Annotated in this window: 114 protein-coding genes and 3 pseudogenes (1 of these 117 only partly in view); 69 read left to right on the top strand and 48 right to left on the bottom strand. The window is 68.1% G+C overall.

What is annotated here, in order from left to right; translation table 11 throughout:
- Positions 1–186 precede the first annotated feature (186 nt).
- From AC1RIF_RS13360 to AC1RIF_RS13350, 3 genes are all read left to right on the top strand, one after another.
- The gene (locus AC1RIF_RS13360) at positions 187–660 is read left to right on the top strand and encodes a DUF309 domain-containing protein (RefSeq protein ID WP_492601833.1); all 474 of its coding nucleotides are present in this window, start codon (positions 187–189) and stop codon (positions 658–660) included.
- Between the two features lie 17 nt (positions 661–677).
- A complete protein-coding gene (locus AC1RIF_RS13355; protein ID WP_492601832.1) occupies positions 678–1,322 on the top strand; it encodes an LON peptidase substrate-binding domain-containing protein in 645 nt (214 codons plus the stop codon).
- Between the two features lie 64 nt (positions 1,323–1,386).
- On the top strand, positions 1,387–1,833 hold the full coding sequence (locus AC1RIF_RS13350) for an SRPBCC family protein (protein WP_492601831.1): 447 nt from the start codon (positions 1,387–1,389) through the stop codon (positions 1,831–1,833).
- Position 1,834: 1 nt separating this feature from the next.
- Here AC1RIF_RS13350 and AC1RIF_RS13345 read toward each other — a convergent pair whose 3' ends face one another.
- The 3 genes from AC1RIF_RS13345 to AC1RIF_RS13335 form a co-directional block, all read right to left on the bottom strand.
- Positions 1,835–2,809, bottom strand: a complete 975-nt coding sequence (locus AC1RIF_RS13345) for an alpha/beta hydrolase fold domain-containing protein (RefSeq protein WP_492601830.1) — start codon at positions 2,807–2,809, stop codon at positions 1,835–1,837.
- A gap of 91 nt (positions 2,810–2,900) precedes the next feature.
- The gene (locus AC1RIF_RS13340; RefSeq protein WP_492601829.1) at positions 2,901–4,049 is read right to left on the bottom strand and encodes an alkaline phosphatase family protein; all 1,149 of its coding nucleotides are present in this window, start codon (positions 4,047–4,049) and stop codon (positions 2,901–2,903) included.
- 384 nt (positions 4,050–4,433) lie between these two features.
- Positions 4,434–4,919, bottom strand: coding sequence for a hypothetical protein (locus AC1RIF_RS13335; protein WP_492601828.1), 486 nt, complete (start codon positions 4,917–4,919; stop codon positions 4,434–4,436).
- A gap of 641 nt (positions 4,920–5,560) precedes the next feature.
- On the opposite strand from AC1RIF_RS13335, the gene AC1RIF_RS13330 reads away from it, so the two are divergent.
- Positions 5,561–6,514: a ScbA/BarX family gamma-butyrolactone biosynthesis protein gene (locus AC1RIF_RS13330; RefSeq protein WP_492601827.1), complete on the top strand. Its 954-nt coding sequence runs from the start codon at positions 5,561–5,563 to the stop codon at positions 6,512–6,514.
- Here the strand turns inward: AC1RIF_RS13330 and AC1RIF_RS13325 are convergent.
- Positions 6,484–7,125, bottom strand: coding sequence for a ScbR family autoregulator-binding transcription factor (locus AC1RIF_RS13325; RefSeq protein WP_492601826.1), 642 nt, complete (start codon positions 7,123–7,125; stop codon positions 6,484–6,486). The two genes, AC1RIF_RS13330 and AC1RIF_RS13325, sit on opposite strands and share 31 nt — an antisense overlap.
- Positions 7,126–7,208: 83 nt before the next feature.
- Between AC1RIF_RS13325 and AC1RIF_RS13320 the strand changes: the two genes are divergently transcribed.
- The 7 genes from AC1RIF_RS13320 to AC1RIF_RS13290 all read left to right on the top strand — a co-directional run bounded on the left by AC1RIF_RS13320 (position 7,209) and on the right by AC1RIF_RS13290 (position 15,713).
- Complete coding sequence (locus tag AC1RIF_RS13320) at positions 7,209–8,225, top strand: NAD-dependent epimerase/dehydratase family protein (RefSeq protein ID WP_492601825.1); 1,017 nt, start codon at positions 7,209–7,211, stop codon at positions 8,223–8,225.
- Entirely contained in the window at positions 8,225–9,232 is a 1,008-nt protein-coding gene (locus tag AC1RIF_RS13315; RefSeq protein WP_492601824.1) for an NAD(P)H-dependent glycerol-3-phosphate dehydrogenase, read from the top strand. The genes AC1RIF_RS13320 and AC1RIF_RS13315 overlap by 1 nt, the downstream gene beginning before the upstream one ends.
- 102 nt (positions 9,233–9,334) lie before the next feature.
- Positions 9,335–10,822, top strand: coding sequence for a flavin-containing monooxygenase (locus AC1RIF_RS13310; RefSeq protein WP_492601823.1), 1,488 nt, complete (start codon positions 9,335–9,337; stop codon positions 10,820–10,822).
- Between the two features lie 193 nt (positions 10,823–11,015).
- Entirely contained in the window at positions 11,016–11,777 is a 762-nt protein-coding gene (locus AC1RIF_RS13305; protein WP_492601822.1) for an alpha/beta hydrolase family protein, read from the top strand.
- A gap of 126 nt (positions 11,778–11,903) precedes the next feature.
- Positions 11,904–13,160, top strand: coding sequence for a zinc metallochaperone AztD (gene aztD / locus AC1RIF_RS13300; RefSeq protein WP_492601821.1), 1,257 nt, complete (start codon positions 11,904–11,906; stop codon positions 13,158–13,160).
- Between the two features lie 1,374 nt (positions 13,161–14,534).
- Entirely contained in the window at positions 14,535–15,014 is a 480-nt protein-coding gene (locus tag AC1RIF_RS13295; protein ID WP_492601820.1) for a 2-isopropylmalate synthase, read from the top strand.
- 81 nt (positions 15,015–15,095) lie between these two features.
- Positions 15,096–15,713, top strand: a complete 618-nt coding sequence (locus tag AC1RIF_RS13290) for a lipocalin family protein (protein ID WP_492601819.1) — start codon at positions 15,096–15,098, stop codon at positions 15,711–15,713.
- 38 nt (positions 15,714–15,751) lie between these two features.
- Here AC1RIF_RS13290 and AC1RIF_RS13285 read toward each other — a convergent pair whose 3' ends face one another.
- The 4 genes from AC1RIF_RS13285 to AC1RIF_RS13270 form a co-directional block, all read right to left on the bottom strand.
- A complete protein-coding gene (locus tag AC1RIF_RS13285; protein ID WP_492601818.1) occupies positions 15,752–16,126 on the bottom strand; it encodes a hypothetical protein in 375 nt (124 codons plus the stop codon).
- Between the two features lie 280 nt (positions 16,127–16,406).
- Entirely contained in the window at positions 16,407–16,859 is a 453-nt protein-coding gene (locus AC1RIF_RS13280) for a MarR family winged helix-turn-helix transcriptional regulator (protein ID WP_492601817.1), read from the bottom strand.
- Complete coding sequence (locus AC1RIF_RS13275) at positions 16,856–17,467, bottom strand: DJ-1/PfpI family protein (RefSeq protein ID WP_492601816.1); 612 nt, start codon at positions 17,465–17,467, stop codon at positions 16,856–16,858. Before AC1RIF_RS13275 ends, AC1RIF_RS13280 begins: the two co-directional genes overlap by 4 nt.
- 38 nt (positions 17,468–17,505) lie before the next feature.
- Positions 17,506–18,987 (bottom strand): SDR family oxidoreductase, encoded by a 1,482-nt coding sequence (locus tag AC1RIF_RS13270; protein ID WP_492601815.1) that lies wholly within the window; start codon positions 18,985–18,987, stop codon positions 17,506–17,508.
- 24 nt (positions 18,988–19,011) lie between these two features.
- Here AC1RIF_RS13270 and AC1RIF_RS13265 point away from each other — a divergent pair, with 24 nt between their 5' ends.
- On the top strand, positions 19,012–19,674 hold the full coding sequence (locus AC1RIF_RS13265) for an alpha/beta hydrolase family protein (RefSeq protein ID WP_492601814.1): 663 nt from the start codon (positions 19,012–19,014) through the stop codon (positions 19,672–19,674).
- Between the two features lie 57 nt (positions 19,675–19,731).
- Here the strand turns inward: AC1RIF_RS13265 and AC1RIF_RS13260 are convergent, their stop codons facing one another.
- Both AC1RIF_RS13260 and AC1RIF_RS27235 read right to left on the bottom strand, forming a co-directional pair.
- Complete coding sequence (locus AC1RIF_RS13260) at positions 19,732–19,860, bottom strand: hypothetical protein (RefSeq protein WP_492601894.1); 129 nt, start codon at positions 19,858–19,860, stop codon at positions 19,732–19,734.
- A 143-nt stretch (positions 19,861–20,003) separates the two neighbouring features.
- A pseudogene (locus AC1RIF_RS27235) lies at positions 20,004–20,273 on the bottom strand (SDR family NAD(P)-dependent oxidoreductase); the annotation flags it as partial.
- Between the two features lie 183 nt (positions 20,274–20,456).
- Between AC1RIF_RS27235 and AC1RIF_RS13250 the strand changes: the two are divergent.
- Positions 20,457–21,575: a baeRF11 domain-containing protein gene (locus tag AC1RIF_RS13250; RefSeq protein ID WP_492601813.1), complete on the top strand. Its 1,119-nt coding sequence runs from the start codon at positions 20,457–20,459 to the stop codon at positions 21,573–21,575.
- 15 nt (positions 21,576–21,590) lie between these two features.
- Here the strand turns inward: AC1RIF_RS13250 and AC1RIF_RS13245 are convergent, their stop codons facing one another.
- Positions 21,591–22,334, bottom strand: a complete 744-nt coding sequence (locus tag AC1RIF_RS13245) for a Clp protease N-terminal domain-containing protein (protein ID WP_492601812.1) — start codon at positions 22,332–22,334, stop codon at positions 21,591–21,593.
- A 122-nt stretch (positions 22,335–22,456) separates the two neighbouring features.
- Here AC1RIF_RS13245 and AC1RIF_RS13240 point away from each other — a divergent pair, with 122 nt between their 5' ends.
- On the top strand, positions 22,457–23,311 hold the full coding sequence (locus AC1RIF_RS13240; protein WP_492601811.1) for an LLM class flavin-dependent oxidoreductase: 855 nt from the start codon (positions 22,457–22,459) through the stop codon (positions 23,309–23,311).
- Positions 23,312–23,385: 74 nt separating this feature from the next.
- Here AC1RIF_RS13240 and AC1RIF_RS13235 read toward each other — a convergent pair whose 3' ends face one another.
- From AC1RIF_RS13235 to AC1RIF_RS13215, 5 genes are all read right to left on the bottom strand, one after another.
- Positions 23,386–24,372: a glycine betaine ABC transporter substrate-binding protein gene (locus AC1RIF_RS13235; RefSeq protein ID WP_492601810.1), complete on the bottom strand. Its 987-nt coding sequence runs from the start codon at positions 24,370–24,372 to the stop codon at positions 23,386–23,388.
- A gap of 1 nt (position 24,373) precedes the next feature.
- Positions 24,374–25,132 carry an ABC transporter permease gene (locus AC1RIF_RS13230; RefSeq protein ID WP_492601809.1) on the bottom strand — a complete coding sequence of 253 codons (759 nt, stop codon included), beginning with the start codon at positions 25,130–25,132 and terminating at the stop codon, positions 24,374–24,376.
- Positions 25,129–26,346 (bottom strand): ABC transporter ATP-binding protein, encoded by a 1,218-nt coding sequence (locus tag AC1RIF_RS13225; RefSeq protein WP_492601808.1) that lies wholly within the window; start codon positions 26,344–26,346, stop codon positions 25,129–25,131. Before AC1RIF_RS13225 ends, AC1RIF_RS13230 begins: the two co-directional genes overlap by 4 nt.
- Complete coding sequence (locus AC1RIF_RS13220) at positions 26,339–26,995, bottom strand: ABC transporter permease (RefSeq protein WP_114723965.1); 657 nt, start codon at positions 26,993–26,995, stop codon at positions 26,339–26,341. Before AC1RIF_RS13220 ends, AC1RIF_RS13225 begins: the two co-directional genes overlap by 8 nt.
- 188 nt (positions 26,996–27,183) lie before the next feature.
- Positions 27,184–27,549, bottom strand: a complete 366-nt coding sequence (locus tag AC1RIF_RS13215; RefSeq protein ID WP_492601807.1) for a nuclear transport factor 2 family protein — start codon at positions 27,547–27,549, stop codon at positions 27,184–27,186.
- Positions 27,550–27,680: 131 nt separating this feature from the next.
- Between AC1RIF_RS13215 and AC1RIF_RS13210 the strand changes: the two genes are divergently transcribed.
- Positions 27,681–28,454, top strand: coding sequence for a helix-turn-helix domain-containing protein (locus tag AC1RIF_RS13210; protein ID WP_492601806.1), 774 nt, complete (start codon positions 27,681–27,683; stop codon positions 28,452–28,454).
- Here AC1RIF_RS13210 and AC1RIF_RS13205 read toward each other — a convergent pair.
- The 3 genes from AC1RIF_RS13205 to AC1RIF_RS13195 form a co-directional block, all read right to left on the bottom strand.
- Positions 28,451–28,846, bottom strand: coding sequence for an RNHCP domain-containing protein (locus tag AC1RIF_RS13205; protein ID WP_492601805.1), 396 nt, complete (start codon positions 28,844–28,846; stop codon positions 28,451–28,453). The genes AC1RIF_RS13210 and AC1RIF_RS13205 overlap by 4 nt on opposite strands.
- A 15-nt stretch (positions 28,847–28,861) precedes the next feature.
- Complete coding sequence (locus AC1RIF_RS13200) at positions 28,862–29,212, bottom strand: RNHCP domain-containing protein (protein WP_492601804.1); 351 nt, start codon at positions 29,210–29,212, stop codon at positions 28,862–28,864.
- A gap of 245 nt (positions 29,213–29,457) precedes the next feature.
- Positions 29,458–30,405, bottom strand: coding sequence for an NAD-dependent epimerase/dehydratase family protein (locus tag AC1RIF_RS13195; RefSeq protein ID WP_492601803.1), 948 nt, complete (start codon positions 30,403–30,405; stop codon positions 29,458–29,460).
- Between the two features lie 73 nt (positions 30,406–30,478).
- Here AC1RIF_RS13195 and AC1RIF_RS13190 point away from each other — a divergent pair, with 73 nt between their 5' ends.
- Entirely contained in the window at positions 30,479–31,078 is a 600-nt protein-coding gene (locus AC1RIF_RS13190) for a TetR/AcrR family transcriptional regulator (RefSeq protein WP_492601802.1), read from the top strand.
- Between the two features lie 35 nt (positions 31,079–31,113).
- Entirely contained in the window at positions 31,114–31,347 is a 234-nt protein-coding gene (locus tag AC1RIF_RS13185) for a lipopolysaccharide assembly protein LapA domain-containing protein (protein WP_492601801.1), read from the top strand.
- 9 nt (positions 31,348–31,356) lie between these two features.
- Here AC1RIF_RS13185 and AC1RIF_RS13180 read toward each other — a convergent pair whose 3' ends face one another.
- Positions 31,357–31,953 carry a TetR/AcrR family transcriptional regulator gene (locus tag AC1RIF_RS13180; RefSeq protein ID WP_492601800.1) on the bottom strand — a complete coding sequence of 199 codons (597 nt, stop codon included), beginning with the start codon at positions 31,951–31,953 and terminating at the stop codon, positions 31,357–31,359.
- A gap of 111 nt (positions 31,954–32,064) precedes the next feature.
- On the opposite strand from AC1RIF_RS13180, the gene AC1RIF_RS13175 reads away from it, so the two are divergent.
- The 4 genes from AC1RIF_RS13175 to AC1RIF_RS13160 all read left to right on the top strand — a co-directional run bounded on the left by AC1RIF_RS13175 (position 32,065) and on the right by AC1RIF_RS13160 (position 35,427).
- The gene (locus AC1RIF_RS13175) at positions 32,065–32,883 is read left to right on the top strand and encodes an enoyl-CoA hydratase-related protein (protein WP_492601799.1); all 819 of its coding nucleotides are present in this window, start codon (positions 32,065–32,067) and stop codon (positions 32,881–32,883) included.
- Positions 32,884–32,907: 24 nt separating this feature from the next.
- Positions 32,908–33,678: an SDR family NAD(P)-dependent oxidoreductase gene (locus AC1RIF_RS13170; RefSeq protein WP_492601798.1), complete on the top strand. Its 771-nt coding sequence runs from the start codon at positions 32,908–32,910 to the stop codon at positions 33,676–33,678.
- Positions 33,679–33,792: 114 nt separating this feature from the next.
- Positions 33,793–34,581, top strand: coding sequence for an SDR family NAD(P)-dependent oxidoreductase (locus tag AC1RIF_RS13165; RefSeq protein WP_492601797.1), 789 nt, complete (start codon positions 33,793–33,795; stop codon positions 34,579–34,581).
- Between the two features lie 153 nt (positions 34,582–34,734).
- On the top strand, positions 34,735–35,427 hold the full coding sequence (locus tag AC1RIF_RS13160) for a type 1 glutamine amidotransferase domain-containing protein (RefSeq protein WP_492601796.1): 693 nt from the start codon (positions 34,735–34,737) through the stop codon (positions 35,425–35,427).
- A 12-nt stretch (positions 35,428–35,439) separates the two neighbouring features.
- Here AC1RIF_RS13160 and AC1RIF_RS13155 read toward each other — a convergent pair whose 3' ends face one another.
- Both AC1RIF_RS13155 and AC1RIF_RS13150 read right to left on the bottom strand, forming a co-directional pair.
- Positions 35,440–36,369 (bottom strand): NADP-dependent oxidoreductase, encoded by a 930-nt coding sequence (locus AC1RIF_RS13155; protein WP_492601795.1) that lies wholly within the window; start codon positions 36,367–36,369, stop codon positions 35,440–35,442.
- Positions 36,370–36,443: 74 nt separating this feature from the next.
- A complete protein-coding gene (locus AC1RIF_RS13150; RefSeq protein ID WP_492601794.1) occupies positions 36,444–37,598 on the bottom strand; it encodes a 3-ketosteroid-9-alpha-monooxygenase, oxygenase component in 1,155 nt (384 codons plus the stop codon).
- Positions 37,599–37,860: 262 nt separating this feature from the next.
- On the opposite strand from AC1RIF_RS13150, the gene AC1RIF_RS13145 reads away from it, so the two are divergent.
- A complete protein-coding gene (locus AC1RIF_RS13145) occupies positions 37,861–38,715 on the top strand; it encodes an alpha/beta hydrolase (protein ID WP_492601793.1) in 855 nt (284 codons plus the stop codon).
- Between the two features lie 411 nt (positions 38,716–39,126).
- Here AC1RIF_RS13145 and AC1RIF_RS13140 read toward each other — a convergent pair whose 3' ends face one another.
- Positions 39,127–40,104, bottom strand: a complete 978-nt coding sequence (locus tag AC1RIF_RS13140; protein WP_492601792.1) for a DUF2889 domain-containing protein — start codon at positions 40,102–40,104, stop codon at positions 39,127–39,129.
- A 286-nt stretch (positions 40,105–40,390) separates the two neighbouring features.
- On the opposite strand from AC1RIF_RS13140, the gene AC1RIF_RS13135 reads away from it, so the two are divergent.
- Both AC1RIF_RS13135 and AC1RIF_RS13130 read left to right on the top strand, forming a co-directional pair.
- Entirely contained in the window at positions 40,391–42,886 is a 2,496-nt protein-coding gene (locus tag AC1RIF_RS13135) for a LuxR C-terminal-related transcriptional regulator (RefSeq protein ID WP_492601791.1), read from the top strand.
- 80 nt (positions 42,887–42,966) lie between these two features.
- The gene (locus AC1RIF_RS13130; protein ID WP_492601790.1) at positions 42,967–44,580 is read left to right on the top strand and encodes an MFS transporter; all 1,614 of its coding nucleotides are present in this window, start codon (positions 42,967–42,969) and stop codon (positions 44,578–44,580) included.
- Between the two features lie 6 nt (positions 44,581–44,586).
- Here AC1RIF_RS13130 and AC1RIF_RS13125 read toward each other — a convergent pair whose 3' ends face one another.
- The 6 genes from AC1RIF_RS13125 to AC1RIF_RS13100 form a co-directional block, all read right to left on the bottom strand.
- Positions 44,587–45,504 (bottom strand): urease accessory protein UreD, encoded by a 918-nt coding sequence (locus AC1RIF_RS13125; RefSeq protein ID WP_492601789.1) that lies wholly within the window; start codon positions 45,502–45,504, stop codon positions 44,587–44,589.
- Positions 45,501–46,151 (bottom strand): urease accessory protein UreG, encoded by a 651-nt coding sequence (ureG, locus tag AC1RIF_RS13120; protein WP_492601788.1) that lies wholly within the window; start codon positions 46,149–46,151, stop codon positions 45,501–45,503. Before ureG ends, AC1RIF_RS13125 begins: the two co-directional genes overlap by 4 nt.
- 19 nt (positions 46,152–46,170) lie before the next feature.
- Complete coding sequence (locus tag AC1RIF_RS13115; RefSeq protein WP_492601787.1) at positions 46,171–46,860, bottom strand: urease accessory protein UreF; 690 nt, start codon at positions 46,858–46,860, stop codon at positions 46,171–46,173.
- 7 nt (positions 46,861–46,867) lie between these two features.
- The gene (gene ureC / locus AC1RIF_RS13110; protein WP_492601786.1) at positions 46,868–49,033 is read right to left on the bottom strand and encodes an urease subunit alpha; all 2,166 of its coding nucleotides are present in this window, start codon (positions 49,031–49,033) and stop codon (positions 46,868–46,870) included.
- 108 nt (positions 49,034–49,141) lie between these two features.
- Entirely contained in the window at positions 49,142–49,921 is a 780-nt protein-coding gene (locus tag AC1RIF_RS13105) for a sirohydrochlorin chelatase (protein WP_492601785.1), read from the bottom strand.
- A gap of 4 nt (positions 49,922–49,925) precedes the next feature.
- Positions 49,926–50,231 carry an urease subunit gamma gene (locus tag AC1RIF_RS13100; protein WP_492601784.1) on the bottom strand — a complete coding sequence of 102 codons (306 nt, stop codon included), beginning with the start codon at positions 50,229–50,231 and terminating at the stop codon, positions 49,926–49,928.
- 349 nt (positions 50,232–50,580) lie between these two features.
- Here AC1RIF_RS13100 and AC1RIF_RS13095 point away from each other — a divergent pair, with 349 nt between their 5' ends.
- The 5 genes from AC1RIF_RS13095 to AC1RIF_RS13075 all read left to right on the top strand — a co-directional run bounded on the left by AC1RIF_RS13095 (position 50,581) and on the right by AC1RIF_RS13075 (position 55,636).
- Entirely contained in the window at positions 50,581–52,185 is a 1,605-nt protein-coding gene (locus tag AC1RIF_RS13095; protein ID WP_492601783.1) for an ABC transporter substrate-binding protein, read from the top strand.
- An 80-nt stretch (positions 52,186–52,265) separates the two neighbouring features.
- The gene (locus AC1RIF_RS13090) at positions 52,266–53,219 is read left to right on the top strand and encodes an ABC transporter permease (RefSeq protein ID WP_492601892.1); all 954 of its coding nucleotides are present in this window, start codon (positions 52,266–52,268) and stop codon (positions 53,217–53,219) included.
- On the top strand, positions 53,212–54,048 hold the full coding sequence (locus AC1RIF_RS13085) for an ABC transporter permease (protein ID WP_492601782.1): 837 nt from the start codon (positions 53,212–53,214) through the stop codon (positions 54,046–54,048). Before AC1RIF_RS13090 ends, AC1RIF_RS13085 begins: the two co-directional genes overlap by 8 nt.
- The gene (locus AC1RIF_RS13080; RefSeq protein WP_492601781.1) at positions 54,045–54,971 is read left to right on the top strand and encodes an ATP-binding cassette domain-containing protein; all 927 of its coding nucleotides are present in this window, start codon (positions 54,045–54,047) and stop codon (positions 54,969–54,971) included. The genes AC1RIF_RS13085 and AC1RIF_RS13080 overlap by 4 nt, the downstream gene beginning before the upstream one ends.
- Positions 54,968–55,636, top strand: a complete 669-nt coding sequence (locus tag AC1RIF_RS13075) for an ABC transporter ATP-binding protein (protein WP_492601780.1) — start codon at positions 54,968–54,970, stop codon at positions 55,634–55,636. The genes AC1RIF_RS13080 and AC1RIF_RS13075 overlap by 4 nt, the downstream gene beginning before the upstream one ends.
- On the opposite strand, the gene AC1RIF_RS13070 is transcribed toward AC1RIF_RS13075, so the two are convergent.
- Complete coding sequence (locus AC1RIF_RS13070) at positions 55,611–56,177, bottom strand: dihydrofolate reductase family protein (RefSeq protein WP_492601779.1); 567 nt, start codon at positions 56,175–56,177, stop codon at positions 55,611–55,613. The two genes, AC1RIF_RS13075 and AC1RIF_RS13070, sit on opposite strands and share 26 nt — an antisense overlap.
- 73 nt (positions 56,178–56,250) lie before the next feature.
- Between AC1RIF_RS13070 and AC1RIF_RS13065 the strand changes: the two genes are divergently transcribed.
- Entirely contained in the window at positions 56,251–56,820 is a 570-nt protein-coding gene (locus AC1RIF_RS13065) for a TetR/AcrR family transcriptional regulator (RefSeq protein ID WP_492601778.1), read from the top strand.
- A gap of 25 nt (positions 56,821–56,845) precedes the next feature.
- Here AC1RIF_RS13065 and scpC read toward each other — a convergent pair whose 3' ends face one another.
- The 3 genes from scpC to AC1RIF_RS13050 all read right to left on the bottom strand — a co-directional run bounded on the left by scpC (position 56,846) and on the right by AC1RIF_RS13050 (position 59,633).
- Positions 56,846–58,387, bottom strand: coding sequence for a succinyl-CoA:acetate CoA-transferase ScpC (gene scpC, locus AC1RIF_RS13060; protein ID WP_492601891.1), 1,542 nt, complete (start codon positions 58,385–58,387; stop codon positions 56,846–56,848).
- A gap of 174 nt (positions 58,388–58,561) precedes the next feature.
- On the bottom strand, positions 58,562–58,888 hold the full coding sequence (locus AC1RIF_RS13055) for a branched-chain amino acid transport AzlD family protein (RefSeq protein ID WP_492601777.1): 327 nt from the start codon (positions 58,886–58,888) through the stop codon (positions 58,562–58,564).
- On the bottom strand, positions 58,881–59,633 hold the full coding sequence (locus AC1RIF_RS13050) for an AzlC family ABC transporter permease (RefSeq protein WP_492601776.1): 753 nt from the start codon (positions 59,631–59,633) through the stop codon (positions 58,881–58,883). Before AC1RIF_RS13050 ends, AC1RIF_RS13055 begins: the two co-directional genes overlap by 8 nt.
- A 79-nt stretch (positions 59,634–59,712) precedes the next feature.
- Between AC1RIF_RS13050 and AC1RIF_RS13045 the strand changes: the two genes are divergently transcribed.
- Both AC1RIF_RS13045 and AC1RIF_RS13040 read left to right on the top strand, forming a co-directional pair.
- On the top strand, positions 59,713–60,147 hold the full coding sequence (locus tag AC1RIF_RS13045) for an Lrp/AsnC family transcriptional regulator (protein ID WP_492601775.1): 435 nt from the start codon (positions 59,713–59,715) through the stop codon (positions 60,145–60,147).
- 437 nt (positions 60,148–60,584) lie between these two features.
- Positions 60,585–61,343, top strand: a complete 759-nt coding sequence (locus AC1RIF_RS13040; RefSeq protein WP_492601774.1) for a M23 family metallopeptidase — start codon at positions 60,585–60,587, stop codon at positions 61,341–61,343.
- Positions 61,344–61,443: 100 nt separating this feature from the next.
- Here the strand turns inward: AC1RIF_RS13040 and AC1RIF_RS13035 are convergent, their stop codons facing one another.
- The 3 genes from AC1RIF_RS13035 to AC1RIF_RS13025 all read right to left on the bottom strand — a co-directional run bounded on the left by AC1RIF_RS13035 (position 61,444) and on the right by AC1RIF_RS13025 (position 64,329).
- Positions 61,444–62,976, bottom strand: coding sequence for an acyl-CoA synthetase (locus AC1RIF_RS13035; protein ID WP_492601773.1), 1,533 nt, complete (start codon positions 62,974–62,976; stop codon positions 61,444–61,446).
- An 88-nt stretch (positions 62,977–63,064) separates the two neighbouring features.
- The gene (locus AC1RIF_RS13030) at positions 63,065–63,436 is read right to left on the bottom strand and encodes a nuclear transport factor 2 family protein (protein WP_492601772.1); all 372 of its coding nucleotides are present in this window, start codon (positions 63,434–63,436) and stop codon (positions 63,065–63,067) included.
- A complete protein-coding gene (locus AC1RIF_RS13025) occupies positions 63,433–64,329 on the bottom strand; it encodes a helix-turn-helix domain-containing protein (RefSeq protein WP_492601771.1) in 897 nt (298 codons plus the stop codon). Before AC1RIF_RS13025 ends, AC1RIF_RS13030 begins: the two co-directional genes overlap by 4 nt.
- A gap of 79 nt (positions 64,330–64,408) precedes the next feature.
- On the opposite strand from AC1RIF_RS13025, the gene AC1RIF_RS13020 reads away from it, so the two are divergent.
- Positions 64,409–64,555: a hypothetical protein gene (locus tag AC1RIF_RS13020; protein WP_492601770.1), complete on the top strand. Its 147-nt coding sequence runs from the start codon at positions 64,409–64,411 to the stop codon at positions 64,553–64,555.
- A gap of 12 nt (positions 64,556–64,567) precedes the next feature.
- Here the strand turns inward: AC1RIF_RS13020 and AC1RIF_RS13015 are convergent, their stop codons facing one another.
- A complete protein-coding gene (locus AC1RIF_RS13015) occupies positions 64,568–65,161 on the bottom strand; it encodes a TetR/AcrR family transcriptional regulator (protein ID WP_492601769.1) in 594 nt (197 codons plus the stop codon).
- A 211-nt stretch (positions 65,162–65,372) separates the two neighbouring features.
- On the opposite strand from AC1RIF_RS13015, the gene AC1RIF_RS13010 reads away from it, so the two are divergent.
- The 9 genes from AC1RIF_RS13010 to AC1RIF_RS12970 all read left to right on the top strand — a co-directional run bounded on the left by AC1RIF_RS13010 (position 65,373) and on the right by AC1RIF_RS12970 (position 73,678).
- Complete coding sequence (locus tag AC1RIF_RS13010; protein ID WP_492601768.1) at positions 65,373–66,560, top strand: phosphotransferase family protein; 1,188 nt, start codon at positions 65,373–65,375, stop codon at positions 66,558–66,560.
- Entirely contained in the window at positions 66,560–67,720 is a 1,161-nt protein-coding gene (locus AC1RIF_RS13005) for an Rv3169 family protein (protein WP_492601767.1), read from the top strand. The genes AC1RIF_RS13010 and AC1RIF_RS13005 overlap by 1 nt, the downstream gene beginning before the upstream one ends.
- Before the next feature lie 25 nt (positions 67,721–67,745).
- A complete protein-coding gene (locus AC1RIF_RS13000) occupies positions 67,746–68,699 on the top strand; it encodes a tyrosine-protein phosphatase (protein ID WP_492601766.1) in 954 nt (317 codons plus the stop codon).
- A 142-nt stretch (positions 68,700–68,841) separates the two neighbouring features.
- Positions 68,842–69,444, top strand: a complete 603-nt coding sequence (locus AC1RIF_RS12995) for a TetR/AcrR family transcriptional regulator (RefSeq protein ID WP_492601765.1) — start codon at positions 68,842–68,844, stop codon at positions 69,442–69,444.
- Complete coding sequence (locus AC1RIF_RS12990) at positions 69,441–70,664, top strand: DUF418 domain-containing protein (protein WP_492601764.1); 1,224 nt, start codon at positions 69,441–69,443, stop codon at positions 70,662–70,664. The genes AC1RIF_RS12995 and AC1RIF_RS12990 overlap by 4 nt, the downstream gene beginning before the upstream one ends.
- A gap of 70 nt (positions 70,665–70,734) precedes the next feature.
- A complete protein-coding gene (locus AC1RIF_RS12985; RefSeq protein WP_492601763.1) occupies positions 70,735–71,142 on the top strand; it encodes a VOC family protein in 408 nt (135 codons plus the stop codon).
- Between the two features lie 92 nt (positions 71,143–71,234).
- A complete protein-coding gene (locus AC1RIF_RS12980) occupies positions 71,235–71,966 on the top strand; it encodes a polyprenol monophosphomannose synthase (RefSeq protein WP_492601762.1) in 732 nt (243 codons plus the stop codon).
- Between the two features lie 45 nt (positions 71,967–72,011).
- Positions 72,012–73,217, top strand: coding sequence for an enhanced intracellular survival protein Eis (locus AC1RIF_RS12975; protein ID WP_492601761.1), 1,206 nt, complete (start codon positions 72,012–72,014; stop codon positions 73,215–73,217).
- Positions 73,218–73,384: 167 nt separating this feature from the next.
- A complete protein-coding gene (locus AC1RIF_RS12970) occupies positions 73,385–73,678 on the top strand; it encodes a hypothetical protein (protein WP_492601760.1) in 294 nt (97 codons plus the stop codon).
- Positions 73,679–73,815: 137 nt separating this feature from the next.
- On the opposite strand, the gene AC1RIF_RS12965 is transcribed toward AC1RIF_RS12970, so the two are convergent.
- From AC1RIF_RS12965 to AC1RIF_RS12955, 3 genes are all read right to left on the bottom strand, one after another.
- Positions 73,816–75,324, bottom strand: a complete 1,509-nt coding sequence (locus AC1RIF_RS12965) for a solute symporter family protein (protein ID WP_492601759.1) — start codon at positions 75,322–75,324, stop codon at positions 73,816–73,818.
- A gap of 2 nt (positions 75,325–75,326) precedes the next feature.
- Complete coding sequence (locus AC1RIF_RS12960) at positions 75,327–75,668, bottom strand: DUF485 domain-containing protein (protein WP_492601758.1); 342 nt, start codon at positions 75,666–75,668, stop codon at positions 75,327–75,329.
- Positions 75,669–75,802: 134 nt separating this feature from the next.
- Positions 75,803–76,369, bottom strand: a complete 567-nt coding sequence (locus AC1RIF_RS12955; RefSeq protein WP_492601757.1) for a MarR family winged helix-turn-helix transcriptional regulator — start codon at positions 76,367–76,369, stop codon at positions 75,803–75,805.
- Positions 76,370–76,495: 126 nt separating this feature from the next.
- Here AC1RIF_RS12955 and AC1RIF_RS12950 point away from each other — a divergent pair, with 126 nt between their 5' ends.
- Positions 76,496–77,458 carry an MBL fold metallo-hydrolase gene (locus tag AC1RIF_RS12950; protein WP_492601756.1) on the top strand — a complete coding sequence of 321 codons (963 nt, stop codon included), beginning with the start codon at positions 76,496–76,498 and terminating at the stop codon, positions 77,456–77,458.
- 32 nt (positions 77,459–77,490) lie between these two features.
- Positions 77,491–79,122 carry an FAD-dependent monooxygenase gene (locus AC1RIF_RS12945; RefSeq protein ID WP_492601755.1) on the top strand — a complete coding sequence of 544 codons (1,632 nt, stop codon included), beginning with the start codon at positions 77,491–77,493 and terminating at the stop codon, positions 79,120–79,122.
- Between the two features lies 1 nt (position 79,123).
- On the opposite strand, the gene AC1RIF_RS12940 is transcribed toward AC1RIF_RS12945, so the two are convergent.
- Positions 79,124–79,981 (bottom strand): LysR family transcriptional regulator, encoded by an 858-nt coding sequence (locus AC1RIF_RS12940; RefSeq protein ID WP_492601754.1) that lies wholly within the window; start codon positions 79,979–79,981, stop codon positions 79,124–79,126.
- An 84-nt stretch (positions 79,982–80,065) separates the two neighbouring features.
- Here AC1RIF_RS12940 and AC1RIF_RS12935 point away from each other — a divergent pair, with 84 nt between their 5' ends.
- On the top strand, positions 80,066–81,202 hold the full coding sequence (locus AC1RIF_RS12935; protein ID WP_492601753.1) for a YbfB/YjiJ family MFS transporter: 1,137 nt from the start codon (positions 80,066–80,068) through the stop codon (positions 81,200–81,202).
- Here the strand turns inward: AC1RIF_RS12935 and AC1RIF_RS12930 are convergent.
- The gene (locus AC1RIF_RS12930) at positions 81,173–81,763 is read right to left on the bottom strand and encodes a TetR/AcrR family transcriptional regulator (RefSeq protein WP_492601752.1); all 591 of its coding nucleotides are present in this window, start codon (positions 81,761–81,763) and stop codon (positions 81,173–81,175) included. The genes AC1RIF_RS12935 and AC1RIF_RS12930 overlap by 30 nt on opposite strands.
- A gap of 62 nt (positions 81,764–81,825) precedes the next feature.
- Between AC1RIF_RS12930 and AC1RIF_RS12925 the strand changes: the two genes are divergently transcribed.
- The 8 genes from AC1RIF_RS12925 to AC1RIF_RS12890 all read left to right on the top strand — a co-directional run bounded on the left by AC1RIF_RS12925 (position 81,826) and on the right by AC1RIF_RS12890 (position 89,502).
- The gene (locus tag AC1RIF_RS12925) at positions 81,826–82,425 is read left to right on the top strand and encodes an LOG family protein (RefSeq protein WP_492601751.1); all 600 of its coding nucleotides are present in this window, start codon (positions 81,826–81,828) and stop codon (positions 82,423–82,425) included.
- Entirely contained in the window at positions 82,422–82,868 is a 447-nt protein-coding gene (locus AC1RIF_RS12920) for a nucleotide triphosphate diphosphatase NUDT15 (RefSeq protein ID WP_492601750.1), read from the top strand. Before AC1RIF_RS12925 ends, AC1RIF_RS12920 begins: the two co-directional genes overlap by 4 nt.
- A 100-nt stretch (positions 82,869–82,968) precedes the next feature.
- A complete protein-coding gene (locus AC1RIF_RS12915; protein ID WP_492601749.1) occupies positions 82,969–83,802 on the top strand; it encodes an SDR family oxidoreductase in 834 nt (277 codons plus the stop codon).
- Positions 83,803–83,825: 23 nt separating this feature from the next.
- Positions 83,826–84,857: a LysR family transcriptional regulator gene (locus AC1RIF_RS12910; RefSeq protein ID WP_492601748.1), complete on the top strand. Its 1,032-nt coding sequence runs from the start codon at positions 83,826–83,828 to the stop codon at positions 84,855–84,857.
- A gap of 127 nt (positions 84,858–84,984) precedes the next feature.
- Positions 84,985–85,779, top strand: coding sequence for an enoyl-CoA hydratase/isomerase family protein (locus tag AC1RIF_RS12905; RefSeq protein ID WP_492601747.1), 795 nt, complete (start codon positions 84,985–84,987; stop codon positions 85,777–85,779).
- Positions 85,780–85,812: 33 nt separating this feature from the next.
- Complete coding sequence (locus tag AC1RIF_RS12900) at positions 85,813–87,132, top strand: MFS transporter (protein WP_492601746.1); 1,320 nt, start codon at positions 85,813–85,815, stop codon at positions 87,130–87,132.
- Positions 87,129–88,328 (top strand): CaiB/BaiF CoA transferase family protein, encoded by a 1,200-nt coding sequence (locus AC1RIF_RS12895; RefSeq protein ID WP_492601745.1) that lies wholly within the window; start codon positions 87,129–87,131, stop codon positions 88,326–88,328. The genes AC1RIF_RS12900 and AC1RIF_RS12895 overlap by 4 nt, the downstream gene beginning before the upstream one ends.
- A gap of 25 nt (positions 88,329–88,353) precedes the next feature.
- Positions 88,354–89,502 (top strand): acyl-CoA dehydrogenase family protein, encoded by a 1,149-nt coding sequence (locus tag AC1RIF_RS12890; protein WP_492601744.1) that lies wholly within the window; start codon positions 88,354–88,356, stop codon positions 89,500–89,502.
- Between the two features lie 52 nt (positions 89,503–89,554).
- Here AC1RIF_RS12890 and AC1RIF_RS12885 read toward each other — a convergent pair whose 3' ends face one another.
- Both AC1RIF_RS12885 and AC1RIF_RS12880 read right to left on the bottom strand, forming a co-directional pair.
- Positions 89,555–91,177, bottom strand: a complete 1,623-nt coding sequence (locus tag AC1RIF_RS12885) for a long-chain fatty acid--CoA ligase (protein ID WP_492601743.1) — start codon at positions 91,175–91,177, stop codon at positions 89,555–89,557.
- A gap of 132 nt (positions 91,178–91,309) precedes the next feature.
- The gene (locus AC1RIF_RS12880) at positions 91,310–92,497 is read right to left on the bottom strand and encodes an amidohydrolase family protein (RefSeq protein WP_492601742.1); all 1,188 of its coding nucleotides are present in this window, start codon (positions 92,495–92,497) and stop codon (positions 91,310–91,312) included.
- Positions 92,498–92,542: 45 nt separating this feature from the next.
- Between AC1RIF_RS12880 and AC1RIF_RS12875 the strand changes: the two genes are divergently transcribed.
- The 3 genes from AC1RIF_RS12875 to AC1RIF_RS12865 all read left to right on the top strand — a co-directional run bounded on the left by AC1RIF_RS12875 (position 92,543) and on the right by AC1RIF_RS12865 (position 95,791).
- Entirely contained in the window at positions 92,543–93,922 is a 1,380-nt protein-coding gene (locus tag AC1RIF_RS12875; RefSeq protein ID WP_492601741.1) for a glutamine synthetase family protein, read from the top strand.
- Between the two features lie 511 nt (positions 93,923–94,433).
- Positions 94,434–95,243, top strand: a complete 810-nt coding sequence (locus AC1RIF_RS12870) for a MerR family transcriptional regulator (RefSeq protein WP_492601740.1) — start codon at positions 94,434–94,436, stop codon at positions 95,241–95,243.
- The gene (locus AC1RIF_RS12865; RefSeq protein WP_492601739.1) at positions 95,240–95,791 is read left to right on the top strand and encodes a hypothetical protein; all 552 of its coding nucleotides are present in this window, start codon (positions 95,240–95,242) and stop codon (positions 95,789–95,791) included. Before AC1RIF_RS12870 ends, AC1RIF_RS12865 begins: the two co-directional genes overlap by 4 nt.
- 24 nt (positions 95,792–95,815) lie before the next feature.
- Here AC1RIF_RS12865 and AC1RIF_RS12860 read toward each other — a convergent pair whose 3' ends face one another.
- Positions 95,816–96,529: a hypothetical protein gene (locus AC1RIF_RS12860; RefSeq protein WP_492601738.1), complete on the bottom strand. Its 714-nt coding sequence runs from the start codon at positions 96,527–96,529 to the stop codon at positions 95,816–95,818.
- Between the two features lie 75 nt (positions 96,530–96,604).
- Entirely contained in the window at positions 96,605–97,201 is a 597-nt protein-coding gene (locus AC1RIF_RS12855) for a CHAP domain-containing protein (RefSeq protein WP_492601737.1), read from the bottom strand.
- Between the two features lie 170 nt (positions 97,202–97,371).
- On the opposite strand from AC1RIF_RS12855, the gene AC1RIF_RS12850 reads away from it, so the two are divergent.
- Positions 97,372–98,136: a DUF8817 family protein gene (locus AC1RIF_RS12850; RefSeq protein ID WP_492601736.1), complete on the top strand. Its 765-nt coding sequence runs from the start codon at positions 97,372–97,374 to the stop codon at positions 98,134–98,136.
- Between the two features lie 43 nt (positions 98,137–98,179).
- Here AC1RIF_RS12850 and AC1RIF_RS12845 read toward each other — a convergent pair whose 3' ends face one another.
- A complete protein-coding gene (locus AC1RIF_RS12845; RefSeq protein WP_492601735.1) occupies positions 98,180–98,791 on the bottom strand; it encodes an AMIN-like domain-containing (lipo)protein in 612 nt (203 codons plus the stop codon).
- Positions 98,792–99,509: 718 nt separating this feature from the next.
- On the opposite strand from AC1RIF_RS12845, the pseudogene AC1RIF_RS12840 reads away from it, so the two are divergent.
- From AC1RIF_RS12840 to AC1RIF_RS12785, 12 genes and pseudogenes are all read left to right on the top strand, one after another.
- A pseudogene (locus AC1RIF_RS12840) lies at positions 99,510–100,253 on the top strand (DUF222 domain-containing protein); the annotation flags it as partial.
- Positions 100,254–100,291: 38 nt separating this feature from the next.
- The gene (locus AC1RIF_RS12835; RefSeq protein WP_492601734.1) at positions 100,292–101,809 is read left to right on the top strand and encodes a recombinase family protein; all 1,518 of its coding nucleotides are present in this window, start codon (positions 100,292–100,294) and stop codon (positions 101,807–101,809) included.
- Between the two features lie 740 nt (positions 101,810–102,549).
- On the top strand, positions 102,550–102,795 hold the full coding sequence (locus tag AC1RIF_RS12830; protein ID WP_492601733.1) for a hypothetical protein: 246 nt from the start codon (positions 102,550–102,552) through the stop codon (positions 102,793–102,795).
- Positions 102,796–102,801: 6 nt separating this feature from the next.
- Positions 102,802–103,005, top strand: coding sequence for a hypothetical protein (locus tag AC1RIF_RS12825; RefSeq protein ID WP_492601732.1), 204 nt, complete (start codon positions 102,802–102,804; stop codon positions 103,003–103,005).
- Positions 103,002–103,241 (top strand): hypothetical protein, encoded by a 240-nt coding sequence (locus AC1RIF_RS12820; RefSeq protein ID WP_492601731.1) that lies wholly within the window; start codon positions 103,002–103,004, stop codon positions 103,239–103,241. Before AC1RIF_RS12825 ends, AC1RIF_RS12820 begins: the two co-directional genes overlap by 4 nt.
- A gap of 4 nt (positions 103,242–103,245) precedes the next feature.
- Positions 103,246–103,773, top strand: a complete 528-nt coding sequence (locus AC1RIF_RS12815; RefSeq protein WP_492601730.1) for an AAA family ATPase — start codon at positions 103,246–103,248, stop codon at positions 103,771–103,773.
- 63 nt (positions 103,774–103,836) lie between these two features.
- Complete coding sequence (locus tag AC1RIF_RS12810; protein WP_492601729.1) at positions 103,837–104,361, top strand: AAA family ATPase; 525 nt, start codon at positions 103,837–103,839, stop codon at positions 104,359–104,361.
- Positions 104,362–104,852: 491 nt separating this feature from the next.
- Complete coding sequence (locus AC1RIF_RS12805; protein ID WP_492601728.1) at positions 104,853–105,854, top strand: hypothetical protein; 1,002 nt, start codon at positions 104,853–104,855, stop codon at positions 105,852–105,854.
- A 258-nt stretch (positions 105,855–106,112) separates the two neighbouring features.
- Complete coding sequence (locus tag AC1RIF_RS12800) at positions 106,113–106,661, top strand: HK97 family phage prohead protease (protein ID WP_492601727.1); 549 nt, start codon at positions 106,113–106,115, stop codon at positions 106,659–106,661.
- Positions 106,662–106,847: 186 nt separating this feature from the next.
- A complete protein-coding gene (locus tag AC1RIF_RS12795) occupies positions 106,848–108,257 on the top strand; it encodes a phage major capsid protein (protein ID WP_492601726.1) in 1,410 nt (469 codons plus the stop codon).
- Positions 108,258–108,454: 197 nt separating this feature from the next.
- Positions 108,455–108,781, top strand: a complete 327-nt coding sequence (locus AC1RIF_RS12790; protein ID WP_492601725.1) for an HNH endonuclease — start codon at positions 108,455–108,457, stop codon at positions 108,779–108,781.
- A 1,608-nt stretch (positions 108,782–110,389) separates the two neighbouring features.
- A pseudogene (locus AC1RIF_RS12785) lies at positions 110,390–111,018 on the top strand (HNH endonuclease signature motif containing protein); the annotation flags it as partial.
- Between the two features lie 127 nt (positions 111,019–111,145).
- On the opposite strand, the gene AC1RIF_RS12780 reads toward AC1RIF_RS12785, so the two are convergent.
- Positions 111,146–112,170, bottom strand: the 3' portion of a protein-coding gene (locus AC1RIF_RS12780; RefSeq protein WP_492601724.1) for an alkaline phosphatase D family protein. The gene runs 685 nt beyond the window's last position; 1,025 of the gene's 1,710 nt are visible here — the last part of the coding sequence; its start codon lies beyond the right edge, outside the window — the gene reads right to left on this strand; the stop codon is at positions 111,146–111,148.

Genomic DNA, 112,170 nt, shown 5'->3' with positions numbered 1-112,170 from the left:
CGGCATCACACAGGTTTTCCGAACAACACATACAAGATGCGCATCGAAAGGGTATGCGGCGCCGACAGAAGGTGTGCGACACCGAGGTATCCGCGGAGGCACCGCCTCGGCCGACAGCCCGGACACCTCCTGCGCCTGCCCCGCCGCCCCTCCCGCCGACACCCCCGTCGGCGCTAGATTGCTTGTATGGCCGACCGCGATCGGGACACCCTCGGCAAGCCCCGCAACGCCCGCCCCCGGGACCGGCTGGGCCGGCCGCTCGAGTGGGGCGAGGAAGGGTTTCCGACGATGCCCGACGATCTGGATCTGGATCCCGGTGAGGCGATCACCGAGGCGCAGCGCCTGCTCGACCACGAACTGCCGTTCCACGCGCACGAGGTCCTGGAGGCCGCGTGGAAGAAGGCGCCGCACGAGGAACGCGGACTGTGGCAGGGCCTGGCGCAGCTGGCGGTCGCCGTCACCCACCAGATGCGCGGCAACCCGGCCGGCGCGGTGTCGCTGCTCCGTCAGGGCCGGCACCGCATCGTCCCGTTCCAGGACAACCCGCCGCACGCCCTCGACATCACCGGGCTGGTCGCATGGGCCGACCATCTGATCGTCGAACTGGATCGCGACACCCCGCCCGACACGGTGCCGGTTCCGAGGCTCCGGATGCCCTGATGCGCAATCCTGGTCAAATGACCGTTCTGCCCATGTTTCCTCTCGGCTCGGCGCTGCTGCCCGGGGAACGGTTGCCGCTGCACGTGTTCGAGCCGCGCTACCAGGCGCTCGTCCGCGACTGCCTGGCCGCCACCGAGGGTCCCGTGTTCGGCACCGTCCTCATCGCGCGCGGCCACGAGGTGGGCGGCGGCGACGTCCGGCACGAGGTGGGCACATCGGTGCGCATCGTCTCGCACATCGGCATCGGCGACGGCCGCTACGCGCTGAACTGCGGGGGCGAGGAGCGCATCCGCATCCGGCACTGGCTCGACGACGACCCGTACCCGCGGGCCGAGGTCGAGTCGTGGCCGGTAGGACCCGGCGGGCGGGTGGACGACACCCGGCTCGAGCAGCTCACCGACCGGCTGACCGAGCTGTACATCCTGCTCACCCGCATCCCTGGACGCGAGGACGCTCCACCACCGGCGCCGCCGCGGCTGTTCGACATCCTCGAGCAGCCCGGCGACCACCTGTACGCGCTCGCGGCGTGGGTGCCGATGGGCGCGGCGGACCGGCAGCAGGTGTTGGTGGCAGAGTCCGCGGACGACCGCCACCGCGCGGTGGCCGAGGCGATCGACAACGCGCGAGAGATCGCCGAATTCCGACTTTCAGGGCACCAGTGACGGGGGTCACGTTCGGCGTGTACTAGCGTCCATCCTCCGAGATGTTCAGGGGAGGGGAGAACACATGATTCACGTTCGCCACAAGGCGGTCGCCGTCGTTCCCGTCGAGCTGGCCTTCGCGCACATCGACGACTACCGGAACGTGCCCGACTGGATGTTCGGGATCACCCGGTTCGACCCGATCGGTTCGCTCGATCAGGGCCTGGGCGCCACCTACGACGCGACGATGCAGCTCGGCCCCAAGGCACTGAAGTCGACGGTCGAGATCACCGAATGGGAGCAGGATCGGCTGATCACCCTCAGCTCGGTCTCCGGGTTCGGGAACCGGTCCAGCTGGATGTTCACGCCGGTCGCCGACGACCATACCGAGCTGTCCGTGGACTTCGGCTACGAGCTGCCCGGCGGACTGGCCGGCAAGGCCCTCGGCAAGCTGATCGAGCCGTTCGTCGTCACCGCGATCAAGCAGACCGAAGCGAACCTGCGCAAGCAGATCGAGGCGCAGGGGCGGTAGCTCACGCCGAGTGCCGGCCGCGGTATCCCAGTGCGCGCCGGACGAAGTCGAGGCTGAACGCGATCGTCATGGTGCTCTCCTTCAGCACCGTGCCCATCACCGGGTAGGCGTGGATCTGGCCGCTCCACACGTGCGTTTCCACGGCCTGCCCGGCGTCCTCGAGCAGGCCGGTCATCGCCTCCACGTCGGGGCGCATCAGCTCGTACTGCGCGACGCTGAAGAACGACGGCGGGTACAGGTGCGGGTCGGCCTCGATCGGTGAATCGGCGCCGACGATCGGGTCCGGGCCGCCCACCCACTTGTCCTTGAGCGCCTCCACCTGGCTCATCGGCAGGTAGGCATCGCGGCGCATGTAGTCCGGATCGTGCTTCTCGAGGGCGAGATTGAGCAGCGGCGAGTAGCCGATCACCGCGGCCGGGGTGATCATGCCGTTGGTCGCCGCGAGCTCGGCGACCTTCATCGCGAGGTAGCCGCCCGCCGAGTCCCCCGCGACGATGATCTTCGTCGGGTCCGCGCACGTGCCGAGCAGCTCGGTGTACGCGGCCATCGCGTCGTGGATCGACGTGCCGATGCCGCCGTACGGCAGCTGGCGGTACTCGACCGAGATCACCGGGATGCCGGCCCGCGCGGCGAGGACCGCGCACAGGCTGCGGTGAGTGGCCAAGCCGCAGAAAACGAATCCGCCGCCGTGGAAGTACAGGATGGTCGCGCCGGCGAGGGCGTCGGACGCCTCACGGTGATGCCTGATCAGCTCGCTCGGCACACCCCCGAGCGTCATCGGTTCGATGTGCACGCCCCGGGGTCGCGGCAGCCGGTCGACCACCTTCTCGAGATGCCCGAGCGCGGCGATGCCGCGGTCGGTGGTAGGCCACGCCGCGAACAGCGGTTTGACGAAGATCCGGGCGATCCAGAACACCAGCCACGCCCGCAGGCTGACCTTCCAGTGCCGGATGATCGTCGTCTCGCGCGTTCGCATACAGCCCCCAGTCGTGGTTCCGCACGGGTGGTTCGGCCCACCCGCCCGCCACCCTAGAGACGAACGACGCCGCGCGCAGCCGCTCCGGCGCTCAGATCTGCAGCAGCGGCACCAGGAGTTCATCGTCGGTGAGCGCGCCGTGCTGGCCCGCCAGCATCGACATCCGCGGTTCGGCCTCGGTGCGCACGATCGCCGAGCCGCCGCGGGCGATCGCCACCACGTCACCGATCCGGCGCTGTGCAGCCTCCGACGGGTCCGGACCGATCAGCCCCGCAGCCACGACGTCGTCGCGGGTCCCCACCCACGCCCGCTCACCCAGCTCCGCCCGCCACCGGCGCAGCACGGCGTCGGCGCGGCCGGGTTCGGTGTGGACGTAGCGGCAGCGGGCCTCGCCGGTCAGCGCCGCGACCCCGTCCGTCAACGCGGCATTCCCGTCGACGTCGATCCGGTCGGCGGCGGCCACCGGGACCATGCCGTGGTCGGCGGTCACCAGCAGGTTCACGTCGGATCCGAGATGCGCGACGAGGTCCTCCACGAACCGGTCGACGATCGTCAGCTGCGCCACCCAAGGATCGCTGCCGGGGCCGTACACATGGCCGAGGGTGTCGATCTGGCTGAGGTAGCAGTAGACGAGCGTCCGCTCCCCCGCGTGGGCGGCGTGCACGGTCGAATGCAGCAGGTCCCCGTACGCGACGGTGCCGACGAAGCGGGCACCGCGCAGCACCGCGCGGGTGAGCCCGGTGCCCGCGAACTCCCGCGGCAGCACCGTGGTGGTCACGATCCCCGCCGCCGTGGCGCGTTCGAAGGCGGTGCGGGACGGCTGGATCTGCTCCGGCACCACCTGCCCGAGCATGTCGCGGTGGTCGCCGACGCGCTGCCAGCGCAGCCAGTTGAACGGGCCACCGGCCTCCTCGACGTCGGAGACGTAGCCGGTGATGCCATGCCGACCCGTCGGCAGCCCGGTGCCGAAAGACGCGAGACTGGTCGCCGTGGTGGTCGGGAAACCCGCCCGGATCGGCCTGCCCGCCGCCTCCGCCAGAAACGGCGCGGCATCGACGTTGTGGCGCAGCAGATTCCATCCCAGTCCGTCGATCAGCAGCACGACGGTCCGGTCACCGACGGTGAGCCCGAACGCATCGGCCTCACCGGGCGCGCCCAGTGACGCCAGCACCGACGGCAGCACATCGGCGAGCGTGGGCTCGGCGTACACGTCCCGCAGCGGCGGAGGATCTTCGGGCATCGGCACTCGCAATCGCCTCGCAGTGGTAGGGCTCGCCTCGATTCTGGCCCCAGAATAGAGCCACGGCCACCGAGACACCCCGCGAGAGGCATTTCATCGTTCTCCGACACTGGACGCAAGAACGTCTACGCCTGCTGCTCATTGCAATCGGCAACTCCGATCGCTGTCGATCCGCACAGTGACTTCGGAACTCTCACCCTCCTAGCGTGAACTCCAAGGCAGTCTTCGTGGCGGTCGCACCAACTGACTTGACGCGCATTTCGATCGGATTCGTGACGGCCAGACCCCGACATCGGACGGCGATGCCGGGGCCTGGTGGGTTTCGGGTCAACTCATGGCGATCAAGAGTGAGCCCATCACCGAGAATTCAGAGAAGGTCCATTCTCAGGAGAGAACGATGTTGAACCCCGTGGCACGGGACGACAGGAGGCCCCCCGTGCGGTGATCGGCGAAGGCGGCGCCGTCGATGATGCCGCCGTGCGAGATCGTAGCGGTGGTGTAGGGCGAGGGGAGCGGACTGTCGACGGACAGCTTCACGTGGCCACCGCCGGTAATGACTCCGACCATGCCGATGTTGCCGGTGAAGCAGAACTGACCGTTCGCGCCAGTGGTGACCGCCGGGTACACAGTGCCGTCGGAGAGCTCACCCTTCACCTTCGCGCCCGAGACCAGGGTCGCCGTGTCGGGGATGCCGCTGTTCGGGGACGGATGATTGTCCGCCAACGGCGCACCTGCGTAGACGGTGCCACACATCGTGTAGTTCGGCCCCGGGGTGGGGTCGGCGATCACAGCGTGTGCGATGCCGGTGCCTGCCATTGCCAACGCGCCGACGGACGCGGCTACAACGGTGACGGACTTCTTGATACCCATGACGAACCCTTTCGTGATCTACGTTGAGTACTTCACCTGTGCGGCTTGAGATGTGACCTCGGCTTGCACGCCCACCGTGCCGATACGGACCGACACGCCCCCGACCACCCCGCCATAGAGCAGGGAAACCTATTGCGGCGCAAGTTGTTCCACAACTCTTCGAAAGAAGAGAACTTGCCAACTGAAAGCGATTGAGCCAATCAGCCTCGGTAGGACTACTCTCGACACCACCGACGACCGTCAACTGAGATCGCAGATTTCGATTCACGCAGCGCCACAGAGCACTTCGAGGCAAACCCGTGCGTAGCGATACCTTTCATGGATCTCCTCAAATGTCGTGTGACAGAGCAGACTCGAAACGATCACATTCATGTGTGAGATCGATCACCGTTCGATCTCTTGAAGCGAAGACTACCCACACTCCTCGCAGCCTGTCCCAAAATCGACGATATAACCGGCCGGCCGGTATCGAACGTTAGGCGAAGCAGCTTGGAACTATCAGGCTGAGCCGCTGGATCCGGCCCATCGACCTATGTTTCGCGATCGCCGCGGCGGGCACAAATTTGGAGGACGGACGTCCGCTATGCCGAACTTCTACCAAAATCCGGACGGATGACCAATTCAGGTCTAATCTCCCTGAGATGGTGCAGGCGTTGAGCTTTGAATCGACGGTGCCGCGACGGTTCGTACATCGTCAGTCCGTGTCCGAGGTCTACCTGACGGACGGGGTCCCTCTCGGGGAGGCCGGTCGATTCCGCCTGGGTGCGCAGTGGCCGCGCCAACATGCCTTCTACCGAACGTGCACCGAGCGCTACGACACGATGCTCCTCGGCGAGACGGTACGTCAGTGCGCCATCTACCTCGGGCACATGCACTACGCCGTCCCCCTCGGGCATCTGTTCACGATGCAGACGATGCGGATCGAGGCAATTCCCGGCCGGCTGACCATCGGATCGTCCGCAGCGGAGGTCGTCATCGATGCCCGGGTGACCGAGCACGCGCACCGGGGAGATCGCCTGTCGGCGTTCAGCGTCGACGTGGACTTCCTCGTCGACGGTGCGGTGGCGGGACGGGCCATGGCCGTCGCCGGGGTTCTCACCCCGGACGCCTATGCGCGAATTCGGTGGAGCGGCGACCGTGCACCGGCGGTGGGTCGCATCCAGCAGCCGATGTCGGTGCCGCAGTCCGCGGTGTGCGTCCCCGATGCGCGGGCGGTCGTGCTCGGCGTTCACCCGTCGGGACACGGTGGCGGGCGCTGGCTGCTCCGCGTCGACCTCACCCATCCGGTGTTGTTCGACCATCCGTCCGACCACGTGCCGGGCGCGGTGATCCTGGAGGCGGCCCGGCAGAGTGCGCGGCTACGACTCGGGTGGTCGTGCGCCGACGTCGAGTTCCTCGAGCTGCGGTTCCGCCGGTTCCTCGAACTGGACGAGCCGACGACGGTTGCCGCCGAGCTCAGGCCCGGTGAGGACGGCTGCGTCGACATCGAATTCTCGCAGTGGGGCGAGATCAAGGCGGCGGGAACCGTGCGGCTGGCGCCGCCGACACCGACGGCCGACCCGATTCACACGTTCGCCGGACTCCACCGCGTATGAAGGTAGCGATCGATCTTGGGACGGCGGCGCGGGGCGACGACCGCCGACAGGATGAACGACAGCATCTGTTCGAGTCGGGCCTCGAGATCCGCGCGGCCGGTGAGCACGTTCGACACGAGCTGGACGCCGGTGAAGGTGGCGACGAAGTAGCGTGCGAGGTCCGCCGGATCGACGGTGTCGAGGATGTCGCCCTCGTCGATCGCCTCACGGAACACGCGATGGAGGCCGTCGATCCAGTCCTGATACGGCGCCGACGGGCCGGCCGACGCGCTCATCTCGAGAGTCAGGCGGATACCGGCGCGCACGATCGGATCCTCGACGATTTCGCGGCCCATCTCGTAGGAGAGCATCACCAATTGTTCGAGTGCAGGCGCATCCGTCGCCCTGATGACGGCGACTGCTTTCATCGAGATCGCATGCTGTTCCTCGATCACCGCGGCAGCCAGATCGTCCTTGGACTTGAAGTGGAAGTACAACGCGCCCTTGGTGACACTGGACAGATCGACGATCTCGGCGAGGCTCGCGCGCTCGTATCCGGTTTCGTCGAACCGCGTCGCCGCGGCCCAGATGATCTCCTGCCGAGTCGCGATCGCTCTCTCCTGCTTGGCCACTCCGTCGATCCCTTCTCCGTTCGACCCCGCATCGGACACACCACCACGGCGCTCGCGCCCGCCGACATCCCCGGACACGCGCAGTGACACCGCGGCACGACGGAACGGGCGAAAACCACCCCCACGTAGCGCTGTTCGGGGCGTCCGGTTTCATCGGCGGTGCCACTCTACGGGCACTGGCCGCATCCGGCTGCGAAGTGACCGCCTTGGTGAGGCGTCCACCGGAGTCACCGCGACGGGGCGTCCGATACGTTCAGGCCGACATCGGCGATCCACGGGCCCTGGGGCCGGCACTCGCGGGCGTCGATGTGATCGTCCACGCGGCCGGTTACACGGGCCCGGACGAGGACCTGTGCGAGGAGGTCAATTATCGGGGAACGCGAAACGTGCTCGCGGCGGCCGAGGCCCGGTCGATCGACTTCGTCATCAACCTCAGCACCATCGGTGTCTACGGCCAGGGCCCGTTCCGGGGCGTGGTCGAAGACACCCGCGAACCGGATCCCGTCACCACCCTCAGCGCCACCCGTGCGGCAGCAGATCGGATGGTCCGCGCCCACGGCGGGACCACCGTCAGGCCCGGATTCATCCACGGCCGGGGCGATCGCTGGTTCCTGCCCGGCCTGCGGCACATCCTGGGAAGGACACGGGCGTGGGTGGGCGGCGGCGCCGCTCTGCTGTCGCTCATTGCCGTGGACGACCTCGGTGGCCTGATCGCCGACCTCGCACTGACCTGCACCGACGACGACAGGGGCGCACTGTTTCATGCGGCGCACCCGGAACCGCTCTCGGTCTACGAGATTGCGACGGGACCCGCCGGCGAGGATCCGATCCTCCCCACCAGCAGTTGCACCTATGCCGAGGCAGTGGCCCTCGCCCCCGCGGCGGGCCTCACCGATCGGCACATCGACCTCGTCGGCCGGGACCACACGATCGACTCGACGAAACTGTGGCACCGAACGGGACGAACGCCCGGCGCGGGCACGGGCGTACGGCGCGGCAGCGCGGAGTTCCCGAATCATCCGCCGGGGAACGTGCCGGGGTGTCAACCTGGAGCCATGACCGCATATCTCGAAGGCACCCCCCGAGCGGGTGATCGCTGATGGCCCGCCCGGTTCGCGTCGTGGTGCTCGGCTCCGGGTCGTGGGGCACCACCGTCGCCAAGCTCGCGGCCCACAACACCCCGACCCTGCTGTGGTCGCGGAATCCCGAGACGGCCGACGAGATCAACACCGAGCACCGCAACTCCCGCTACCTCGGCGAGCACGAGCTGCCCGAGAGCCTGCGCGCGACGTCCGACATCGTCGAGGCCGCGAACGAGGCCGACGTCCTGGTGGTGGGGGTGCCGTCGCACGCCATCCGCAGCACGCTGAGCCTGATCTCCAACGAGGTGCGCGCGTGGGTGCCGGTGCTCTCGCTCGCGAAGGGGCTCGAGCCGGGCACCCGGCAGCGGCCCACCGAGGTGATCTCCGAATGCCTGCCCGGCCACCCCGTCGGACTGCTCGCCGGGCCCAACATCGCCCGCGAGATCGCCGACGGCCTGGCCGCGGCGTCCGTGGTCGCGACGCAGGACGTGGACGTCGCGACCGCACTGCAGCCGCTGTTCGCGTCCAAGGTCTTCCGCGTCTACCGCAACACCGACGTCCTCGGCTGCGAACTCGGCGGGGTGCTCAAGAACATCGTGGCGATCGCGTCGGGGATGGCCGACGGTCTGGGCGTCGGCGACAACACCCGCGCGATGGTGCTCGCGCGCGGACTCGCGGAGATGACCCGCATGGGCGAGGCGATGGGCGCCAACCCGCGCACCTTCGCGGGACTCACCGGTGTCGGCGACCTCATCGCCACGTGCATGAGCCCGGCGTCGCGCAACCGGCGCGTCGGCGAGGCCATCGCGCGCGGGCTCACCGTCGACGAGGCGGTGGAGAAACTGGGGCAGGTGGCCGAGGGCGTGAAGACCGCGCCGACGGTGATGGAACTGGCCCGCGACTACGGCGTCGAGATGCCGATCGCCGCGGAGGTGGAGGCCGTCGTCGCCGGCCGCCGGACACCCGAGGAGGCCTACCGTGGGCTGCGGAAAGTCGCCCCCGGCGGCGAGGACGAGGTGGCCTGACCCGCCCGACCGATTTGTCTTGAACACCGTTCAAGTTGCACACTGCTGACGTCAGGCGGTGAGGGGAGGCGCTGCGCGAAACCTCACGGATCGGAACGCAGCGTGTCGCAGGAGCAGGTTCGCCGCACCCGGGTGCTGATCGTCGGCGCCGGATTCGCCGGACTCGGGATGGCGCTCGAGCTCACTCGCCGCGGCGAGCACGACTTCCTGATCCTCGAGCAGGCCGACGCCGTCGGCGGCACGTGGCGGCAGAACACCTACCCGGGCTGCGAATGCGACATCCCATCCGTGCTGTACTCATATTCCTTTGCACCCAAGCCGGATTGGACGTCATCGCACGCGACGCAGCCCGAAATCCTGGACTACCTGTCCCAGCTCACCGACCGCCACGGCCTCGCGGACCGCATCGAGTTCGGGACCACGGTCGTGGGTGCACGCTGGAACGAGAACGACTGCCGCTGGCACGTTTTCGACAGCACCGGACGCGAGTACGCGGCGCAGTACCTGGTGATCGCGTCGGGCGCGCTGAACGTGCCGCGGCTGCCCCGCATCCCCGGCACCGAGACATTCACGGGGACCAGCATGCACTCGGCGGCGTGGCGCGACGACGTCGACCTCACCGGCAAGCGGGTGGCACTGATCGGTACCGGCGCCAGCGGGGTGCAGCTGGCACCGCAGCTCGCCCGCGCCGCCGCGCAGCTGCACGTCTTCCAGCGCACCCCGGCGTGGGTACTGCCGCGTCGGCGGCACCGTGCGGCGGTGGCGCTGAGCCGCCGGAGCGCGCCGGCCCGCCGGTTGTTCCGCGCGGCCACCTACTGGGCGGCGGAGGCGCTGTCCCTGGGCCTCGGCCGGCAGCCCCGGCTCCTGGCCGCGACCGAGGCGCGGGCCCGCCGACACCTGCGACGGCAGGTCGCCGATCCCCACCTTCGCGCGGAGCTGACACCGGACTACCGGATCGGCTGCAAGCGGATCCTGCGCTCCAACGACTTCTACCCCGCCCTCGCCCGACCGGACACGACGCTCGTCACCGACGCGATCACCGAGATCCGCCCGGACGGGATCGTCACCGCCGACGGCACCCACCGGCCGGTGGACGCGATCGTCTACGCGACGGGCTTCCGCGTCGCCGGGGCCCTGAACCGGATCCAACTCGTGGGCCGCGGCGGCGTCAGCCTGCTCGAACGCTGGCAGCGGGACGGTGTCCGCACCCACCTGGGGGTCACGATCGCCGGCATGCCGAACGCGTTCTTCCTGTCGGGCCCCAACACCGGCCTGGGCCACAACTCGGTGATCGTCATGATCGAGGCGCAGATCGCGCACGCACTCGACGCGATGCGACTGGTCGAACAGCACGCCGCACACGGCCTGGAGGTGCGCGCCGAGATCCAGGATGCATTCGATTCGACACTGCGGGAACGACTCTCGCGCGGCGTGTGGAGCACGGGCGGCTGCGCCAGCTGGTACCTGGACGCGCGCGGGTCCAACCACGCGCTCTGGCCGGGATCGTCCTGGGACTACCGGCGGCGCACCCGTGTCGTCGATCCCGCAGACTACGAACTGCTCCGCGCCGAATCGGAGCCGGCGGCCTGACGAGGCCGAGAAAATAGTTGGACGCGATTCGACACACGTTGATAGCGTGTGCGCGACCGTGACATCACACCAGGAGGTGAGACCCATGTACGCAACGAACATGTGGGTGCTCCCACTCGTGTGCACGGTCGGGCGATTGACGTAGCTGTCGCCGGGAGCGCCGAAGAACAAGGCACTCCCGAAAGGCAACACCATGCATTTCACTTCCGAGACATCGTCGAACGGTGTCGTCGAACGCACTTTCACGCTGGACGAGATCACCGGCGTGCTCTGGTCACCCGCATCCGGAACCGTCGGCGCACCGCTGCTGCTGTCGGGGCATTCCGGCGGTATGCACAAGAAGGCACCGGGGCTCGTAGCCGGAGCACTGCGCAGCGTCACCGACCAGGGCTTCACCGTCGCCGCCATCGACGCGCCCGGCCACGGCGACCGGCCACGAAACCTCCAGGATCAACGGTGGGTCGAGGCCATCCATCGGGCCCGGGCGGCGGGCGAGCCACTCGCCCCCATCGTCGTCGACTACAACATGTCGCTGGCGGGGCGTGCGGTGCCGGAATGGCAGGCAATCCTGGACGCCCTGCAGGCGCTGCCCGAGATCGGCGCCGACGCGCCGATCGGCTACGGCGGCATGACATTGGGCGTCGCGACCGGACTGATGCTGGCGACGGTCGAACCCCGGATCTCCGCACTGAGCATCGGTGCGGTGTTCGTGAACGACGCCCTGATCGAGGCGGCACGACAGATCACCGTGCCGGTCGAGTATCGGATTCCGTGGGACGACGAGGAGATCGACCGCGCATCCGGGCTCGCCCTGTTCGACGCCTTCGCCTCGCCGGAGAAGACCCTGCACGCCCACCCGGGGAAGTACTTCCAGGTGCCCGAACACGAGCGCGACAGCTCGGCCCGGTTCTTCGCCCGCCACCTCGGCCGGACCGCGGACACGGCGTCGGACTGATGCGTGGTGGTATCGGCGTCCGGCCCCGCGCCGGACGCCGATACCGCCACGACGCTCCCCCTCACATGCACAAATGCAGATCTTCGACTTTGACAATGATTTTCATTACCCGATAGACCTTGCGGCATGATCCGCATCGAACCCACACCCCGACGCCTCACGCTCGCCGCCTCGGTCGCGACGTGCGCGGCCCTGCTCGCCGGCTGCTCGTCCACCGCCGACGGCACCACCACCGAAACCGCCTCCGCCGACAGCGCCTCCGCGACGGCCGAGCCGTCGCAGGCCCGCTCCGCCACCCCGCGCCTCGCCCTCACCTACGACGGCGGCGTCCTCGTCGTCGACGCCGAAACCCTCTCGGTGGCGGGTGAATCCGAGCTCGCCGGGTTCAACCGCATCAACCCGGCCGGCGACGAGCGGCACGTGATCGTCTCCACCGAGGGCGGCTTCCGCGTCCTCGACACCGGCACGTGGTCGGAGGCGCACGGCGACCACGCGCACCACTACACGGCCGCCCCGGCCCTCACCGACATCACGTTCGCCGCCGACAAGCCCGGACACGTCGTGCGGCACGCGGGCCGGACCGTGCTGTTCGACGACGGCACCGGCCGCATCGACTCGTTCGATCCGGCCGCGCTGGCGGACGGCACCCCGGAGACGACGACGTTCACGACCCCGCACGCGCACCACGGCGTCGCCGTCGAACTCGCCGACGGCGGCCTGATCACCACGGTCGGCGACGAGAAGACCCGCACCGGCATCGTCGTGCTGGACGCAGCACGCAACGAGGTGACCCGCAACGAGCAGTGCCCCGGTGTGCACGGGGAGGCCGTCGCCGCCGACGAGGCCGTCGTGTTCGGCTGCCAGGACGGACTGCTGATCTACCGGAACGGCGCGATCACCAAGGTGACCAGCCCCGACCCGTACGGGCGGATCGGCAATCAGGCCGGTTCCGAGGAGTCCACCGTGGTGCTCGGCGACTACAAGAGCGATCCCGACGCGAAGCTCGAGCGTCCACAGCGCGTGTCGCTCACCGACACCGTCACGGGTGAGCTGCGGCTGGTGGATATCGGCACCAGCTACACCTTCCGGTCGCTGGGCCGTGGAATGTTCGGCGAGGCCCTGGTCCTCGGCACGGACGGCGCGCTACACGTGCTCGACCCTGCCACCGGCACGACGATCCGGACCGTGCCCGTCATCGCCCCGTGGACCGAGCCCGACGAGTGGCAGTCGCCGCGTCCGGCACTGTTCGTGCAGGGCCTCACCGCGTACGTCACCGATCCCGCCACCCGGCGGATCCACGCCGTCGACTACGAGAACGGCCAGATCACGACCAGCGCCGAACTGCCGCACGCGCCCGACGAGATCACCGGCGTGCGCGGCTGAGGGTTCCCCGCCGACTCCCACGCGAACCATGTGTCGGTTTTGCGAAGTCTGCAAAGAAACCTGGGCGTCACCGCATCCGGCCTGGGGCACGTCGAGATGAGAGGTATCAGCACGTTGCAGAATGATCCCGAGGACAGCCATACCCTGCATCTATTTCCCGATGACAGGCAAACGTCCAGAAGCATCCCACTCCGACGCGGATTCAATTGTACTGCAGTTCAAAATTAACGCCATCCGCCATTTTGCTAACACGACCGGAGTGCCTATAGATCCCCGACAGTTTGTTTGGTCGGAAAATTACCGGTCAGTAGATTTGCGGAATCTTTGACGCATTCGATTAATTCGTAATAGCTTGCAGTGTGTCACAGGGGACTTCCGGCGTCACGATCTGATTCAACTGCCTAATTCAACTGCGTTGCTCATTACCCTCGACGCCTCCTTCGCCGAGGGCGATGCGCACTCATACAGACACACACCCTCTGGAAAGGAATCACATGTCTGTCGACTTTTTCACTGCCCTGCGCGTATTCGTGACGGGACTCGCGCCGATCCTCGGTGGATCGCTCACGGGCCTGAACACCATGTCCGGCAACGAATATTCCTAGCAGATCGCAAAAACAACGGAGGAACGATGCTCTCGATCCAGAACGCAACCAGCTCACTCGGCCAAACCGTGACGCAGATGGTTCCGATGCTGTACATGCTCTTGGTGCAGCGACCCGTGACGCTGTCGCTGGGTGTACCGGTCTAAACCAGATCAGAAACCTCACAGATAAGGAGACTTCGACGTGGATTTCCGACAGCTCTTGACGGATCTACTTGCAGTGGTGTCAGGCTCGTGGATGGGTGGCGCCGGTTCCGGCAAGCTCGGCACTGACTTCCTCAAAGCACTCTCGTAAGGAGACACATCATGCTCGGAAAGTACTTCGATGGGATGCTCGATCTCGTGTTCATCTTCGGCAACGTCATGTTGGTCGGTCTCGGCACGGCGTCGCGTGAGGGTGGCGGCTGGCAGAGCCTCGGCTGACGATCCGATCGGTAGCTGCAAGTGCGTCGAGCCCCTGCCCGGGAGACGGGGGCTCGACGCACTTGCGTGCTGCACCCTGGCTGTCAGGGGACCAGCCGCCCGTTCGTTCTGCCTGATCAAGTCGATACGGCGTTCATCGAGGCTCCTCAGGACATCGGTGTGTCACTCCGGGGCGAGAGGCGGCGGTTGCGTCTTCCCGGGAGTCGCGCTTAGACTCCTCGGTCATGCAGCGCATTCAGGTAGTAGTTCACCGCCGTAGCGGGGTCTGATTCGGACCGACCCCTCGCTGCGGGTCGTTGAGCTATCTACTTGTCGGTCCTTCCTTCACTTCAGGAAGACCCCCGAAAATGCGCACCTCCCAGGCTTTCGCCACCAGCACCGCGTCGTTCTCCGACGATCCGTTCTCCCTCCGCTTCGGCCTCCCGCTGCCGCGCGACATGCGCGCCCAGGCACAGGGCCTGACCTGGGCCGAGTTCACCGAGCGCTTCGCCCCCACCGGCGGCCCCGTCCGTCTGGGCAGCTGGACGTCGGAGCACCTCGGCGCCGGCCGGCACACGTACACCGCCACCCTCGGGCTCGGCGACACCATCTCGTCGGCGTCCGCGACGGCCACCGGCCCCATCGCGGCGCTGACGTCGATGCTGTACGACGCCGGTTTCCAGCTCGAGATCCTCTCGTTCCACCAGCAGCGCACCGACGCGGGCACCGCGACGTTCCTGCTGTGCGAGCACGAGGGCGAGCGTCGCTGGGCGATGGCCATCGCCGACGACTGCAACTCCTCGGCGCGGGCCGCGATCATCGCCGGCGCCAACCTGCTGCACCGCTGAAAGAAAGTGATCATCCGGACCGATCCGGGCGGGAGGCGGCTCCGAATACCGGGTGACCGCCTCCCCTCGGAAAGGACCGCCATGCGCGCCACCAGGAAAATCACCGCCGGATTGTTCGCCGCTGCCGCCGCCGCACTGCTCGTCGGTGCGCCCGCCTCGGCCCAGCCCACCGGATCGGCCGACCTGTGGCAGCCGCTGGCACCGATCCCGACGCTCGACATCGAACGCTACGTCGGCACCTGGTACCAGCTCGCCGCCGTGCCGCAGCCGTTCAACCTGGACTGCGCCCGCGACACCCGCGCCACGTACGGCGTGCTCGACGCGTCCAACGTCAGCGTGAACAACTCGTGCACCACGTGGAGCGGCAGGACCAACGGCATCGTGGGCAACGCCCGTGTCAACGACCCGGTCACCAACGCCCAACTGCACGTGAGCTTCCCGTCGGTGCCGTTCCAGAACTCCCCCGACGGCCCCACCAACTACGTGGTCACCTACATCGCCGACGACTACTCGTGGGCTTTGGTCGGCGACCCGATGCGCGTGTCCGGGTTCGTGCTGTCGCGCACCCCCGCGGTGAGCGCCGAGGGCTGGCAGCAGATCCGCAGCGTCGTCGAGTCGCGCGGCTACAACTCCTGTCTACTGCTCACCTCGCCCGCGACCGGCGGACGCGGCGACATCGCCCCGCTCTGCACGGTCTGACCGGACGCCGGGTTCGGTCGCGCCGAGGAACTCTGGCACTAGAAGACCTCGAGCATCCCGAACCCGACGTGGACCTGCACCTGCGGCCAGAGGTCGGACCGGGGTGGATGGACCGAGTTGGAGACGTCGACGGACGCGACGACCGTGCCGCTTCCGGTCTCCACCGTCGCGGGGACATACCGACACAACTCGTCGGGCGTGGGACGTCGACCGGACCCGTCGGCCGTCAGTGCACGAAGAACGGTGTCGCCGGTGGCGCCCGTCGCCAAGTTCCGCCACGCGATCGACACATCGATGCAGTCGAGCGTGGAGTAGGTGGTGATTACCGTCGCCGACGGCGCCGCCGCGAAAGTCACCACCCCCGGCGCCACCACCGTCGACGACGGCGTCACCGCCGCAACCTTGTTCGGCACCCAGCATATGAAACCAACAGTGCTGCACGCCGATACGAACGTCACCGGGACCTGGAACATTGCTGGCCGAGGCGAAGCCGGAGTTGCCGTCGACATCCCGGACGAGCCGAGCGGAATCGCCAAGGAGACCATCACCATCGCAGTGCGGACGAACGGGCGACAAGCGGCGGAGTACCGCATGGCAGCACCTCCGAGGAGGGGAGACTTCCGAACTCCGAGCGAGTGCCAGCGTACGCGTCAGGATCCGGCCGGGTCCCGCTAACGGCGCGCCCGCTCGGGATCACCCTTCGCGCGCCAGTTCGTCGAGGACGTCCGACAGCCGCCGGATCGACGCGAGCGCATCGGCCAGCTCGTCCCGACCCATGGCCCGCGCCAGCCGGTCGGCGAACGCGGCGTGGGCGGGGTCGATCCCCGACACCGCCCGACGTCCTTCCTGCGTGGGCGTGACGAGCTTGGCGCGACGGTGCGCCGGGTTGGGCTGGTACTCGGCGAGTCCGCGGTCGACCAGCAGATCGGCGATCCGTTGCACGCTCTGCCGGGTGATGCCCATGTCCCGGGCGATGTCGGCCACCGACAGCGGCTGCCGCAGGACGGCGCCGAGGACCTGCCACCACGCGGCGGTGAGCCCCACCGGGCGGGCCAGTCCCTCGGCGACCTCGAGGAACTGGCCGTTGAGGCGGAACGAGCCGAGCGCGAGCCCGCTCAGCAGATCCTGGTCGTCCCGTCCGCTCATTCCGCCATCAGTTCGTAGAAGCCGGCGGGATCGCGGTGCCCGTACAGCTTGAACCACGACGCCAGCACGGCCGGTTCGAACACGTCCAGGCGCTGGAGGATCTCCCGCGCGAAGTGGACCGGCGCATTGGCCGCGCCGGTGATGAGGTCGCGATCGGTGACGGCCGGCTCATCGCGGTACAGGTGCCCGCCCTTGTAGCCGACCGAGTTCAGGAACTCCGCAGCGTTACTGGTGTGCTCGCGGTCGTCGAGGAGGCCGGCCAGGGCCAGTCCGCCGGTCGCTCCGCAGATCGCGGCCACCGGCACCCCCGCGGCGAGGAACTCGCGGGCCTTCGCCGCGAACGGCGTGAACTGCTCGGTGTTCCAGATGTCGTTGCCGGCCAGGATCAGCATCGCGCTGCCCTGCGGCCCGATCGCGTCCAGCGTGGTGTCGGGCAGGACCCGCATCCCGCCCATCGTCACGATCGGGTCCGCCGTGGCGCCGACGGTGGCCACGGCGAGGCGGCCCGGATCCTTGTGCCACATCGGCTTGTTGATGTGGTCGATCGCGAGACCGATCTCCCAGTCGACGAAGGTGTCGTACACGGCTACATGCACTGTTTCAGTCATGACAGAAGACTGTCACCTTGACAGTATTCTGTCAATAGCTAACCGGCCGCCGCGTACTCCCGCGCCGCGGCGCCGGTGATGTTGGCGAGCATGCCCTTGAAGATGATCCCGTGGAACGGCAGGATCGAGTACCAGTAGAGCCTTCCCGCAACACCTTTCGGAAAGAAGATGGCGCGCTGCTCGAGCCGGGAACGGTACGGCCCGTCGGGGCGCACGCGCCATTCCAACCAGGCCCCGCCCGGCGTCCGCATCTCCGCGCGCAGCCGCAGCAACGTGCCGCGGTCGATCTCCTCGACACGCCAGAAGTCCAGGGGGTCCCCGGTGTTGAGGTGCCGCGCGTCCCGCCGGCCGCGAGTGAGGCCCACCCCGCCGACGAGCCGGTCCAGCCAGCCCCGGATCACCCACGCGAGCGGGAACGAGTACCAGCCGTTCTCGCCGCCGATGCTCTCGAGCACCCGCCACAACGTGTCGGCGTCCGCGTCGCACCCGGCGCTGCGCTCGTCGGTGTAGACCGCCTCCCCCGCCCAGTTCGGGTCGGACGGAAGCGGATCCGACGGCGCCCCCACCGGCGAGGCGCTGGCCCAGTTGGTCTCCACCTCGCCGTTCCGGATGCGGCGCAGCGCCAGCCGGACGGCCTGCCGGTACGGCGTCAGCCCCTCCGCCGGGGGCGGGATCACGTCGTCGATGTCGCGGTTCGCGGCGACCGCGTCGTTGTGCAGCGACTCGATCAGCGCCCGCCCCAGCGAACTCGGAATGGGCGTCACCAGCCCGATCCACAACCCCGCCAGCCGCGGGGTGAGCACCGGCAGCACCAGGACACGGCGCCGGCGCAGACCCGCCACGTCGGCGTACACCTTCATCATGTCGCCGTACGTCAGGACGTCGGGGCCGCCGATGTCGAAGGCGCGACTGTGCGGCAGCGGGGCCTCGGCCGCCGCCACCAAGTAGTAGAGGACATCGCGCACCGCGATCGGCTGGATCCGGTTGTTCACCCACTTCGGGGTGGTCATCACCGGCAATCGGTTCGTCAAGTGCCGGATCATCTCGAACGACGCCGACCCGGAACCGATGACGACACCGGCCTGCAGCACCATCGTCGGGATCCCGGAATCCACGAGGATGCGTCCCACCTGCGCCCGCGAGCGCATGTGCGGCGACAGCTCGGTGCCCTCGGGGTGCAGACCGCCCAGATAGACGATGCGCCCGACGCCGCTCGCCTTCGCCGCGGCTGCCAGGTGGGACGCCCCGACCCGTTCCGTCTCCACGAACTCCGCCGACGTCCCCATCGAGTGCACGAGGAAGTAGACGACATCCATGTCGGCGGTGGCCGCGGTCAGCGAGTCCGGATCGCCCAGATCCCCGCGGACGATCTCCACCTGTTTCGCCCACGGCACGTCTCGCAGCTTCTCCGGCGACCGCACCAGGACCCGCACGTCGTACCCGGCCGCGAGCAGGCGCGGGGCGAGACGGCCACCGATGTACCCGGTGGCCCCGGTGACCAACACCCGCGGTCGCTGCACCGTTCCACGGTAACCTCGATGGTCATGAGCGCGCTCGACGAACCGGTCCTCCTCGACACCGACGGGGTGTTCGGTTACCTGCACCGCCCCGCGGGCGACGCGATCGGCAAGCTCGCCCTCGCCCACGGCGCGGGCGGCGACTGCGAGGCAAAGCTGTTGCAAGCCATGGCGGCCGGATTCGCGGAGCGTGGCCTGCTGGTGCTGCGCTACAACCTCCCGTTCCGGCAGCGGCAGCCGTCGGGCCCGCCGAACCGGGCGCACGCGGGCGCCGACCGCGACGGCATCGTCGCGGCCGCCGACGCGATCCGCGCGCTCGCCGACGGCCCGATGCTGCTGGCCGGTCACTCGTACGGCGGCCGCCAGTCCACGATGCTCGCCGCCGAGCGCCCCGACCTCGCGGACGGGCTTGTACTGCTGTCGTATCCGCTGCACTCACCGGCGAAACCGGAGAAGCAGCGCACCGAACACCTACCGGACCTGCGCAATCCCTCGCTGTTCGTGCACGGCGACCGGGACCCGTTCGGCACGCCCGACGAGATGCGCACCGCCCTCGCCCTGATCCCCGCCGAGCACCCCCTGCTGTTGATCGAGGGCGGACGGCACGGACTCGATCCCGACCGGGCCGACGTGGTGGCCCGGACCGTCGCGGCCGCCGCCGACCTGTTCGCGCTGCCCGCCACACGCTGACACCGTAACCGTTGTCCCCCTTCGGGTATCGATCTCCGGAGCCCGCCGGCCGGGACGTCAGGGCATCGGCGCCGAACTGCCCGCGCTGACGTCGAGCGACGTCCCGGTGACGTACCGCGCCTGCTCCGAGACCAGGTACAGGACCGCGTGGGCGATGCCCTCCGGCGCCACCCACGGCACCCGCATCGGGTGATCGACGCGTAACGCGACTCGACGGTCTCCCGGGTCGGGTTCTCCACGTCCGGGGCGAACAGCCCGTAGAAGGCCTCGTTGTGGACCCTCGGGGTGTCGACCGAGCCCGCGCACACGGCGTTGACGGTGATCCCGTAGCGGGCGAGCTCGAGCGCGAGCGTCTTCACCAGGCCGATCCCGCCCCACTTCGCGGACACGTAGTGCGCGAGGTTGGGGATGCCCGTGTGCCCGCCCATCGACGACCTCGCGACGATGCGTCCGTAGCCCCGCTCGATCATGTGCGGGGCCACCGCGCGCAGCGTCCTGAACACGTCGGCGCCCTCCGCGGCCAGTGCCAGCGCGTGAGCGCGACCCTGACCCCGCGCGGCACCGGTCACGAACGCCGTCCGACCTTCCAGTTGCCCCATATCTCCTCCAAGTCTCCACTGCCCCAGATCATTACCGATCGGAAGCCCGTCCGGTCCAGAGTTCCTTCCACGGAGCGGGCAGGAGTGGGCGCTCGGCCGGGCGCCGTGGCCGCGAACAAACCCCTGCCGGGACCTCGTCGTCCTGGGTACGCTGAAAGCGACCAACTACCGGGAGGTCGAGGAATGCTCTACAGCGATATTCCGAGTCATGCCGAGGTTCGCCGTCTCGCCGAGGTCGAGGGCCAGACCTGCATCTCGATCTACACGCCCACCGAGGACGACATCCAGGATCCGGGCAAGAGCCGGCTCGAGTTCACCAACCAGGTCAAGACCGCGCTCGAACAGATCGACGACCACAAGGAACGGGCGGCATTCGAGCAAGCATTCGACGACCTGATCGAGGACGAGGCGTTCTGGCGGTACCAGGCGCGCACGCTGGTCGTCCTCGCCACGGCGGATCGGCTCCGGCGCTACCGGCTGCCGAACCGACTCGGAGCATGCGGCATCGTCAGCGACCGCTTCTACATCAAGCCCTTGCTGCGGACGGTGACGTTCCCACAGACCGCGTACGTGCTGGCGCTCGCCGAGGGATCCGTCCGGTTGATCGAGGTCACGGCCGATCAGCCCCCCACGACGGTCGAGGTGCCGGGGCTCCCCAAGGACGCCGCGAGCTACGCGGGCGTGCGGTCGCTCGGGCGGACCCCGCCGGGTCGGGTGCACGGCCGCGTGCAGGGCGACGAGGGACGCAAGCTGCGCGTGCGCGAGTACGCCCGCGCCATCGACCACGAACTGCGCAGCGTGCTCACCGGGCGGGACATTCCCCTCATCCTGGCCGCCGCCGAACCGACGGCCTCCATCTACCGTTCGGTGAACAACTATCACAAGCTGCTCGACGACGGCATTCACGGCAATCCGGAAGAAATGACCGACGAGCAGATCGCCCAGGCCACCCGCGCGGTCCTCGACGGCTACTACGCCCAGCAACTCGCGAGCACCCGCAAGCAGTTCGACGACCTGCGGTCGAAGGGCCGGGCGCAGGTCGAGATCTCCGACGTCGCGCGGTCGGCGACGTTCGGCCGGATCGAGACGCTCTTCGTCGACATCGAGGGCATCGTGCCGGGAACGGTCGATCCGGAGACCGGCACCGTCGACCTCGCCGAGTTGAACGGCAACCACGAGTACGGCGTGGTGGACGAGATCGCCCGGCGGGCACTGCTCACCGGTGCGAAGGTGCTCGCCGTGCGCTCGGGCGACGTGCCCGACGAGGTGCCCGCCGCGGCGATCCTGCGTTTCGCCCAATAGCGTTCGCGCGCAGGACTACTCTCCCTGCTCCTGCGCGGCGAGGATCACGGCGAGCGTCTCCGCGATGTAGGTGTCGACAGCGGCCTTGTCGACCCCCAACTCGGCGAGCACACCGGCGCGGTCCTCGAGTTCGAGCAGCGCGAGGAGCACATGCTCGGTGCCGATGTAGTTGTGGCCGAGCCGGAGCGCCTCCCGGAACGTGAGCTCGAGGGCCTTGCGGGCGCCGGCGTCGAACGGGATGAGATCGGGCAGCTCCTCCACCCGGGCGGGCAGGACGGCGGTGGCCGCATCGCGGACCGCGTCCTGTTCGATGCCCTGCGAGGCAAGCGCTTTCATCGCGATCGACTCCGGATCCGACAGGAGTCCCAGCACGACGTGCTCCGGCGTGATCTGGTCGTTTCCCGCCGCCCGGGCCTCGTTCTGCGCCGCCATGACGACGTTGCGGGCGCGGGGGGTGAACCTGCTGAAGCCCTGACTCGCGTCGAGGTCGGACGGCTCCTCGGGGCCCTTCGGCACGAAACGCTTCTGCGCGGCCTGCTTGGTCACCCCCATGCTGCGGCCGATGTCGGTCCAGGATGCGCCGGAGCGTCGAGCCTGGTCCACGAAGTGCCCGATCAGATGGTCGGCCACCTCGTCGAGGTGCTCGGCGGCGAGGACCGCGTCGGTCAGTTGCTCGAGGGCATCGGTGTGCACCTTCTTGATGGCTTCGATGAGATCGTCGAGCCGCACGGGGTTCGACATGCGCGTCGGATCAGTCATGCGACAACCGTAGGTTGACGATCGAGAATCGTCAACCCCGGGTTGTCGATTCTTTCGGCACTCGGATCGGCCGGCACCCACCTATCGTGGGAGGGGATCGTCACCCGACGAAGGAGTCCGCAATGCCCGACTACGGCAACGACATCCGGTTCGGCTACTTCCTGGTGCCCGACGCGAGCGCGGCGCAGGGCATCCTCGATACCGCGGCAGTACTGGACCGCGTCGGCTTCGACCTCGTCGGCATCCAGGACCACCCGTATCAGCGGCGGTTCCTCGATGCGTGGACGCTGTTGTCCGCCATCGCCGCTCGCACCGAGAAGTTGACGGTGTTCCCGGACGTCGCCAGTCTGCCGCTACGCCCGCCCGCGGTGCTCGCGAAGGCCGCCGCGAGCCTCGACCTCCTCAGCGACGGCCGTGTCGAACTCGGACTCGGCGCGGGCGCCTTCTGGGACGCGATCGCGGCGATGGGCGGCGAGCGCCGCACGCCCGGGGAGTCGGTGCAGGCCCTCCGCGAGGCGGTATCGGTGATCCGGCTGATGTGGAGCGGCGAGCGGTCGATCCGGTTCGACGGCGAGTTCTACTCCGTCGACGGCGTCCATCCCGGCCCCGTGCCCGCGCACCCGGTCGGCATCTGGATCGGCGGCTACAAACCCCGCATGCTCCGACTGATCGGGGAGATCGGCGACGGCTGGCTGCCCTCGCTCGGCTACGTCGACGCCGACGGGATCGCCTCGGCCGCTGCGGCCATCGACGCTGCGGCCACCGCCGCGGGCCGCGACCCGTCGAGCATCCGGCGCGTCCTCAACGTCGGCGACGAGATCGACGTCGAGAACCTGCCCCGGGCGCTGTCCTCGCTCGCGCTCGATCACGGCTTCGATACGTTCATCCTCGGCGGGCCCACCGACGAGCCGTCGCTGCGATACCTGGCGGGCGAGGTGTTCCCGCACGTGCGCGACCTCGTCCAGGCCGGGCGCTGAGAGGGCTCTGGCGCCGCCCTTGCGGTTCCGCTCCTCGTCGACGGTGCGGACCGCCTGACCGAAATGGTGTGACCTCAGTCCCGCGCCGTCACGAATCCCTGGTCCACCAACCACTGCCGGGCCACGGCCGCCGGATCCTTGCCGTCGACGTCCACCTTCCGGTTGAGCTCGGTGATCGCCTCGTCGGACAGCACCGCCGAGATCGGGGCCATCACCTCGGCCACCTCCGGGTACTGCTCGGCGAAGTCCGCCCGCATCGTCAGCGCCGGGTTGTACTTCGGGAAGAACTGCCGGTCGTCCTCGAGCACCACCAGGTCCAGGGCCGCGATCCGGCCGTCGGTGGTGAACACCTCACCGAACTTGCACTGGCTGCCGTCGGCGGTGGCCTGATAGATGATGCCGGTCTGCAGAATCCGCCGGTCGGCACGCGCCGGATCGAACCCGTACGCCGCCGCCATGCCGGGGAAGCCGTCCTGCCGGACGTTGAACTCGGTCTCGACACACGTCGCGGCAGCCGCCGGATCCCGCTCCACCAGAGCCGCGTAGTCGGACAGCGTGCGCACGCCGGTCCGCTCCGCGGTCGCCCGACTGGTGGCCAGCGCGTACGTGTTGTTCATCGGTGCCGGGTCGGTCCACACCATGCCGTTGCGTGCGAGGTCCTCGTCCCGGACGGCCTCGAACTGGGCCTGCGAGTCCGGGATCGGCTGCTCGTGACCGAGGTAGTTGATCCATCCGGTGCCGGTGTACTCGTAGCTCACGTCGATCTGCCCGGCCAACTGCGCGTCGCGGGTGCTGTTGGAGCCCTGGATGTTCGTCAGGTCGCGGACGTCGGCACCGGCGGCGGACAGCGCGAACTCGATGATGTAACCGAGGATGATCTGCTCGGTGAAGTCCTTGGAGCCGACCGTGATCCGGGCCCCGTCGAGTTCCGGCACCGGCTGGATGCGGTCCGGGCCCACCTTCAGCGGCAGGGCGCCGCCGGACTCGAGGCCGCACGACGCGAGCAGGGTGGTCGCGAGCACCACCGCGGTACCGGCCAGAACGCGTCCGATCGCCGTCATGTCAACGCAGTCCCTTCGGCCCGAGGTACGTCTCCGCGAGGGCACCCACCCAGTCGACCAGCAGCGCCAACGCGACCGCCAGGACCGCACCGACGACGAGGGTCACGTTGTCGCGCAGCTTGTATCCGGTGTCGATGAGAATCCCGAGACCGCCCGCGCTCACCAGGAAGCACAGGGTCGCGGTACCGACCGCGAGAACCAGCGAGGTCCGCAGCCCGGCCAGGATGTAGGGCACCGCCAACGGGAACTCCACCCGCCGCAGCACCGCGAGCGCCGACATCCCCTGTCCGCGTCCCGCGTCGACGAGCGCCGGATCCACCTCCTGGTAGCCGAGGATCGTATTCCGCAGCACCGGCAGCAACGAGTAGAACGCGATGGGCAGCACGCCGATCCAGAAGCCCGTCGTCCGCGTCGCGAGATAGAACAGCACCAGCAGTCCGATCGCCGGCGCGGACGCACCGATGTTGGCGATACCGACGAATATCGGTGCCAGCTTGGTGAATCCGGGTCGGGTGACGAGGGTGCCGAGCGGCACCGCGAGCGCGAGCACGATCAGCACCACCACGACGGTGATGAGCACGTGCTGCCACGTCAGGGTCGCGATGTTGCCGATGCTGATACTCGCCTGCTGGGTGGCGGTGAGATCGCGGGTGAAGGCCCACCCCAGCACGCCCCCGACCAGCGCGAGCACGAGCAGCGGCTGCACCAGCAGCCTGGCCCGTTCGGCGCGCTGCGCGGCGGCCGGTGTCTGCGTGGTCATTTCGACGAGTCCTCGGCTGCAGCATGATCGTCTGCGACGCGGTCGACGTGGTCGTCGGCGTGTTCCTCCCGCATCTCCTGGAGCGCCTGCACCAGGGTGTCGATCGTGATGAGCCCGACGAACTCGCCGCGCCGCCCGGTGACCGCCGCCGACGCGCTGCTCTGCACCAGCAGCGCCTCGAGGGCGTCCTGCAGCGTCGACTGCACCGAGACCAGTTCCCCCACCGGCTCGCCGATGTCCTGCAACGACGCCGCCGACGCGAGCTGCGCCGGGGAGACCCACCGCAGCGGACGGTCGCGGTGATCCAGGATCAGGCCCCAGTGGGCGTCCTGTTCCGCGAGCGCCCGGCGCAGGTCGGCCACCGATCCGTCCCGGTACGCCGTGGGGCAGTCCGTCATCTCGACGTCCCGCACCCGGGTGAGCGTGAGCTGCTTGAGTGAGGCGTCCGCCCCCACGAACCCGGCGACCATGTCGTTGGCGGGATTCGCCAGGATCGCCTCCGGGGTGTCGTACTGCATGATGTGGGACTGGCTGCCCAGCACGGCGATTCGATCGCCGAGCTTGACGGCCTCGTTGAAGTCGTGGGTGACGAACACGATGGTCTTGCCGAGCTCCGACTGCAGGCGCATCAGCTCGTCCTGCAACAGTCCGCGCGTGATCGGGTCCACGGCGCCGAACGGCTCGTCCATCAACAGCACCGGCGGGTCGGCGGCCAGCGCCCGGGCCACACCGACGCGCTGCTGCTGACCGCCGGACAGCTGACGCGGGAACCGGTCGCGGTAGGTGTCGGGGTCGAGGCCCACCAGGTCGAGCATCTCGTCGGTGCGCTCGGCGATGCGTTTCTTGTCCCACCCGACCAGGCCCGGGACGGTGGCCACGTTCTTGGCGACGGTGAGGTGCGGGAACAGCCCGGCCTGCTGGATCGAGTAGCCGATCCCCCGTCGCAGCCGGTCCGGGTCGATCGAATGGGTGTCGCGGCCGGCGATCGTGATCTTCCCCGACGTCGGCTCGATCAGCCGGTTGATCATCCGCATCGTGGTGGTCTTCCCGCAGCCCGACGGTCCGACGAACACGACGATCTCGCCGGCGGGAATCGTCATCGACACCCCGTCGACGGCGGCGTCGCCCTGTCCGGGGTACTGCTTGACGACGTCGTCGAGCACGATCTCGACACCCTTGCCGGTCTGTTCTTCGGCGGGTAGCAGGTCAGTCACGGATCCCCCTCGAGGTGGTGAGGCGCCCGACGAGGACCAGCAGTCCGTCGAGGACGAGCGCGAGAATGACGATGAGCACGGTTCCGGTGAGCGCCTGCGGCACCGCGGTGGGGCTGCCGACGCGGGACAGCCCGGAGAAGATGAGGTTTCCCAGGCCCGGGCCCTTGGCGTAGGCCGCGATCGCGAGGATGCCCATCAGCATCTGGGTGCTGACCCGGATCCCGGCGAGGATCGACGGCCAGGCCAGCGGCAGTTCGATGCGGCCCAGGACGCGCAGCCGGTTCATCCCGACCCCGCGGGCGGCATCGGTGATCGCGGGGTCGACCGAGGCCAGGCCGATGATCGTGTTACGGATGATGGGCAGCAGCGCGTACAGCACCAGCGCCGTCACCGTGGGTGCCACACCGAGCCCGAGAATCGGGATGAGCAGGCCCAGCAGGGCGAACGAGGGCAACGTCAGGATCGTGCTCGCGAGCCCGGTCGCGACCGCCGACCCGATGGGACTGCGATAGACGGCGATCCCGATCAGGACGGCGATGATCCCGGCGATCACCACCGACTGGACGACGGCACTGACATGCAGGTACGAGTCCGTGAGCAGCTGCTGCCGCCGCTCGAACACGAAATCCCACAAGGTCTGGAAATCCAAGCCAGGCCCTCCCTTCTGCCGCGCGGAAGGCCGGAAACGCCCGCCCGGACAATCCGAGCAGGCGTTTTCCGCGTCGACGCCGCGCTGCGCTTGCTGTCCACATTGCCCCTATCGGGCGGGTTCTGCACGGCAATCGGATCAGAGCACGGCGTTCGTGACCGGCGATCAGCGCCCGGACACCCCCGCCGTCAGGCCGTCGGCACCTTGTCCAGGAAGCCGAGCACCTGACTCAGCCGACCGTCCTCGTCACGCTCGATCACGTCGAATCCGACGATCAGCGGCTCGGCGTCGACCGGGCCGAGTTCCCACGTGAACCGGGCCTGATCGTGGTGCGCGTCCACCGGGCCGGCGAGAGTGAACCGCATGCCGCCGAACTGCTGCTGCACCGCACCGATGGTCGCGTCGATCTCGGCGGGGCCGTCCGCCCGACCCAGCGGATCGACGTAGCGGCCGGACTCGGCCCACAGCGCCGCCACGAGGGCGCCGCGCTTGTCCGCGTCCGTCTCGTTCCACACGTCGATGTACCGCTGCGCCAACTGTGTGAACTCGTCCATGACCGATCTCCCTCTCCCGTTTTCGACGACCCGGGTGGCCGTCCGGCAACCACACTGCCGCCGCCGGTGGCACCGGTCGATTACCTCCGAGGTAGTGGCAGCGCTTCTCCCGCCCGCCTACTGTGACGATCGTGACGACAGTGCACGAGCGGCCCGCCGAATCGGCCGGCGACATGCTGCGGAGCTGGCGCGAACGCCGCCGGATGACGCAGCTGGATCTGGCGAATCGCGCCGACGTCTCCGCACGGCACGTCAGTTTCGTCGAGACCGGCCGCTCGCGGCCCACCCGGTCGATGCTCCTGAGACTCAGCGAGCAACTCGACATTCCACTGCGGGAACGCAACTCGCTGCTGCTGGCCGGCGGCTTCGCGCCCGCGTATCCCGAGCACCGGCTCACCGATGTCCCCATGGCATCGATCGCCGACGCCATCGCGAAGGTGCTCGGTGCGCACCGGCCGTATCCTGCGGTGGTGGTGGACCGGCACTGGAACCTGGTGGACGGCAACGACGCGATCGGGTTGCTCACCGCCGGCTGCGCCGCATGGCTGCTCGAGCCGCCCGTCAACGTGCTCCGGCTGAGCCTGCACCCGGACGGCATGGCTCCCCGGATCGCCAACCTGGCGCAGTGGCAGGCCGCGGCCACCGGCGATCCGAAACTGCGCGCACTGCACGACGAGTTGTCCGGCTACCCCGGCGACGGACCGCCCGCACCCACAGCGGGCGGCCACGCGCTGGTGGTCCCGCTGCGGGTGCGGACGCCCGACGGCGAGTTGTCGTTCTTCAGCACGACAACGGTGTTCGGCACCCCACTGGACGTGACGGTGGCCGAACTCGCGATCGAGGCGTTCTACCCCGCCGACGACGCGACGACGGAACACCTGACCTCGAGCCGGAACCCGCGCTAGCCGAACAGGACCCCGGTACGCGCGATCGGGCGCACCGCGATCCGGACCAGCGCCAGCGAATTGTCGTCGCCGGCAGTCCGGTTCGAGCCGATCCAGCCGCATCCGGCGCAGCGATGGATGATCACCCATTCGCCGCCGTCACGCACGCTGATCGAGATCGGGTCCATCCGTCCCCGACACGACGACGCCCGGTCGCCGGGCACGTCCCGGTCCACGTGCCGACTGCACAGACAGTGCGGGCAGTGGTTGCGATGGGCGGTGCCGGGGGCGTGCATGGGCACGTCCAGCCCGCACCCGACGCACCGGAACGACGAACCCCGCCGCGCCGGTCCGTCCCGGTGCACCGGCTTGCCGCGTTGCGGTCGTCCGGTTCCGATGTTCCTGCGTGCCATCTCCACCACCCCGCGCTACAACTGTGCGAGGTGCTCGAGCGGGAACGGCGGCTGCGCCAACGGCTTCACCGCGATCCGCACCAGCAGTAACTGGTTGTCGTCGCCGGCAACAGGATTGGCCGACAGGGTGTCGCAACCGGTACAGCGATGGATCAGCATCCAGTCGCCGTCGCGGAGCACGGCGATGGCGATCGGATGGGTACGCGCGCCGCACCGCCGCTCGGCGGTCGAGTCGTGCCTGCCCGCCAGGCAGTTGGGGCAGTGCGTGCGCGGGTCGGCGTCCGGCGTCGCCGAGGACACGTCGAGTCCGCAGCGTATGCAGGTGAAGGTCGAGAGATGGGAAATTGGTGTGCCTCGATGGGACACGCGGATTCTCCTCCGTGAGATCGATTGAACGGCAGCGATTGCCGAGCATGTCGATCCCGCGAGAAGCTCACACCGGACTGGAGACCCGATGTCGTCTTCGGATCACCGGCCTGAGCAGTTCACGGGAACGTGAAGGTACTCGGCGGTTTGTCCGGGGCATAGTTCACCACTTCCATCTGCGCAGGGACCGGCCCTGCGCCGGATGCCGTGAACCCTAGGAACCCGTCGGTGGCCGCGCAACCGAATTATCGGAAGACGTGTTCGGTGATGCCGAAATGCAAGTGCGCCAGCGCCACCCGGGCGTCCTCGAGCCGCGCGCGGTCGTGCAGCCACGCGGGTCGATCGATCGGGTCGTCCGCCAGTCCCCGCACCGCCCATGCCGTCACGGCCGCCGTCGCGTCCGACTGCCCGCTGCCGCTCGCCCACAGCGTCGGCCCGTCGGCCGCCCGTGCCTGCACGATCCACCGATCGCTCCCCCACATCCGCGCCGGCGCCAGGCCCCGCAACGCCGGGGTCCACGTCAGCGCCGCCAACCCCAGTGTCGCCATGCGCGAATCCAACCGGAGATAGGTCCGGACCGGTACGCCCAGGGACTCGGTGAGGGCGTGCTGATCGGCGAAATCCGTTCGGAACGAGGGGAATGCGCGATAGTCCGCGGACACCTCCGGCGGCACCGGTATCGCGCGCGCCCGGGTGTAGTTGCGGACCCGGCCACCGTCCGGATCGTCGAAGTGGGTGCCGAGCAGGCTGTAGGTCCAGGCCGCCGCGGCGGGACCGTGATGCTCGCCCGCCCCGAGCCCGACGAGGATCTCGACGGCACCGCCGCTCGATCCGGCCGCCGCGGTGGCCAGCATGCCGGTGAGCCCCGGCGCCAGACCCACACCGAGCAGCACCGGACCCTGCACCGTCTCGAGTTCCCGGGCGTACGACGTGGTGGCCGTGATGTCGACGAACGTCGCCCCGCCGCGCACGGCGGCCCGGGCCACCCGCACGTCCTCGGCGCCCGACGCGTTCACCACGACGTCGACTCCGCCGGCGGCGTCCTCGACCGCGGCGAGGTCGGCGAGATCGAGCACCCGGTCGGCGCGCGCCGGATCCCTTCCGGCCGCGACCGTGTCCACGCCGGAGTCGCGCAGATACCGCACCAGCGGCGTGCCGACCGCGCCGTAGCCACCCAGAACCAGTGCCTTCATCCCTGTCACCTCTCGCCCGTCCACGCAACTAGAGTTGCACTCTAGAGCAAAACTCTAGAGTTAGAGTTCGGGGGTGACAACCAGTAGTCGACAGCGTCCGGCGCGGGCGAAAATCCTCGACGCGGCGTGCGCCCTGTTCACCACCACCGGGTACGCGGCCACCACCATCAAGCAGATCGCGGCCCGGGCCTGCGTCTCGTCGCAGAGCGTGTACTTCGTCTTCGGGAACAAACGCAGCGTCCTGTCCTCACTGCTGGACGCCTCGGTCGCCGGCGACGACGAGCCGGTGGCGACGCTCCGACGCGAATGGGTGGCCGAGGCCATCGTTGCCCCCGACCCGTCGGAACAGTTGCGGATCCAGATCCACCACGCCCGGCTGATCCTCGAGCGCGTCGCCGACATCCTGCTCGCGGTCCGCGCCGCCGCCGCGGCCGACGCCGAGGTCGCCGAACTGTGGCGCACCAACCTCGACCAGCGCCGCACCGTCCAGCGACACCTCATGGAGGCACTCGCCGGCAAGGCCGACGGTGTGGACACCGCGGCGGCCGTCGACGTGGCACTGGCCCTGCTCAGCCCGGAGACCTACACCCAACTGGTCCGCGACAGCGACTGGTCGCCGGAGCGGTACGAGCAGTGGGTGCACGACACCGTCGCGGCGGCAGCGGGGATCTGATCGGAATCACGGCGTTCGAGAGCTAGTCTCGGGCGATGACCACCCAGAAGTCCGATTCGATCCTGAACCGCGTGTCGCCGACCCAGTGGGGTGCGCTCGCGCTCGCGGTGCTGGCGATCATCTTCGTGGCCCAGAACCGGCAGAGCGTGTCGATCTCGCTGTTCTTCATCTCGGTGACGTCGCCGCTGTGGTTGACGCTCCTCGTGATCTTCGCGGTCGGCTGGCTCGTGGGGATGCTGACCACGCGGCGGCGCAAGCAGGCCAAGTAGACCCGCGCGCTAGCGGGTGGCGCGGACCCCGTCCAGCACCAGACCGACCAGGTACTCGACGAGATCGTCCTCGCTCCAGTCCGGCCGCACGAGGGTCAGCGTCGTCAGCGCGCCGCGCAACGTGTCCATCACGAGGGCGCCGTCCGCGCCGGGCCGGATCTCACCGGATTGGATTGCCCGGTCGAAGACTTCGACATACCGGGCTCGCACGGGCGCGATGAACCTTCGCTCCGCCTCGTCCTGCAGGGTCGGCTCTGCCACCATGTCGGCGATCAGGCCCGGCATGCCCCGCCGGTACTCCGGAAGGGAATGCAGCGCCACCATGTCCCGGACCATCGCGGTGAACGTGACACGGAACGGCGCATCCACCGCAACAGCTTTCGCCGACAACGGCTCCCGACGAAACAACGCCTCCTGTACGAGAGCCGCTCTCGACCCCCACCACTGATAGAGAAGTGGCCGTCCGACGTTCGCACGACGCGCGACGGCCGCGAGCGTGATCGCCTCGTAGCCTTCCTCGATCAACAGTTCGGTGGTGGCTGCCAGGACTGCGCGGTGACGGTCCGGATCGCGCGGCCGCCCGCGCCCGCTTGCCCGCTCCGTCACGCGCGCCTCCTCGTCCACCGATCATGCTCCTGACAAATTACCTTACATCGTGTATTGCTAATGGTGGGGCGCGCCTCCCCGGCGCTCCCTCGAACGATGCGGAGCCTGCACATGCCCTTGATCGATACCTTCCGGCCGACCCCGTCCGTCGCCGTGCTGACCCTCGACAGGCCGGAACGCCTCAACGCACTCAGCTTCGCTCTGGTCGAGGAACTGCACGATGCCCTGTCGGCGATCGAATACGACAATGCCTGCCGCGTCGTGGTACTCACAGGCGCCGGACGCGGATTCTGCGCCGGCCTGGACCTCAAGGACACCACGCTGACCGCGCCCACCGCCGCGGGAATGACCGCACCCGCCGCGTCGCTGCGCACTCAGGAGTACATCGCCTCGCTGGTACCGCGAATCCGGCGTCTCCCGCAGACCGTGATCGCGGCCGTGAACGGACCCGCATTCGGCGGCGGCCTCGCGCTCGCCGCGGCAGCCGACATCCGGATCGCCGCGGACTCGGCACGGTTCGGCGTGCAGTTCATCAAGGTCGGCATCTCCGGCTGCGACATCGGAATCAGCTATACACTTCCCCGGATCGTCGGCGGCGGACGGGCAACCGAACTGATAACCACTGCAAGAGAGTTCGACGCCGCCGAGGCGGAACGCATCGGATTCGTGACACAGCTCGTCCCGGCGGACGACCTGCTGGACACCGCCCTCGGACTAGCCGAGAACCTGTGCCACCACAGCCCGTTCGGACTCGAGATGACGAAGCAGGTACTGGTAGCCAACGCCGACGCCGCGAACATAGATCAGGCGATCGCACTCGAGAACCGCACCCAGATCCTCGCCGGCACGGGCGGCGAGTTCACCGAAGCGGTCACCGCATTCACAGAGCGACGCGCACCTTCCTGGGCCGCTGCGCCGAATCACCCGTAGAACACCGAGAGAGGGACATCCACCGTGAACCGTGAAAAGCTCGGCACTCTGTTCGACCTCACCGGCCGCACCGCCGTCGTCACCGGCGGCACCCGCGGTATCGGGCTCGCCCTCGCCGAGGCCTACGTGGCAGCGGGCGCGAACGTCGTCGTCGCCAGCCGCAAGGCGGAGGCGTGCACGAGGACCGAGCAGCACCTGAAGGACATGGGCGGCAACGCACTCGGGGTACCCACCCATCTCGGTGAACTGGACGACCTCACCACGCTGGTCGACCGTTCGGCGGACACCTTCGGGGGCATCGACATCCTCGTCAACGCGGCCGCGAACCCGCTCACGCAGCCGCTGGGCGCGTTCACGCCCGACGCGTGGAGCAAGTCCTACGACGTCAACCTGCGGGGCCCGGTGTTCCTCACCCAGGCCGCGCTGCCGCACCTCGAGGCCAGCCCACACGCGGCGGTCCTCAACGTGATCTCGGTGGGCGCGTTCATGTTCTCGCCGGGGGTCGCGATGTACGCGGGCGCCAAGAGCGCCCTGCTGTCGTTCACCCGATCCATGGCGGCGGACTTCGCACCCCGCGGCATCCGGGTCAACGCGCTCGCCCCCGGATCCGTCGACACCGACATGGTCCGCAACAATCCGCCCGAGGCCATCGAGGCGATGCGCACCGTATCGCTGCAGAAGCGGATCGCCGATCCCGACGAGATGGTCGGTCCCGCACTGCTCCTCACGTCCGATGCGGGCAGCTACATCACCGGTCAGGTCCTCATCGCGGACGGCGGAACCGTCGTGCACTGACCCTGGGTGTGACCCGGCCCACTGAGCGAGAAGCGCACTTCCCATCTCCGTCCGGACGCGGGATGGTCTGCCCCGAACCGGACAGTCCGGTTCGGGGCAATTCTCGGAGGACGCATGGCACGGCTCGACGGCAAGATCGCGATCATCACGGGTGCGGCGCAGGGTATGGGCGCCGCAACGGCCCGCCTCTTCGTCGCGGAGGGCGCCCGCATCGCGCTCGGCGACGTGCTCGAGGACAAGGGCCGCGCGCTGGCCGAGGAACTGGGCGACGCCGCGTTCTTCGCGCCGCTCGACGTGAGCAGCGAGGCGTCGTGGACCGCGTTCGCCGACCGGACGGTCGAGCGGTTCGGCGGCCTGGACATCCTGGTCAACAACGCCGGCGTCATGCACTGGTCGCCGATCGAGGATCTCGACGTCGCGCGGACCGAACGCCTGCTCGACATCAACGTGCTCGGAAATCTCCTGGGCGCCAAGACCGTCGTGCCGACGATGAAGCGGGCCGGCCGCGGCGTCATCGTCAACATCTCGTCGGTGGACGGCCTGCGCGGCGTCAACGGGCTCGCCGCCTACACCGCCAGCAAGTGGGCGGTGCGCGGCCTGACGAAGGCGCTCGCGTACGAACTCGGCCCGGCCGGCATCCGGGTGTGCTCGGTGCACCCGGGCGGGGTGGACACCACGCTCGGCAATCCCGGCGGTCTCAGCGGCGACGACCTGCAGAGCAAGTACACCGGTGTGCCGCTGCAGCGCATCGGCGAGTCCGAGGACATCGCGCGGGCCACCTTGTTCGTCGCGAGCGACGAAGCGTCGTACATCTCGGGCGCCGAACTGGCCGTCGACGGCGGCTGGTCGGCCGGCACCTACTACCCGGGCCTGCCGGGCACCCCGGCGGCGCTGCTCCCCTGACCCACCGGTGGCCGCCGCCCGCCCGGCGGCGGCCCCGACGCACGGGCGAATCCGGCATGCCGGGCCGATCGGGCCACCCGCTGGTGGTCGCCACCGAGGGCTCGTAACGTGGAGGCGGGGACGGACACCGCAGGACCGACGGAGGAGTTCACCGTGGCCGACAAGAGGATCCTGATCATCGTCACCAGCGTCGGAGAGTACGAGAAGGCCGGGTACCGCACCGGCCTGTGGCTCGGCGAGCTGACGCACTTCTGGGACTACGCGGAACACGCCGGCGCGTCGCTGACGATCGCGAGCATCGCCGGTGGCGCCGTTCCGCTCGACCCGGAGAGCCTCTCCCACGACGTGCTGGCCGACGGCGGGACCGGAAGTCGTTACGCCGACCGGGAATTCATGGACATGCTGGACAACACGGTCTCGGTCGCCGACGTCTCGGCCGCCGACTTCGACGCCATCTACCTCACCGGCGGACACGGCGTCATGTTCGATTTCCCGGACAGCCCCGAGCTCGGCCGACTGCTGCGCGAGTTCCACGAGGGCGGCAAGATCGTCTCGGCGGTCTGCCACGGTCCGGCCGGACTGCTCGGCGCCACGCTGAGCAGCGGCGAACATCTCGTCGCCGGAAGGAATGTCACCGGATTCTCCTGGCCGGAGGAGGAACTCGCGCAACGCGCGGACGCCGTCCCGTTCAGCCTGCAGGAGAAGCTCGAGGACCGCGGGGCCGTCTACTCGTTCACCGCCCAGCCGTTCGCGCCGCACGTGGTCGAGGACGGTCTCCTGGTGACCGGCCAGAATCCGGGGAGCGCCCGGCCCGTGGCCGAGGCGGTCGTCCGACTGCTCGGCTGAGGTCCGCCGGGTCTACGGCAGCAGCACGAACTTCCCACGCGCATGCGGTTTCCGCAGTGCCCGGTGCGCTTCGGCCGCATCGACGAGCGGGAATCGGGTTCCGACGATCACGTCGAGGCCGCCGTGCCCGGCCATGTCGACCAGGATCGGGCGGGCCTCGCGACGAATCCGGGCGCTGTCCTCGTTTCCGGCCCCGATGGCCAGGAATCCGTCCTGCTGCGCGCGACCGAACGCGACGATGGTGACGATCCGGTCCAGATCGACCCCCAGTGCGAGCGACGCGTCGACGACCTCGTCGGTACCGACCGTGTCGATCACGGCGTCCACCCCCTCGGGTGCCAGCTCGGCGATGCGCGCGGGCAGGTCCTCGCCGGGGAGAACGGGAATCGCGCCGAGCGTGCGGAGAAAGTCGTGATGCACGGGCCACGCCACCCCCAGGACGACCGCACCGCGGGCCGCTGCCAGTTGCACGGCCAACTCGCCGACTCCGCCGGCCGCACCGTGGATCACGACGACGTCGCCCTCGACGACACCGGTGACGGTCAGCGCCTCGACGGCCGTCGTTCCCGCCGCCAGCAGGCACGCCGCGCACTCCCACGACACCGAATCGGGCTTGGGCAGCACGTCTTCGGCGGGCACCACGACCTGCTCGGCGTACGCGCCCTCGCCGGCGTAGACGATCACTTCGTCGCCTGTCCGGACGGACCGGACGTTGTCGCCGACAGCGGCGACAACGCCGGACCCTTCCACGCCCGGGCGGACGGGCAGTCGTGCGGGGTCGTGACCGAACTCCCCGCTGTAGAGCTTGTAGTCGATCGGGTTCACCCCGATCGCCCTCATCCGGACCACCACGTCACCGGAACCGGGCGCCGGGATGTCCCGATCGACCACCTCGAGGACCTCGGGTCCTCCGTACGCGTTCGCGACCACGGTCTTCGCCATAACCGAAGAACCCTGGCCTGGCGACGCGATATTCCCCTCGCCGCGTAACGGTTACGCGCTTTTACCTGCGGTAACTAGTTGGATGCGGCGGCCGCGGCGGTGCGGCGCTCGATGTTCTCCGCGACCTCCCGCCTCCAGGCCGCGACGGGCTTGGTGGTGTCCATCTCGAACTCGAAGCGGTTCACCATGTCCGGCGTGACGTCCGCGACGTCGACGTAGAACTGCTCGTACCAGCGGCGCAGCTGGTAGACGGGGCCGTCCTCCTCGCACAGCAGCGGGTTCTCGATCCGGGTCTTGTTCTTCCAGATCGCGACGTCCTGCTCGAATCCGATCGTGATGTACGACGCCATCGAGGTCGCCAGCGCCTGCGCCTTCTCGCCGCGGATGTCGTCGGTCTGCTTGACCTTGATGCCGTACATGAGCACGAACTTGTTCGGCGCGATCGGGTAGTGGCAGTTGATCAGGATCGAATCGATCGAGAAGTCCGGGTAGTGATAGGTCAGCTCGTCGATCATGAAGGACGGTCCGTAGTACGCGGCGACGGAACTGTTGCCCGTCGACGCCGCCTGACCGTTCGCGCTCGGCCGTGCCATGTCCTCGCGGCCGACACCCTCGTAGTACTGGGTGGCGACGTGGCCCTCGAAGATGTTCTTGAACTTGATCGGGAAACCGAAGTGCACGTAGAAGAAGTGCGCCATGTCGACCACATTGTCGATGATCTCTCGACAGTTGGTGTCGATGGTGATTTCCTTCCACACCCAGTCGGTCCACTCCTCACCGGGTGCGGTCATCTCCGGGATCGTGACCTCGGCCGGCGGCGGATTGCCCTCGGGGTCGTGCCAGATGAACACCAGCCCGTCCTCGACCATCGTGGTCCACGCCCGGGTCCGGGCCAGCGGGGGCACCCGGCGGGCATACGGGATGTCGGTGCACTTGCCCTTGCCGTTCCACCGCCAGTCGTGGAACGGGCACGCCACCGAGTCGCCCTTGACCTCGCCCTGGCTCAGGTCGCCACCCATGTGGCGGCAGTACGCGTCGAGCACCTGGAGCTCGCCCTGGCTGTCGGCGAAGACCACCAGCTTGGTGCCGAACGCGTGCACCGGGTGCGGCTTGCCGTCGCTCAGGTCCCGCGCGAGTCCGACGCAGTGCCAACCCCGCGCGAATCGCGTCGGCGCCTCACCCGCGTCGATCATCCGAACTTCTTCGCTATCCGTCTCCATCGCCGTCATGTCCGCTCCCCGAATCCCTTTCAGTGAAATCGTTCGTTCGTTCGATCAGCCGTTCGGCAATCATGTGTTCCGGTTCACAATCCGACAGGTGTCCGGTGACAGTGACATGAATCTCACTCAATGGGACCGAATCGGACCATTTGTCCTCGATTGGTGACCAAAGTCCATACGAATCCGGCGATTGATCGCCCTTTCCGGCGGCGGCCGGGGCATCGTGGAGGAAGCACTGGGTACGCGATCCACGACCCGGAAGGATCCGACGATGACCGACACCCCCTCGGCGCAGTCACCCGATCCGACGGCCTCGCACGGTGCGCCGCCGGTCATGTTCGTCCACGGCCTGTGGCTGGCCGCCTCGTCGTGGGATCCGTGGCGCGAGAAGTTCGGCGCGGCAGGGTTCCCGACCCTCGCCCCCACCTGGCCCGGCGAGGCGCCGACCGTCACCGACACCCGCGCCCACGCCGAGGACCAGGCCGGCGTCGGGATCGACGAGATCACCGCCCATTTCGCCGAGGCGATCGCCCCGCTGGGGCGCAAACCGATCGTCGTCGGGCACTCGTTCGGCGGCCTGGTCGCCCAGAAGCTCCTGGCCGCGGACGTCGCCGCCGCCGCGGTCGCGATCGACCCCGCACAGATCCAAGGTGTGAAGGCGCTCCCGTTCGCGCAGCTGCGCTCCTCGTTCGCGGTCCTCGGCAACCCCGTCAACGCCAAACGCAGCGTCACGCTCACCCCGGACGCCTTCGCCTACGGCTTCGGCAATGCGCTCGACCGGAGCGAGTCCGACTCGCTGTACGACCACTGGGCCATCCCGTCCCCGGGCAGGCCGCTGTTCCAGGCAGCCTTCGCCAACCTCCTGCCGGGCTCGCCCGCCCACGTCGACACCGACGTCGAACGCGGGCCCCTGCTGATCCTCGGTGGCGGCCAGGACCATACGGTGCCCGAATCGGTCAGCCGCTCGGCACACCGCCGGTATCACCGGGCCCACACCGACAACGACTACCTCGTCTTCCCGGACCGCGGTCACTCACTGACCGTCGACCACGGCTGGCCCGAGGTGGCGGACACCGTGATCGAGTGGCTGGCGACGAAGGGATTCGGCGCCTCCCTCAGCCACTGACCGGGGCGAGGCCCGGCCGGGCGGACCTGCATCCGACCACTACCGTGGGCGCATGACAGATCTCGATCTGCCGCGGACGTCGTCCCGATAGCCGTCATCCTGGATCGTTCTGGCGCTCGCGGTCTCACCGTGGTGGCTGCTGACGTTGGTGTTCACGCCACTGGTCGGTTGGTCCCGGGTCCACCTCGGAGACCACACGCGGGGTAGGTCGTCGTCGGCGCCCTCGCCGGGGCGCTCGCCGCCGGCCTGACCCACGCGTCCAGCGCGTAGGAGTGCCGATCCTCGGCGCGGCCCCCGGTCAGGCCGAGCGGTCGACCCGAATCGTCTGCTGTGGAACGGCACTCGCCGAGCGAACCAGGATCTCATCGGTGACACCGGCGGGCCGCGGCCGCCGCAGCGGCAGCCGGAAGGTCAGTCCGCGATGCTCCGCAGCAGGTCGTTGAGGTGGGTGCAGGTGTCGACACCACGGAACTCCCGCCGCACCCGCGCCTCCACCTCGGCGAGCGTCATTCCGACGAGGCGACCGGCGCTCGCGACGGCACCCGGACAGTCGAACCACGGCAGCACGTGCGGCGTCGCGACGGCGTCGCTCACGATGCCGGTCTCGACGTCCGCGATCACCGTCAGTCGGTACTCGTGGATCACGGTCTCGACCCCGTCGGCGCGGCCGGAGGTGTCACGGAACATTGCGTCGACGTGCAACGCGCCGTCGACGACCCAGCGGTCGATGCGCCGACGTCGGCGCATCGAGTGCGGGGCGAGCGGAGCCGGCAGCCGGCCGAAGGCGTCGTCGATGGGAGGCGCGACCGGGCCGTCGGCGACGGGGCTGCGCCCACGCACCGCGATCGTCGCGATGAGTACGCCACTATCGGCGTATCCGGCGCACTGGTCGCCGACGGGAACGTATCCGGTACTCGCAGTTACGCTTTGCGCGTCGAGTTCGCTCGCCGCGGATACCGCGTGCCCGGAGATGAGGGTGCCCAACGGCACGTCGTCGAGCAGCGCCGCCAGTGGCGTACCTCGACGGGCGGCACCGCCCGCGACGACCGCACCCAGGCGTCCGCGGAATCCCGCGATGGCGGACTCACCGACGAGACCCACGAGCTCCGGGGCGGCGGGCACGGTCTCCAGGGCGGTCAGAACACGGCCGTGGTGGTAGTCGACAGCCGCACGGAGAGTTGCGGTTTCGCGAACCGACGGCACCCGCTCCCCGTCGACCTCGAAATCCCACGCCTGCCCCGACAGTTCGAGTGCGCCACCGATCCCGCTCGGCCGGGCCAGGTCCAGAACCGTGACGCGCCGACGGGAGATCGCTCGCGGCCCGGGCACCTCCGTCTGCGGTCCGCGTACCGAGCCGTGCAACGTGGGGTCCGGTACACGATCACTCATACCGACGACCGTGCCCCGGATCCCGGACACGGTCAAGACACATTCTCACCCGCCGGGAAGAGAGGGCGAGAACAGACCGGTCTTTTCGGTTTGCGATGATCGGACTCGAACAGGTTGATGGAGCGGATGTCCGTGTTTGCCCGCCATCGTGACTGACGGCAGGCACAATCGAGACCGAAACGGGGGGTGGTTCTTGATAAGACAGCGTCGAGACGACCAGTATCCCGGACCCCCGTCGCGTCGCAGTTCGGCGTGGGCGCCACCCCGGAAGCGCCTGCTCGCCCGTTTGGATCGCAACTCTCCGATCACCGTCATCCGCGCACCGCAGGGATTCGGCAAGCTCGATCTCGTCACATCGTGGTTGGACGCATCCCGCCCGGACTTCCGTGTGGTGCTGTGGATTCCGGCCCCCGCCACGATCGGAGACTCCGAGACGTACTGGACCGGCGTGCTGGACCGCATCCGCACCGCGGGCGTCATTGCCGGGGAACCGAATCCGAGCGGCGGAACCTCGGCAGCCGAGTCGGTGCGCGAATACCTCGCGCGGAGCGGGGCGCCGGTGCTTCTCGTGATGCTGCGAGTCGATCTGGTCCACGACGACCGGATCGAAGAGGAGATCCTCCATCTGCTCGACCGCTGTCACAACGTCAACATCGTCGCCACCACGTGCGGGCGGTCGCTGTTCGGCGATCCGATCCGTGTGGAGCCGACGCACGAACTCATCCTCCCGCGCGATCTGCTCTACACCCGCGAGGACGCCCGGGACCTGTTCGCGCACTCCGGCATAAGTCTCGAGCCGGGCGAACTGGACTACATTCTCGAACGCGTCGGCTCGTTGCCGGCACTCATGCGGGTCGCGGTCGTGGTCGCCAAGACGCTTCCCGACGCCGCCGACCGGCGGGCACTACTCGCACGTCGGCTCGACGACGCGGTCGACCGATACGTGCATTCCGCTGTCCTGGCACACCTTTCGATTGACTCCGAACGCGATTTCGTCATCGCGGTGGCATCCGCCCACGTCATCACACCGGACGTCGCGACATTACTCACCGGGATCGGCGACGCGGCCCGGCAGCTCGAGTCACTCGAAACCGCCGGGATCGTCAACCATTGCGAAACGGCCCTCGAGGACGCCTGGGAGTTCGCGCCCGCGATCCGGGACCGGCTGATCGCCGCACAGGCGTCGGTCGGTATCCAGCCCGCGTCGAACCTGACGAAACTCGCCCGGCACGCCCTCGAGCGGGGGGACATCGCCGGGGGACTGTCGTACGCGGCCGAAGCCCGTGACTGGAACCTCGCGATCGAGCTGATCGACAGCCACTGGGTGGATCTGGTCTGCCGCCATTTCGCGGTGCTGCGTGCCGTCCTGCCGGAACTTCCGGAGGACCGGCTCGATTCACATCCCGTGATCGAGGCCGGGCGCGATCTGCTCGCGCGACTCGGCGCGCAGTCCCGCGTCCCGCCGCGCAGCCCGAGGGACCTCGAGACACCCGCAGCCGGTCCGGGGCCCGAGCACCCACTCGGCATCGGTTGCGTACAGGCGCTCATGCTGCGACTGGCGGGCGAGCACGAGCGCGCCGCGGAGCTGACCCGTCGGCTGTCACATCTGGTTCGCGGAGCACTGGACGCCCGGCCCGACGAGGTCGGACCCCTGCTTCCGGCCATACGGCTGCAGTGGGGCATCACGTACCAACTCGCGGGTGCCTTCGCCGAATCGACGGTCGAACTCCGCCTCGCCCACCGCGGCGCCCTGGCAGGGCGGAACCATGGCGTGGCACGCCACGCCGCCGGGAATTCCGCAATGAACTGGGCTGTCGTCGGCGACCCGGGACGCGCCACCGAATGGCTCGAACTCGAGGACGCCCATCCGGACCCGGACGGCTGGCTCGAGCCGCGGGCCGAGGTAGGCGGCCTGGTCGCCCGCACCCTGGTCGCCCTGGACCGGCTGGACTTCACGGCGGCCGCCGCCCGGCTCGACGAGCTGGGCGAGGCTTCCGAGCGAGAAGAGCTGTGGGCGTTCGTGACCTACGCGCACGGACGGTTCGCGTTGGCCGCCGGCCACGCGCATGCGGGATTGGCCGTCCTGCAGCGGGCGGTCGCATCGCATGCCGCGGTGCTGCGTCCCGGATCGACGATCGCACTGGTGATGACCGCCCTCGAGGTCGATCTGTGCCTGGCGCTTGGCGAAGGCAACCGGGCCCTGTCCGTCCTCTCCGCGCATACTCCCGACGAACCGATCCTCGCGGCCACCGCGGCCCGCGCCCGCCTGCTCACCGGCGCGCCGACGGCGGCACTGGCGCTGTGCCGCAAGTTCGATTGGTTCAGCTACCCGTTCACCCGCACACAGGTGGAGGCACTCCTCGTCGAGGCCGCCGCTCGCCGGGCCCTGGGCGAGAACGCCGCCGCGACGCGGGCATGGGAGCGGGCGGCCGCCATCGCCGATCGCGCCGGGCTGGTGAGCACGCTCGCGACGGTGCCGCGGGCATTGCTGACCGCACTCGACACCGCCGCGGCGAACCGGTCCTCGGCCGCGCGCATCCTGCTCGCGTCCGATGCTCCCGAGATGTACCCGGCGGCCGTGCACCACGTCGACCTGACCGCGCGCGAACGGGCCGTACTCGCCGAACTGGCGGTTGGCCTGTCGACGGTCGAGATGGCCCGCAAGCTGTTCGTGTCGACCAATACGATCAAGAGCCAGTTGCGTTCGCTCTACCGGAAGATCGGCGCGCACTCCCGCGACGAAGCGTTGGAGATCGCCTACCGCACCGGTCTGATCGACTGAAAGCCGTTCGGGAGGTCTCGTCGGCACCGTGTATCGGTAGATCCGCACCGCAGCGCGCCCCGGCCCTGCTTCAATCAGGTATGGGCCCACGCGCGGGGCAGTCGGTCGGATCCAGGGCGACACTCGTCCTGGCGACCCTGTCGGCCGGTCAGTTCCTGATGACCCTCGACAGCTCGGTGATGAACGTGTCGATGGCGATGGTCGCATCCGACCTCGGAACCACGATCACCGGCATCCAGACGGCGATCACGCTGTACACCCTGGTGATGGCGACGCTGATGATCACCGGCGGCAAGATCGGGAGCATCGTGGGCCGCCGCCGGGCGTTCGCGATCGGACTCGTCGTCTACGGCGCGGGGTCGCTCACCACCGCGCTCGCCCCGAACCTCACGGTCCTGCTGATCGGCTGGTCGCTGCTCGAGGGCGTAGGTGCGGCGCTCATCATGCCCGCCATCGTGGCGCTCGTCGCGTCCAACTTTCCTCCCGAGAGACGCTCGAGCGCATACGGATTGGTTGCCGCATCCGGCGCGATCGCCGTCGCTGCGGGACCGCTGATCGGCGGCGCCGTGACCACCTTCGCGTCGTGGCGCTACGTCTTCGCCGGCGAGGTGGTGCTGGTGCTGCTGATCCTGCCGGTGCTCCGCCGGATCGAGGACGCTCCACCGTCGCGGGTGCGCCTCGACCTGGTCGGGTCGCTGCTGTCGGTGGTCGGTCTGGGACTGGTCGTGTTCGGTGTGCTGCGGTCCGGCGAATGGGGTTGGCTGCGCAGCCGACCCGGCGGACCCGAGATGTTCGGTCTGTCCCCCGTGTTCTGGCTCGTCCTCGCCGGACTCCTGGTGGTCTACGCCTTCATGAGGTGGGAGGCGCGCCTGACCCGCCTGGGGCGGGAGCCGTTGCTCGACACCCGACTGCTCGGCAACCGGCAACTGTCCGGCGGCCTGACGATGTTCTTCGCGCAGTTCCTGGTCCAGGCCGGTGTCTTCTTCGCGGTGCCGCTGTTCCTGTCCGTCGTGCTCGAGCTCAGCGCGCTGCAGACCGGGGTCCGCCTGCTACCGCTGTCGATCGCGCTGCTCCTGGCCGCCATCGGCATCCCGAAGGTGTGGCCGCACGCCTCGCCGCGGCGCGTCGTCCGCCTCGGGTTGGCGTCCATGATCGTCGGGATCCTCATCCTGGCGGCCGGCATGGATCCCGGCGCCAACGCGGGCGTCGTCGCGGTCCCGATGCTCCTGATGGGCCTGGGGCTGGGGGCGCTCGCCTCCCAGCTGGGCGCGGTCACCGTGTCGGCGCTGCCCGATTCGCGCAGCGCCGAGGTGGGCGGGCTGCAGAACACCGCCACGAACCTCGGCGCCTCCCTGGGCACCGCGCTCGTCGGATCGGTCCTGATCGCGACCCTCAGCGCCTCGATCGTCGCCGGGATCCAGAACGATCCTCGGGTACCCGACAGCGTCCAGCAGCAGGCCGAGACCGATCTCGCGAGCGGTGTGCCGTTCCTCAGCGACACCCAGCTCGACGCCGCCCTCCGCGACGCCGGGGTCGATCCGGCGGTCACCGACGCCGTGGTCGACGCGAACACCGACGCCCGACTCGAGGCCCTGCAGAGCGCGTTGTCGGTGGCGGCGCTGCTCGCCGTCGCCGCGCTGTTCGGCACCGGGCGCATACCCAGCAGACCCGTCGGGGCCGACGAACAGGACTGAGCGTGATCAGGTTCGGCGGATGTGCGGTGCCGGCACCCCGACCAGGAGCCGACGCGCGGCGTCCCAGGCGCGCCGCACCACGGCGCTCACCGCCTCGGTGTCGGGTCCGAGCACGCGGATCCACGCGCCGCAGTCCTCCGGCAGGATGCTCACCCCGGCGTGGACGCCGTCCGCCGCGCCGTCGATCGCCGCGTGCAGTGCGTCGGCGAGGGCGGTCACGGTGGCGAGGGGGCTGACCACGTACAGCGTCCCCATGACGTCGTGGTCGGCGAAGACCGCCGGTCCGGTCACGCCGCTACCGGACGGGTGCAGCCGGATCGTGTCCACGGCGAGCAGGTCGCCGTCGGGCCGCACGATCTCGAGGTCCGAGGACAGCACGTCGTAGTCGTGCCGTTCCCCGCGCGCCAACCGTCCCGCGAGCACCGTCTCGCCGACGATCACGGTGGCGGTCGGATGGACCGTCACCTCCGTCCGCTGGTGCAGGCGGGCGCCGCCGAACGGGATCAACGGTTCGGGCAGGTACTCGACGAACGCGCCCTCCCCGGCCCGCAGCCGAACCGACTGCGTCGCGTAGTCGGTGTCCATGCGCTGCACCTTGGTGGACGCCTGCGTGGTGAGATGCACCGATGTGCCCGGGCCACAGTCGAAGTCGAATCGCATGCGGTCGCCCTGCACCAGCCCGCCACCCGTCGACATCAGGTACACGACGGGCAGGTCGGGGCGCTCGGGATCGACGTACAGCGGACGCATGATCTGCAGCGGCGGTTGCTGCTGGTGGTGCGTCAGCTCGGTCCGGCCACCGAGGACCGCGAAGCCCAGCTCGAGGATCCCGTTCTTGCCCGGACTGCCGACCGGCAGCGTCTCGGGTGTGCCGGCGTACGCACCCACCACACCGGGCACGTCCGGGACCTCCGGCGTGCTCATGCCGGTTTCCTGAACGTGTCGAGGAAGTCCGCGATCTGCTCGAGCCCCTGCCCGGTCAGGCAGTTCGTCAACTGCACCGGACGACCGTCGCGGACCCGGTACGCGTCCGACTCCATCACGGACACGTCGGCGCGCACGTACTGCGCGATGTCGATCTTGTTGATCACCAACAGATCCGACTCGGTGATGCCCGGCCCACGCTTGCGCGGCATCTTCTCGCCCTCGGCGGTGTCGAGGACGAACAGGAACAGATCGACCAGTACCGGGCTGAACGTGAGCGTGAGGTTGTCGCCGCCCGACTCGTACAGCAGAGTGTCGACGTCGGGGAACTGGTCGAGCAGTTCGGCACCGGCGGCCAGGTTCATCGTCGGATCGTCACGGACCGCGGTGTGCGGGCACGCGCCGGTCTCCACGCCCACCACCTTTGCGGGGTCGAGGATTCCGTCGAGGGTGCGCCGGACGTGCTGGGCGTCCTCCTGCGTGTAGATGTCGTTGGTGATCACGGCGGGGCTGTATCCGCGCGCGGTCAGGACGGGGACGAGCGCCTCGATGAGCGCGGTCTTGCCCGAGCCCACCGGCCCGCCGATTCCGACCCTGAGAACCCCGGAAGGCCCTCCAAGTTCGGAAAACTCGGAAAACTCGGTCATGTCATCTCCTTCTCCGGTGTCAGCTGACGAACAGGCGGGCATCGGCCCGCTCGTGCCGAGCCGACATCACATCGGCGACGGGTGTGCACCCGCCGATATCGTCGAGTTCGCGCCGTAGTGCCGCCGCGGTGACCTCCTCGATCACCGGGGCGGCGTCGGCCAGGATGCGTTGTGCACGCAGGTGATCGGTGAGGCGCAGTCGCAGCGCGGCCCCGACGAGGCTCGTCGCGAACGCGAACAGGTCACCGGCCACGGCCTGCGCCGCCTCGATTCCGCACCCGGCCGCCACGACCCCGGTCACGACGGGCTGTGTCCCGGGGGTGCGCTTGGCGCTCACCGCGTCCGCGAACTCGTCGATGTCGCTGCGGCCGAACGTCTGCCGCGACACCGACAACATCTGGTGCCCGGTCCGGGTGCACGCCCGCCGCAACTCCCGATTGAGCTTGGTGGCGTACAGCCGCCGGTCCACCCGGTGCAGTCGCTCCGCATCGCGGTCGCGGACGGCGGCGTGCGCCAACGCCACCGCGGTCGCGTCCGACGGTCCCACCGAGTTCCGTAGCAGGTCGGCCAGCAGGTCCGGCAGCGTCTCGGGCGTGACGGACTTGGACTGCGCGTAGCCCTCGAGCCCGTGCGAGAGCGTGTAGAAGCCCGCCGGGAACGCGGAGTCGGTGAGCTGGAGGGTCACCAGCAGTGCGGCCACATCGGTCATGTCCGGCTCACGCGATGTAGAACAGTTGGGTGAGCGGAAGACGCTGCGCCGGAGCGATCGTCGCGGTCTTGCCGTCGGCGCGGACGTGGTAGGTGTCCGGGTCGACGGTGATGTGAGGCGTCGCGGTGTTGCGGACCATGTCCTGTTTGCCGATCGAGCGGCAGTTCCGCACCGCCACCACCGGGGACTGCAGTCCGAGCTGCGCCGGGACACCCGCGTCCAGGGCGGCCTGCGAGACGAAGGTCAGGCGGGTGGACCGCATCGCCGCACCCAGCGCCCCGTACATCGGCCGGTAACGCACCGGCTGCGGCGTCGAGATCGAGCCGTTGGGATCGCCCATCAGCGACCAGCAGATCAGGCCGCCCTTGAGGATCAGGCTCGGCTTGGCACCGAACGAATGCACCGGCCACAGCACGATGTCCGCAAGCTTGCCGGGTTCGAGCGAGCCGACGTGGTCGGCGATACCCGCCGCGAGCGCGGGGTTGATCGTCGTCTTCGCGACGTAACGCAGGATGCGTTCGTTGTCGTTGCGGGACGTGCCGTCGGCGGCGGTGTCCTCGGGCAGCGGGCCGCGCTGGTCCTTGCAGTGGTGCGCGGTCTGGATCGCCCGTGTCCAGATCTCCCCGACCCGGCCCATCGCCTGCGAGTCGGACGAGAAGATGGAGATGACGCCGTCGTCGTGCAGCACGGTCTCGGCCGCGATGGTCTCGGCCCGCACCCGCGAGTCGGCGAACGAGACGTCCTCGGGAATGTCGTGCCGGAGGTGGTGGCACACCATCACCATGTCGAGCAGTTCGTCGACCGAGTTGATCGTGTACGGCAGCGTCGGATTGGTCGACGCCGGAAGCACGTTCGACTCCCCCGCCACCCTCAGGATGTCGGGTGCGTGCCCGCCGCCGGCCCCCTCGGTGTGGAACGTGTGGATGGTCCGCCCGTCGATCGCGGCGAGTGTGTCCTCGTAGAAGCCGGACTCGTTGAGGGTGTCGGCGTGGATCGCGACCTGGATGTCCATGTCGTCGGCGACGCGCAGCGCCGCGTCGATGGTGGCGGGAGTCGCGCCCCAGTCCTCGTGGATCTTGATCCCGCACAGCCCCGCCGCGATCTGCTCCGCCATCGCCGCGGGCAGCGACGTCGCCTTGCCCAGCAGCCCGACGTTGACCGGCAGTTCCTCGACGGCCTGCAGCATCCGGCCGATGTGCCACGGACCCGGAGTGCAGGTGGTGCCCTTGCTGCCGTCGGAGGGCCCGGTCCCGCCGCCGATCATCGTGGTCACGCCGTTGCTGAGGGCCTCGTCCACCTGCTGCGGCGCCAGGAAGTGCACGTGGGTGTCCACGGCGCCCGCGGTCGCGATCAGGTGCTCGCCCGAGATCACCTCGGTGCCGGGCCCGATCACCAGATCCGGATTCACCCCGTCCTGCGTGCGCGGATTACCGGCCTTGCCGATGCCGACGATCCGGCCGCCGCGGACACCGAGGTCGCCCTTGACGACGCCCAGGATCGCGTCGAGCACCACGACGTTGGTGATCACCAGGTCCAGCGCACCGGACGCCGCTGTCGCGGCGGGATCCTGCGCCATGCCGTCGCGGATCGCCTTGCCGCCGCCGTACACGGCCTCGTCGCCGAATGCGCCGGTATTGCAGTCTCGCTCGACCTCGACCACCAGGTTGGTGTCGGCGAGCGTGAAGCGATCGCCGACCGAGGGCCCGAACAGATCCACGTAGGTCCGACGAGGCAGCACCGCCGGCTCGGGCTCCGGGCGGTCCCCGCCGGCACCCGATTCGTCGACACCGGAGAGGAATCCGCGCTCACGGGCACGCCCGAACACCTGCTCCCGGACCCCCGGATCGTCCAGCGCGACGACGGTGTCGCCGCCGTCGTGCACCAGCCCGGCGAAGCCCGCCAGCTCCCGCGTGCCGCCGAACTCGCACAGCGTCACGGTGCGGGTGTCGCCCGGCTCGAACCGCACCGCGGTGCCCGAGGCGATATCGAGGTGCATCCCGTACGTCGCGGCGCGGTCGAACTGCAGCGCCCGGTTGACCTCGAAGAAGTGGTAATGCGAGCCCACCTGGACGGCGCGGTCGCCCACGTTCGACACCGTGACGACGACCCGGCGTCGACCGGTGTTGAGGGGCACCGGCTCGTGGGCGTAGAGGTTCTTCGCTCCCTCCGTCATGGCGGTGTCGCGTCCTTTCCGGCGGGCTCGCCCCGTCGCTGCAGTACTGAATGAAGAAGTCGGCTCCCGGTGTGATCGGAAGCCGAGGTGTGCGGTGTCGTCGAGCGGTCAGTGACCGTGACCGTGACCGTGGCCGTGGCCGTGGCCGTGGCTGTGGCCGTGGTCCTCGCCGGGTCCGTGGCTGTGGGCGAAACCCTGCCCGTGTTCAGCGCCCAGACCGGCGTCGATGCCGTCGTGCCCGTGTCCGAGCAGGTGCAGCGCATCCGAGACCCGGGCCGCGACGACCCCGCGCAGCGCCGCGTCACCGAGCAGTGGGCCGCCGTCGACAACACCCTCCCGAGGCGGGGGCGGATCCGCCCCGAGCCAGGCCGGGAGCACGGTGATCTCACGCGCACCCAGTCGACGGCACCGGTCGATACCCGCGACCAGGTCCGGATCGCCACCGAGCAGCGCGACCTCCACCAGACCGGAAGGTCCGAATTGTCGCACCAGCCGGGCGATTCGGAAGAGTTCGGCATCCTCGAACGGGCTTCCGGTGGGCGCAGCGACCAGCAGCGCGTCGGTGTTCGCCGCCACCGCCCGCCCGCGCAGCCATCCGACCAGATGGTCGGTTGCGCCCAGTGGCTGCGCGAGAGCCACCGGCGTCGAATTCGTCTCCCTGCGTGCCCAACTCAGTGCACGAGCGGCATCCGCGACGAGTCCGGGGTCGCGGCCGAGGGTCATCGGAACGACACACAACGGCTCGGAAGAGGCGGACCGCGCGGCCCCGATGGCCTCCGTCAGGGCGCGCCCACCTGCGACGACGCTCCAGACGGGGTCGATCCGGCGCAGATACGAGGTGTCGGGACACTCGTGTCCGCACACCAGGATCACGTTCGCGGCGGCCATCGGTTCATCCGCCGATCGGGTCGTGGCAGGACACCAGCTTGGTGCCGTCGACGAACGTGGCCTCCACCTGCACGAGTTGAGCCATGTCCCGCACGCCCGGCATCACATCGTCGCTGGTCAGCACCTGTCGGCCGAGCTGGGTGCACTCGGCGACGGTCCGACCGTCACGCGCGCCCTCGACGATCGCCTCGCTGATGAGCGCGACCGCTTCGCCGTAGTTGAGTTTCAGTCCCCGGTCCCGGCGGCGACGTGCCAGGTCGGCCACGACGTGGATGTAGAGCTTGTCCATCTCCCGGGGACTGAGGTTCATGCGGGCACTGTCCGTTCTCATCCACTGGGGATGCCTTGTTGGTGGGTGCCACGAGCCAGGAGGAGCGAGCGGAGCGATCCGGTCGCGAGCGCGTGCAGCAGCTTCGGTTCCTGGAATCTGGCGGCGCCCAACATCTTACAGATTTCTCGCGAGCTATCAAAGAAGGCCCCCGGGCGCGCAAACGGCCTGGTGAGCAAGGGTGTCCGTCACCGGAGTGCATCCGGAATGTGGCCGGACCGAGTCGAATTCGGGCGATCGGACTTGCGCCCGACTGCTACCTTCTCATCTGAACAGCCCCACATATGTCGGCTTCGTTCCCCCTCACCCAGACCCAACCACGGGGATGATCATGAAACTTGTTCCAGCTCTTTCCATTTTCTCGATTGCGACGATTGCCCTGGTCGGCTGCTCCACGCCCACGGCATCCGGTGATCGTGGCGGGACCGCGCTGGTGCTCGCGGACGGCTACGAGCTGGGCAACTACAACCCCGTCGCCGGCTTCGGCGAGGCCGGCGAGGCAAAGATGTACGACGGCCTGGTCCGGCTCAGCGGCGGCCAGGACACCGGTATCCCGACGCTCGAGCCCGCACTCGCGGCGGAGATGCCCGTCCCGAACCCCGACGCGACGGTGTGGACCGTCCGGATCCGCGACGGCGTCCGGTTCACCGACGGCACCACGCTCGGCCCCGAGGACGTGGTCGCGACCTATCGCGCGATCCTCGATCCCGCGTCCGCTTCACCGCTGGCCACGTCGTACGACATGCTCGAGTCGGTGGAGGCCACCGGGCCGGACACCGTCGAGTTCCGGCTCGCGTACCCGTACGCGCCGTGGCCGACGAAGCTGCTGCTCGGGATCGCGCCGTCCGAACGTCTCACCGGCGGCCCCGCCGAGCAGTCGCCCCTCAACAGTGAGCCCGTGGGCACGGGCCCCTACAAGCTGGTGTCGCTGCGCGCCGACCAGGCGGTGTACGAGGCCAACGAGGACTACTGGGACGGCGCACCGCAGGTGAAGAAGCTCACCGTGGTCTACGTGCCCGACGACAATGCCCGCGCGCAGCGGATGGCCGCCGGCGAACTGGACGGCGCGAACATCCCACCGCTCCTGGCGAACACGTTCGCGGACCGCTCCGGCTACGAGGTGGTCGCCAACACGTCCGCGGACTGGCGCGGCGTGACGCTGCCCGCCGACAACCCGGTCACGGCGGACCCGGCGATGCGGATGGCGCTCAACCTGGCCGTCGATCGGGACGCGATGGTCGCGAACATCCTCGGCGGCCACGGCCGGTCGGCATCCACCCCGGTCCCCGAGGTGTACGGCGACGCCTACGAGGCGGGCGCCGTGTTCCCGTTCGACCGCGCCCGGGCGGAGCAGATCCTGACCGACGCGGGCTGGGTGCCCGGCCCGGACGGGGTCCGCAGCAAGGACGGCGTCCGCGCCGAGTTCACGATCATGTACTTCCCGCAGGACACCCTGCGCCGGGACCTGTCGCAGGCGTTCGCGTCGGATGCGTCCGAGATCGGGGTGCGGGTGAACGTCGAGGCCGTGGACCGCGGCGTGTTCCCGGACCAGCTCACCACCAAGGCCGGGCTGCTCGGCGGCGGCGACCTGCCGTACGACCCGGACACCCAGCTGTACTCGACGCTGCACTCGTCGTACGCGCAACCGGGCGTCGGCAGCGGCTACGACAACGCCTCCGACTACGTGAACCAGCAGATCGACAGCGCACTCGACGACGCCCGCCGCAGCATCGACCCCGCGACCCGCGCCGCCGACTACCGCGCGGTGCAGAACGCGTACGTCGCCGATCCCGGCTACGTGATGCTGGTCTTCCTCGACCACACGTACGTGCTGCGCGAGAGCGACTGGACCGGGTCGACGCCGATCCTCGAGCCGCACAGTCACGGCGTCAACTGGGGTCCGTGGTGGAATCTGCGGAACTGGACCCGTCCGTGACGACGACGTCCGCCCCTCCTGAGGCCGCGACCGCCGCACCCCGGCGCGGGCTCCGGCCGCGGCGCCGCGAGGTGGCCCGAATGGCGTTGCGCCGGGCCGCCTTCGCGGTGCCGCTGCTCGTGGTGGTGTCGGCGGCCCTGTTCGCGCTGGCGTCGCGGTCACCGTTCGACCCGCTCGCCGGCTATCTCGGCGACCGCTACGTGACCACCAGTGACGCCGACCGGGCCCGCCTCGCCGACGAGCTGGGTCTGCACGACGCGTGGTGGACGACGTACTGGCACTGGGTGAGTGGGCTGCTGTCCGGCGATCTGGGCGTCTCCCGCAGCTTCGGGCAGCCGGTCGCGACGGTGATCGCCGAGCGCCTGCCGTGGACGTTGCTGCTCACCTGCCTGGGTCTGGGCCTCGCGGTGGTCGTCTCGTTCGTACTCGGGGTCTGGTCCGGTGCTCGGCCGGGCGGTCTGCTGGATCGGGTGGTGGCGCCACTCGCGTCCGTCGTGCAGGCCACCCCGCCGTTCGTGTTGTCCCTCGGCGGCGTGGCGATCTTCGCGCTCTCGCTCGGGTGGCTGCCGGTCGCCGGGCTCACCGACGCCGGCGCCGATCCGACGTTCGGGCAGGTCGCCGAGCACCTCGTGCTGCCGGTGGCCGTGCTCGCGGTGTCACAGGTGCCGTGGCTGGCCATGTCGGTGCGGCAGTCGGTGCGCGACGCGATCGGATCGGACGCCGTCCGCGGTGCCCGCGCCCGCGGAATCCCCGAACGGACGATCCTGCTGCGGCACATCGTCCCCGTCGCGCTGGGACCGTTCGCGACCGTCATCGGGCTGCGACTGCCCGAGATCATCGTCGGCGCGGCCATCGTCGAGGAGGTGTTCTCGTGGCCCGGGATCGCCGGCGCCGTCGTCACGTCGGCGCGCGAACTCGACTTCCCGCTCCTGGCCGCCCTCACCGTGGGCACCACGCTGATCGTGCTGATCGGCTCCCTGCTCGCCGATGTCGCGCTGACGCTGCTCGATCCACGGGTGAGCACCGATGGGTAGGTTCGCACGCGTCGACCGACGGCTGCTCGTGTCGACGGTCGTGCTCGCCGCGATCGTCGCGTACGCGGTCCTGGTGCCGTGGCTCGCGGGCGTCGACGACCGGCTCACCGACTTCGCCGACGCGCGCCTGGCGCCGAGCACCGAGCACTGGTTCGGCACCGACAACGCCGGACGCGACCTGTTCGTCCGGGTCGCCGCCGGACTTCGGGTGTCGCTGCTCATCGCCGCGGTGTGCGCCGTCGCCTCCACCGTGCTGGGCACCGGGATCGGCGTCGCCGCGGCCGCTTTCGGCGGCTGGACCGACCGGATCGTGATGCGTGTGGTCGACGGCATCAACGCACTCCCGCACCTGCTCCTCGGCATCGTCATCGTCGCGCTGTTCCGCGGCAACATCCCGGCGATCATCGCGTCGATCGCCCTGACCCACTGGACGCAGGTCGCCCGCATCGCCCGCTCGGAGGTCCTCGGGGTGCGGGGCCGCGAGTACGTCGACGCCGCCCAGCTCGCGGGTGCCGGACGCCGGCACGTGATGCGGCACCACCTGGTCCCGGCCGCGGCCGGTCAGGCGCTCATCGCGGTGGTGCTGCTGCTGCCGCACGCCATCTGGCACGAGACGACGCTGTCGTTCCTCGGCCTCGGCCTCCCACCGCACCAGCCGTCGCTGGGAACGCTTCTGCAGGAGGCCCGTTCGACGCTACTGCTCGGCGGCTGGTGGACACTGGCGTTCCCGTCGCTGTTGCTGATCGCGGCCACGCTCGCGGTCGCCGGCATCGGGGCGGCACTGCGCGACCGGATCAGCCCCCCGATCCTCGAGAGGACACCACGATGACCGCCGCCCTCACCGTCGACGGCCTCACGGTCCGGATCCCCGTCGCCGCCGGCGTGGTGCACGCCGCCACCGACGTCGGCCTGATCCTCGAGCCCGGTCGCACGCACGCCCTCGTCGGCGAATCCGGTTGCGGCAAATCGATCGTCGCGTCCGCGATCAGTGGACTGCTGCCGTCGAATGCCCGGGTGTCCGGGTCGATCCGGCTCGCGTCCGGCGGCGACGTGGTCGAGATCGTCGGCACCGCCGAACACGTGTTGCGGACCGTGCGTGGACGACGGATCGCCCTGGTCCCGCAGTCCGCCGCAACCTATCTGACGCCGGTCCGCACCGTCGGCGCGCAGCTCGACGAGACCCGGCGTCACCTCGAAAGCCGTTACAGCGTGACCGAACTCCTCGACCGCGTCGGTCTCGACCCCCGGTGCCGCGAGCTGTACCCGCACGAGCTGTCCGGCGGAATGGCGCAGCGCGCCGCGATCGCGTTCGCGATCGCCGGCGATCCGGAGGTGATCGTCGCCGACGAGCCGACATCCAGCCTGGACCCCGGGCTCACCGAACGGATCCTGACCCTGCTCGACGGCTGCGCCGCCGCCGGAGCGGCCGTTCTGCTCATCACCCACGACATCGCCGCGGTCGCCGGGCACGCCGCCACCGCGTCGGTGATGTACGCCGGCCGGATCCTCGAATCCGGTCCGGCCGCAGAGGTTCTCGACGATCCGTGGCACGACTACACGAAGGACCTCATGGCGGCACTCCCGCGCAACGGGCTACGCCCCATGCCGGGATCGCCGCCCGAACTGACCGACCTGCCCGACGACTGCGTCTACCACCTGCGTCGCCCGGACACCGCCTTCTCCGGCGGCCCGACGCACTTGGTCCGCACCCGCGATCGCGTCGTCCGCACCCAGGTCGGGGGTGCATCGTGAGTCTGACCGCCGAGGCGATCCACGCCGGACACGATCACGGCACCCCGGTACTCGAGGGTGTCGGCATCGAGATTCCGCGCAGCCGGACAGTCGGACTGACCGGGCCGTCGGGGGCCGGGAAGACCACCCTGGCCCGGGTGTGCGCGCTGCTGCACCGCCCGTGGTCGGGAACGGTGCGCGTCGACGGCGTCGGCGTCGCCAGCCGAACCGACGCGCCACCGGAGACCCGGCGGGCCATCGCGATGCTGTTCCAGTCCCCGCGCCAGTCGACGTCGCCGCGGCTGACACTCGAACGGATCGTCGCGGAACCCCTCGCGCTCGCCCGGGTGCCGCGGGCCGAACGTGCGGACATCGTGCGCACCGCCGCCGCACGGGTGGGGCTGACGGCGGACCTGCTGACCCGGCGTCCGCACCAGGTCAGCGACGGACAGCTGCAACGCGCCTGTCTCGCACGGGCTCTGGTGCAGAAACCCCGATACCTGATCTGCGACGAGATGACCGCGATGCTCGATCCCGCGACCACCGCGGCTCTCGTCGCGGTGCTTCGCGAGGAGACCCGGACCGGGCTGGGCGTCCTCGCCGTCAGCCACGACCACGCGCTGCTGGACGCGTGGGCCGACGACGTCGTCGAACTGCCCCTCAGCCCCGGCGTACGTACTCGGTGACCGCCACCCCGGATTGGAAGGTACGGGTGTCGACCACGTCGAACGGCGCGGGCCGGTACGCGCTCGGGCCGAACAACGGGATGCCGGCGCCGAACAACCGTGGGTGCCGCTTGACGACCAGTCGGTCGATCTCGCCGACGAGCTGGGACGCCAGCGTGCCTCCACCGCACAGCCAGATGTCCGCGCCGGGCTGCCGCTTCAGGTCCCGGACGAGTTCCACCGGGTCGGAGTCCGTCACGACGAGGTTCTCGTCCTCGGCAGAGTTGTTGCGCGAGAACACGATCTGGCGCAGGTGCCGGTACGGGCTCGTCGCCTCGGGCAGTCCCACGGCGTAGGTGTTCCATCCCATGAGCACGGTGTCGAACCCGGTACACGGTTGCGCGATGCCGAGGTGGGCGGCGCCGTCGGTGGGTAGGGCGTCAAGGAAACGCGCGAGGTCGGCCATGTGGTCGCCCTCCAGATCGAACGCATCGAACTGCCCGTCGGGACCGGCGATGTAACCGTCGAGACTGGCGGCGACGTAGTACACGAGTTCACGCACTCCGACTCCAATCACTACAACTGTTGTGGATAGAAATGTACAACACATGTAGTGGTTCGGCTAGCATGTCGGCATGGTTCGCAACGATGAGCGGCGGCAGGTCCTCGCCGACGCAGGCCTGGCCGTGCTGGCCAACCAGGGCGCCCGGGGGCTCACCCACCGCGCGGTCGACCGCGAGGCCGACGTCCCGCTGGGCACGACGTCGAACTACTTCCGCAGCCGGGACGCACTGATCGCCGGACTGGTGGAACGCATCGGCGAACGACTGACACCCGATCCGGACGTGCTCGCCACCCTGTCCACCCGCGAACCGAGCAGGGAGTTGTTCGCCGACTATGTTCGCGACATCGTCCAGAGGCTCACCGAGAACCGCGGCGTGACCCTGGCACTGTTCGAGTTGCGCCTCGAGAGCGCCCGCAACCCGGACGTCGCCGCGATGATGTCCGACTGGGGCCGAACAGGTTTCGAGGCGGACGTGGCCTTCAATACGTCGGCCGGACTACCCGGCAGCGCCCACGAGATCGCACTCTTCCACTACGCCGTCGACGGACTGCTCCTCGACCGGCTGACGACGCCGCTGATGCCGGACACCACGACGGACGAGATCGTCGATGCGCTCGTCGCCGGACTGCTTCCGTCGTAGCTCCCGGTAACCGACTGCAGGGCAGTCAGTTCCGGCGCATCGTCCCGGTCTCCTCGAAGCGCTGGTGGAACGCGAGCGCCTCGCCGAGCAGATGCGGGGTGTGGCCCGAGGACGGGGAATGCTCGGCACGGTCGACGTAGTCGAGCAGCATCGCCCGGTAGTCGGGGTGGGCACACTTGTCGATCACGACGCGGGATCGCTTACGCGGCGACAGCCCTCGCAGATCCGCCAGCCCCTGCTCGGTGACGAGGACCTGGACGTCGTGCTCGGTGTGGTCGACGTGCGGGACCATCGGCACGATCGACGAGATCGCGCCACCCTTGGCCGTCGACGGGCTCAGGAACATCGACAGGTAGCCGTTGCGGGCGAAGTCACCCGAGCCGCCGATCCCGTTCATGATCCGGGTGCCCATGACGTGCGTCGAGTTCACGTTGCCGTAGATGTCGGCCTCGAGCATCCCGTTCATCGCGATGATGCCCAGGCGCCGGACGATCTCCGGGTGGTTGCTGATCTCCTGCGGCCGCAACACGATGTGCTTGCGGTAGAAGTCGATGTTCGACACCAATTCGTCGATGCCGGCCTCCGACAGCGCCAGCGACGTCGCCGACGCGTACCGGACCGTGCCGTGCTTGATGAGGTGCAGCATCCCGTCCTGGATCACCTCGGAGAAGCAGGTGAGTCCCTTGTGCGGGCCGGCGTCCAGGCCCTGCAGCACCGCGTTGGCGACGTTGCCGATGCCGGACTGCAGCGGCAGCAGACCGTCCGCGGGCAGTCGCCCCTGCGACACCTCGTACTCGAAGAAGTCGAGCACGTGCGCCGCGATGGCCTGGCTGATCTCGTCCGGCGGAGTCAGCGGACTCGCGCTGTCGCGGGCGTCCGTCTCGACGACCGCGACCACCTTGTTCGGATCCACCCGCAGCGTCGGCTGGCCGATGCGGTCCTCCACCGAGATGAGCTGGATCGGCTTGCGGTACGGGGGCAACGCGGTGCCGTAGTAGACGTCGTGGATGCCGGCCATCGCGTCGGGCACCCACGAGTTCACCTCGAGGATGACCTTGTCGGCCACGTCGAGCCACGTCTTGTTGTTGCCGATCGACGCGGACGGGATCAGCTCGCCGGACTCGGTGATCCCGGCGACCTCGACGACCGCGACATCGACGTTGCCGTAGTAGCCCTCCCACACCTGCTGCGCGACATGCGAGAGGTGGATGTCGACGTAATCCATCCGGCCGCTGTTGATGTTGCGGCGCGCGGTCGGCTCGGACTGGTACGGCATCCGCAGTGAGATGCCGTCGACCTCGGCGAGGAGGCGCTCGGTGCCCGCCGACACCGAGGCTCCGGTCAGGAGGTTGATGGTGAAGTTCGCCCCGGTGCCGCGGACCGCGTGGATGCGGTCGGCGAGCGCGGGAATGATCGCCTTGGGCGTGCCGGCGCTGGCGAATCCACTGATCGCGACGGTGTCGTGGGGGTGGATGAACGTGACGGCCTCCTCCGCGGAGGTCACCTTGTTCCGGAAGAGCGAATTGCGGATCCGGGTCGGGTTCGACAGGGAGCCGGCTTCGTCCATGCGCGAGGTCACAGTGACAAGGCTAACTCTCGACATGCCGATGAAATGTCCGCCTCCATCGAGAGAAAGGCCTCTGACGTGCGGATTTCGCTCCGCAATGCGGGTATCGATCGCTGACGCGCCCGAAACCTGCGACGAGCGTGCACATCGCCGCGACGAACAGCGCTCAGCAGTTCAGCCGAACACCCAGTTCGCGAGAACCATGTATGCCGCGGTGCCGCCGACAATGCTGAGCAGAGCGTGACTGCGCCACAGGTGCAGGCCGACGGTGACGGCCAGCGCGACGACCGCCGGCGTCAGCGACGACGGCGCCACCGAGACGTTCCGCAGCGTGTACACCGCGAGGATCAGCATGATGCCCACCGGCATGTGCGCGCCCAGGTAGTGCACCAGTGCCGACGAGCGCAGCGGCGCGATGATCGCGAACGGCACGGCGCGCAGCGCGAAGGTGACCGCCATGATCACCGCGAGCACGGTCAGGATGTACGGGACGTCAGGCATCGACGGCCCCCTTCGCCTTCCGGCGGTGCAGCAGGAAACGGACCAGCAGCGCCGCCACGAACAGCGTCATCGCGACCATCAGCATCTGCTCACGCGCGATCACCAGGGCCACCAGTGCGCTCAGCAGCGCCAGGATCGGGGTGGGGATGTCCCGGCGGGCGCGGAACGCGTCGAGCGCCAGCACCACGAACAATGCGGTGAGCGCGAAGTCCAGGCCGACGAGCTGCATCGGGATCGCATTGCCGACGACCGCGCCGACGACACCGCCCAGCACCCAGTACAACTGACAGAACACCTGGATGAAGAGGATGCGCCGACTGCTCAGGGTGCCGGGATCCTTGCCGGCGGTGACCGCGTATGCCTCGTCGGTGAGCGCGTACATGCTGTAGAACTTCGCGAGCGGACCGCGCACCCGGTGCAGCGGGAACGACAGGCCGTAGAACGCGTGCCTGAAGTTGACGAGGAACGTCGTCATCGCGACCGACGCGAGCGGCGTCACCGCCAGCACCAACCCGATCGCAAGGAACTCGAGCGAGCCCGCGTAGATCATGAGGGAGAAGATCGGCGCCCACCACCAGTGGAACCCGGACTGCACCAGCAGCAGCCCGAACGCCAGCCCGAGCGGGAACAGCCCGAACCCGACGGACACGGTGTCGCGGGCCGCGGCGCGGGCGTCGGACCGGCGCGACTCGGCGGGGGAAGTTTCGAGGCCCGGGACACACTGTTCGGGAAACGCGCTGGTCACGAGGCAATAATAGTGCCGAGTCGATGGCAGTTGATTGCCGGATATTGCCTTCGGCAGCGATCGGGCGCAACATTCTGCTGTGGATGATCTCGACCGCGCAATATTGCACGAGCTGCGTTCGAACGCCCGGCTCACCAATGCCGAACTGGCCGATCGGGTCGGGCTGACGCCGTCACCGTGCCTGCGGCGGGTGCGACGCCTCGAGGCCGACGGCGTGATCGTCGGCTACCAGGCGCTGGTGAACCCCGACGCCGTCGGACGCGGGTGCGAGGTGATCGTCAACGCCGAGATCGTCTCGCAGGACCGCAAGACGGTCGAACAGTTCGAGAACGAGGTGGGCGCCTTCGACGAGGTGGTCGAGTTCCGCCGCATGATCGGCCTGCCCGACTACTTCATCCGCGTCGCCGTCGCCGACCTCAACGCGTTCGAGGTGTTCCTGCGCACCAAGCTGATGGAACAGCCGGCCATCTCGAAGATCGAATCGCACCTGACGATGAAGAAGCTCAAGGGCTGAGCTCCCGGACCGGGGAGATCGCTGTCACTTTTCGTCGGCGCGAGCTGCGAATCGTGCGCCCGATCGATCTTGTTTGCCCGGCGCGAGCGCATAGCGCCGCTCGCACCTGTGTCACAGTGACGTAATTTACGCGCCTGCGACGACCGGGACACGCGCTCACCTCGGCATACGCCACGTAAGTCGACCAGACCCCTCGGTACGACATCTCCGGAATGCCGCCCGCCCGCCTGTCCGCTTTGGGGCTCATGTGGCTTTGACCTGCGCGTTTCCTCGAAACCGGTTGGTACATAAACCACCCAGGTAAAGATTTGGTCACGGTGGACGAGTCGATATCGCTTTGTTACATTTCCGTGACGAAAGATCCGAGGTCGCGGTTCCCGACCGGGCCGACCAGAGACACAGACGAGGTATCCACTGTGGCCAATCCCCACAGGACGATGAGTTCCCACACCCTGAAGTCCCTGCGCCGTCATCCTTCCCTCAAGGCCGCAGCGGTCGCGATCACCACCGGCGCACTGCTCACGGGCAGCATTCAGATCGGCGCTGCCACCGCGTCGGCGGCGCCGCTGCGACTGCCCACCGTCGGCAACGTCCAGCTCCAGGTGCCGGCCGGTCCGTTCCTGCCCGGGATCGACATCCCGACAACGCCCGTCGCACCGGAGGTCGCCCCGACACAGTGGACGCCGACGTCGGCCGACGCGTGGACGCCCGCGCCCAGGCTGCTGGCGCCCGCACCGGCGCCCGAGCCGCAGGCCGCGCCGATTCCGGCGCCGATGCCCGTACCGGTGATCGTTCCGGTGCCGCCGCCCGTAGTCCAGCCGGTCGCCGGCTTCCTGACCTCGAGCTACGGACCGCGCTGGGGCACCCACCACAACGGCATCGACGTCGGTGCCAACCTCGGCACGCCGATCTTCTCGGCTGCCGGCGGTGTGGTCATCAATGCAGGCCCCGCATCCGGCTTCGGCCAGTGGGTGCGCGTGCTGCACGACGACGGCCACATCACCGTCTACGGGCACGTCGACAGCTTCACCACCAGTGTCGGCGACCGTGTGGCCACCGGCCAGCAGATCGCCACGGTCGGCAACCGTGGCCAGTCCACCGGACCGCACCTGCACCTCGAGGTCTGGGACCCGGCCGGCATCCAGGTCGATCCGCTGATCTGGCTGGGCGCGAGCGGCGTCGCGGTGAACTGGTAGCCCTCGCCGCTCTCACCACAGACACACGTGAACGGCCCGGCCTCAACGTTTTCCGTTGAGGCCGGGCCGTTCACGTCGTCACGCCGACCCGCGACAGATGCTAGACCGAATCCAGGGCGGTACGGAGTTCTCGCTTGAGGAGCTTCCCGCTCTGGTTCCGAGGAAGCGCGTCGACGAAGTGAATCTGCTTGGGCAGCTTGAAGGGTGCGATCCTGCCCCGCACGTGCTCGATGAGCGACTCGGCGTCGACGGATCCGGAGTCGTCCCGCAGCACCACCACCGCGGTGATCGCCTCCATCCACTTGTCGTCCGGGGTGCCGATCACGGCCACCTCCGCGACGGCGGGATGGGTGTAGAGCGCATCCTCCACCTCGCGGGACGCGACGAGGATGCCTCCGGTGTTGATCACGTCCTTGATCCGATCCACGACCGTCACGTACCCCTCGTCGTCCCGCGTCACCAGGTCCCCGGAATGGAACCAACCGTCACGGAACGCATCCGCCGTCGCCTCGGGATTGTCCCAATATCCTTGGCACAGTTGCGGGGAACGATAAAGAATCTCGCCCGGCTCACCGTCCGGGACGTCGTTGCCGTCGGCGTCCACCACACGAGCCTCGACGAAGAACACCGCCCGCCCGCACGACGACGGCCGCCCCTCGTGCTCCTCCGGCCCGAGAACCATCGCGAGCGGTCCGATCTCCGACTGCCCGAAGCAGTTGTAGAAGCCGAGCGCCGGGTACCGCTCGCGCAGGCGGTTGAGCACGGTGACCGGCATGATCGACGCGCCGTACTGCGCCTTCGTGAGCGACGACAGGTCCCGGCTCTCGAGATCGGGATGACTCGCCAGCGGCACCCAGACGGTGGGCGCGAGGAACAGCGACCCGATCCGGTCGGCCTCGATGCGACGCAGGATCTCCGGAATGTCCGGGGACTGCATGAGATTCACCGTCGCACCCACCGACAGGTACGGCAGCATGAACACGTGCATGCCCGCGGAGTGGTACAGGGGCATGCAGATCAACGGATTGTCGTCGGCCGCCAACCCGAGCGCGATCACCGACGACACGTACTCGTGGACCAGCGCGCCGTGGGTCATCATGGCGCCCTTGGGCTTCGACGTGGTTCCCGACGTGTAGAGCAGCTGCACCAGATCGCCCGCCGCCGCACCCGGCCGGTAGTCGGGCACCTCGCCGGCGGAGCTGGACGAGAGCAGCGAACCGGCGTCGTCGCGCAGCGGGATCACGTGCTCGACAGCGAGAGCGTCGCGCACCGAATCCAGCGTCGACGCCAACTTCGGATCGACGAGCACGGCCCGTGCCCCCGCCTGTGCCAGTAGGTAGTGCAGCTCGTCGCCCGTGAGCGCGTAGTTGACGGGGACATGCACCAGGCCGGCGCGGGCACAGGCCAGGAAGCCGATGACGTAGGCGTCGGAGTTCACGCCGTACGCGGCCACCCGGTCGCCCGGCGCGAGGCCGAGCCCGAGCAGGCGCGCGGCTCCCCGCGTGACGGCGTCGTCCAGTTCTCGGTACGTCCAGGTGCGGTCGTCGAAGGTCAGAGCGGTGCGGCCGGGCTGCCGTGCGGCAGCCCGGCGCAGCACGCCGTCGACGGTGTCGGTGCGCGGATCGTCACTCATGTGACGCAGGTTATAGGACGTCCAACTATTGCGTAAGGGGTTTCTTTCGGCGCATTCGTTGTGTAGTTTCCGCGCGTGCGGCGCGCGGTCAGCCTCCGAACGCCGCGGTGATCGCACCCATGTCGAAGTAGTCGCGCCACGCGGCGATCTTGCCGTCCACCACCTCGAAGACACCCATGACCGGCAGTGGGGTCTCCTTCCCCAGACCGCGCAGCACGTCGGTCCGCTCGTTCATCACAGTGCCACCGGACGAGACCTGCTTGTGGATCCGGAAGTCGATGCCGTCGAAGGCCGCGACGAAGCCCGCGATGAACTCCCGGATCTCGTCCCGCCCCTTGACCGGATCCATCGGAATATTGTGGTAGACCGCATCTTCCGTGAAGTAGCTCGCCAGCACGGCAGGGTCCGGGTCGGCCCACGAACCGCAGAACTCCGTGACCAGATCCTCGGCAGCGCTCATGTGTCCACTCCTGTTCTTCCATCCAGTTCCCGAGCGGTTCGGGTGAGGTGTTCGATGTAGTGCGCTCGCTCGTCCCGCGGGACCGCGGAGCGCAACGGCCCGATCTGCAGCTCCCACGCGGCACGACCGTCCGCCGCGAAGACCGGTGCCACGAGGTAGCTGACCGGGAGGGCCTCGATGCTGTCGAGATCATCTGCGCTGTAAGGATGTCCACTGATCCCCCCGAGCAACGCCAGCACCCGCTCGCGCAGGGGCTGTCGAGTGGGATTCTCGGCGAGATGTTCGACCACCTCGGCCAGCACGTCGAGCGTGCGCGGGTCGGCGGCCCCGATACCCCAGACCCCCACGCCGCGGGACCGGATTCGCGGCAACGCCGCGGCGATCGCGTCACGATGATCGCGTGGGGCGGTCTCGATCCACTTCCGTTGCCGCACAGGCTCGGCGAAGGCGAGTACGGCCGCCCCTGCGGGCGCCCGAAGCGGCAGCCCGGCACCGATCCCGATGCCCGCGGGCAGTCGTCCGCGGCCGGCATTGACCCCGACGAAGGTCAGTTCCGCGGCCGACACGACACCGAGCGCCGCACCGCAGTCGACCGCCTCCGACAGTCGCGCGAGCGCGTCGTCGACCCCGTCGGGCGCGCCGAGGGCGGTGCGGGCAGCCTCCCCGACCCCCGCCAGCCGGGGACCGAGACGGTAGCTCAGGTTGGGTTCGCGGCGCACCCAGCCGCGAACGTCGAGCGCTCCCAGGATGGCGCCCACGGTGGATCGGCTGAGTGACAGCGTGTCCGCCACCTCGGCAATGGTGCACGGCGCACCGCGCCCGGCGATCAGCTCGATCACCGACATCACCCGATCCGTCGGCGGCGATCCGCCGACGCTCCTGTCACGGTCCATGCGCCCTCCTGACCACGGCACAGTAGCCGATACTCGCCTAGGGCGACACGAATATTCGCGTCGCCCCTATGCTGTCCGCATGACCCCTCGGACACGCGCCGCACTCACCATCGGAATCGCCGTAGCCGCGGCGTGGGCGCTCTGGGCCCGGCTGCGACTGGACTCACCGCTCGGTTCCCGGCAATGGCAGTCCGACGCGATCGGCCCGGACGAACTCGCCGGCTGACCCGGCCCGGACTCAGCGCGGCAGGATGCCGTGCAGCACGATGTCGACCAGCGCCGCCGACAGTTTGTCCTGGTCCTGGACGTCACGAACCGACTGCGCGAAGATCGCCGTCCCGGCGATGACGTCGAGCAGGGTGTCGTGGTCGATGCCCTGCCGCACCTCACCGTCGGCCACGGCCGCGCCCAGCCGCCGCCCCAGTTGCTCACGGATCACCTCGAGCTGGTCGGTGAGCAGCGCCTGGCGAAGCGATTCGTCGGTGCGGACCTCGCTCATCAGTGCGGGTACCGCCTCGCGCGCGGCCGGACCGCCGAACAGCGCGACCGCGCCGTACGTGAGCCGCTCGACCTCCTCCCCGATCGGAAGGTCCGACACGTTCTCGGACTCCGCCACCGGATACACCGCGTCATGGACGATGTGCGCCTTGGACTGCCAGCGCCGGTAGATGGCCGGCCGCCCCACGCCGGCCCTTGTCGCGATCGCGTCGATCGACGTACCCGCATACCCGTTCTCGACCAGCAATTCGCGCGTGGCCTGCAGAACCGCGTCGTCGATCTCGGGATTTCGCTGCGGCCCCAGACGGTGCTGCGCTTGCCGCTTCTCGGACATCGGTGAAACCCCTTGCGTAGATATGTGACGGGCGTTACATTGTGTCACGTCGTAGTCGATACGGAATGTATCGGCTAGAAGCTCTTCCCGCCCCGCCGGCACACCGGGGCCGTCGACCCACCCGCTCTTCTGCCGTACCGCTGCACCCAGTTGGACCGCATCGAATTCACGCATGCGAGGCGCCGTGCGCCTCCGATGTCGAAGGGGCGTAATGAGTTCCGAGAACACCGCGCAGGACCAGGACTTCTCCGAGGTCGCCAGACCCGGCCAGTCCCGGACCGATCCCGCCGAGTTGGGGGCCCGTCTCCAGGAGTGGCTGGGCACCAAGCTGCCCGCGGGTGCCGACCCGCAGGTCACCGACGTCCAGGTACCCGCCGCGAACGGGATGTCGAACGAGACCGTTCTCTTCGATGCCCTGTGGAACGAGGGCGGGGAGCGGCTTCACCACGACCTGGTGGCCCGCATCGCCCCGGCACCGTCCGGGGTCCCGATCTTCCCGTCGTACGACATCGACCAGCAGTTCGACGTGATCAGGACGATCGGCGAGCACTCCGCGGTCCCCGTGCCGCGCGTGTACTGGTCCGAGTCCTCACCCGAGGCCCTCGGCGGTGAGTTCTTCGTGATGGAGCGCGTCGACGGCCTGGTGCCACCGGACGTGATGCCGTACAACTTCGGCTCCTGGTTGTCCGAGGGTTCTGCCGACGACCGCCGGCAACTGCAGGCCGCCTCGGTCGGGATCCTCGCCGATCTGCACGCGATCCCCGAACCGGCCCAACTCTTTCCGAGTCTCGCCACGGAGCTCGGGGCGGGCCCGGTCACCGCGGACGCCGCGTTGGCCGCACACGTGGCCGGCCAGCGCCGCTACTACGAATGGGCCACGCAGTCCGGCCCCCGCTCGCCACTCATCGAGCGCGGCCTCGACTGGCTCGACGAGCACCGGCCGACCGTCGCGGGCCCCGCCGTGCTGTGCTGGGGCGACTCCCGGATCGGGAACATCATGTACCGGGATTTCCGACCGGTCGCGGTGCTCGACTGGGAGATGGCCACCCTCGGACCGCGGGAACTGGACCTGGGCTGGATGATCTTCATCCACAGGTTCTTCGAGGACCTCGCCGGTGTGGCTGGGCTGCCCGGGCTGCCCGACTTCCTCCGTCGCGCCGACGTCGCCGCGACGTATCGCGACCTGACCGGTCACGACGCGTCGGACCTGGACTTCTACACGTTCTACGCCGCGCTTCGGCACGCCATCATCATGTTCCGCGTGCAGAGCCGCGCGGTCGCGTTCGGCCAGGCCCAGGCGCCGGAGGATCCGGACGACATGATCCTGCACCGCAAGACCGTCGAGGAGATGCTCGACGGCACCTACTGGGACCGCGTCAACGGGCAGGGGGTCGCCTGATGCTCTCTCCCATGGACGACTACCCGGTCCACCAGATCGCCGAACCGATCCGCCACGTCGGCACCTCCGACCGCAACTTCTACGACCGCTACTACTTCAACTGCCATCCCGGCCTCGACTACGACGGCGAACCCCTGTTCCTCATCATCGGGCTCGGCCAGTACCCGAATCTCGGTGTCACGGACGGTTTCGCGGTGCTCCGCCGCGGCAACGACCACATCGTCACCCGCGCCTCGAAGGCCCTCGGCTCCGATCGCATGGACGTCGCGGTCGGACCCCTCCGCATCGAGGTGCTCGAGGGACTGCACCGCCTGCGCGTCGTCCTCGATCCCACACCGGAGGCGTCGGACCTGTCGTTCGACCTCGTCTTCGAGTCCGATGTGCCGGCCGCACTGGAGGCACGACACTTCCACCGCCAGCTCGAGCGGGTCACCTTCGACACGCAGCGATTCGTCCAGACCGGTTCGTGGAGCGGCATTCTCACCGTCGACGGCGAGACGATTCCGGTCACCCCGGACACCTGGCGAGGCAACCGCGACCGGTCGTGGGGTGTCCGTCCGGTCGGCGAAGCCGAACCGCCGGGACGCCGAGCGGACCCGTCCACCGCGGGCGACCAGAACTTCTTCTGGATCTACACGATCATGCAGTTCGACGACTTCTCGATCGTCGCGATCATGCAGGAGGACCGACAGGGCCGCCGCATCATCCAGGACGCCACCCGGGTGTGGACCGACCGCACCCGCGAGCCCGAGTGGCTCGGGCGCCCCGAACACGACCTGACCTTCATCTCCGGGGGGCGCGAGGTCGCGGCAGGAACACTCGAGTTCCACCGACCCGGCGGATACGGCAAGCCGGACGACGTCCTCACCGTGGCTTGCGAACCGGTACTCCCCCACTACCTCGGGGTGGGCACCGGATACGGACTCGAGCAGGACTGGCGCCACGGCATGTGGCAGGGCGAACTGGTGGTCCAGGGTCTGCGCGAAAAGGTCGCCGACATCGAACCGTGGAAGAAGATGTTCTGCCCGGTCGACAACCTCGCCCGGTTCACCCTGAGCGAGAACGGCGAGACATTCATCGGTTCAGGACTTTTCGAGGTAGCGGTCATCGGACCGTGTGACCGGTACGGCTTCACCGGTGCCGGTGACGTCGCCCCCTGATACTCCACCGCGAAAGGAACACGAGATGAAGGTTGGTTCCAGCCCGTTACGTACGCGGACCGCCCGGTCCGCCACGGCACTGCTCCTCGCCGGAGGAATGTTCCTCTCCGGCAACATGATCGCCTCGGCACTCGACCTGGGCCAGCTGCCGATTCCCGAGGGCGCCCTCGGATCGCTCGCGTCGGCGTCGTCCGACGTCCACCTCGACGCGACACCGCGCCTGGCATCGGTCCCCAACTTCCGGGACGTCGCCGGCAACGAGGATGGCGGCTACGAGGCCCTCGCCGGCCGTCACCTCAAGCGCGGCGTGCTCTACCGCTCCGACGCCCTCTCGTCCGCCAGCGACGAGGACCTGGCGACCCTGTCGACGCTGAACGTCACGCACATCTACGACCTCCGTGGCCAGTCCGAGATTTCGAATCCGATGGTCGGCGGGCCCGACAGGATTCCGGAGGGAGCCGAGTACACGCACATCCCGGTCGAATTCGGGGACCTGATCACGCTCGCGCAGACGATCCAGTCGCCCGAGCAGGGCCGGCAGTTCATGGAGGACACCAACCGCAGCTTCGTCACCGATCCGGCGCGGCGCGAGGGATTCAAGCAGCTGCTGACGGAGATCGCCGAGAGCGACGGTCCCGTGCTGTTCCACTGCAGCGCCGGCAAGGACCGCACCGGCTGGATCGCCGCGCTTCTCCTGAGCATCTCCGGGGTTCCCGAGCGGGCCGTCTTCGACGACTACCTGCTCAGCAACGAGTACCTGGCCGAGTCCAACGCGAGCACCCTCGCCCAGATCCGGGGCGCCCTCGGCGACCAGGCCGCTCTCAACCTCGAACCCGTCCTGGCCGTCGAGCGGAGCTACCTCGAGGCCGGATTCGAGCAGATGCGTGCCGACTACGGCGGCCCGGTCTCCTACCTCGCCGACGGTCTCGGTCTCGAGCAGATGACCATCGCCAAGCTTGCGCGCAAGCTCGTCTTCTGACGACTGCCCGCAAAACACCCGGACGGTCCTGTCCCCGACCCAGGACCGTCCGGGTTCTCTCGTTCCTGTTTGCCACCGGCTCACGCGTGGGTTATTAATTAAGTGACTGCTCAATTTATTAATTCCGACCCTGGGAGCGCGCATGCGAACCGTCGACGAGGCAGCACGCCGAGCCAAGCGAACCGAGCTACTCGACGCGGCGGCCCGCTGCTTCGCCGAGCGGGGGTATCACGCCACCCGCACCGCCGACATCTGCGCGCTCGCGGGCATGAGTTCCGGCAACCTCTTCCACTACTTCCCGACCAAGCAGGCGCTGCTGTTGGCACTGATCGAGCGCGACGGTACCGAGACCGCGTCGTCGGTCGCGGAACTCGGCGCCGCGGACGACCCGTTCGGCGCGCTGCTACTCCTGCTCGACGACGTCTGCCGTCTCGCTGCGGATCACACATACTCCGGTCTGGCGCTGGAGGTCTCGGCGCTCGCTCACCGCGACGACGATGTGGCGGTGCTGTTCAAGGCGAACGACCTGAGTTTCCGGAAGGGGCTCGAGGATCTGCTCGAACGCGCCGACGACGCGGGCCAACTCGACACCGACCTGAGCACGGCGGACGCCGCCACCTGGGTCGCCGCGCTCGTCGACGGCATGTTCGCCCGCGTCGCGGCCGATCCCGACTTCCGGCCGGAAACACAGTCCGCGGTGCTTCGGCGCATCGTGAGCCAGCTTCTCCGGGGCGTGGCGTCGTGACCGACACGACGTCACGGGCCCCGCAGCGGGCCCGACGTCTGCAGAACGTCGACGCGCTGCGCGGGTTCGCCCTGCTCGGAATCCTGGCCGTGAACATCTGGGCCTTCGCCGATCCGTACTACGCATCGACGGAGACGAACCCCGGGTTCGACAGCGGGCTCGATCATGCCGTGCGGTTCGCGGTGTCGCTATTGTTCGAGACCAAGTTCTACCTGCTGTTCTCCTTCCTGTTCGGGTACAGCTTCACCCTGCAGATGGCCGCCGCCGAGCGTGCGGGACGCGGATTCGTGCCGCGGATGCTGCGGCGGCAGACGGGGCTTCTGGTCCTCGGACTCCTCCACGGCGCGTTCCTCTACTACGGCGAGATCCTCTCGACCTACGCCGTGCTGGGGCTCGTGCTGCTGGCGTGCCGGAACATCTCGCCGTCGACGGCACTCCGGCTCGGCGCGGCACTGATCGTCGGGTCGTCCGCGGTCTGGATGCTCCTCGGCCTCGCGCAACTGGCCGCGGGCGAGATCGCCGGTTCGGCCGCGGTCGACGCCGCCGGGAAGCTCGCGGCGTTCCGGGGCGACCCGGCCGCGACGCTCGGGTTCCATTCGGGGCATCTCGCGGAGACCCTCGGCGCGCTCGCGGTGCTGCAGGCGCCGAGCGCGATGGCGATGTTCTTCTTCGGGTTCGCGGCAGGTCGCGTGCGGATGTTCGCGAACCCGGAGCGCTACCGCCCCGTGGCCGACCGAGTGCTGCGCTTCGGGCTCCCCCTCGGACTGATCGGAGCCGCTGCATACGCACTCGCGGCCGCCTACGCACCGGGCGGCGGGCTCGAGACGGTGGCGTTCGGGTTCGGGCAGCTGACGGCACCGGCACTCACCGCGACGTACGTGGTGGCCGCGATCCTGCTGTTCCGGACGGCGTGCGGCGGACGCGTCGAGACCGCGTTGGCCCCGATGGGCAAGATGGCGCTCACCAACTACCTGCTGCAGTCGCTCGCGCTGGGTGTGCTGTTCACCGGCTACGGCTTCGGCTTGGTCGATCGGCTTCCACCGGCGGCCGTGATCGTTCTCGTGCCGATCGTGTTCGCCGCCCAGATGATCGTCAGCCGACTGTGGCTGCGTGCGCACCCGTACGGACCGGCGGAGTGGGCGCTGCGGGCCGCGACACTCGCGGCCGTCCCACCGTGGCGCTCTCCTCGAACGACCTCGCCACCGAACGATCGGCGGTAGCGTCGAAACCACGAAGAGCAGTTCCCGCGTCATCGATCGGCAGTATCCGCGACGACCTCAGGAGCATCCAGTGGCCTCTCGACTCAATCCCTACATCAGCTTCGCCGGCACCGCGCGCGAGGCGATGGAGTTCTACAAGAGCGTGTTCGGCGGCACGCTGAAGATGAGCACGTTCGGCGAGTTCGGCGCGCCGGGCGACAACGACAAGATCATGCACGCGATGCTCGAGACCGACAACGGGTTCACGATCATGGGTGCGGACACTCCGCCCGGTATGGAACACAAGGCCGGCACCGACATGGCGGTGAGCCTCAGCGGCGACGACGCGGACGAGCTGCGCGGCTACTGGGACAAGCTGTCGGGGTCCGGGACCGTCCAGGTCCCGCTCGAGAAGCAGATGTGGGGCGACGTGTTCGGCGCCTGCGCGGACCGTTTCGGGGTCTCGTGGATGGTGAATATCACGGAACCGGCATCCTGACGGCACCAAAACTCCAGATGAGTTGCTATCGCTTCCATTCATGACCACACTCGCCTTTGGCCTAGACGACAGAGCGTGATCAGGAAGGTCCCATGGACAGCAGCTCGCCCAAGACGACCGTCGTTGTACCTACATACAACGAACGCGACAATCTGCCGAAGCTCGTCGAGCTGCTGGCGGCGCTGGAGGTCCCGAACCTGCATCTGCTCGTCGTCGACGACAACTCCCCCGACGGCACGGGCGACGTCGCGGAGAAGCTCGCGATCGACTCCTCCTTGCCCATCGGGGTGCTGCACCGGACCGAGAAGGACGGTCTGGGTCGCGCCTACGTGGCCGGCATGACCCGGGCGCTCGCCGAGGGCGCGGACATCGTCGTGCAGATGGACGCCGACCTGTCGCACCCGGCCGAGGTCATCCCGACGATGATCCGCACGCTCACCACGACGGACGCTGCGGTCGTCCTCGGCTCTCGGTACGTGCCGGGCGGCGCGGTCGCGAGCGACTGGCCGTGGCACCGCAAGGCACTGTCGGCGTTCGCCAACCGATACGTCAACGCGATCCTGCGACTCGGGGTGAAGGACGCGACCGCGGGTTTCAAGGCCTGGCATGCGCGCACGCTGGAGGCGATCGACGTCACGTCGATCCACAGCAACGGCTACTCGTTCCAGGTGGAGATGAACTACCGGACCACCAGCCGCGGGATGAAGATCGCCGAGGTACCGATCCGGTTCGAGGAGCGCATCGAGGGCGTATCGAAGATGAGCCTGGCCGTGCAGCTCGAGTCGGCGCTGGTGCCGTGGAAGCTGCGGTTCGGCAAGCGCTGAAAACTCACGGGCCTTCCCGGCCCGGATCTGCCACCATCGACAGCTATGACGCTCGACCCCTCGATCACCGTCCGCACCGCCACCGACGACGACTGGCCGGCCCTCGAACTGCTCGACGCGGTGGCCTTCGGCTATCACCCGACCGGTCAGGACCGCACCCTCACCCGCGCCCTGACGCGGATCGAGGACGTCGTGGTCGCGATCGACGACGGCACCCCGATCGGGTTGGCGATGGATCTGCCGCTCGAGTTCACCGTGCCGGGCGGCGCTCAGGTGCCGGCGCGCGGCGTCACGTGGGTGTCGGTGGCTCCGACACATCGCCGTCGCGGCGTCCTGCGGGCGCTGTTCGAGCACCTGCACCGCAACATCGCGGCCACCGGGACCCCGCTCGCGGCGCTCACCGCCAGCGACGCCGGGATCTACGGCCGCTTCGGCTACGGTCCGGCGACGGTGACCACCGGCGTGACGATCGATCGCCGCTTCGCCTCGTTCCGCGCCGATGCCCCCGACCCGGGTGGTGTGACCCTGACCGACGCGAAAACGGCTGCCGATCGCCTGCCCGCGATCTACGAACGTTGGCGCCGGATCACGCCGGGCGCACAGAACCGGCCACCGGCGCACTGGGACTACACGTTCGCCGATCCCGAGGTGTACCGCGACGGCGGATCGGCGCTGTTCTATCTGACCCATCCGGACGGCTACGCGATGTTCCGCCGGCGCGGCAGCGATGACGACATGGTGGCGTCCGTGGAGGAACTGGTCGCGGTCACCGACGACGCGCACGCGGCGCTGTGGCGCACGCTGTGCGGCCTGGATCTGATGAAGCGCATCGAGGTCACCCAGCACCCCGACGACGCACTGCGGCTGATGCTCACCGACTACCGTCTACCCCGCACCACCCGCGTCGGGGACGACCTGTGGCTGCGCGTCATGGACGTCCCGGCCGCGCTCGAGGCACGCACGTACGCGGTCGATATCGACACGGTCGTCGAGGTCCGCGATCCGTATCTGGACGCCGGGGGCACGTTCGCGTTGACGGTGCGGGAAGGAAGAGCGGAATGCCGGCGCACCGACGCGTCGCCGCACGTCTCGATGGATCTGGACGCACTCGGGAGCCTGTATCTGGGCGCACACCGGGCGCGGCGGCTCGCGGCGGCGGGCCGGGTCACCGCCCGTTCCGAGCGCGATCTGGCACTGCTCGACCTGGCGTTCGGGGCCGATCGCGCGGCCGTCCTGGGCTGGGGGTTCTGAGCCGCGGCCATCACCACGGCTCACCTTCCACGGGTGAATCCTTCGCGTCCGGACTCGTTCGGCTCACACGACGCCGACCGGTCGTCAGTCTGGTCGGGACCCTCTCACGAACGACCCCACACATCGTCGACACGAAGGGGATTCGCCTGAGCCTGTTCCGGAACTCCATGGCAGCAGCCGGATTCGCGGGCGCCGTGTGCCTGGCGGTCGGCGTCTCCCCCACGCCCGTGGGCGCGGACGGTACGTCCCCGATCCTGATGGAGATCACCGAACCCGACGGCGATCTGCGTACCGTCACGGTGCCGCTCACACTCGGTGGCGCCACCGTCGCGACCCGTATCCACGAAGCCGGGCGCTACACGGCCGTGTTCACCTCCGCGCCGCCCGTCGGTGATCCCGCTTCCACCACACTGCAGTTCGACGTATCACCGTCCCCGTTCGGGACCGGTAGCGCGTCGTGACATCGGTCCGCCTCGTCGTGGTCGAGGTGTAGCGATCATGCCCTCGTGCGTCAACGGGGGCCGACGCAACCGGCACGACGATCCGGCCGCAAGTGGGCGGCCGGATCGTCGTCGTGGTGTTCGGGATTCGTGTCGGGTCAGCGCCCGATGAGCGCCCGCCGCTCGATCTCGGCGAAGTCCGTGCCCGCGGCATCGGGCTTCGACCGCCCCACCAGCGAACCCAGGTAGGCGAGCAGGAACCCGGCCGGCACCGACACCAGCGCCGGGATGGTGAGCGGGAAGATCGGGTCGACGCCGTGGATCAGTCCGGTCGGTCCGAGGATGTTCGGGCTGATCGCGACCAGGCCGAGGCTGACGATCAGTCCGCCGACGAGCGCCCACGTGGCGCCCACCCGGTTGAAGCCCTTCCAGTAGATACTCAGCAGCAACACCGGCAGGCTGGTGCTGGCCGCGACCGCGAAGGCGACGTTCGCGAGGAAGCCGAGGTTGAAGCCCTTGGCACCCAGCGCGAGGAACATCGCGACGATTGCGATGCCGAGCAGCGACATGCGTGCGACCTTCAATTGCTTTTCGGCCGAGGCCTTCCCGTTCTTGATGACGTGCGTGTAGAGATCGTGCGCGAAGGCACCGGAGGTCGCGATCGCAACGCCCGCGAGCACCGCGAGAATCGTCGCGAGCGTGATGCCGATGATGACCGCCTCGAGCACCGGTCCGCCCAGCTCGCGGGCCAGCTGCACCACCGCGAGATTGCCCTGCGGGTGCGCCTTCGCGATCTCCTCGGAGCCCAGCGCACGCAGCGCGCCGTACCCGATGAACGGCAGGACGACGTAGAACGCGCTGAAGATCCACAGCGCCACCACTCCGGACTTGCGGGCGGCCTTCGCGTCCTTGACCGTGAGGAAGCGGACCATCACGTGCGGCAGACCCATGACGCCCAGGGCGAGCGCGAGCTGCTGCGAGATGATGTCGAAGGTCTTGGTGGTGCTCTGCTCGTGCGACGAGACCATGGCATCCGGGAGCGCGTCGACCACGTGCAGCGGACTGGGGCCGTACCGCATCAGTACCAGGAACAGGATCAGCGCGGTGCCGCCGAGCAGCAGGCCGGTCTTGAGGACCTGCACCCACGTGGTGGCCAGCATCCCGCCGAACATCGTGTACACCACCATGAGCAGGCCCAGCACCACCACAGCGACCCAGAACTTGATGCCGAGCAGGGCCTGCACCAGCAGGCCGGCGCCGACGAACTGGATCACCATGTACATCGCCGAGATGACGATGGTGGTGACGGCCAGGCACGCGCGCAGCCCGCGCCCGGAGAACCGGGCCGCGACGGCGTCGGCGAGCGTGAAGCGGCCCAGATTGCGCAGCGGCTCGGCGATGATCAGCAGCACCAGCAGGTACGCCAACGGCACGGCCGTCGCGAGGTAGAAGCCGTTGAAGCCCGACAGACCGATCAGCCCGGTGATGCCGAGGAACGACGCCGCGGAGACGTAGTCACCGGAGATGGCGAGACCGTTGCCGATCGGCCCCACCTGCCCCTCGGCGACGTAGTGGGAGTCCGTGGAGGTGTTGCGCTTGGCGGCCAGATATGTGATCGCGAGCGTGACACCGATGATCGCGACGACGATGGTGATACTCAAACCCATTGTCATTCACCGTCCTTCGTGTCATCGAGTGATGCGAGGTGAGTGTCGATGATCGCGTCCATCCGACGCGCCCAGCGGACGTAGATCTGTGCGACGACGAGGATGCCCGCGAAGATGGCGAAGCCCACCCAGTACGCCACGCCGAGGCCGCCCCAGCGGCCGGACAGGACGGTGGTCGACGTCGTGAGGGCGATGTAGCCCATGAACACGGTCAGCAGGACGGCCGCCGACCCCAGGGAAACGCGGCGACGACGGCGTGCGACGACGAGGATCGCGTCGAGTCCGGGATGAGCGGAAGGGGAGTCTGGGGGCGCGGCATCGGCCGGGGACAGACCAATCGACATGGGTCACCTCGAGGGTATGAACGGAGTATGTGATCAATCCTTTGATCACTGAGTGTCGGCATACCGTAAGTGAGGGTGCTCACAAGACGCAAGGACCCGGCGTGAAATCGCCGGAAGTCGACCGATCGGTCCGGTCAATCCCGGGTGTGGATCTCCACCGATGACGCGGTCGCCAGCTTCTCGAGCAGGCCGATCAGGACCATCCGCTCGGGCTTCGTGAGCGCGTCCGCCCAGACCTGCTCGCGCCGGTTGTGGTCGGCGTACGTCGTGGTGATCGCGTCGAGACCGGCATCGGTCAGGCTCAACTCGACCGCACGCCGATCGACCTCGGAACGCCGGCGAATGACATACCCGTCCCGCTCGAGGGTGTTGACCAGCGCCGACACCGCGGCCCGACTCATACCCGACAGCTTCGCGACCCGCTTGGCCTCGCTCGGACCGGCGAGCCAGAGCACGAACAGCACCCGGAACCCCGGCCAGCTCCAGCCGCCTGGCCGGTGGACGGTGGATTCGAGGTCGTAGACCAGCGCGCTGGCCACCCGGGTCAGCTCGAGGACCAGCTTCATCGAGATCGGATCGACCGCCGGCATTGCCCGCGTCGTCTTGCGCACGGCGAAATCCACGAAGGACAGGAAGTCCAGATCGTCCACATTCTCAGGAGTCGCGCGGCCGTCGCCGCCGTCGCGTTCCGCGTCGGTCATGCCGCCAGAGTAGAGCCCGTACCTGCCGTTTCCCCGAAACTTTGGTCAAAGGCTTGCATATCGCGTGTGACACCGCTTACCTTGTCCAAATATTCAGTCAAAGCTTTTACTATTCGAGGTGACCCCATGTCCGCACTGTCCTTCGCCTCCTCTGCCGACCTCGGCGAGAAGGAGCAGACCCTCGAAGTGCTCGCCGACGGCGTGTACGCACTCACCGCGGAGGGCGACCCCAACCTCGGCGCGATCGAGGGCGAGGACTTCGTCGTGTGCTTCGAAGCTCTCGCGACGCCCGTCGCCGCACAGGATTGGCTCGCCAAGCTGCGCCGGCACACCGACAAGCCCGTCCGGTACCTGGTGCTCTCGCACTACCACGCCGTCCGCGTCCTGGGCGCGTCCGCGTTCGACGCCGAGATCATCGTCGCGCACGAGAACACCCACAAGCTGATTGCCGAACGCGGCCAGGAGGATTGGGCGTCGGAGTTCGGCCGCATGCCGCGCCTGGCCAAGGGCGCCGAGTCGGTGCCCGGCCTCACCTGGCCCACCATGACGTTCTCGGACCGGCTCACCATCGATCTCGGTGGCGACCGTGGTGAACTGGTCCTCCAATACCTCGGCCGCGGCCACACCGAGGGTGACATCGTGGCATGGCTGCCGAAGCAGAAGATCCTCTTCGCCGGTGACCTCGTGGAGGCGCAGGCCGCGCTCTACACCGGCGACGCCTTCCACCGCGATTGGGCCACCGGCACTCTCGACGGGATCAAGGCCCTCGGCGCCGAGGCGCTGATCGGCGGCCGCGGTGCCGTCAGCCGCGGTCGGGACGAGGTCGACGCCGCGATCGAGCAGACTCGCCACTTCCTCGACGTCATGCTCGCCGAGGTCGGCGCCGTGCAGCGGCGCGGCGGCACCCTCAAGGAGGCGTTCGAGGCAACCCACGCCGCCCTGTTCGAGCAGTACGGGCACTGGCCGATCTTCGAGCACTGCCTGCCGTTCGACGTCTCGCGCGTGTGGGACGAACTGTCGGGCATCGAACGCCCCGTCATCTGGACCGCGGACCGCGACCGTGAGGTCTGGGCCCAGCTGCAGGGCTGAGCCGGCTACAGCGGTAACAGGAGGATCTTTCGATGGGCGTCAACCACATTCACACCGGCACCGTGGCCGTGATCGGCAACGGACCGGTGGGCCAGACCACGGCACTGCTGCTGGCTCGATGGGGCGTGCGCGTCGTCCTGCTCGACGGCCGCGCCGAGCGGGACCCGATCGGCTCCAAGGCGATCTGCCAGCAGCGCGACGTGCTCGAGGTGTGGGCCGCGATCGGTGTCGGCGAGCAGATCGCCGCGGAGGGCGTCACGTGGGACACCGCGCGCACGTTCCACCGCGGACACGAACTGTTCTCGCAGCAGTTCGTGGACCACGGGCAGTCGCCGTTCCCGCCTTTCGTCAACGTCTCGCAGGCCCGCACCGAGGAACTCCTCGACGAGGCCATCGCGAGGCAACCGCTCATCGACGTGCGATGGGGGCACCCGGTCGAGCAGATCGAGCAGGACGGATCCGAGGTCCGGCTCGGGTGCGCCACCGAGGCCGGCCCGGTGACGGTCGCGGCCGACTACGCGGTACTCGCCACCGGATCCCGCAGCAGCGAGCTGCGCCGGCAACTCGGCGTCGGATTCCCCGGCCGGTCGTTCGACGACAAGTTCCTCATCTGCGACATCCGCGCCGACATCCCGGGCTGGGCCAACGAGCGGCGCTTCTATTTCGACCCGGAGTGGAATCCGGGTCGGCAGGTGCTTATCCACCCGTGCCCCGACTCCACCTTCCGCATCGACTGGCAGGTTCCCGGCGACTACGACCTCGACGCCGAGGTCGAGAGCGGCGCGCTGAACGACCGGATCCGGCAGATCATCGGCGACACCCCGTACCGGATCGTGTGGAAGTCGGTGTACCGCTTCCACGCCCGCCTCGCCGACCGCATGCAGGTTGGCCGGGTGTTGCTGGCGGGCGACTGCGCCCACATCGTGTCGCCGTTCGGCGCGCGGGGACTGAATTCGGGTGTCGGGGATGCCGAGAACGCGGCATGGAAGCTCGCGTTCGTGCTGCGCGGCTGGGCCGATCCGGCACTGCTCGAGACGTACGACCTGGAACGCCGCGCCGCGGCGGCCGAGAACCTCGCGGTCACGTCGGCGACGATGGACTTCCTGGTGCCGCAGACCGACGAGCAGCACGCCCGCCGCCTGTCGGTGCTCGAAGCCGCGGTCGCCGATCCACAGGCCCGGACCGAGGTCGACTCCGGTCGCCTGGCGGAGCCGTTCTGGTACGTCGACTCCCCGTTGACCACTCCGGATCCCCAGCGCCCCTTCGCCGGACGCCCGGTCCGCGGCGTCGCACCGGACCCGGTGCCCGGAGTCCTGGTACCCGACGTCCCGGTGACCGTGCGCGGGCAAAGTTGCGCCCGACTCCGGGAGATCGCCCGGCACGGCGTGCTGCTGCTGCACGGCAGCGATGTGGATCCGGCCGACGTCCGGCGGATCGCGCTCGCGGCCACGCACGCCCCGATCCGGCTCCATGCACTCGCCGACGTCGACGCCACCGGGTTGCTCACGGCGGCAACGCGGTCCGAGGCGAACGAGGTGTGGGTCGTCCGCCCCGATGCCCACATCGCCGCGGTGGTCGACGGCAATGACCGGCCGGCCCTGGTGGCCGCACTGCGTCGGACCGTGGGCGCCGAGGTGACCGCCGGCGAGCGACAGGTCGGCTGACTCACCGCCGGACGCGGTGAGCCTCGGCGAGCGCGCAGTCCCGCAGGACCCGCACCAGCGGCGTCACACGGGATGCGACGTAGACGAGACTCACCGCGGTCGGTGCGGCGTCGTCGATGTCGACGAACCGTACGTTGTGATGGTGCACGCGTCGTCGAGCGGCGATCGGCACCGCCCCCACCCCGCGATCGGCGGCGACCAGTTCCAACCACTCGTCGAAGTTGGTGCAGGTCACGATCTCTCGATGCGGGTCCGGCTCCGTCCAGGACTCGGCGTGGGTCGTCCCGGTCAACGTGTTGACGACCAGTGGATACGTTCCCAACTCGGCCCACGTGACCGTGCCCCGCTTCGCGAGAGGCGAGCGGGCGCTGACGGCAGCGACCCGCGGCTCCGAGAACAGGTGGTGCACCGCCAGCACTCCACCGGCGACCTCCCCGCGCATCACCGCGGCATCGATGACGCCGTCACGCAGTGCGGTCTGCGGATCGTCGCATCGCTGCAGCAACACTCTCGCGCCCGAGCGTTCCTCGCATGCGACGATCGTGTCGTGCGCCCACGGGTCGGGAAGCAGCCAGCTGAATCCGAGCCGTACCGTCCGGTTGGCCTGCGCGGACGCGATCGCGGCATCCAGATCGCCGAGGACGTGGCGGATGCGTTCGGCGAACGCCCGCCCGTCCACGGTCGGTGTCATCGACCGGGAGGTGCGCTCCAGTAGTCGGGTTCCGAGTGTCGCTTCGAGCTGTTGGATCGTTCGGGTCAACGCGGGTTGCGTGATGTTCAGCCGCTCGGCGGCAGCCGTGAAGGTGCCGGCATCGATCACCGCGAGCAGCGCCCGCACGTGCCGCAGCTCCACATTCATAACCAACAAGCATAGTTGCCGCCGAAGCGGCATTTCCGTACGGCGTCTGCCCCGCATAGCGTCGAGACGACGAAGGGGGACCCAGTGAACGTGCCGACCCGGACCGAGACGGGTGCACCGCCCCGGCATGCCCGTGTGACGGTCGTGCGCGCCGCTGCCGGACTGGCCGCAGCGATGGGGGTCGGCCGATTCGTCTACACCCCACTGCTACCACTCATGCAGGAGCAGACCGGGGTCTCGCACTCCGACACCGCACTGGTCGCGACCGCCAACTACCTCGGCTACTTCCTGGGCGCGATCGCGCTGGCCTTCCTCCCGTCCGGCGCACGCTCGCGGGTGCTGTTCCGCTCGTCCATCCTCGCCCTGATCGCGAGCGAACTGGTGATGATCGTCGGTACAGACGTCCGACTGTGGTTTGCCGCGCGCGTCGTGGCCGGCATCGCCAGCGCCGCGATCTTCGTGTACTGCGCCACAGCCGTGGTCGGTCATCCGTCGGCGGGGGTGACGTTCACCGGCGTCGGGGCCGGAATCGCGACGTCGGGCATCCTTGTCGTCGTGCTCGGACCGGTCGTGCCGTGGAACGTGCTGTGGGCCGTCGCTGCCGCGATCACGGCCGGCTACGCAGCAGTCGCCTGGAGCCTGCCGCCGGGGTCTCCTCCTCCCCTGCACCACAACAGCTCCCGAGTACATACCTCGCCGTCGGCGCGCTGGTGGACACTCGGCACCTCCTACTTCCTCGAGGGCCTGGGCTACATCATCCTCGGCACATTCCTGGTCGCGGCGGTGTCGGCCGGCGGCGCGGAGTGGACCGGCCCCGCGGCCTGGGTGGTGGTCGGCCTCGCCGCGATCCCCTCACCGCTCCTGTGGGCACGGGCGATGCGCCGCTGGTCCGCGGAATCGCTTCTGACACTGGCACTCCTGTTGCAGGCCTTCTCGGCACTGCTTCCCGCGCTGGTCGCCGGTCCCGCGGCCGCCGTCATCGCCGCGATCCTGTTCGGTGGGACCTTCATGGGCATCACTCTGCTCGCCATGGATTCGGCTCTCGGACTCGGCATTCCACGCGCGGCAGCGGCGTTGACAGCGGTGTACGGACTCGGGCAGATCCTCGGACCGCTCGCAGTCACCCCGATGCTGGGAGATGGTTTCCGGTCGGCGTTCGTCTGCGCTGCGATCGTTCTCGTCGCGGCCGCGCTACTGGCCGGTGCCACCCGGCGCCGGTAGCAGCAGGTCCACCACCCGCGCCGCGGTGTCGGCGTCGACCCGGCCGCCGGTCACCACCTGACGGTAGAACACCGCCCCCGCAAGCGTGTCCATGAACAGATCGACGTCGAGATCGGCCGGCAGGTCACCCCGCGCCACTCCCCTCTCGATCACCGCCGCGCAGTTGGCGCGGCGTTCGGACAGGAATGCGATCCGGAAGGCGTCGAGCCCCTCGGGCGTCGATGCCAGGTCGCTGACGAGCGCCGGCATCGCGGCACCGAGCGGCGACCCGGCGTAGTTCCGCACGGTTCCCGTCAGCCACTCCACGAGGTCGGAGCGGGTGCTACCGGTGGCGGGAACCGGCCCGGTGTCCATGAGCGTCGCGAGCGCGTCGGCGACCAGTTCGGGTTTACCCGACCACCACCGGTACAGCGTGGTCTTGTGCACCCCGCTCGCCTCCGCGATGCGCTCGACCGTCAACTGCGCGTACGACGTCGTCGCGAGTTCGTCGACAACGGTCTGCAACACGAGGTGCCGCTTACGGGGGCCGCCCCGCCCCGCAGCGGGAGTGGTTACCGGCATGCCCACACCCTGCCACGGGGTAAAGTGCAACGCAACGTCGCGTTGCACTAGGAGGGGAAACGATGAGGATCACCGCGTTCATGGGATCGGCAACCGGGCACGACCCGGCCCATCTCCGGGCGGCGAGCGCCTTCGGGCACGACCTGGCTTCCGCCGGGATCGGGCTGGTCTACGGCGGAGGTCGGGTCGGACTGATGGGCGCTGTGGCCGACGCTGTCGTCGCCGGTGGCGGCGAGACGATCGGGGTGATCCCACGGCATCTCGCAGACAAGGAGATCGCGCATCCCCGACTGACGTCCCTCGAGGTCGTCGAGTCGATGCACGCGCGCAAACAACGCATGGCCGCGCTCGCGGATGCGTTCGTGGTCCTGCCGGGCGGCGCCGGAACTCTGGACGAGTTCTTCGAGATCTGGACGTGGCAACAACTCGGACTGCACACCAAGCCGGTGTTCCTGCTCGACACCGACGGATTCTGGCAGCCACTCGTCGCGCTGATCGATCACCTCGTCTACAGCGGATTCGTCGGTGCGCACCAACGCGATGCGCTGCAGATCGCCGACGATCTCGATGCGGTGCGCGCCGCCATGACGGGGTGGGCTCCGCCGGTGCCGAAGTGGACCGCCACCGGCGGCCCGACCGACACGAACCTCGAGCCCGCATGACCGTCCCACGCCCCAAGGTAGGCGTCGGCATCGTCGTCGAGCGCCCCGACGGGCGAATCCTGCTGGGCCGCCGAGTCAAACCCACCGAACCCGAGACGTGGTGCCTGCCCGGCGGGCACCTCGAACCGGGAGAGACGATCGAGGAGGCCGCTCGCCGCGAGTGCCTCGAGGAGTCCGGGATTGCCGACACCACGGAAGCCGCGGCGTTCGTGGCCGTCGTGGACACCGGCTCGGTGGATGGGGGTGTCGTGTTCGGCGTGCACGCGCGCAGCGGCGGTGTGCCCACGGAACCCGGTGAGCCGCAGATCTTTCCGGAGTGGATCTGGGCCGATCCGGCGGACCTGCCACGCCCGCTCTTTCCCGCGAGCGATGCACTGCTCCGTGCGTGGCTCGGGACGGAGCCCGATCCGGCGTGGCAGGTCCTCCGCGTCACGGCCGGGTGACGTCGCGGACCGTTCGGTTCTGCCTATGAGAACGAACGCAATTCGGTCATGGTCCTGACCTGCCCGAGCCGGTTCGATGGAGTGGCTCGTGAAAGGAGCGATGATGACCCGAAATCTCACCGGCAAGACCATGATCCTCTCGGGAGGTAGCCGCGGAATCGGCCTGTCGATTGCGCTGCGCGCAGCACGCGACGGCGCGAACATCGCGCTCGTCGCCAAGACCGGGGAGCCGCATCCGAAGCTCGAGGGCACCGTGTACACGGCCGCGAAGGCGATCGAAGAGGCCGGCGGCAAGGCCCTCCCGATCGTCGGCGACGTCCGACGCGACGACGATGTCGTCCGCGCCGTCGAACAAACGGTCGCCCAGTTCGGCGGCATCGACATCTGCCTCAACAATGCGAGCGCGATCGATCTGGGTGCCAGCACCGACCTCGACATGAAGAAGTACGACCTCATGCAGGACATCAACGTTCGCGGCACGTTCCTGCTGTCCCGCACCTGCATTCCCCACCTCGCAGCGAGCGACAACCCGCACGTCCTCACACTGTCACCGCCGCTGAACCTGAGTCCCCACTGGATGGGCAAGCACGTCGGCTACATGCTGTCGAAGTACGGTATGACGCTCTGCGCCCTGGGCCTGGCGGCCGAACTGGCCGACCGAGGCATTGCCTCCAACACCCTCTGGCCCCGGACCTACATCGCGACGGCGGCGGTGATCAACCTGCTGGGCGGCGTGGAGCAGGCGGCCCGGGGCCGGACCCCGCAGATCGTGGCGGACGCGGCATACGCGATCTTCACACAGTCGGCGGCCGACCTCACGGGCCGCACGCTGATGGACGACGACGTGCTCCGCACGGCCGGGCAGCACGACTTCGATCGGTACTCCGTCGTGCCCGGGCTCACCGACCTGGACATGGACATCTTCGTCGACTGAGCACTGCTCGCTACTCTCCCTGCATGGACGTGCGACAGTTGGAGTACTTTCTCGCGGTTGTCGACAACGGCGGTATCAACCGTGCCGCCGAGGCGCTGCACGTGGCCCAGCCGTCGTTGTCCCAGTCGATCAAGAAACTCGAACGTGAACTGAAGACATCGCTGTTCCACCGGGTCGGCCGCGGCCTGGTGATCGCACCCGCCGGCGAGGCGCTCGTCGGCCCCGCCCGGCGGGTGCTCCGCGAGATGGACGCCGCCGGCTCCGCGGTCCGCGAGGTGCGCGACCTCCGGTCCGGCCGGGTCGACATCGCCGCGCTGTCGGACACCTCGACAGACCCGGTCTCGGTGTGGGTGGCCAAGTTTCGACTGATCCACCCCGACGTGCAGGTGCGCGTCGAGGAACGGGACGACCCCGCGGAAGTGTTGGAGCTCGTCCGAACCGGCGCCGCGGAACTGGGCATCACCGTGCTTCCTGCTGCCGCGGGTGAGTTGATCCAGTCGCATCTCGTCAGCCAGTACTTCGCTCTCGTCTGCCCGCCCGGCACCGACCTCGGCCTACCGGATCCCACTCCCCTCGAGCAACTCTCCGAGATTCCGCTCGTGATGGGCGACCGGCAGACGGCAAGTCGCCACTTCCTGGAGCGCAGCCTGCGGGCCGGGGGCGTCGAACCGTGGATCGCGGTCGAAGTACCGCAACGTGGCGCCGTGGTACCGATGGTGGTGGCCGGGGCCGGGGCGGCCATCGTCGGCCACCGCCTTGCGGCCGAGGCACGCAATCGCGGAGCGGTGGTCACCGATCTCAGTCCCGGTATCGAACGCGAGCTGGGGCTGATCCACCGGCCCGGCAGCCTCAGCGAAGCGGCCTCGGCATTCCTCACCTGCACGCGCGAGGCACTCGACCAGTGGGATTCCGCGGTGGGCCGTCGGATGCGCTCCGGCATGTCGAGATTGGACGCCGTCGCGGCAACCGTCGCACGCGCGGAAGAGGTGAACGCCACCGCCTTCGCCCGTACGTCGCCGCTGCGTCGACGTACCGGAGAACAAACACTCGATTGATAGGCAATCGCTGCCGATGTGGCCGCAACTAGCTCTTTGACCTGATCGGTCCGACGGCTTTGAATGTGATCTACGCCATGGCTTTCACCGCCATGATTCACAGCCCCCAGGACACAGGAGGTGCCACGTGGCGCCACAGGCCGAGCTGACGATCGAGCGCGGGATCGCGACCATCACACTGTCGAACACCGAGCGCCACAACGCGTTGTCCGTCGACATGATCGACGACATCGGAATCGCTTTGGACACGGCCGAATCCGATCAGGACGTGCGTGTCGTCATCCTGACGGGAGCGGGCCGGAGCTTCTGCGTCGGAGCCGATCTGGCCGCACCCCCGGAACGCCGGACGCTCCGCCGGGACTCGGCCGCCGGCGACCTCGCGCGACTGAAGCACGCCCAGCGGCTCGCCGAGCGAATCCACACACTCCGCCCACCCACGGTCGCTGCCGTGAACGGCGCGTGCGCGGGCGCCGGTCTCTCGCTCGCGCTCGCGTGCGACTTCCGTCTCGCCGCCCGCAGAGCCGTGCTCAACACCGCATTCCTGACGGCGGGCCTGGCCGGGGATCTCGGCGGCATCTGGTTCGCGACCCGCATCCTCGGAGGCACGCGTGCGCGTTCGCTGTTCATGCTCCCCGGACGCGTCGACGCATCCACGGCGAAAGACATCGGCCTGGTCAGCGACGTCCTCGACGAGGACACGTTCGACGCCGACGTCCGCGCCGTCGCCACGAGGCTCGCCAGTTCCGCCCCCATCGCACTGCAGGAGATGAAGCGCAACCTGTTGACCGCCGAGTGCACGCCACTCGGCGAATACCTGACCGGAGAGGCCGAGCGCATGGTTCGCAGCTTCCACACGCAGGACGCCCGCGAAGCCGCGGACGCCTTCCTCGGCAAACGCACCCCCGTGTTCACCGGAAGCTGACCCAGCCGACTCGGCACCAGACTGGAGAATTTCATGGCACTGACGACCCCCAGCCGCCCGCGGCTCACGACGGTCAAGTTCACCGCCGGGCGCGCATGGACCATCACGATCCTGCTCCTGGGCTTCATGCTCCTCAACTTCGCCGACAAGGCGGTCCTGGGCTTCGCCGGCATCCAGATCATGGAGGATCTGTCGCTCTCGGCCCAACAGTTCGGCCTGCTGCAGAGCGCGTTCTTCTGGCTGTTCGCGGCCGGTGCGATCGTCATCGGCGCCCTCACCACCAAGGTCAACGTCCGGTGGCTGCTCGCCGCCGTGATGCTGGTCTGGATCGTCACGATGCTCCCGCTCATCGGACCGGTGAACTTCACTGTCCTGCTGGCATGCCGAATCGTTCTCGGGTTCGCCGAGGGTCCGGCGTACGCGCTCGCCACACATGTCGTGCACTCCTGGTTCGCCCCCGAGAAGCGCGCACTGCCCGCGGGCATCGTGACCGCCGGCGCATCGATCGGCCCACTGATCGCCGCACCGGTACTCACGTGGGTCATCGTCACCTGGTCGTGGCATGCGGCATTCGCGGTCCTCGTGGTGGCCGGTGTGCTCTGGATCGTGGCCTGGCTCCTGCTCGGTCGCGATGCTCCCGAAGCCCGCCACGACGAGGGTGTCGACGAGCAGGAAGACGCACCCGACCGTCCGGTCGTCGTGCCCTACCGTCGACTCCTCTTGTGCGGGACCATCATCGGGATCGCCCTGCTGACCTTCTTCGCCTACTGGTCCACGACACTGAAGATCTCGTGGCTGCCGCTCTATCTCAGCGACGGCCTGGGCTACGACACCATCACGACGGGCCGGCTCATCACGTTCCCGTACGCCGTGGCGGCGGTGGCGGCGATCGGCACCGGCTGGCTGTCCAACCGGCTCACTGCCCGCGGTTGGTCCAAACGCTTCACTCGCGGCTACCTGACCGGAGGCCTCGTCATCGGCTGCGGCGTGTCGATGTTCCTGTTCACCGTGCTGGACACCGGCATCGCACAGATGATCTTCATCTCCCTGGCATTCTCGCTGAATTCGGCTGCATACGCGGTGGCCTTCGTGGCCATCGGCGACCTGGTCCATCCGAAGCAGCGCGGTACGGTCCTCGGGTTCCTCGTCGCCTTCTACAGCATGGCCGGCGTCCTGGCGCCGCTGCTGCTCGGGTACTTCGTGGACAGCGCCGCCGAGCGCGCCATCGGCTACGGCCACGGGTTCGCCGTCACGGGTGTCCTCATGACGGTCGGCGGACTCGCGGCGATGTTCCTCGTGCGTCCCGAGCGGGATCTCGCGCGGCTGCGCCTGTCGGTGGAGGCCACGCGGTGACCGCGGCACTCACCGGCGTCCGGGTGGTCGACTTCGGCCAGTTCATCGCCGCCCCCGCCGCGGCACAGGTCCTGGCAGATCTGGGCGCCGACGTCATCAAGATCGAAGGCCTCGACGGCGAAGGGGCACGTGCCGTCGGCATCTACGGGAACGCCATGCTCCGGGCCTACAATCGGAACAAGCGTTGCATCGCAGTGGATCTGAAGAACCCGGCGGGACTGCGCATCGCACGGGAGCTGGTCGACACCGCCGACATCGTCATCCAGAATCTTCGCCCCGGCGCGATGGAGCGACTCGGGCTCGGATCGCAGCAGCTCCGCTCCGAGAGGCCGGAGCTGGTCTACGGCACCGTATCCGGATTCGGCAGCCGCGGGCCGTCGGCACTTCGGACCGGCTTCGACATCGCGGCCCAGGCCGAGAGCGGCATCATGTGGGTCACCGGCGAACCGGACGGCGAGCCGCAGCGTGTCGGCTTTCCCGTCGTCGATGCCGCCGCCGGACACGTTCTGGCCGAGGCGGTCCTGGGCGCCTACATCCGGCGCCTGCGCTTCGGGGTGGGAGACGACGTCGAGGTCTCGCTCCTGGACGTCGCGATCCATCTCCAGGGCGCGAACTGGGCCGAGTACTTCCTGACCGGGCGTGAACCCGTCCGGTCCGGGAACGGTCAGCCCGCGGTGGCCCCGGCAGCGGACGTGGTACCCACGAGCGACGGGCTGATCGTCCTGTCCGCTTACCATCCGGCCCATTTCGCGACCTTGTGTCGGATCATCGGGCGGGAACACCTGCTCACCGACCCACGGTTCACCGACAACGCCGGTCGCGTCGCCCACCGGGACGCCCTGTTGGCGGAGATCCGACCTGCGTTCCGAAACTCGACCAGCGACGAGGCGGTCGAGATGCTCACGCGCAACGGGCTCGTGTGTGGGCGGATCGCGTCGTACCCCGACGTGGTCGCAAACCCCGACGTCTCGGCATCCGGAATATTCTGTGACGTCAAGGATTTCGATGGCGTCCACACCCGCGGACTCGGGCCCGCTTTCCGCGCCGCGAGTGACCTCGGCGGTGTTTCGGACGGCGTCGCCGATGTCGGCGGTCACACCGCCGAGATTCTCCGAGGCCTCGGCTACAGCGATTCCGCGGTCGATCGCCTGGCCACTTCCGGCGCGGTATCGCTCGCCAGCCCACTCGAACATTGATCAAGACAGCATCAGGAGACACAACGTGTACAGGGACATCTACTCCGCCGACCACGACGACTTCCGCGCCGCGGTAGCGCAGTTCATCAAACAGGAGATCAGCCCGAAAGTCGCCGAGTGGGAGGCTGCCGGCCTGGTCCCACGCGACCTGTACCGGAAGACGGCGGAGCTCGGGATCAACGGCCTGCAGATCGCCGAGGAGTACGGCGGTGGCGGCCAGAAGTCGTTCATGTTCAATGCGGTGGTCCTCGAGGAAACCGGCTACGCCGCAGCGACCCTGGGCGGACTCCAGGTGCACCTGAACACCGTCCTGGCATACTTTCTCGAGTTCGCGAATGCCGAGCAACGCGAACGTTGGATGCCGGGGCTTGCGGACGGTTCGCTGGTCACGTCCATCGCGATGACCGAACCCGGAACCGGTTCCGATCTGGCGGGCATGGCGACCACCGCGGTCCGGGACGGCGACCACTACATCCTGAACGGGGCGAAGACCTTCATCACCGGTGGCATCCAGGCCGACCTCGTGGTCGTCGTCGCCCGGACCTCGACGGACGCAGGTGATCGGCGCAAAGGACTGTCGCTGTTGGTAGTCGAGTCGGGGATGCCCGGGTTCGAGCGGGGGCGCAACCTCGACAAGATGGGGCTCAAGGCACAGGACACCGCCGAGCTGAGTTTCAGCGACGTCCGGGTGCCGGTCTCGAACCTGCTCGGAACCGAGGGCGACGCCTTCACGATGCTCACCCACAATCTCGCGCAGGAACGCTTGACCGTGGCAATCTCCGCGCAGGCGACCGCCACCGCGGCACTGAACCTGGCGATCGACTACGTCAAGGAACGCAAGGTGTTCGGCCAGCCTGTCGCGAACTTCCAGAACACCAAGTTCGTTCTCGCGCAATGCGCGGCCGAGCTGGCCGCCAGCCAGGCCCTCGTCGATCGCGCGCTGGTCAACCTGGACAACGGCCGGCTCTCCGCGGCCGACGCCGCGGCGGCCAAGCTGATCTGCACCGAGACCCAGTCGCGCGTGGTCGATCAGAGCCTCCAGCTGCACGGCGGCTACGGCTACATGGCGGAATACCCGATCTCCCGGCTGTACACCGATGCTCGCGTGACACGAATCTTCGGTGGTACCAACGAAGTGATGCGCAGCGTCGTGTCCAAGTCGCTCGGGCTCTGACGGTCGGACGATACCGGTGGCCCGGGCGTGTGCCCGGGCCACCGGTCTGCCGTCACAGCCGGGTGACGTCGAGGTTCCCGTCGTGGAAGTCGGCGCGCAGCCGCTTCTTGTCGAACTTGCCGACGCTGGTCTTGGGTACCTCCTGGATCACCGCCCAGTTCTCGGGCAACTGCCACTTGGCGACCTTGTCCGCCAGGAAGTCCCGCAACTGGTCCAGCGTGGTCTCGCTGCCCTCACGCAGCACCACCGCCACCAGCGGCCGCTCGTCCCACTTCTCGTCCGGCACACCGATCACCGCCGCCTCGGCCACGCCCGGATGACCCATGACGGCGTTCTCGAGATCCACCGACGAAATCCACTCGCCGCCGGACTTGATGATGTCCTTCGTCCGGTCCGACAACGACAGGTACCCGTCCGCGGTGATGGAACCGACGTCGCCTGTCCGCAGCCAGCCGTCACGGAACTTGTCCGGAGCGTCCACGCCGTAGTACGACGCCGTGATCCACGGACCCCGGACCTCGAGTTCGCCGACACTGCGACCGTCGTGCGGCACCCGGTTGCCGTCGTCGTCGATCAGGCGGGCCTCCACCGACGCCGGGAACCGGCCCTGCATGTAGCGGTACTTCCACCGCTGCTCCCCGCTGGCCTCGGCCGGAGGACGGCCCACCGAACCGACCGGCGACGTCTCGGTCATGCCCCACGCGTGCAGCACCGACACCTGGTGGTCGTCCTCGAACGCGTGCATCAGCGCCGGCGGCACCGCGGCGCCGCCGATCAGCACCTCCCGCATCGACGAGATGTCCTGTGGGTGCTGCTCGAGGTACTGGTGCAGGCCCTGCCAGATGGTCGGCACCGCGGCCGCGAACGTCGGCTTCTCCGATGCGATCAGCTCGGCGAGCGGCGCAGGCTGCAGGAAGCGGTCCGGCATGATCAGCGACGCACCGATCATGAACGCCGCGTACGGCAAACCCCACGACATCGCATGGAACTGCGGCACCACCGCAAGCGCACGATCACCCTGCTTCAGATTCGGGCCGTCGCTCATGCACACCTGCATCGAATGCAGGTAGATCGACCGGTGCGAGTACACGACACCCTTCGGATCACCCGTCGTGCCCGAGGTGTAACACATTGCCGCAGCATACCGTTCATCGAGCTCCGGCCAGTCGAACACCGTCGGCAAGCCCGCGATGAGGCCCTCGTAGGTGTGCACCTGCATCCCCTCAGGCACCTGCAACCCGGCCGTCGTGTCACCCGTGACGATCACGTGCTCGACCGTCTTCAACTGCGGCAGCTGCGGCGCGAGCAACGGAATCAACGTCACGTCGACGATGATCACCCGGTCCTCGGCATGGTTGGCCACATGCACCAACTGCTCCGGGAACAACCGAATGTTCAGAGTGTGCAACACCGCGCCCATCGACGGGACCGCCAGATACGCCTCGAGATGCTCCGCGTTGTTCCACATGAATGTCGCAACCCGATCATCACCCTCGACACCCAACCCGCGCAACGCATGCGCCAGCGCCGCACACCGACGGCCCACCTCCGCATACGTCCGACGACGCGGCCCCGCCTCGGTCCACGTCACCACCTCGGCATCCGCATGGACGGCACTCCCGTGCCGCAGCAACTGCGCAATGGACAGCGGAAGATCGTTCATCGTGCTCAACATGGACGGCTCCTGATCGAACGGTGTGGTGCGGTCGTTGTGCGCCGAAACTACGCCACGAACGAGACCTGGATCACCCTCCCCCCGTCACCGGCGTTTCGAACCGATCGGTCGCCGGAGGTGCGGCCCACTGCATCAATCGATGGATCGGGTCCCCAACCGGTATGCCCGCTGCGCATTGCTGTGGGCGACCATCCGTGCGACTCGCTCCGCATCATCGACGGTCCAACAACCCTGCGCCACAGAATCTCCGAGCACACTCGCCAACGCCCGACGGAAGAGCGCCGCGCTCACATGGAACAACTCGGGCAGACCGCAACCGTCGGTGGAGAACAGTACCGACCCGAACGGTGCCAGCTCGAGCAGTTCGGCGAGAATTCTCGTCGCACCACCGGCGCCGACGTTCTGCACCGCGAGCCCGACGTCGACGAAGACGTGGTCGAACACCTGCGCGAGGTACCCGGCATGCCGCTGGAACGGGTAGCTGTGCAGCAGCATGATCGGCACTCCGCGGTCCGCGGTGGCACGCAGCAGTGGCATCAGCAGCAGCGGGTCCGCGCGTGCGAGGTCGGTGTCGGCGTCGCCGTAGCCGACATGGAACTGGATCGGCAGCCCCGCGTCGACCGCGGTCCAGATGAGGAACCGGGTGAGCGTCTCGTCGGCCAGTCGCGCCGGCGCGCCGCCGCCGATGTCCGCCGCCCACCGCACCGCGGCCGTGTAGACCGCCGCGTCGGAGGGGCGTTCGGGCGGAAGGTCCAGACCCACCCGGTAGGCGGCGATCGTCTTGAACGCGACCGCGTTCCCAGCCGCAGCCCGGACCTGTTCGCGGAACCGATCCGCGAAGTCGGGCGGGCCGTGTTCGACGATCACGCGCTCCGCCAGCGATTCCAGGCGCACCACCTCGCGGGCGGCCCCGCCGGTGTACGCGGCCAACTCGTCGGGGGCCGTCAGGCTCTCGGGACGAAACCCCGTGTCGACGAGGTAGTCGGAGATCCCGGTCGCACGCAGCAGGAGCTGGGCCACCTCGTCGGTACCGAGTTCGGCGCGCCGCGCGAGGTAGTGGTCGGGATCGCTGTGCGGCTGCAACCCCAGCACCGGCGCGCACAGTCGCCGCACCGCGAACCCGATCTGGGTGTCGAAGAGGCTGCCGTGCCACGGACCGGGCACCGCCGCCTCGCACAGCAATGCCTCGAAAGCCGAACGATCGAGTGGTTCGCGCACGATGCCGTGGCAGTGGTGGTCGACGAGAGAAATCGTATCGACCAGCTCCGCAATCGGGTTATCGCCGGATGCTCCCGGCGTATCGTCTGGGAACGGCGCCATCTACGCCATTGTGCCGCTGATCGGGTAGCGCGCGAGGGAGATGCGATGGATCGGCACGATCGTGACCGGCGGGCTCTCGAGGCCGCGCGGCTGACCCGGCGGCTCGCCGGGCGCGGAGTCGTCGGCGTGGCCCTGACCTGGGTCGACAACAGTGGTGTCAACCGGATGAAGGCGGTGCCCGTCGAGCGGTTCGAGCGGGCCGCGACATGGGGCGTGGGCGCCTCCCCCGTGTTCGACGCGTTCACCCCGGACGACACCATCGTCGCCGGACGCTTCGCGGGCGGACCGGTGGGCGACCTGCGCCTGCTGCCCGACCTGGACCGGGTCACGGTGCTGTCGGCGCTGCCGGGATGGGCATGGGCACCCGTCGACCGCTACACGCAGGACGGCGACCTGCATCCGCAGGACTCGCGCGGCCTCCTGCGCCGCGCCGTCACACAGCTCGCCGAGGACGATCTGACGGCGCGGGCCGCGTTCGAGATCGAGTGGGTGATCGGACAGGACGCGGACGACTTCGTGCCCGCCACCCGCGGTCCGGCGTACGGTTTCACCCGCCTGGTGGAGCGGTCCGGCTACCTCGCCGACGTGCTGTCGGCACTGCGCGATCAGGACGTGCGGGTGGAGCAGATCCATCCCGAGTACGCCCCGGGCCAGTTCGAGGTGTCGGTTGCAGCCGAGGATCCGCTCGGCGCCGCGGACACGTTCGTGTTGGTGCGCGAGACGATCCGCGCGGTGACCACGCGGCACGGCCTGCGGGCATCCTTCTCCCCCAAGGTCGAGGCCGCGGGTGTCGGCAACGGCGGACACGTGCACCTGTCGCTGTGGCGGGAGGGCATCAACCTGCACAGCGGGGGTGATGGGCCGTGCGCGATCACCGACACCGCCGAGTCGTTCGCGGCGGGGATCCTCGAACGGCTGCCTGCGCTGCTGGCCGTCGGGGCGCCGTCCGTCGCGAGCTATCTTCGGCTGGTGCCGGGCGCGTGGGCGGCGCCGTTCCAGGTGTGTGGGCACGAGAATCGTGAAGCCGCACTACGTTTGATCACCGGCAGCACCGGCGACGAGGATCGTGCCGCGAATCTCGAAGTGAAGGTCCTCGACCAGTCCGCCAACCCGTACCTGTGCATGGCCGGCCTGCTGTTCGCCGGCATGTGGGGCGTCCGGGCGGGGCTGCGTCTGCCCGCACTGATCGACGTCGATCCGGCGACGCTGCCGGAGCCGGAGCCGGAGCGAGGGGCACGCGGAATCCGCCGACTCCCCCGCTCCCTCGCCGAGGCCACCGACGCCTTCGAGGCCGACGCCATGCTCACCCACGCCTTCGGCACCGAACTCGCGGCCACCATCGTCGACGTCCGTCGCGCCGAGATCGAGCGATTCGGCGGTGCGACGGACGAGGAGATCGCCGCGGCGTTGCGGTGGGCGTTCTGAGCAACGCCCACCGCGGGCGAATCACCACCAGACGCGGCGGCGGTGCGACGTTCGTGGCGGAGGGCGAGACGATGGCAGATCCTGTCGCGGCACAGGTCGCACGGGCAGGTCCAGGCAGCGGGGCAGAAGGTCCACCAACCACACTGGCCGGAAGTGGTTCTATACCAACGTGATTCGATGTGTTCGGGCAGATTGCACGCACCGTCACGGTGATCGTGGCCGGCCTCGACAGCGATCTCATGGCGGTTCATCCGGACCCACAGGGGAGCATGTGCATCGGTACGGGACAAGGCGGTACCTTTCGGTGCTCACGCGCCCCGGCCCGCTACCCCCGGACGAGGACGGACCGGGGCGACGGTTGGCGCACCGCGCCCCTCGCCTGCCCGAGCAGGCGTCGTCCAGTTCGTTTCATGCCGCCGAGCATGGCACGGGTGTCCGACGGTGCCGTCTCGCCCGACACGTGCACACCTACTCTTGACCCTCACGTAGCGTCATAGTTGATGCTGTTCTCATGCGCATCAGCGACATCGCACAGGCCGCCGGGACGACGCCTCGGACCGTCCGCCACTATCACCGCCTCGGCCTGCTCGACGAGCCTCGCCGGCTGGCGAACGGCTACCGCGAGTACGACCTGGCGGATCTCGTCCGACTCATGCGGGTGCGGTGGCTCGCGAGCGCGGGCGTGCCGTTGGGCTCGGTCTCGTCGATCGTCTCCGCCACGACCGACGAGGCGGCGGCAGACGACCTCGAGGCTGACCTGTCCGCCCTGATCGACTCCATCGAGGAGGAACGCCGCGTACTGGCGGCCAAGAGCACCCGTCTGCGAGAGATGCTCGACGCACACCGTTCCGGACGGCCGGTCTCCCCTCTCCCACCCGGCCTGGCCCTGGTCTTTGCCGATCTGATCGGCACCGAGTCCGATCCTGCGGTGCGGGCCGAACTCGAGCGGGAGCGCAACGCGTTCGAGTTGGTGGCGATCTCCGGGACAGCCCCCGAGGCATTCTTCGACGCGACCACGCATCTGCTCACCGACGAGCACGCGCGGGACCGGATCGTGCAGCTGTATCGGCGGTTCGCCGCCGTACGGGGCCGCGATCCGGCGCAATATCCAGCAGAGATCGAATCTCTTGCCGAGGCAACGGAAATCACGATTCGGGCAGTGCTGGAGCAGTCCGGCGTCCTCGAGCAGTGGCAGACCGCCGGCCCGTCCCTCGACAGGTCCGCGATACCGGTGACGGACCTCGTGCCAGATCCGGCGCAGGGCGCAGTCATCGCACTCCTGTTGCGGCGACTCGGGATCGCGAGCGAGGTCTCGCAGTGATCCGGTCGTTGTGGCTGTGGAGCCGAGGAAGAGTCGACGGCGCCGGCGACGGCGTCTCCACGTTCGGGTACACCGCGGGCACACTGGGCATCCCGGTTGCGTTTCTCGTCGCCACCGTCGTCGAGGCCGCGGCTGTCCACCTGCTCGTCCCCTGGCAGTGGCTTCGAGGAACGCTCCTCGCCCTCACTGTCGTCTCCGTCGTCGCAGCGGCGGGTCTGCTGGCGACCCGCGCGGTCCATCCGCACCTGGTGACCGCCCGCAGGCTCGTCCTGCGGTCGGGTCGGACGACCGTCTTGTCCGTCGATCGCGATCGGATCGTCCGGGTCCTCCCCACCCGACGGTTCCGGCACACCTCCCCCGGCATCCACGACGGCCGACTCTATCTGCCGGGACCGGACGGCACCGTTGTCGACATCGACTTCGACGTACCGGTTCTCGTGGAGCGATCCTCGGCCACTGCGCAATTCGAACCGAAGGCGGTCACCGGAGTGAGTCTGCACGTCGATGCTCCGAAAGACCTGTGTGCCCGTCTCAGCCTGCAGTGCTGACGAAAACCCTCTCGTCGAGACAAGTCACAGCGCCCACTCGTCCGCGAGCTCGACGACGATCTTCTTGTCGTTGCCGGGATCGGCGGGGTCGTACCAGAGCCGGGCACGCTGGCCTTCGACGACCGGGGTGGCGGCATGAACCACCATCCGGCGCTGCACCCACCGCTGGGTGTTCAGACCGTCGGTGAACGAGAACGTCACGGCGGTGAAGACCCGATAGCTCTCCCGAAAGACGCTGTACCCCTTGTCGGTGACGGTCGCCGTGGTGACCGTGCCGGTGCGCTTGGCCTGGCGGGCGAGGGCACAGCGGGCCTGTCGTACCCGGGCGACGGTCAGTCCACCGATCAGGCACACCGCAGCCGTCGCCAGGCAGCCGTATCCGATGGCGGTCACGAACGGGCTGTCACCGATCTGCCGCGCCGCAGTGATCACACCGACGCCGGCCCCGGACCACCAGACTACGAAACCGTAGAGCAATCCGAGCTGCCGAGCCTTGAGCATCACCGACGCCCAGAGGAGGAGCCCCGCGACCGACAGCGGCAGACCCGCGAGAGCCCCGACGAACGCGAGCGCCGGCGGATCGAAGGACGCCAGCCCACCGCCGAACATCCTCGGCCAGCCGTACCCCATCGCCGCTCCGCCGACGCACAACAGCGTCGAGGCAAGCGAGATCCGCCCCAGGCCCGGTGGACGACTCAGGCGTTCGCGCCTGGCGGCAACCGGATCGATCGTGCTCATCGAAAACTCCCCCCTCACGCCACCGGAGGGCGTGTTCCTACGGGGAGCATAAGCGGTCGGCTCCGGCAGCGGCACTCAGGAATCCAGGCGGCCGAAACCGACAACGGCCGAATCGGATTCCCAGTCGAGATCATGGACCCGGATCTTGCCGAGTTCGTTGCCGCCGACGGTGGTCGCCGTGTCGCCGTCCACCGCGACGACGAAATTGGTGTGCTGACCGATACGGAACTCGTTGTCGTACAACACCACATCGCCCGTTTTGGGCTGGTAGCCGTTACCGATCGGCTCGAACCGGCCCTCCGACTCGTAGTACTCCTGGAGCGTATAGACGCCCGGAATCCGCCACGACCCGGAGTGCGGGTTCGACAGCGGTTCCCCCGCCTCCCGCATGATCCAGCTGACGAAGTTCGCGCACCACGGCTCCTTCGCTCCGTCGGAGTAGAACGTGCCGGGTCGCTGCTCACGGTGCTCGTCCTCGAGGAGATCGACCACCTTGGCCTGCGTGGGCGTCAGCGTCGAGGTGTCGACGTCGGGGAACGCCGCGGTGTCCCACGGCAGATACCGGTCCGGCGCCCACCACAGCACGGCGCCCGCCGCCAGCACCAGCACCGCGACGACACCTGCGATCCACACTGCGAGGCGACGACGACGGGCGGTGGGCTGTGCGGTCATACCCTCGAATGTAGCCGGAAGCGGAACTGTGAATCGGTAGCCTCACCCGCGGCAAGGTGCTGCCGGACTCCGCGCTTCCACGGGCACGCAGGGGAACGGGTCGTACGCTGGATCGGACTCGGGCCAGGAGAGGTACCGACGTATCAGTGGGTCCACGGCATGGGAGTTGTGTGAGCGAGCAGACCGATTCGTCGCACGATGCGATCCGCTCGAACGAGACCACGGTGCCGCTCCTCGCGTGCGTGTCACCGGAAGACACGCTGGCGTTCTACACCGCGCTCGGGTTCGAGGTCACCTACGAGATGCGCAAGCCGTACGTCTACATCGCCGTCCGGATGAGCGGTTTCGAACTCCACTTCGGCGCGGCACCGGCCGGCACCGACCCCGAGAACGAGAACGCCGGGGGCTGTCTCGTCATGGTCGACGCCGTCGCGCCCTACCACGCGGCGTTCACTACGGCGATGCGTCGGGCGTACGGGAAGGTGCTCTCGTCAGGCCTCCCTCGGATCACCCGATACCGGCCCGGGGCGAGCCGGTTCACAATCGTCGACCCGTCCGGGAACTCGATCATCTTCATCCGCCGCGACGAACCGGAGGAACTGGAGTACGGCGGGTCCGCGAAGCTGAAGGGGCTCGCGAAGGCCATAGACAACGCCCGGATCTTCCGTGAGTTCAAGAACGACGATCGGGCGGCCGTGCGCACTCTGACATCCGCGCTGCGGCGACACGGCGACGACGCACCGGCCATCGAGCGCGCCCTCGCGATCGCGGCCCTGATCGAACTGTCCGTCGCGACCGGGGACACCGAGAAGCGCGCCAACCTGATGGAAGCTCTCCGTGCGATCCCGCTGACGGAGACCGAGCAGGAACGAGTCTCCGGCGAGCTCCGCACGGCGGAGAACCTCGAGCAGTGGCTCGCGCCGGGGAAGCCGTGACCGGCAGTGCCCGCATGCACCGGCACGGGAGGAACGGAGACGATCACCGGAACTCGATGATCAGTTGGGGCGGATCATCGACGGCAATGACCTCGAACGGCGTCGGCCCGCCACGAATCCCCATGAAGGACTGGGTAACTCCGTTGGAATCGCGCGTGTCCGGCAGCAGGAAGAGCTGCGCTATTCGGGAACCCTCCGGCCCCGCCACCGGCGTTGCCGTGTCGTAGAGGTGCCGCGCGGGCAGCGCCGTATCCATGATGTCGACCTGCATGATGGCCTGCCCGGCGACCGACAACGTGGGACCGCCGCGGTGCGGGACGGCCTCGGCGACATACCCCGCCTTCCAGAAGGGGATCCCGGAACCGCTGAACGAGTAGACGACCCGCTCGAGACCAAGATCGGGGTCGAAATCGATCCGCACGTCGTCGACGGCGGCGGTGGAGACCACACCGGACGCCGGCGGGGCGTCAGTCGCCGGCGCGGGTTCGATCACGGAGGGGTGCGCGGGCGTGGGCCCGAAATGGATCCGGCCGGTGCGGTCGGCCGGTATGGAGCGCGGGGGTGGATCCGACGGCGGTGCGGTCCCATCGACTCCACACCCGCCCAGCACGATCACGCAGGCCACCACCCCGACGATCGACTTCGATCCCCCCACGATTTCCCCCTCGTCCGCCCCAACCCACCCACCCACCTACCCACCCACGACCGACTGTACGTCCAGCTCCGTGACATCCGGGGCGCTTCGAGGCGGGATGTGCCGGGCCGGACGCGTCGAGGATCGCGACGTCGGGAGCCCGCCGCCGGACGACCAGTTTCGAGGTCATCGGGTTACATTGCTCGACCGAACCGAACAACCGATTGACCTGCGTCGAGGCCGTTTCTTTCCACCGAAGTGGAACACAGGCCGCGGCATCGTTTCGACGTGTCCGGCAGATCCGGTGAAACCCGTTGCCCTCCGACGATATTCGAGGTCGGTAACGCCACCGAGCAGACTCTGCGATCAGTTGATAGCGTTCAAACCGAACAAACCGTTCGCGTTCTGTCGACTGACAAGGAGTGTCGAGTGTTTTCCAGCGTCAACGACCTTTTCACCCTCGTACTCAATCTCGGCTTCTCGATGGGATCCTCGGGCTTCCACGTGAGCAGCTCCGGCGGCGGCGCCGGGAACCCGACTCTGACCTAGGGAATCTCTCCGAAGCCCCCTGTGCCCCGGACGAATGCATCCGGGGCACAGATCTGTCTCGGGTCGGCGCCTCTGCCCGCGGTGTACATCATGGGCTGGGTGGCGTGGTGCGCCGACAGCCCCTGAATCATCGCACTCACCACACGACACACTACTTGACTCGAACATGAGTTCGAATTAGACTTGCCGCATGAATCCGGGGGGAATCATTGAACCAGGCGCGGCAGCCACCACGCTGCACGCCGATGACGTCCGCCGCCTCCCCGAATCCGAGCTGCTCGCCGCCGCGGTCGACATCTCCCACCAGATCGAACGACTCGAAACCCTCCGTGTCGCCGCCGTCACCGAAATCGACGAGCGCGCACTCTCCTTCGACACCCTCGGGTTCCGCAGCGTCAAGCTATGGCTCGCATCGCAGACCCTGCTGGAAGTGCCAGCGGCGGCACGGATCCTCACCCTCGGCCGCGCACTCCGGCGTCAGCCCGAGATCGCCGACGCCTACGAGAGCGGCCGGATCTCCGGCGACCACGCCGGATTGATTTCCAAGTTCTGCGAACGCCCACCCCGCGGCATGCCCGCCCAAGCCCTGAACGGGCGCATCGCACTACTCGACTGCGCCACCGGACCCGCAGCCACCACCGACAGCATCCGCGGCGCCATCGCGAAACTCGAGCGGATCTTCGAATCCGACGAACTGCCCGCCAACGAAGACACCGACCGCAACGAGTTTCACGCCTCCAAAGCCCTGAACGGGCGCATCGCAGTGAAAGGCGACTTCGACTCCATCACAGGCGAAATGCTCCTCACCGCACTCTCCGCCCTCACCAAGCCGAAGAACCCAGTCGACGACCCCGCCGGCATCCGCACCCCCGGACAACGCCGCGCCGAAGCCTTCACCGACATCCTGCGGCACTACCTCAACTCCGTCGACGCGTCAGATGATCGAAACAGGGGCACTAGACTCTGTAGGCCATGAGTACCCAGGCGATCATCTACGCGCGAGTCTCAGCGGTGAAAGATGGCCGGGCCCGTTCGGTGCCGGAGCAGGTCGAGGAATGCCGCCTCGAGTGCGATCGGCGCGGATGGACCGTGAAAGCCGTCATCACCGACGAAGGCATCGGGGCATCGCAGCACACCCGGCGTAAGGACCGCCCCGGCTTCGAGCGGCTCAAGGCCGAGCTTTCGGGGGCCGATGTGCTCGTGTCGTGGGAATCGTCGCGTGTCACCCGGACGCCTGCAGTGCTGGAGGAGCTGTTGACGCTGTGCGCCGCCGAGGGCGTCCTACTCTGCTACAGCGGGCAAGTCCTGGACCCGTCGAGGCCAAGCGACCGAATGATGCTGCGGGTCACAGGTGCCACGAGCGCGCTGGAATCCGACATGACCCGCGAACGGGTGCTGCGGGCATCGAGGCACCGGGCGGCCCAGGGTCGACCTCACGGAATGATGCCGTACGGCTACGTGCAGCAGTGGGATTCGAAAGGGAATGCCTCGTGGGTTGTGGATCCCGTTCGGGCACCCCTGGTTCGTGAGGCGGCACGCCGAATCCTCGACGGCGATTCGCTGCGTGCTGTGACAGCGGATCTCATGGCGCGTGACGGCTATGACGGCCCGACGACCGGCGCGAATCTTCGCCGGCTATTGCTGCTGCCGTCGATCGCCGGGCTTCGGGTGCATCGTGGCGAGGTGATCGGCGAGGGCACCTGGACGGCCCTGATCACCGCCGACGAGCATCGACGTTTGAAGGCCCTGCTGACGGCCCCGACGCGTCGCGTCACCTCACGCGGCCCCGAGGCCCGACACCTGTTGTCCGGCAACGTGTTGGAATGTGGGCGTTGCGGCGGTCGCAACTGGTCTTACTACGAGAGCAAGCGTTCCCCGGTGCCCCTGTATCGCTGTACCGGATGCCATTTGTCTAGGCGTGCAGCTGATCTCGATGCGCTCGTCGAGGCTGCCATGGTTTCGCTGTTGGAGGATCCGAGGGCCCGTGAAGTGTTGTCCGCCGACGACCCGGATACAGCTGCAGCATCCGAGGAGCGGCAAGCGTTGCAGCAACGATTGGACGCTCTGCGGATGGAATACGTCGAGGGTGCTGTTACTGCCGCGTCTTTCGCGGTGATCGAGGCCGAGCTGTCCCGGCGCATCGCCGATGTGGATGCTTCGATCGCTGCGGCTTCGAGGCGTCGACCCTTGTCCGCTGTGATGTCTGGGGTGTGGGCGGATCTGCCGATCGCTGCACGGAAGGAGGCCGTTCGGATGACGCTGCGGATCGTGGTGAACGAACAGGCCCCGAGGCTGCGGGGGGGTGGATCCGGATTCGATCGGCCTGGAATGGAAGGCCTAAAGGCCGATCGAGCGCAGGAACAGCGCGGTGTCGTTCAGCCAGTTGATCGCCGCCACATACAGCGGGCCGAGAACGGGGCCGAACCAGAGAATCGGGTCATCCATCGTGATCACCTCCTGACGGGTAGGCGCACCCGTGAGTCAACCTAGCAGTTGGTGCCGCCGAGCCAGCACGGCATGAACTCGATCGCTCGTATCCAGTCCCACTCGCTGAAGGGTGGGCTGGGCATCAACCAGACGAACCATGGCCAGTCGCCGCCTCGCATGATCAATCGCCTCCTAGTGCGGTGGGATGGCCCACAGCCAGAGCTGGTAGAGCAACCTCGTACAGCCATTCCGGGACGGGAATGCCGTCGAGCGGTGCCATCACAGCACCTCGTTCAGCCAGTCGATAGCGGCCACGATCACGGGCACCAGTGGCCCCCAGAACGCTAGGTCGTACGGGTACGCGATCATCTCCATCGCCTCCTCAGAAGGCCTGCACTTGGTTATCCGCAAGGTAAACACCAACCCTCTGGAGATCAAAGTCGAACACCTCCGGTGTCGAGTCCCGACCGCCCAACCAGTCTAGAACGCGCCTACTCAAAGGTCCGGCGAATCCATGTGTTCGACGCCCGGCAGTGACTTCCTGCAAACAGCCCCGCGCGCAACTCTGCGTGTTTCCGCGCTGACCAATCACTTGTAGCTATACGCGCACAAATCGAGTTGATACGCGAGACCCATCAACCTGGGGAAACGCCTTGTAGCTGTTCGGCTACCTGCCGACCATCTCGATCGCATCGCGAAAGCACATTTGCAGCAGTGCGGCCCTCCAAACCAGCACGCGACCCGCTTACGGTTTGAGAGGTCCAACAATGAACCGCATCGAACACTAAGGGGCACAGAGGATCATGAGCGTCAAGGACACAATCGAACTGCTGGCACCGGTCGACCTCGTCAGGCTGGGGATCTATCCGTCGATCAGGGCCGCAGCGCACGCCCGGCAACGAGGCGTCGGCCCGAAGTGGTTGAAGCTGTCGGATGCCCGGAACGGCAAAGTTCGCTACCGCACGAAGGATGTCGTGGACTGGCTCGCCTCGAAGGAGCGGACGACGACGAAGCCGCCGAGCACCGACTCGGCACCAAGGGTCGGGTGACGGGCGATGGAGCCGCCGAAGCCGCCGTGGTCGGACGCGTTGGACGACCTGCGGGCCGCCGCTGTCGAGTTGCTCGAATCCAATTGGCCAGCATTGGACCCTGCTGAAGCTCACGAGGCACTTCACAACACAGCCAACAAGATTGACGGCTACACGTCGTATCGGATCCGCTACGGCTACCACATCGCGAATCAGGGACGGAAGACATGAAGATCAAGGATGCAAGGTTCCGGGGAACCTACGCGTTCGACCGGAGTCGCTCGATCGAGGACCAGCTCAACGAAAAGCATTGCCCCGACTGCAACAGCGAGATCCGGCTGCTGGGCATCGATGACGGAAATCATGTGCACGTCGAGGTGGAACACTCGTACAGCTGCCCGATCTGGAGGGGCGTCACGAACCGAAAGCACCGCCGACAGTCCAAGCGGCGCAACCGGAAAGGTTAGTGGGATGACACAAGGCTTCTTCGATACCCGATCGGGTTCTGCGATCTCCCGAACGGATCCCAGCACCGACAGCGGGACATCACCGCCAGTGGACCATCCGCCGCAGTCGCGGCTGAAAATGCTTGGCATGGAGCAAGTCCTGAAACTCAAGCGCGCAAAGCCCTTGATCGACGGGATCATCTATCAGGGCACCGTGGCCCAGCTGTCCAGCGGCCCCGGCGTCGGTAAGACGACACTCGCCGTCGGCATGGCATGCGCTATCGCTGCAGGGCTCTCATCGTGGGAGGGGCACACGATCCCCGAGGAGATGAGGGGCAAGGCTGTGCTCTACATTGCCGCCGAAGGTGTTGCAGGCGTGAAGCAAAGGATCCTCGCATGGTGCGAGCTAACCGGCCACAATGCGCTGTCGCTCCAGCTTTTCGTGATTAGCGAGGCAGCACAGCTGAAGAAGTTGGGGGCTCAGGACGATGTAGCCGAAGTCATCGACCGCTGCAAGGACATCGGGGCCGTGCTCGTGGTCTGGGATACGTGAGCGCGATGCACCGTCGGCTACGAAGAGAACGCCGCAGACGATATGTCGGCAGCCTATGCGCGGATGGAGTCGGTCCAGATCGCCACAGGGGCCGCGCAATTGGCCTGCCACCACACCCCGAGGGCCGGAGGATCGTCACGAGGATCCAACGCCTTCGAGGGGGCCGCATGGTCCGAACTGATCCTCGAGAAGTCTGACGGCGACACCGTCAAACTGGTTGCCACCAAGCACAAGGATGTGCCGGACGGCATCGAGCACTACTACCGCCGGGTAGTGGTCGACTACATCGATCCCCTCGACGGCGCGAAAACGAACGGTGCCGTACTTGTTCAACACGATCCCACCGTACTCGAGACCGAAGAGTCGCCGGAGGTGAAGAACGATACGGACCGGAGGATCCTGGCGTGGTTCCAGCATGAGCTGAATCCTGCCGCCGTGACGCACAAGGCCGTCCACGAGGCAACGGGCGTGCCCAAGGGCACCGTGACTCGGTCGCTCGCCAGGCTCACAGGGGCCGGCAAGCTGGTGAAGGAGGGCACCGAGAGGACCCAAAAGTGGAGGCTGCGAGACCTCGAATCGCTGCTCTGATCGTTTGTTTCACTAGGGGGTGAAACAAGAAGCCTGGAATCGGGTGTGGTGGAACAACTTTGTTTCACCCTGTTCCACACGGGACTGCAGGTGGTGGAACAGCCTCTACCAGCGGAAACGTCAAAACTGTTCCACCCTTGTTTCACTTCCCGTTCCACCCTTGTTCCATGTTTCACCTGTCAGGGGGGTCTATAGACCCCTGACGGAGTGGAACAAACCGAAACAGTAAACCAGCGAAGCGATCACAACGACCCTCCCGACTGACCCCGAGGGGGCGGATCGAGGCCGAGGAGCGAAGCGACGATGAGTCTTTCAGCGGACGCCGGACCCCCGAGCCGCCCCCTGGCACCGCCCGCAGCCCCCCCAGCACCCCCGTGCTGCCGATTGGAGAAACCGTGGAGCGACTTTCAGCAGTCCCGCGACACTCGGTAGCCGGGAGGCGGTTTCGGCCCTCAGATTCAAACCCTGAACGCGAATGGAGTTCCATCCCCATGGACGACCGCGACGAACAGCAGATCCGCAGGCACTTCCTCACCGATCACCCCAGGAGCCCGAAGACGGGCCTACCCCGAATCGACGGGCCCGGCTCTCGGGACTGGTCGATCTTCAAGGACGCCGTGCAACGCAACGCGCGCCGACGCCGTCGGCAGGCCGAACGCACACAGCGGGAGCTGGACACGATCACCGGCAAGGATCGGGGGCCCGTCGTCTACCCCGACAGCCTCGACGCCGCCGACCGCGAACGCTGGCGGAACCTCGCCGATCCACACAGCCCGATAGCTGCCCCAGGAACGTCCGTAGAGCGACGAAACCAGGCTGCCCCGTCCCCCAGTGCCCCCCACGACGCCCGACGCCTCACAGGCAGTGAGGAAAATGTCTCACCCGAAGGAGCCCCGAAGATGATTCCGTTCGCCGACCTACCCGACATCCCCCGACTCGAAGCCGCGCGCCTGTTCCTCGATCTCGCCGCGACCGCCGACACGATGTGCGGACACACACCCGAGGAGCGGCCAGCATGCCGGGCCCGTATCGAACTCATGCGCCGACTCGCCTGGTCGCTCCGGCATCCCGAGGTGGATCCCGGCGCAATCCTGTTCCAGGTGGCCCGGAAGGCGTCCCCGGCACCACTGAAATCGTCATCGGCGATCAGGGCCGTGGTCGACAGCGCCCGTGAGGCTGCCGCATTCCATGGGGAGATGGATCCTGGTGTGGCCCTCGACGCCGTCGAACGGTATGGATCCACCATTGACGATTGGCTGATGTGGCAGAAGCTCTATCGGGTCATCGACCATGTGCAGGGTTCGAGCGGAGCCGTTGCCGCCACGGTGTCTTTTGCCGGTGAGGCCATGGAGGTTCGGGTCGGCGGTGAGGTGGTCGCGATCATCGAGCATGGCTGGCTCGTCGACGACGACGACGAATCGTTTCCGCTGCAGTTCCTCGAAACCCCCGACAGCCCCGACGGCATCGACGGCATCGACGGCATCGACGATTGACGGGGCAGGCCCCACCCGCCGGCCGATCCTGAGACATCTTAACGACCGCTGGGATCGGCTGGCGCTAGTCGTGTTTCGAGATCTCCGGCACGGTACCCCGGTAGACTGGAGGAGATCTCAGCATCCGCTGCAGCACTGGACATCCCGACCGGGGGATCGACCCAGACCGACACGGTCGCTATGACGAAGTCCACCCGCCAAGCTGCGGGTTTCTGGGACTCTAGCGAAATGTGCAAGCGCAGGAACGGATTTGAGACGATGCGAGAACTCTTCTACCGGAACGCCACGAGCTTCGATACCAGCATCGAGGGGCGCACGATCTACGGGTTGGCGGTCCCCTTCGAGCAGGTGATTCGAGCGACGACCGACGGCAGTAGCTACTACGACGAGAAGTTCATCCGAGGCGCGTTCGAGCGCACGATTGTCGAGCGTGGCAACAAGGTTCGGCTGCTCGTCGGCCACGATCACCGACGCCTCGCGATCGGTAGGGCCGTCCTTCTGGAGGAGCGAACCGAAGGCCTCTATGCCGAGTTCCGGGTCAGCGACACGAGCGCCGGTAACGACGCCCTCGAACTGATTCGAGATGGGGTTATCGACTCATTCTCGATCGGGTTCTACGGGATCGGGAAGCGCAAGGATGCTGCCGGTGTTGTCGTTCGAACCGAGGTTGCCTTACATGAGGTTTCGTTGGTCAACGACCCGGCCTATCCCGGCGCGAAGGTCGGCGGCGTCCGGTTGGATCCGAAGCCCCAGAACATCATCAGCGCAGAGGATGCCCGGCGACGCCTGGCACTCGGGGAGTGGTGAACATGCGAACGCTCACAGCAGGCGACCGGCAAGCCATCGAGGAGCTGCAGGCCGCATTCCGGAAAGCTATGCACCGCTTTGATACCGCGAAGGATGACGAATCCCGGACGCGAGCACTCGAAGACATCAGTGACATTTCCAGGGGTATCGAGGAGATCGAAACCCCCTACGTGACAGGACAGAACCATGCGTAAGACCATCAAGGAACTCGAGGCCGAGGCCCGAGACTTCCACAATCAGGCAAACGAAATCTACACGCGCGTAGACGGTGACCTCACCGGCGACGATGCCACCCGATTCGACGAACTGATCGAGAAGCGGGATCGGGCGCGCAAGGAAGCCGAGGATGCGAAGCGCCGCAGCGATGCGGTTCTCGACGACGTGAAGAACGGTCGGGCCGCATTCGAGCACGGCAGCGATCGGGGCACCGAGCGTGTTCCCACGACCCGCGATGCTGGCATGCGGAACATCGAACGGGCCATCAAGGCGAAGCGTTTCGACGAGGCAGCGGGCGCGAGCGTCGAACGGGCCATGAAGGAATCCGGCTGGGCGCAGCGTTGGGCTGCCGCAACAGGATCCGAGGCCTACGAACGCGCATTCGCGAAGCTCGTCACGGACCCCGAACGTGGACACATGCTCTGGGATCCGGAAGAGGCACAGGCATTCCGGGATGTCGAACAGGTTCGAGCGGAACAGCGCGCCATGGCGATCGGCACCTCTGCGGGCGACGACGGCGGACACCTCGTCCCCATGTTCCTCGACCCGGCGATCCTGTTGTCATCCAACGGATCGAACAATCCGCTGCGGCAGATTGCGCGAGTCGTGCAGACCACCTCGGACAGCTGGAAGGGTCTCACCTCTGCGGGCGTGACGGCCGAATGGCTGGCGGAGGCTGCCGAGGCGGCGGATGCGTCCCCGAAGCTCGACGACCCGAAGATCCCTGTACACAAGGGATCCGCGTTCGTGCCCTTCAGCTTCGAGCTCGAAGGCGACGGACTCGGTTTCATGGGGGAGCTTCAGAAGCTGCTCGTCGATGGCGCGGACCAGCTCATGGCCACCGCCTACACGACCGGCAGCGGCACCGGCCAGCCGAGGGGCCTGATCACGGCTCTCGCCGCCGCATCCCCGTCGGTGATCGTTCCGGGCACGGGCACGGAGGTTTTCGAGGCAGATGACCTGTACGCACTGCAGAATGCTCTGCCCCCTCGATTCCAGGGCAATGCATCGTTTGCGGCGAACCTGGTGATCTGGAACCGGGCGCGGCAGAAGGAGACCCCGAACGGGGCCCTGAAGTTCCCGAGCCTGCAGACGAATCCGCCGACCCTGCTCGGGCGTCCGGCTCACGAGATCTCGAACATGGACGGCGTCATCAATCCGGCTGCGACAGAATCGAATTATGTTGCTGTCTACGGTGACTTCTCGAACTTCGTCATCGTCGACCGGATCGGTACGACCATCGAACTGATCCCTCACCTGTTCGGGGCGAATCGTCGTCCTACCGGGCAGCGTGGAGCGTTCATGTGGTTCCGGACGGGATCGGATGTCGTGGTGCCGAACTCGTTCCGGATGCTGAACGTCGCGACCACCACGCCGTGATCGAGACTTCTCGTGTCAAACGGGGCTTCATGACCCCTCTCAAGGCCCGCCATGATGGCTCGGTTTCCTGCCTGAGCGGTGACCTGCACGAGAATTGAAGAACCGTAGGGGCTTCCGGCTTCCGGCAGATATCCCCGAAGCCCCTACGGTTCACCGAGGGCCCGAGAGCCTCCAAACCCCTTCAGCGAGTGGGTGCCATGGGATCTCGGGCCCTCGCCCTTTGTGAGAAAACAGGAGTCGTGAACATGACCGGGGTGCACCATCACAGGCGTTGGCGAGATCTGGCGGCGGAAGCGAAGTTGCGGCTGCCGTGGGTATGTAGATGGTGCGGGGAGTCGATTCCGAAAGATCCCCCCCGGCACTATCTGGATCCGGAGGCCTGCCAGGCGGATCACATCATCCCGGTATCCAAGGGCGGAGATCCGTACGCGTGGAACAACATTGCTCTGATGCACAGGCGGTGCAACCTACAGAAGGGCAACAGCACAGGTCAGGGGCCCTGCCGGAACAGCCGGCAGTGGTAGAGGAACCTCCCTCGATGCCCTCGATATGTGTATGCAACCTTGCAGTGCAACAACCAGATTCACTACACACGTTTGCACTACACCATCCCTCACCTACCCACACCCACCTACCCACACCTACCTACCTAGTGCATGCCATGCAATGCACAACACCCACACTCACAACAGATGATTGTTGTGCAGCAAAAGCTTTCAGCTATGCTGCTCTCAAAGACGATTGTTCGCAAAGAAACTTTCGATGAGTGTTGCATTCGCAACACTGACCAGCACCGGACACGCACCCCCGCGACCAGGCGCGCTCGTGGCCGGAAGGATCCGCCACCCACCCCCACACTTGGCGCTCGTGGCAGCGGACCCCAACACACCCACAATTCCCATCGCAATTCCCAACGCAATTGGTTTATGTAATCCAATTCATCGTGCAGTTGCGAACAATGGTGTCCCCGTACAGGGTGAAAACGCATTCCACACCCCTGTCACCATAGGGGCCGGGGGCGGTATTCCCCCGTGAATCGGCCGGTTGGCAAGGCGACCCGCTCCCTCCCTTTCCCTCTCTGCTTCAGGAAATCGCATTGACCTGCACTTTCGGGTCCCCATCTGCGGTTTTGCTTCAAAATCGCAACGAGATCGTGCCGAAACAGTGCCTTTTTGGTGGTTCTTGAACTGGATTCGGTGACGCATTCGGGGCGGCTCGGCCAATTACTTGGACCTTCCGTTCGGCTGGGGTCTAGCCTGGGCAGACAGGGTCGGGACGGAAGGAACACCCCCCCCGGAGGTTGCGCATGATTCCTAGTGGCTGGATGTGGGGACTCCCGCTGCCGTGGGGAGTGGCGGCGCACGATCTGGGCCGTGATCCCGTGCGACCTCGGCGGACACTGCCCCTGAGAGGAGATGATCGACGATGGACTTCCCGCCGATCTGGTGGCTCATGCCCTATGGCTTCGTGCCTGATCCAATTCGAAACTGGGTCTTGGAGAACGCACCATGCTGGCTCGGCGGCTACTGCCCCTGATTGGAGATGATCGAGATGGACTTTCCATGGATCTACTGGCTGTTGCCTGCGGGCATATTCTCACCCGAGACACGGCAATGGATCGCCCAGAACTGGCCGTGCTCGTTGGGCGGTTACTGCCCCTGATTGGAGGTGAACAGCGATGGACCCATACGGAAATTGGTACGGCCCTATCGGTACCTTCTTCGATCTCGTCTTCTACTGGTTGGCCCACGGGCACCTGCCCTGATAGCCGCCCCAACACGCGACAGCGGGCCAGTTGTTCTTGACCGCAGGAGGTGGTTTGAGATGGATCTCGGTGTGTGGTTGGGCCCGCTGACCCCGGTCGCGATAGTGGTCATTGACTGGCTGGCCGATCTTGGACTTTGGGGCTAGGCAGACACTAGGAGGCGATGATCGAGCATGATAATTCCAGGCGGTTGGATCTGGTTCCTGCCATTGCCGGAAGGGCTACGAATAGCACTGTCGGAAGCCCTCCCATGCGAATGGGGCGGTACCTCCTGTTACCTATGAGGAGATGAGAACGACAGCGGGCCAGCACTGTTGAGGTGTTGACCCGCTGTCGTGTGATCAGGGGTGCGTTACCTCTGTTTCGATCGGGGGTCACACCCGTCGAAGGCGGCGAACGCCCCCACCTGTCACTGCACGTGAACGCGAGAGACCTCGCCCGCAACCACGTGCGATACCCACGAGCCACCGAGCAACGACGAGCAATTACACCGCCGCGCGAGTGCGAGTGCGAGCGCAGGCACAGGCACAGGCACAGGCACAGGCGATGCGAGCCTGTTCGACGACGCCGACGTCGCCTGGATGCCCTGGACGGGACCGCTCACCATCGAGTCCGCCCGCCGCATCGCCTGCGACTGCCACCTCACCCCCATCGTCATCGACGACGGCATCCCCCTCGACCTCGGCCGCACCACCCGCACCGTGGAAACAACGCCGCGCCCTCACCGCCCGCGACGGCGGCTGCGCCTTCCCCGGATGCGGCACACCACCCGCCCACTGCGAAGGCCACCACATCCACCACTGGGCCGACGGCGGACCCACCGACCTCGACAACCTCGTCCTACTCTGCCGCTACCACCACCAACTCCTCCACCACTCACACTGGCAAGTCGCCATCGGCACCGACCGTAAGCCGTGGTTCACCCCACCATCAACCGTCGACCCCTACAAGAAACCCATCCCCGCCCACAACCGGGCAGGACCACTCGCGGCATAGCGCTAGCCGGTACCGGGGAAAGGGTTCCGGCCACAGCGGGTTTCGCGGACAACGGTCAGGCCGCCCATCGCGGCGGCTTCATCGACCGAGAGGCAGGCGGGCACGCTGCCAACCGGTCATGCTGCGGCTACGGCCGGTGGGCGGCGGGGTCGAGGGGAGTGCCGACAGGGTGCGCCTGCTGCGAACCGTCCGCAACGCGATAGCTCATCCCGTGCCGTGCGGTGCCACGCGGATCGGTGGGATCGTTGACGTAGAACCAGTCCATCTGCGCCCCAGCCTTGTCCACCTCGAACACGCCGTATCCGTGGGAGTCGAGTTCGACGTATCGAACGTGCCGGTTGAAGGCCTTGAACGCCTCCTCGGCCGCGACCGTCGCGGTGCGCGGCGGAACCTGCAGCATGTCATCGATGTTCGGTGACGTCACCGAGGGCACCACGAACTCGGTGCCGACCGTGCCGGCGGCAGGGTAGTTCGCGGCGTCCACCGGCAGGTCGCACGCCCACGACGTGTGGATGTCGCCGGTGAGGAACACCGCGTTGCGGACATTGTTCGTGCTGATGGCATCGAACAGACGGCGCCGGTCGGCGGAGTAGCCGTCCCACTGGTCGGTGTTGAAAGGGATACCGGCATCGGGCAGACCGATCATCTCGGTGACGGCCGCAGTGGTGCGGGTATCGAGCGGCGGAAACGCGCACGGCGAAATCATCACCGGATTGCCGACCAACTTCCAGCGGGTGGGGGAGGTGACGATTCCACCGGTCAGCCAGTCCATCTGGGCGCGGCCGGTGATGGTGCGGTCGGGGGAGTCGACGTTGCGCCAGCCTGCGCCGGTGGATGCCGGCTCGTCACGGTACGTGCGCAGGTCCAGCATGGAGATCTCCGCCAACGCGCCGTACCGGAAACGCCGGTACAGTGCGGCATCGGTTCCGCTGGCCCGCACCGGCATCCACTCGAAGTAGGCCTGCCTGCTTGCCGCCTTGCGAGCGCCCCAGTCGCCCTCGGTGGCGGGATCATGGTTCTCGGCGCCGGCGGCGTACGAGTTGTCGGCGGACTCGTGGTCGTCCCACGTCACGATGAACGGGACCTTGGCATGCAGAGCCATCAGATCCGGGTCGGTCTTGTACTGCGCGTGCCGGATCCGGTAGTCCGCGA

The sequence above is a fragment of the Prescottella sp. GW823-FHT02E09 genome, assembly GCF_058797375.1.
The sequence above is the reverse complement of the archived record's forward strand: the minus strand, read 5'-3'. Positions and strand labels throughout refer to the sequence as shown.

Coding starts and splice junctions, on each gene's coding strand:
- AC1RIF_RS13360 (WP_492601833.1), top strand. CDS start 187: ATGGCCGACCGCGATCGGGACACCCTCGGCAAGCCCCGCAACGCCCGC.
- AC1RIF_RS13355 (WP_492601832.1), top strand. CDS start 678: ATGACCGTTCTGCCCATGTTTCCTCTCGGCTCGGCGCTGCTGCCCGGG.
- AC1RIF_RS13350 (WP_492601831.1), top strand. CDS start 1,387: ATGATTCACGTTCGCCACAAGGCGGTCGCCGTCGTTCCCGTCGAGCTG.
- AC1RIF_RS13345 (WP_492601830.1), bottom strand. CDS start 2,809: ATGCGAACGCGCGAGACGACGATCATCCGGCACTGGAAGGTCAGCCTG.
- AC1RIF_RS13340 (WP_492601829.1), bottom strand. CDS start 4,049: ATGCCCGAAGATCCTCCGCCGCTGCGGGACGTGTACGCCGAGCCCACG.
- AC1RIF_RS13335 (WP_492601828.1), bottom strand. CDS start 4,919: ATGGGTATCAAGAAGTCCGTCACCGTTGTAGCCGCGTCCGTCGGCGCG.
- AC1RIF_RS13330 (WP_492601827.1), top strand. CDS start 5,561: ATGGTGCAGGCGTTGAGCTTTGAATCGACGGTGCCGCGACGGTTCGTA.
- AC1RIF_RS13315 (WP_492601824.1), top strand. CDS start 8,225: ATGGCCCGCCCGGTTCGCGTCGTGGTGCTCGGCTCCGGGTCGTGGGGC.
- AC1RIF_RS13305 (WP_492601822.1), top strand. CDS start 11,016: ATGCATTTCACTTCCGAGACATCGTCGAACGGTGTCGTCGAACGCACT.
- aztD (WP_492601821.1), top strand. CDS start 11,904: ATGATCCGCATCGAACCCACACCCCGACGCCTCACGCTCGCCGCCTCG.
- AC1RIF_RS13295 (WP_492601820.1), top strand. CDS start 14,535: ATGCGCACCTCCCAGGCTTTCGCCACCAGCACCGCGTCGTTCTCCGAC.
- AC1RIF_RS13290 (WP_492601819.1), top strand. CDS start 15,096: ATGCGCGCCACCAGGAAAATCACCGCCGGATTGTTCGCCGCTGCCGCC.
- AC1RIF_RS13280 (WP_492601817.1), bottom strand. CDS start 16,859: ATGAGCGGACGGGACGACCAGGATCTGCTGAGCGGGCTCGCGCTCGGC.
- AC1RIF_RS13275 (WP_492601816.1), bottom strand. CDS start 17,467: ATGACTGAAACAGTGCATGTAGCCGTGTACGACACCTTCGTCGACTGG.
- AC1RIF_RS13265 (WP_492601814.1), top strand. CDS start 19,012: ATGAGCGCGCTCGACGAACCGGTCCTCCTCGACACCGACGGGGTGTTC.
- AC1RIF_RS13260 (WP_492601894.1), bottom strand. CDS start 19,860: ATGCGGGTGCCGTGGGTGGCGCCGGAGGGCATCGCCCACGCGGTCCTG.
- AC1RIF_RS13250 (WP_492601813.1), top strand. CDS start 20,457: ATGCTCTACAGCGATATTCCGAGTCATGCCGAGGTTCGCCGTCTCGCC.
- AC1RIF_RS13245 (WP_492601812.1), bottom strand. CDS start 22,334: ATGACTGATCCGACGCGCATGTCGAACCCCGTGCGGCTCGACGATCTC.
- AC1RIF_RS13240 (WP_492601811.1), top strand. CDS start 22,457: ATGCCCGACTACGGCAACGACATCCGGTTCGGCTACTTCCTGGTGCCC.
- AC1RIF_RS13235 (WP_492601810.1), bottom strand. CDS start 24,372: ATGACGGCGATCGGACGCGTTCTGGCCGGTACCGCGGTGGTGCTCGCG.
- AC1RIF_RS13230 (WP_492601809.1), bottom strand. CDS start 25,132: ATGACCACGCAGACACCGGCCGCCGCGCAGCGCGCCGAACGGGCCAGG.
- AC1RIF_RS13215 (WP_492601807.1), bottom strand. CDS start 27,549: ATGGACGAGTTCACACAGTTGGCGCAGCGGTACATCGACGTGTGGAAC.
- AC1RIF_RS13205 (WP_492601805.1), bottom strand. CDS start 28,846: ATGGCACGCAGGAACATCGGAACCGGACGACCGCAACGCGGCAAGCCG.
- AC1RIF_RS13195 (WP_492601803.1), bottom strand. CDS start 30,405: ATGAAGGCACTGGTTCTGGGTGGCTACGGCGCGGTCGGCACGCCGCTG.
- AC1RIF_RS13185 (WP_492601801.1), top strand. CDS start 31,114: ATGACCACCCAGAAGTCCGATTCGATCCTGAACCGCGTGTCGCCGACC.
- AC1RIF_RS13175 (WP_492601799.1), top strand. CDS start 32,065: ATGCCCTTGATCGATACCTTCCGGCCGACCCCGTCCGTCGCCGTGCTG.
- AC1RIF_RS13165 (WP_492601797.1), top strand. CDS start 33,793: ATGGCACGGCTCGACGGCAAGATCGCGATCATCACGGGTGCGGCGCAG.
- AC1RIF_RS13155 (WP_492601795.1), bottom strand. CDS start 36,369: ATGGCGAAGACCGTGGTCGCGAACGCGTACGGAGGACCCGAGGTCCTC.
- AC1RIF_RS13150 (WP_492601794.1), bottom strand. CDS start 37,598: ATGACGGCGATGGAGACGGATAGCGAAGAAGTTCGGATGATCGACGCG.
- AC1RIF_RS13145 (WP_492601793.1), top strand. CDS start 37,861: ATGACCGACACCCCCTCGGCGCAGTCACCCGATCCGACGGCCTCGCAC.
- AC1RIF_RS13140 (WP_492601792.1), bottom strand. CDS start 40,104: ATGAGTGATCGTGTACCGGACCCCACGTTGCACGGCTCGGTACGCGGA.
- AC1RIF_RS13130 (WP_492601790.1), top strand. CDS start 42,967: ATGGGCCCACGCGCGGGGCAGTCGGTCGGATCCAGGGCGACACTCGTC.
- AC1RIF_RS13125 (WP_492601789.1), bottom strand. CDS start 45,504: ATGAGCACGCCGGAGGTCCCGGACGTGCCCGGTGTGGTGGGTGCGTAC.
- ureG (WP_492601788.1), bottom strand. CDS start 46,151: ATGACCGAGTTTTCCGAGTTTTCCGAACTTGGAGGGCCTTCCGGGGTT.
- AC1RIF_RS13115 (WP_492601787.1), bottom strand. CDS start 46,860: ATGACCGATGTGGCCGCACTGCTGGTGACCCTCCAGCTCACCGACTCC.
- ureC (WP_492601786.1), bottom strand. CDS start 49,033: ATGACGGAGGGAGCGAAGAACCTCTACGCCCACGAGCCGGTGCCCCTC.
- AC1RIF_RS13105 (WP_492601785.1), bottom strand. CDS start 49,921: ATGGCCGCCGCGAACGTGATCCTGGTGTGCGGACACGAGTGTCCCGAC.
- AC1RIF_RS13100 (WP_492601784.1), bottom strand. CDS start 50,231: ATGAACCTCAGTCCCCGGGAGATGGACAAGCTCTACATCCACGTCGTG.
- AC1RIF_RS13095 (WP_492601783.1), top strand. CDS start 50,581: ATGAAACTTGTTCCAGCTCTTTCCATTTTCTCGATTGCGACGATTGCC.
- AC1RIF_RS13090 (WP_492601892.1), top strand. CDS start 52,266: ATGGCGTTGCGCCGGGCCGCCTTCGCGGTGCCGCTGCTCGTGGTGGTG.
- AC1RIF_RS13085 (WP_492601782.1), top strand. CDS start 53,212: ATGGGTAGGTTCGCACGCGTCGACCGACGGCTGCTCGTGTCGACGGTC.
- AC1RIF_RS13080 (WP_492601781.1), top strand. CDS start 54,045: ATGACCGCCGCCCTCACCGTCGACGGCCTCACGGTCCGGATCCCCGTC.
- AC1RIF_RS13065 (WP_492601778.1), top strand. CDS start 56,251: ATGGTTCGCAACGATGAGCGGCGGCAGGTCCTCGCCGACGCAGGCCTG.
- scpC (WP_492601891.1), bottom strand. CDS start 58,387: ATGGACGAAGCCGGCTCCCTGTCGAACCCGACCCGGATCCGCAATTCG.
- AC1RIF_RS13055 (WP_492601777.1), bottom strand. CDS start 58,888: ATGCCTGACGTCCCGTACATCCTGACCGTGCTCGCGGTGATCATGGCG.
- AC1RIF_RS13040 (WP_492601774.1), top strand. CDS start 60,585: ATGAGTTCCCACACCCTGAAGTCCCTGCGCCGTCATCCTTCCCTCAAG.
- AC1RIF_RS13035 (WP_492601773.1), bottom strand. CDS start 62,976: ATGAGTGACGATCCGCGCACCGACACCGTCGACGGCGTGCTGCGCCGG.
- AC1RIF_RS13030 (WP_492601772.1), bottom strand. CDS start 63,436: ATGAGCGCTGCCGAGGATCTGGTCACGGAGTTCTGCGGTTCGTGGGCC.
- AC1RIF_RS13025 (WP_492601771.1), bottom strand. CDS start 64,329: ATGGACCGTGACAGGAGCGTCGGCGGATCGCCGCCGACGGATCGGGTG.
- AC1RIF_RS13020 (WP_492601770.1), top strand. CDS start 64,409: ATGACCCCTCGGACACGCGCCGCACTCACCATCGGAATCGCCGTAGCC.
- AC1RIF_RS13015 (WP_492601769.1), bottom strand. CDS start 65,161: ATGTCCGAGAAGCGGCAAGCGCAGCACCGTCTGGGGCCGCAGCGAAAT.
- AC1RIF_RS13010 (WP_492601768.1), top strand. CDS start 65,373: ATGAGTTCCGAGAACACCGCGCAGGACCAGGACTTCTCCGAGGTCGCC.
- AC1RIF_RS13005 (WP_492601767.1), top strand. CDS start 66,560: ATGCTCTCTCCCATGGACGACTACCCGGTCCACCAGATCGCCGAACCG.
- AC1RIF_RS13000 (WP_492601766.1), top strand. CDS start 67,746: ATGAAGGTTGGTTCCAGCCCGTTACGTACGCGGACCGCCCGGTCCGCC.
- AC1RIF_RS12995 (WP_492601765.1), top strand. CDS start 68,842: ATGCGAACCGTCGACGAGGCAGCACGCCGAGCCAAGCGAACCGAGCTA.
- AC1RIF_RS12980 (WP_492601762.1), top strand. CDS start 71,235: ATGGACAGCAGCTCGCCCAAGACGACCGTCGTTGTACCTACATACAAC.
- AC1RIF_RS12975 (WP_492601761.1), top strand. CDS start 72,012: ATGACGCTCGACCCCTCGATCACCGTCCGCACCGCCACCGACGACGAC.
- AC1RIF_RS12970 (WP_492601760.1), top strand. CDS start 73,385: ATGGCAGCAGCCGGATTCGCGGGCGCCGTGTGCCTGGCGGTCGGCGTC.
- AC1RIF_RS12965 (WP_492601759.1), bottom strand. CDS start 75,324: ATGGGTTTGAGTATCACCATCGTCGTCGCGATCATCGGTGTCACGCTC.
- AC1RIF_RS12960 (WP_492601758.1), bottom strand. CDS start 75,668: ATGTCGATTGGTCTGTCCCCGGCCGATGCCGCGCCCCCAGACTCCCCT.
- AC1RIF_RS12955 (WP_492601757.1), bottom strand. CDS start 76,369: ATGACCGACGCGGAACGCGACGGCGGCGACGGCCGCGCGACTCCTGAG.
- AC1RIF_RS12950 (WP_492601756.1), top strand. CDS start 76,496: ATGTCCGCACTGTCCTTCGCCTCCTCTGCCGACCTCGGCGAGAAGGAG.
- AC1RIF_RS12945 (WP_492601755.1), top strand. CDS start 77,491: ATGGGCGTCAACCACATTCACACCGGCACCGTGGCCGTGATCGGCAAC.
- AC1RIF_RS12940 (WP_492601754.1), bottom strand. CDS start 79,981: ATGAATGTGGAGCTGCGGCACGTGCGGGCGCTGCTCGCGGTGATCGAT.
- AC1RIF_RS12930 (WP_492601752.1), bottom strand. CDS start 81,763: ATGCCGGTAACCACTCCCGCTGCGGGGCGGGGCGGCCCCCGTAAGCGG.
- AC1RIF_RS12925 (WP_492601751.1), top strand. CDS start 81,826: ATGAGGATCACCGCGTTCATGGGATCGGCAACCGGGCACGACCCGGCC.
- AC1RIF_RS12920 (WP_492601750.1), top strand. CDS start 82,422: ATGACCGTCCCACGCCCCAAGGTAGGCGTCGGCATCGTCGTCGAGCGC.
- AC1RIF_RS12915 (WP_492601749.1), top strand. CDS start 82,969: ATGATGACCCGAAATCTCACCGGCAAGACCATGATCCTCTCGGGAGGT.
- AC1RIF_RS12910 (WP_492601748.1), top strand. CDS start 83,826: ATGGACGTGCGACAGTTGGAGTACTTTCTCGCGGTTGTCGACAACGGC.
- AC1RIF_RS12900 (WP_492601746.1), top strand. CDS start 85,813: ATGGCACTGACGACCCCCAGCCGCCCGCGGCTCACGACGGTCAAGTTC.
- AC1RIF_RS12885 (WP_492601743.1), bottom strand. CDS start 91,177: ATGTTGAGCACGATGAACGATCTTCCGCTGTCCATTGCGCAGTTGCTG.
- AC1RIF_RS12880 (WP_492601742.1), bottom strand. CDS start 92,497: ATGGCGCCGTTCCCAGACGATACGCCGGGAGCATCCGGCGATAACCCG.
- AC1RIF_RS12875 (WP_492601741.1), top strand. CDS start 92,543: ATGGATCGGCACGATCGTGACCGGCGGGCTCTCGAGGCCGCGCGGCTG.
- AC1RIF_RS12870 (WP_492601740.1), top strand. CDS start 94,434: ATGCGCATCAGCGACATCGCACAGGCCGCCGGGACGACGCCTCGGACC.
- AC1RIF_RS12860 (WP_492601738.1), bottom strand. CDS start 96,529: ATGAGCACGATCGATCCGGTTGCCGCCAGGCGCGAACGCCTGAGTCGT.
- AC1RIF_RS12855 (WP_492601737.1), bottom strand. CDS start 97,201: ATGACCGCACAGCCCACCGCCCGTCGTCGTCGCCTCGCAGTGTGGATC.
- AC1RIF_RS12835 (WP_492601734.1), top strand. CDS start 100,292: ATGAGTACCCAGGCGATCATCTACGCGCGAGTCTCAGCGGTGAAAGAT.
- AC1RIF_RS12830 (WP_492601733.1), top strand. CDS start 102,550: ATGAGCGTCAAGGACACAATCGAACTGCTGGCACCGGTCGACCTCGTC.
- AC1RIF_RS12825 (WP_492601732.1), top strand. CDS start 102,802: ATGGAGCCGCCGAAGCCGCCGTGGTCGGACGCGTTGGACGACCTGCGG.
- AC1RIF_RS12820 (WP_492601731.1), top strand. CDS start 103,002: ATGAAGATCAAGGATGCAAGGTTCCGGGGAACCTACGCGTTCGACCGG.
- AC1RIF_RS12815 (WP_492601730.1), top strand. CDS start 103,246: ATGACACAAGGCTTCTTCGATACCCGATCGGGTTCTGCGATCTCCCGA.
- AC1RIF_RS12810 (WP_492601729.1), top strand. CDS start 103,837: ATGGAGTCGGTCCAGATCGCCACAGGGGCCGCGCAATTGGCCTGCCAC.
- AC1RIF_RS12805 (WP_492601728.1), top strand. CDS start 104,853: ATGGACGACCGCGACGAACAGCAGATCCGCAGGCACTTCCTCACCGAT.
- AC1RIF_RS12800 (WP_492601727.1), top strand. CDS start 106,113: ATGCGAGAACTCTTCTACCGGAACGCCACGAGCTTCGATACCAGCATC.
- AC1RIF_RS12795 (WP_492601726.1), top strand. CDS start 106,848: ATGCGTAAGACCATCAAGGAACTCGAGGCCGAGGCCCGAGACTTCCAC.
- AC1RIF_RS12790 (WP_492601725.1), top strand. CDS start 108,455: ATGGGATCTCGGGCCCTCGCCCTTTGTGAGAAAACAGGAGTCGTGAAC.